The organism is Bacillus sp. FSL R5-0712 (assembly GCF_038593285.1).
GTDB lineage: Bacteria > Bacillota > Bacilli > Bacillales > Bacillaceae > Bacillus > Bacillus safensis.
Window position 1 is genome coordinate 3,101,291 of the sequence record NZ_CP151981.1, and the last position, 115,343, is coordinate 3,216,633.

A 115,343-nucleotide genomic window follows, 5' to 3' on the forward strand; every position below is an offset into this window, starting at 1 on the left:
GTCTCTTTTTTTCAAGTCAGCTAAGCTGGAACCATCAATTGTCACGATGACATCAGGATTTCGCTTGATGATCGATTCTTCCGTCATTTGCACCCAGCCAGTTTGATCGCCAGCAGCATTTTTGGCATGAATAACAGAAAGCATTTCATCCATAAATGTATTTTTACCAGTTGTATAGATTTCAGGTGCACCTGACACTTCGACAAAGACTGTTTTTTGCTTATCTTTCGAAATCCCCTCTGCTTGTTTCTTGATGTCATTCAGCTTTGTTTTCATTTCGTCTACAAGCTTTGTTGATGCTTCTTTCACGCCAGCTGCTTCACCGATCATATTGATTGATTTGTACACATCCTTAAAGGACGTTGCATCATTTACAGTCAACACTTGGATCCCCGCATCTTCAAGCTGTTTAAATCCATCTTTTGATCCCATCTGAGATGCATGTGCTAAGACAAGATCTGGCTTTAAGGAAATGACCTTCTCGACATTGAATTCAAGTCCGCCAATCTTCTCTACCTTTTCGACTTCCTTTGGATAATTGTCAAAGTCTGATCGTCCAACCATTTTATCTCCAAGACCGAGTGCATAAGCAACTTCCGTATTACTTGGAATTAACGAAACAATTCGTTTAGGCTGTTCTTTAATTTCAACTGTTTTGCCAGCTGCATCTTTTATTGATACTGGAAAAGCCGCAGTGGCCGTTTCTTTATTTTGTGACCCTTTTGCTTTGTGATCTGTCTCAGCGCCTGCACATCCTGCTAAAACACCCATCACAAGCAATAACGATATCCAAATAGCTGTTAACTTTTTCATGAGTGAACCCCCTGTTTATGTACTACTTAACGAAATCTCTTTCGTCAATTCTTTTCTAATTTCGGGAATATTATACTACAGTGCAGATAGGTTGTATATGTGATTTCTAAAAGCGTCTTTTCTGTCCCTAAAACAAAAAAACAGCCTCTAAAAAGACTGTTTTTCACTCTTCAATGAATTGATTTGTTCTCCATTGATGACGACTTTCTGAAAAGCAGGAGAAACGGCATGCTCTAAAGATAAGGGATACGCCACATCATCTATGACACAATCTTTCATTTTAAAATGTGTCACAGGAGAATGTGCGTATGCGGCTATTTTCACACCATATCGTCCGCCGCTGCTTTTGAGTCCTTCTACTTCAATATGACGTACTACAGGACGGTGCGGACCAGCATCTCCTTCCTCATACATCATGTCGATACAGACCACTTCATGCTTTAGACTTTTCACTGTATTGTTTTTAAAATAAATATGTTCAATGGTACCGCCTCTGACAGAGTTGGTTTTAATACGCAGTGCCCGGTCAAGGTTCGGACTGTCCATTACATTATCTTCTGCATAAACATACTTTACCCCACCAGAAATCTCGCTCCCGATCGTCACACCGCCGTGTCCATCCCGCATCTCATTTCTACGAATGACAATGTTTTCAGATGGAATCCCTATTCTCCGTCCATCCTCGTTTCTGCCCGATTTGATGGCAATACAATCATCTCCGTTATCAAAATAACAATCTTCAATGAGTACATTCCGGCAAGACTCCGGATTGACACCATCTGTGTTTGGTCCATGCCCAATGATTTTAACGCCGCGGACGATGACGTTATCACTTAACACAGGATGAATTTGCCACATCGGTGAATCCTTCACTGTCACTCCTTCGATTAGCACATGCTGACATTGGTATGGCTGAATAAAGCTTGACCTTAAATAATGACCTTCTCCAAATACCCTTTCTTCTACCGGTATTCTCTTTTCCGCCATTTCAAACAAAAGCTGGCGATCCCGATCCTGAGAGGGCTGGCCATTTGTCCCATACTTCCAAGGCCACCAATGATGCTCATCCCCTCTGCCATCAAGCGTTCCGGCTCCCGTAATAGCGATATTTTCTGCATGGTGTGCATAAATGAGAGGTGAATAATTATAAAGTTCAACCCCTTCATATCTTGTCAGTACAAGAGGCAAGTAATCCTTTGGGTCTTGGCTGAATGTCACATAGGCTTTCTCATGAAGATGAAGTTCTACATTGCTTTTCAATTCTAAAGCACCTGTCATAAATCTCCCTGCTGGGATCAGCACCCGCCCCCCTTTCAACCGGTGCGCATCATCAATGGCAGACTGAATAGCATTTGTTGAAAGCTCTTGCCCTTCCGCATCTGCTCCATAATGCACCACATTCAATTCACGATCTGGGAACTGCGGTGCTTTTATCTGCTTTAGCACTTGATCAATTCCGTTTACTTTTTTATCTTTCTTCCCTTGCTTTGCTAAACGAGCAATTCCAACTCCAGTTAGTACCGTTCCTGCTGTGATATACATCAAATCCCGTTTTTTAGACACGTACTCATCCCCCAGTCGACTTAAAGTGTGACACCTGTTTTGAAAATAGCCAGCTCTCTAAAATTGTTTTTTTCATGATTTAACAGCTTCCCGCTCGCCACATCAATGACAGTTGAAATGAATTTTTCTAATACAATATCTTCTGGTACATCTTCAAGCAGTTCTCCAGCATTAAAGTCAATCCAGTGCTTTTTTGTTTCATATAAGGCTGTGTTTGTTGAGATCTTCATTGTTGGCACAAACGTACCAAATGGTGTACCCCGGCCTGTTGTAAACAGGACCATTTGACAACCGGAAGCAGCAAGTGCAGATGAAGCAACCAAATCATTACCAGGTGCACTTAATAGGTTCAATCCCTTTTGTTTCAGCAGCTCTCCATATTTCAATACATCTTTAATTTCAGAAGTACCTGCTTTTTGTGTACAGCCAAGAGATTTATCCTCTAATGTCGAAATTCCACCTGCTTTATTTCCCGGGGAAGGATTTTCATATACCGGCTGTCGATGATCCATGAAGTATTGTTTAAAGTCATTGATCATTTGCACAATATTGTCGAAAGTCTTTTCTGATTCCGCTCTCTCCATTAAAATCGTTTCAGCACCAAACATTTCTGGCACTTCTGTTAACACTGTCGTGCCGCCTTGAGCAACAATAAAATCGGACAGTCTGCCTAAAAGCGGATTTGCGGTAATACCAGAGAATCCATCTGATCCTCCGCACTTCAAGCCAATTTTCAGCTCAGATAACGGAATGTCTTCACGATGATCTTGTTTCGCCGCATCATAAATTTCCTTGAGTAAAGCGACTCCCGTTTCTATCTCATCTCCTACTTCTTGGCTTCTTAAAAATTTCACTCTCGTACGGTCATATTCACCTAAAGTGGACTGAAAATCCTCAATGTCATTGTTTTCACAGCCAAGTCCAAGAACGAGTACTCCTCCAGCGTTAGGGTGCTTCACCGCATTTTGTAAAATGATTTTGGTATTTTCATGATCGTCCCCAAGCTGTGAGCATCCATAATTGTGCTTTAATACGAGGGCTGTTTCAAAAGGATGGATGTTTCCACCCATTTCAGCGGTGAATATTTGGATCATTTGATCGGCGATACCATTTACGCATCCAACGGTAGGAACAATCCAAAGCTCATTGCGGATTCCGCTTCCTCCATTTTTTCGTTTATATCCTTTAAATGTAAGATTCGTTTTTTCATAGGGGTTTTCTGATAATGAAGGCTGGTATTCGTATTCTAGCTTGCCAGATAGATTGGTTTTGATATTATGCGTATGCACCCATTCTCCAGCAGAAATGGCAGTCACTGCATGACCAATGGGATAGCCATATTTGATAATATTCTCTCTTTGCTTGATTTCAGCCAATGCAAACTTATGACCTTTGGCGACGGTCTCTTTTAAGATAATCGTATGTCCTTGATGCTGCAGCTCCTCCCCTTGCTCAAGTCCTTTTAAAGCAATACCGACATTATCTGAAGGGTGGATGACAATAAAGTCTTTCATGCTTTCTCCCCCTGACTTTCATATTGATGAAGCATCATTCGATGAACAGCTGCTCTCATCCCATGCGTCTGTATGAGGCTAAGCTGATCAGCTACAGCTTGACTCAATCCATTTATATCTGTTAAATCTCTGCCCCATAATGACTCGCATGAAAGAATTTTCGCTGCAACTCCTTCATTAGAATGGTTTTCCTCTTCCCATGCTTCCTTCATGAGCGTTAGCACAGTTTCATCATCCTTGACCCTTCCTGCATGTGCTCTGTAGAAATAAATGAGACTGCTAAGTGAAAACACAAGTTTCATTGGCAGCTGTTTCTTTCGTTCAACATAATCAAGCAATGACGGAAGATTACGGGTTCGGAATTTGGATACCCCATTTAGTGCAATATCCAGCAATTGATGCTTTACAAATGGATTGCAAAAACGATCCCAAACGGATTGTGTATAAAGAAGAAGCTCATCTTCAGGGAGTTCAAGCCCTGGAAGTACTTCCTCCTCCAGCATACGCCGGACGAACGGACCAACATGCTCATCATCCACAGATTCTTTTACAGTTTCTAAACCGCATGAATAGGCAATCGGCACCATCGCTGTATGTGCACCATTTAAAATTCGTACCTTGCTCATACGATAAGGCGCAATATCCTCTACAAAAAGTACATTTAATCCTGCTTCTTGAAAGGGGAGCTCCTTTTGTACAAAGGCAGGCGCTTCAATGACAAAAAGATGATAATATTCTGCCGTGACAAGCAATTCGTCGATATACCCTTCCTCCTTTTGTACAATTTCAGCCGCTTCCTTAGAGAATCCAGGGACAATCCGGTCCACAAGTGTATTACAAAACGTGTTGGCTTTCTTAATCCATGTAATAAACGCAGGTGGCAGTTCCCACTCAGCTGCCATACTGATCACGTATTCCTTCAATCGATCACCATTTTGTTCAACCAATTCACAAGGCAGAATGATCAGTCCTTTCTGCTCATCTCCAGCAAATGCTTTAAACCGGTGATACAAGAACGATGTCAGCTTTCCTGGAAAACTGGCTTGCGGCCGATCCTCCAAACGATCTTCTTTTCTAAACACAAGTCCTGCCTCTGTCGTGTTTGAGAAGACAAAGCGAAGATTCGGGTTTTCCGCTACGTGTAAAAACTCCTCGTAATCCGTATACGTACTAATTCCTCTGCTAATCGATTGGATGATCATACGTTCATTCATTTCTTGCTGGTCATGATATCCCTGAATACATAATGTGTACAAGCCATCTTGTTCATTTAAGGCTGCTACCGATCCTTTTCGTGGAGGAACAACAACCGCTCTTCCTTTAAAATCTGTGCAGTCGTTCAGCTTTTGGATGTGCCAATTGATAAATCCTCGCATAAAATTTCCTTCGCCAATCTGCAAAATCGTTTCCGGATACTCAGCCGCCGGGTATATGGCTTTTGATAATCGTTTCAAATGGATTCCCCTCTCCAAGAAATATGCACACGTGAACATTTTTCTAAGAAGGTGCTGATTACGGCACCTTTTTGACTGAATCTCTGATCATCAGCTCTGTGTGGACATACACTTTTTCCATATGATCCTCTTCTTGCTCTTCACCGTTTATTACTGAAAGGATAGCTTCTGCTCCAAGTGCACACATTTTTTCAATCGGTTTTTTCACCGTTGTCAATGCAGGTGTAGTATAGGACGAAAAAGCAATATCATCAAAACCAATAATAGAAATATCACCTGGACACGTTTTGCCTTTTGCAAATAATGCATTCATTGCACCAATCGCCATGTCATCGTTTGAGCAAAAGAGCGCTGTTGGCGGTTCATCAAGGGCCAGCAGCGATTCCATTGATTCATAGCCGCTTTTCATATGATAATCGCCTTTCATCATATATTCTTTCTTCATAGGTATTTGGTGATCAATTAGCGCTTGCAGGAAACCAGCTTTTCTTTCTTGAGTTGATTTAAAGCCTTCTTTCCCTTCAATGATGGCGATTTGTTCATGACCTTGCTGAATGAAATGGTGTGCAGCCTGGTAAGCTCCTTGACTATCATCTGCTAATATATTCATGACCTCATGACTTTCTACACGGCGATTCAGCACAATGATGGGAATGCCCTGTTTCTTCACATGATGGATAAATGCTTCATCTTGTTCGCTTTGACTCATGAGCAAAATGCCATCGTAGCGCTGTTTATGAATGGTTGTGTAATCGTGAAAGTCGTCAATTCCTCTTACAAAGAGATTATAATACTCTGTCATGACGCTATTGACACCTTTTAACGCATCCACAAAGAAGCTTGAAGATGTGCCTTCAGTTAAACTCGTAAAAAACAGACCAATTGTGAATGATTTTTGTGATACTAGGCCTCTCGCATGGACATTCGGTGAATAATTCAGCTGTTTTGCAATCGACAAAATCTTTTGTTTTGTCTTCTCTTTAATAAAAGGACTGTTATTCAAAGCCCTTGATACCGTGGTATGAGAGACGTTTGCCAATTTTGCTATGTCTTTAATTGTGACTGTCATGCTATTCCGCCTTTTATGATTTTTTACCATCTTATCATAAAACCGCTTTCATTTTCTTCATGTCATTCAGTTTGGATGCTGGAGCTGCTTTGCCCGGTCAAATTGAAAATACTGCCTGGCATTTTCATAGCTGATTCCTTTCACGATTCCCCCTAACAGTTCAAGATCATAAGGGGCTTCTCCTTTTTCTACCCAATCTCCGATGATATCGCATAGCAGTCTTCGAAAATATTCATGCCTTGTATACGACAAAAAGCTTCGTGAATCTGTCAGCATCCCAATGAAACGGCTGATCAGTCCAATACTGGATAGAGCCATCATCTGCTCTGTCATCCCTTGTTTCGTATCATTAAACCACCAAGCTGTGCCGTGCTGGATCTTCCCAGGTGTCGTCCCGTCTTGAAAGCTTCCAGCCAATGTTGAAATCACAACATTGTCCCGAGGATTTAAGGAATAGAGAATGGTTTTTGGCAGTGCCTGTTCTTGTTCTAAACGGTCTAATATTCTGCAAAGCGGCTTGGCAATGTCTTCATCATTCATCGCATCATACCCTGTATCTGGTCCAAGCCGCTCAAACATTTTCGTATTGTTGTTCCTAAGCGCATTGATATGCAGCTGCATTGCCCAGCCCCGCTCATAGTAAGCCTGACCTAGCTGAATGAATGTTTGTGTTTTAAATTTGATCTTCTCTTTTTCTGTCAATGAATGCCCAGACATTCTTTTATGAAAGATGGCTTCCACTTCTTCTTCCGTCGTTTCTTCAAACGTCATTTCGTTAATAGCATGATCTGAGATCAAGCAGCCTTGTTCATGGAAAAAATCAATTCTTGCGAGGAGAGCTGTCAAAAAATCTTGATAGGATTGTATTGAAGTAGATGAAGCCTCTGCCAGTTCGTGAACATACACTGTAAATAGGTGATTCGTTATATCTAGTGCCTTGTCAGGCCGAAATCCGGGCAGTACTTGCACAGTGAATCCTTCTTCCCGCAGTTTTTGATGATAGCAAAGCGAATCGATTGGATCATCTGTTGTCACGACTGTTTCAACGTTCGATTTCACAATAAAGTCTCTTGCACCAAAACCCTCTCCTTGCAGCTTTTCATTTACTTTTTGCCAGATGATGTGTGCGGTTTTTTCGTTTAAAAGTTCTTCAACTCCAAAATATCGTCTCAGCTCTAAATGAGTCCAGTGATAGAGCGGGTTTCCAATGGTCATGGGAACGGTCTTCGCCCACGCCAGAAATTTCTCATAGTCTGAGGCATCCCCTGTGACGTGCGATTCGGGTATGCCATTTGCTCTCATGGCACGCCATTTGTAATGATCTCCGTAAAGCCATGCTTCGGTGATATTATGGAAGGTTTTATTCTCATAGATTTCTTTGGGGCTTAAATGACAATGGTAATCTATAATTGGAAGGTCCTTTGCAAACTCATGGTATAGCTTTTCCGCCGTTTGACTGTTGAGTAAAAAATGCTCATCTAAAAAGGCTTTCATCAAACTCCCCCATCTCTCTTATAGATAAAATCGATTTGTTCACGTTAACAATTTTATTGTAATCGTTTACAAAATTGATTTCAATCCTAAAACAGGAAAAAACGATCTCCTTTAGAAAAGAAAATCGTTTTTTGGCTATTTTACAGGTGATGATTTTTTTAGGATAATCGCAATAGTTGTTCCAATGCCTAGTTCACTTTCAACTTGAATGTCACCGTCATGCAGCAAGACGAGCTCTTTTGCTATCGCAAGCCCGAGACCAGTTCCGTTCGTTGGATCGTTTGTATTTGTCCCTCTGTAATAGCGGTTAAATAGGTGATCCACCGTTTCCTGTGCCATTCCGCGGCCATTGTCTTTCATTTCGATTCGAACTTCTTCATTTGTTTCAGATAAAACAGCTGTAATATGTGTGCCTTTTTCGTTATGCTTCACTGCATTCGCCAGCAGGTTCTCAATCACTCGTCTGAACCATGCTTTATCGATCTCAAATATGACACCATCTGTTTGATCTTCAAAGGAGGATGGATAATCTTCAGATGAAGAGCTTCTTGAAAACTCGTCCATAATGGAAGTTAAAAATTCACTGAGTTCAACCGGTTTCCGATTAATAGGCAGGGCACCATTCTTCAATCGGTACGTGAGGTTTAAATCCTCAATCAGTGTCGACATGTATTCTGATTTCTCACGAATCACCTGTCCCATTTCCATGACTTCTTCTTTGGACCATTGATATTGATCGGATTCAAGCATGAGTCCATAGCCGTAAATCGTACTTAGAGGCGTTTTCAAATCATGAGACAATCCTGCAATCCATTCTTCCCTTGTGGTTTGAATTTTTCTACGGTTTTCTTCATTCTCTTTTAATGTAAGTGTGAGCTGCTCCATTGTTTTTAGGATATCCTCAAATAATCGGTATTCCCGCTTAATACGGCCTTTTTTATTTTTACTGACTGGAATTCCCTTTCTATTTGTTGGTTCCTGCAATTTATTTTTTGATAAGAAAATCAGCCAGCGAATAATGTGATAAATTGGCAGCCCATAACGATACGAATACCATAATGTCATGACAATAATAATAGTGAGTGCAAGACCTGCAATTAAGATGGTTGTATATTGATTTAAAGCGTCTCTCTCTTTATCGTAAAGCTCGTCCGGGCTGTATACTTTATTTGGTACCGAAACAATAATATACAGGTTTTTATTCACTTTCATATAAGACAGATCACTTCTAAACTCCCAAGGCTTCGATTGATACTTGAGCAGTTCAACATCTGTTACGTTATGTTTCAAATCGGTGTTGGCTCGAATGCCTTTTAAATATTTTCCTTCGTCATTGAACAAATGAACCGATCCATTCATTCTCTTCAAGAATTCTTTCGTTTCAACCGAATATTGAGATAATGCAGCCAAATTTTTCTCGTGCTGTTTCAGATAATTGGCTACCTTTGTGCTGTTCGTTTTGAACCCATATAACACAGTAAAACTTTCTTGATCAATCTCAATTGGCCAGAAGTACATCTTGTAATCTTTAAATTGTCTTTTTTCAAAGATCTTGATCATTTCATCCTTTTGATAAGACGTTGGAATTGATTTAGGGCGGTGATAGCTATAAACGGTATTCTTCTTTGAATCAATCACTTGCAGCCAGCCGTCTCTTTTTTTTACTGCTTGCTTGAGCTGATCGTCGGCTTCCATTTTTCCATCCTCGTTAAAATAAAGCCAGCTCATGAGTGTATCTCCATCAGCTTTTGTTAAACCAGTTTCGGTCATGTTCTCATAGTATTTATTTAAATATAAGTTCTCAGAGAACGTATTGCCGATCGTCAGAATGGCAATCACAATAAACATTTGTCCGACAAAGTGAAAGAAAAGTTTTGCTCGTAAATTCATAAATTATTGAAGGACCTTTGCAGGGTGCGGTATAAATTTATATCCCATACCACGGATCGTCACAATATATTCTGGCTGACTCGGATCTAATTCAATCTTTTCTCTCAGCTTTCGAATATGAACCATGACAGTGTTGTTATCACCATATGATGGGACGCCCCATACTTTCTCATAGATTTGATCTTTTGAGAGTACCACATTCGGATGGTCACAAAAGTACTTCAGCAAAGAAAGAAGCTGAGCAGAGCATGCCGTCACCTCTCCTCTTACTTTCAATTCGGCTGCATGAGGATGATAGGAGAAATGGGCATAATGATATTGGCTTTGAGTGTCTTCTTGCTCCTCCTGTAAGGAGATATATGTTCGGTTTAGGTGAGCCTTAATTCTAGCCACTAGCTCAAGCGGGTTAAATGGCTTCGTGATGTAATCATCTGCCCCCTGTGCAAAGCCCGTCAGTTTATCGACATCAGACGTTCTTGCAGTTAAATAGAAAATAGGCACTTTCGTTAACTTTCTGATTTCAGGCAGAACGTCAAAGCCAGACTTACCGGGCATCATTACATCTAGAAGTAAGAGGTGGATGTCCTCGTTTTTGACAATATCTAATGCTTCATCTGCATGGTAGGCTTTATAAATATGCTTGAATCCTTCTTTTTTTAATACGCGTTCAACCATTTTCACAATTGCTTCTTCGTCATCTGCAATCAATATTTTTGCTGTTTCCACGCATCTCTTTCCTTTCTAGCATGATCTCTAACCGTATATTACCATTGTCTAAAGTAAAAAAGTACCTCTTTTCTGCATAAAAGCGAAAAAATATCAACTGGAGAAAATGGCAGGACTAGGAAGTTTTAAACATACAAAAAAACCCGGCAGCTGCACCGGGTTCCTATACATCTATTATCCATTCACAGCTTCTAGCTTTCGTTCATGATTCATTAAGTCATATGTTAAACAGATCGGCTTATTCGTTCTAGGATCAAGCACAATTTCTGCATCAATATGGAATACCCGACTGAGTACATCTTTGGTCATGACCTCATGAGGCGTACCATCTTTTATGACTTTCCCTTGATTGAGGGCAATCATGTAATGTGAAAAACGCGCCGCATGATTCAAATCATGGATGACCATCAACACAGTTCGGCCCTGCTCCCTATTTAAGCGTTCTAACAGCTGAAGAATCTCGAGCTGATGTGCAAGATCCAAATACGTCGTAGGTTCATCTAATAGGAGCAGCTCTGTTTCTTGGGCAAGTGCCATCGCAATCCATACACGCTGACGCTGTCCACCGGAAAGTGCTTCAATTGGCCGATCATGAAAAGCAATCATTCCCGTTTCCTCAAGTGCCCACCTAATGATTCGTTTATCTTCATTTGATAAGCGGCCAAACCCATTTTGATGCGGGAAACGTCCATATGACACGAGCTCATACACTGTCAATCCACTTGGTGCTTCGGGCGTTTGCGGTAAGATCGCCATTTGTTTTGAAATTTCTTTTGTCGGCGTCTCGTGGATAGCCTTGCCATTTAAGTAAACAGCTCCTCGATTGGATTTCATTATACGAGACATCGTTTTTAAAATGGTTGATTTCCCGCAGCCATTCGGTCCAATCAGTGTTGTCACCTTGCCTTTTGGGATACTGACATTCAAATCTTCTACAATCAAACGGTCTTGATAACCGATACAAAGCTTTTCTGTTTCGAGTGATTTCATATGTTGTCTCTCCTTCCTCATTAGTTCGATTTCATCAATAAGTAAATGAAGTAAGGTGCGCCTAAAGCAGAAACGACAAGGCCAACTGGCACTTCTGATGGTGCAAGGATGACGCGGCCAATTGTATCTGCCAGTAATAATAACAGCGCGCCAATCAGCGCGGAGGCCGGTATCATTCCTTGATGCTTTGGCCCAACAAGCTTTCTAGCTAAGTGCGGTGCGGCTAATCCTAGGAAAGAGATACTTCCTGCAACAGCAACACTCGCACCTGCTAATGCAACGGCAATCAGCATGAGAAGGCTTCTTTCTTTATGAACAGAAATGCCCAATCCATAGGACAGCTGATCACCTAAATTCATAATGTTTAAGTAGCGTGATCTGACAAGCGCTAATATAAGGAAAATCAGCATCCATGGCAGAACAGATAAGACGTACGTCCAGCTCGAGCCATAAATGCTTCCAGATAACCACACGATGGCTTGGTTAAAATCATTTGGGCTCATTTTCAACTGGATGACCACAATTGCTGCTGAAAACGCAGCATTCACACCAATACCAGTTAAAATCAATCGAACAGGTGTGATGCCTTTTTTCCACGCTAACACATAGATGAGAAATGCAGCAAAGCCTGCACCTACGAACGCGAAAAGCGGCAGTACAAAAATCGTAAAATCACCTAAATTTGTCATCGTGCCTTGAAATGCAAAGATAAATAGCACAACGGCAAAACCAGCACCGGCATTGACACCGAGAATACCCGGGTCAGCTAAACCATTTTGAGAAACACCTTGCCAAATCGCTCCTGATACAGCGATAGAAGCGCCGACAAGTAAAGCGATGACCATTCTTGGAAGCCTGAACTCGAATAATACGAGTTCATCCATTTCACTTCCGAATCCAAAAAGTGTTTTCAATGTATCCAGCGGAGAGATTCGAATTTCTCCGGTATTTAAACTAATGAGAAACACAGCTACGATCGCGAAAAAGATCATGAGCATCGTTCGTTGATATTTCTTTTTCTTTGCTTGCTGCACCATTTCCATTTAAATCCCGCTCCTTTCACGTCTAGCTAAGTATAAGAAGAAAGGAACGCCTATAATCGCAGTAATGGCACCGACTGGCGTTTCAAACGGAGCGTTGACCAGCCTTGCAGCAATGTCTGCATAAATTAACAAAGTGGCTCCTAAAATAGCAGAGCATGGGATAATCCAGCGGTAGTCCACTCCAACCAAGAATCGAGTGACATGAGGGATCACAAGCCCAATAAAACCAATAGAGCCTGCTACCGACACGGCAGCACCCGTTAAAAGAATAACAACCAATATACCAAGCACCTTGACCGTTTTTGTATATTGTCCAAGTCCTTTCGCCAGTTCTTCACCTAAGCTCAAAACCGTGATCGAACGGGCAAGGATCATTGCAATGATTAGTCCTGCAATGGCAACTGGAATGATGATATGAATGTTACTCCAATTCACACCTGCCACTCCGCCAGCATACCAAAAGCTCATATCTTGAGCGACGTCAAAACGGATGGCAATGGCTGAGGAGATGGAGCTCAAAAGTGCTCCAACCGCTGTACCAGCTAGTGCGAGCTTTACAGGAGTCAGCCCCCCTTTTGACATAGTACCGACACCAAATACAATAGAGGCACCGAGTGCGGCTCCAACAAATGACCAAAGAATTAATGTAAAAGAAGATTGGCCAGGGAAAAATGCTAATGCAATGGCAATCGCAAATGCGGAGCCATTTGTCACACCCATAATCTCAGGTGACGCAAGCGCGTTTCTTGTCATTCCTTGCATAATGGCACCTGATACGGCTAAAAAGGCACCGACGAGGGCAGCTCCAACTGTACGCGGCAGCCTCAATTCCCGAATAATTTGATGTGAAGTTTGATGTGGATCAAAATGAAAAACGGCTTCCCATACAGTCTGTAGATGAATGTTTGCCGCTCCTAATGATACTGATAAAAAAAGACCAAATGCTAAAGCGATCATTCCTATGATGATAACAGCTGCTGTTCCAAAAGGCTTCGTGACAATATCGATCGTATCATCGCTGGCTGGCAGCTGTTTATTCGATTGTGAGCCCAAAACCAGTCTCTTCCTTTCCGTTCATATCTATTCTGTATTAGTGATAATGATTATCAATCTCGAAGTCTAGTATATCACTTTCTTTTCTTTTTGAAATCACTGTTCTGATAAATTTCTTTATTTTCGGCAAAAAACTGTGAGAATTTCATCATTTTTCTTTTGGTTCTAAATTAGCCGATGCATTTTTGTTCCTACCATGTTACGATAAAATTGAAAATGAGAATCATTATCAAAGGAAAGTGAATAGGAGAGAACTTTTGTGAAAAAACGAACTGGATTTCTTTTGATTTCTTTATCCATCCTTATGATCTTTACAGCCGCTTGCGGCAGCACTTCAAATAAACAATCTGCAGCGAAAAAGAATGACATGATCACCTATCAGGATGCAAAAGGTGAAGTGAAGCTACCGAAAAATCCGAAACGAATAGTGCTTCTTGCAGAAAGCTATTACGGGGACCTCGTCACGCTCGGCAAGACGCCGGTTGCTACAACATCACCCATCTTTAAAAACCCTTTTTATAAAGGGAAAACAGATGGAGTGGAAAATCTCGGAAGGACCCCATCAGTCGAAAAGATAGCCGCTTTGAAGCCAGATATGATTATTGCATGGGGAGAAGACGAGAAGTTTGATCAATACAAAAAAATCGCCCCAACTGTAGCGGTTAAATACAACCTATATTCCTTCAAAGACCAGCTAAAAGAATTCGGTAAAATGACAGGTACACCAAAAAAAGCAACAGAATGGATCACGAAATGGGATACCAAAATTGCTGAGGTGAAACCAAGGGTAACAAAAGCGGTCGGCAGCAAAACGGTTTCGATCGTATCGCCATTTGATAAAGGTATTTATATTTTTGGAAACACCTTTGGCCGCGGGGGCGAAATCATTTATGACGAGCTGAAATTAAAAGCACCGAAGGCCGTCAAAAAAGAAGCGATCGACAGCGGTGTCGGCTATGCAAACATTTCTCTTGAGAAGCTGCCAGAATTCGCAGGCGACTATATTTTCACAGGTCCATGGAGCGGCTCAAAAAGTAATGATGACCAAGTGTATCAAAGCAGCATTTGGACATCACTTCCTGCCGTCAAAAATAAACGTGTATTTGAAATAGATCCCGTCGGTTACTTCTTTAATGACCCAGTGTCACTAGAAGGTCAGCTAGAGTTCATTGTGGACCGATTGACATCTGCATCATAAAAAAACGTTTCTCCAGAAATGGAGAAACGTCTTCCTTATCCTAATCCTATACCGTTTCTTTGGCAAATCCTTTTGACATAAGTGGATAAAGCAAAATACCCACTAAGAATAGACCGATTCCAAGACCAAAAGTTTTCAAGTCGGCTGTTCCTGAAATAATGACCCAAGCTGAATATCCCATCGCAACAAGTGCAATGATACCGTCTCTTGTTCGATTTCCTTTTTGAAGCTCATATGTGTCACCTTGCATGATGACCTTAAAGCTGTAGATGGAAGACACAATATACGGAATAAGATACGCAAGTGTCGCTGATGTGGTCAAAAAGGTAAAAGCTTCATTAATCGTACGTGACATCACAGAGAAGATAAACAGTTGTGACATAATATTTGTAACAGTCAAAGCGAAAGCAGGGCTTCCTTTTTTGTTTGTTTTTGCAAATACTGCTGGAAAATCACCAGCCTTTGCTGCTTGATACGGTACTTCTGAACCAAGTAAAATCCAGCCAAGCATCGAACCAAACAAACAAATAATCGCCAGCAATGCCATGACAATTCCGCCAGCTGGCCCAATAATAAGCTGAAGCACATCCACGAATGGTTTGTCAGAGCCTTGCAATTGATCATGCGGCAGAACGCCCATTGTAATCAATGTGATAATCATGTAGATCGAAAGTGCGATTAAAAGACCTGTAATCGTCGCACGTTTCACATCACGCTGTGAGGATGCTCTTCCTGATAAAATGACAGCTGATTCAATTCCAATAAATGCCCATAGTGTGGAAATAGCCGCATGATGAATTTGGCCACCAAGTCCGAGCACTCCTTCTCCGCCTGTTTCAACTGGGAAGTAATAATGTTCAAATAATGCCGTTTGAAATGCAAATAATCCCGCCACAATAAAAAGGACGAATCCAAGCACCTTCGAAAAGGTCGTAATAAAATTCAATTTACTTGCAGCACTTAAGCTAGTGATTAAAATGGTATGTGTTCCCCATAGAAGAAGGGTACATACGATAAACGTCATGAGCTGGCCAAGTGTGACCGCTTCTTTTCCAAAGGTAAAAACTTCAGTCTTTACGGTGAGAATAGGGAAAAAAGTCGTTAAATAACCAGCAAGGCTTGTAATAATTGCGACATTACTAATCCAGCTTGCCACCCAATATCCCCAAACCATTGTAAAACCGGCCGCTTTCCCTTTTTTCGGATCTTTAAAAAGCGCCCTTGCATAACTTTGTGGTCCAGCCGTCAGCTGCGGCTTATGAATGGACAAATGCCCAAATACAAGCGCAATCATCAGCACACCGCCGCCTGTGACAAGCCATGCCATCGTCACACCTAAAGGACTGGCGTGCTGGGCAAGCGTACTTGGCAGCATAAAGATGCCTGAACCTACCATATTTCCGACGACAAAAGCCGTCAATAACCAAAAACCCCATTTTTTTGTCTGTTCCATTTCCGTACCTCCGTTTTATTCACTTTGGACCAGACCCGGCAGTATCTTCATTGATATATTTGTGAAGCAATGACTTGCATTCTTTATGTTCATCATGGATTACTTATTCACAGCATACCCTTATTTTTGTTACTCAGAACATAAAAAAAAGCCTGAACAAAAGTCCATGCTTTTCAAAACATACACCTTGATCTCCGGATAGCCCTCCACGCTTCAAAGACGTGGCAGTCCTGCATTTATTCAATGCAGACCCAGCATAAAGAAAGTTGGAGCTCTCTTTACACTTCGGCGCTGATGCCTTTTTTCTCATGATCTACGATTCCATCTCTCCTATGAGTGACTCATCATCCGCGCAACCTCTACCTCACTGAGACATAGCGTGAGGATTTCTATTCATTTTTACTACACGAAGGTTATCAAACATTCTCACATCTGTCAAAGGGAAAAACATAGAAAAAAGGCAGAGAACGATTTCTCTGCCCTTTACCTGCTTATTGTTGGTTGTTTTTCTTCTTTTGTACAGCTTCCTGAAGCGGATCGCCTGCTAGCTCTTTACTTGCTTCTTCTAACAGCTGATCTACCTGCTGATGGTTTTTCTCACTTTTCGCCTTTTTATCCTTTTGGAAAAATGACATCGCTGTTTCCTCCCTTTTCATAAAATGCGGTTGCCTGTTTAATTTGCGCTACAGCGCTCAGCATTATACAAGGGAAGAGGCTCAATCATCATGAAAGGTCTGTCTCATTTTTTGCAAGTACGACAGAAAGGTTTTTAAATCATCCTTTGTGAAGTCTGACATCATATGCTGAATCACTTTTCCGAAAAGACGTGTATGCTTTTCATAAATCGCCATCCCTTTTTCCGTGACTTCTAAACGAACAAGTGATGAATCGTCCTTGTCCCGTTCTCTTTGAATATAACCCTGCTCACATAATTTATTGAGTGCAATAGAGGCTGCACCAGGGTTTAAAGAGAGTCTTTGCTTCAGCTCTTCGGCATGTGATACTTTGCCTTGTATCAAAATAGAAAGAGCATATATCTGCGGGGGCGTGATGTCTTTCTCTAACTCAAGTAACTTGCGGTTTAATTTACGGCTGACTTCATAATGTACAAGAACAATTTCTTTTAAAATGTCTGCATTACCCATCCGAATCGCATCCTTATCGTTAGTATCAACATGACTTCTCCCTTATTATAGAATGTTTTTCCATTCAGCCAACCATTTTGGCCTCTTTTTCTTTAGAAATAAGCCTTGCTGAATAAATCCACCCTTGATATAGTGAGTACTTGAACTAAAGATAGAACAGGAGTACGCATCATGACAGGAAAAACTCACATCATGGGCGGAGTTGCCGCCTCTACAGCCGTTGCCTACTATTATGGATTAGACCCAGTGACGATGGCTGCTGCTGGATCAGTTGGTGCCCTGATCCCTGATCTTTGCCATACAAAAAGTAAAATCGGCAGAAAATTCCCGCTGCTCTCGGCACTGATCAGCAGTGTCTTCGGTCATCGCACGTTTACACACAGTTTATTATTTTTGCTGATCATTTATTTTCTAGCGACAACATACATTCCAAATGACAGCCTAAGTATCGGTTTACTAGTCGGGATGGCAAGTCATCTCATCCTAGATGCAGGAACAGTGAACGGGATTAAATTTTTATTTCCAGCTTCCATTAAAGTGCGTCTTCCCTTCTATGTCAAAACAGGCAGCACAGGAGAACAAGTCGTACTAGCTGCTCTTACCGTCGTTACCTGCTATTACATCGCCGTCATCTGCGGCATATCCATCCCATTCTAATGAATTAAAAAGAGTTTTTCCGAAAAACACAGGATATGAATTGATCATTCCTCATTTTTTTAGTAGGTTTAAGATAAGTGTTTTTGCCTTGCAGCTGAATACAGAATGATGAGGAGCTACATAAATGAAAGCGTTCTTCAAAAATCACTGGTTTTTAGTGTATTCCATCCTCTTCATGTGGATGAAAACATACATCATATATCAATTCGGATTTCACATAAGAACGGCCAATCTGTTTCATGAATGGCTGCTTTTGATCAATCCACTTAGCTTTTTGCTCCCTTTGTTTGGGATTGCTCTTTTTTTAAATGAAAAGAAGCAAAAGATTTTTTTATTGACCGCAAATTTTATTTTGACGGCGATTCTCATAGCGAATACGATCTTTTATGGATTTTATATTGATTTCATTACGATCCCTGTATTATTCCAAGCGAAAAACATGGGGGATATGGGCAGCAGTATGACAGAATTGTTCCACCCGCTGTTTTTACTGATGCTCATTGATTTCGTGGTACTGGCATGGCTGTTAAAGCGTAAACCTTTAGCACCAAAAGCCTCCTTCAAGACGATCAAAACATATTATGCCGTGTGCTGCAGCTTTCTATTGTTTCATGTCAGTTCAGCCATGATGGATCACCCTCGTTTTCTGACAAGCTCTTATGATCGAGAAGTGATTGTACGAAACCTTGGGTTGTTCCAGTTCCACCTGTATGACGGTGCTGCCCAAACAGCGCGAATTGGACAAAAAGCCTTTGCAGATGAAGATACACTTTCAACCGTAGCTAACTACACAAAGGCTGATTACAGTGCACCAAACGAAGAGTACTTTGGACTTGCTAAAGGCAAGAACGTTGTGTTCATTTCACTCGAATCAACCCAGCAATTTGTCGTTGATCAAAAGGTGAATGGACAATACATTACCCCCTTTTTAAATCAACTCGCTAAAAAGAGTTTTTATTTTGATGAATTTTATCAGCAGACTGAGCAAGGAAAGACGTCGGATTCAGAGTTTATTGTCGCAAATTCCCTCTATCCATCTAGCAGCGGCGCTGTCTTTTTCACAGCGAGTGACAACGAATACGACACGTTATACAAGCAGTTGAAAAAAAAGAACTATCAATCCGTCCAATTTCATGCGAATAATAAAACGTTTTGGAATCGTGATGTGATGTATGAATCGTTTGGGATTGACCGCTTTTATGATGTCGATTCGTATCAAGTCAATGAACAGAATTCAACTGGCTGGGGCTTAAAGGATATCGACTTCTTTGACCAATCCATTGATTATTTAAAAAAGTTGAAGGCACCTTATTACAGCACGTTCATTACCTTGACCAATCACTTTCCATTTGAAATCGATCCAAACGATCAATTGATTGATGAATATGATTCGTCCAGCGCCATTTTAAACCGCTATGTGACGACCGTCCGCTATCAGGATGAAGCCATAAAGACATTTTTTGAACGTATGAAAGAAGAAGGACTGTATGACAATACAATGTTTGTTCTCATGGGGGATCACTATGGCATCTCCGAGGCACATCATCAGGCAATGGCAGAGCTGCTCAATAAAGATGAAATCACACCGTTTGATGCTGTTAAATTGCAACGGGTTCCCTTTTTGATTTACATTCCGGGAGTCACAGATCAAGCACCGCAGACAATTTCTGAAACAGCTGGGCAAATCGACGTGAAGCCGACACTCCTGCACTTACTCGGTATTGAAACGAAGGATGCCATTCAATTTGGCAATGACTTATTTTCAAACGAACGGACGCCTTTTGCTGTTTTGAGAAACGGAAACTTTATTACAGATGATTATCTCTATACAAAGAACACCTGCTATGATCAAAAAACAAAAGAGCCTGTTGAACAGGATGAGGTGTGTCAGCCTTATATCGAAAAAGCCAATAAAGAGCTTTCCTTATCAGACAAAGTGATCAATGGGAATTTGCTCCGTTTTTATCAGCATTAAAAGTCGCCTTCTGGCGGCTTTTCTTTTCTCTTTTTACTGAAAGCCTATGAATGGTCAAATAAGTTTGCTTATAATAAAGGATACAGATGATATTGAATAATAAGAGGTGTGAACATGAAGTATGCGTTCTTCGCCTTCATCGCCATCTGTTTGCTCCTGAGCGGGTGTCAAACAGAGATGAAGTCATCGGATACAACCAAAAAAACTGAGCTTGTCATTTCAGCTGCGGCAAGTCTTCAGGATGCACTAAAGGAAATTGAATCTACTTATAATGATGAGCATCCGAATGTGACATTAACAAATAATTTCGGGTCATCCGGCGCATTGAAGCAGCAAATTGCGCAAGGGGCAAAGGCCGATCTCTTTTTCTCAGCAGCTGAAGCGCCCTTTGATGAGCTTGTGAAATCTGGAGACATCGATCAACATTTTATCAAGGATGCTATCCAAAATGAGCTTGTACTCATTGTGCCAAAAGATCACTCTTCCTCTATTAAAAGCTTTCAAGACGTCCAGCACATAAAAGGAAAGGTTGCTCTTGGCACACCTGAATCCGTTCCTGCTGGTACATACGGCAAAGAGATTTTCACAAAGCTGAACATCTGGGATCAAGTGAAAAAGAACACTGTGTACGGCAAGGATGTGCGGCAGGTTTTAAGCTACGTAGAAACAGGAAATGTGGAAGCAGGTGTTGTGTATAAGACAGATGCCCTCGTTTCCAAAAAAGTAAAGATTGCAGCTGAAGCCAATCAGGACATGCATTCCCCGATCATTTACCCAGTAGGGATCGTAAAAGGGACAGAACATTTAGAGGAAGCCAAGTCCTTTTTTCAATTTCTACAATCAAAAGCAGCCAAATCCATTTTTAAAAAGTACGGCTTTCAAGTGACATAATGCCCATGCTCACTGAAGAATTCCTTTCTCCCATCTGGCTGTCCGTGCAAGTTGCCGTTGTGAGCGGGCTGCTGGCAACAGTTTTTGGTACAATGATTGGCTATTGGATGGCGCGAACTTCATTTAAGGGGAAAATGATCGTAGAAACGCTTTTGATGATGCCGCTTGTCCTTCCGCCAACAGTTGTAGGGTTTTTATTGCTCGTCATATTCGGAAGGCATAGCTTGATCGGAGACGTGATTGAATGGATCTTCCACCAGCCGGTCATTTTTACATGGTGGGCGGCAGTTATTGCATCGACGGTTGTGGCATTCCCGCTTATGTATCAATCTGCAAAAGCTGGATTTTCTACGATTGAGTCAGATATTGAAGGGGCTGCAAAAGTAGATGGTGCTCATTCATTCCAAGTCTTTGCCTATATTACAGTACCACTTGCCCTGCCTTCTCTATTGTCAGGCAGCGTCCTCAGCTTTGCTAGAGCCCTTGGAGAATTCGGGGCGACCTTAATGTTTGCCGGCAACATCCCAGGAAAAACCCAAACACTCCCAACCGCTATCTATGTGGCAATTGATTCTGGACGAATGGAGCTTGCTTGGGCTTGGACGATTTGTATTGTGATCCTATCTTTTATCATGCTCTTGGCTGTGCGCCGAAGCAGTACGTAAAAAATCCTCTTTCTCATATAAGAAAGAGGATTTTATTATTTATTCAAACCCAACCGTCATCGTCTCTGGATTTGAGCCGACGCGTTCGTTATTGTTTAATGCATCGATTTTTTCCATGTCTTCTTTGGAAAGCTCGAAGTCAAAGATGTCTGCATTTTGTTTAATGCGTTCTTCATTGATTGATTTTGGAATTGTCACGACACCGCTTTGCAGATCCCAGCGCAAGATGACTTGAGCAACAGATTTGTTGTAGCGTGCAGCAATGTCTTTCAATACGTCATGATCTAATAGCTTCCCTTGCATCAGCGGAGACCATGCCTCAATCTGAATGCCTTTTTCCTTTGCATATTGACGCAGTTCAACAAGTGTCAGTTTCGGATGAAATTCCACTTGGTTCACAGCTGGAACAACCTCAGCATCTTTTAACAGCTCTTCTAAATGCTGAATGTAGAAGTTGCTGACTCCAATGGCTCTGACTTTCCCATCTTTATAAAGCTTCTCAAGTGCGCGCCATGTGTCTTTAAATGTATCTGCATTTGGTCCAGGCCAATGAATCAAATAGAGGTCTAAGTAATCAAGACCTAATCGGTTTAAGCTTGCGTCAAACGCTTCAAGCGCTTTTTCATAACCTTGATCTGTGTTCCATACTTTAGATGTGATAAATAAGTCTTCTCGTTTCACGCCAGATTCTTTAATCGCTTTTCCTACGCCTGTCTCATTTTTATAAACAGCTGCCGTATCAATGCTGCGATATCCGTTTCGTATGGCTGCTTTTACGGCATCTACCACTTGATTGCCGTCCTCCACTTTGAATACACCTAAACCAAACCAAGGCATTTCGACTCCGTTATTCAATGTTACGGTATCATTCAAGCTTTTGACCATTTTAACAACCACCTTTTTTATAGATTCCATCTCTTTCATTATCTCATGTTGTGCTTCAAAACTCTATTATCAGGCGTTTCTCTTGGCTTCGTTGGCTAAGAGCAGCGCACCTGTCATGCCAGCCTTGTCCTCAAGCCCGGGGGAGACAATGTATGTATCAAGCGGCGGCAGATCCACATAATCATTGACATAAGCAGCCAGCTTCTCTCGAATGAGTGGGAATAGCTGCTTTTGCTTCATGACGCCTCCGCCCATGATGATGCGCTCTGGGCTTAAAATGAGTGAGTACTGCATAAGCGCCTGCGCTAAATAATCCGCTTCAAGTGCCCAAACCGCTTCTTCCTGCGTAAGCTCTTTGGCGGGTTTTCCCCACCTTTTCTCAATCGCTGGTCCAGCTGCCAGCCCTTCTAAGCAATTTCCATGTGCCGGACAGACACCTGCAAACGGATCTGATTCATCCTGTCTGATAAGGATATGTCCCATCTCAGGATGTGAATGGCCGTGTAGAAGCTCATTTTTCACAACAGCACCCGCACCAATGCCTGTACCGACCGTGATATACAAACAGCTGCTTAGCCCTTTGGCTGCCCCTTTTGTTAATTCACCTAGTGCTGCGGCATTGACATCTGTTGTAAAGGATACTGGGACACCTAATTGCTTCTCAAGCTCAGGAATGAACGGATAATGCTTCCACTCCACTTTCGGCGTGTTCATAATATAACCGTATGAAGGATCATCCTTTTGAACACAAATGGGTCCAAAGGAGCCAACCCCTAATGCTGCAATGTCATGCTGCTTAAAAAATGGAATAAGCTGCTGTATTGTTTTCTCTGGGTGCTCTGTCGGAATCGTCATTTCCTCCAAGATGTCTCCATGCTCATTGCCGATTGCACAACAAAATTTTGTACCCCCAGCTTCAATCGCTCCATAATAGGCCATCATTAATCTCCCCCTGCTCGTTCTCTTTCTTCATCATAAAACATGGGGGAGAAGATGACAACATCACGTATTGGTGAGCAGAACAGCTTCCATGTCATTGATATACTCCCTTAAATGATGGGCAATATCACGGTTGATCTCACCATCTTCATATAAGGTTTGAATTTCATTTCGAATCGACTGTACAGCTTGGAAGTTAAGCTCTTTTTTCTTTCGGTCAAATGAACGGTCTTTTTGCTGGAAGAAGCTTGGACCGTGTTCACAGCGGTAAATCACTTGGTTGTAAAAACCAATCACTTGGTGGCACGTTTGCTGGTTTTCATCTGTCATATGCTGTTTGATCGAGTCTACCGCAGCCTCAGCCGTTTTCTTACGGATTTGTTTGTACGCGTCCTCTTTTTCTAAAATACCGCTTGAAATGTGCTGATTCGGCCGCCATAATTGCAGCCATTGAAGCAAGCGGAGAAACTTCACCTTTGAAAAACGGATTTTGAAGGAGTTTGAATACAGCATTTCCAGCTCATGAAATCTCTCTTGCAGCTCATAGGCTTCTTCCTTGTCAATTTTCTCTTCATCAATTAATTGTTGAAGTTTCATCTGTTCTGCTTTGATTCCGTGCAGTCTGATTTTTCGCTCTTGTTTTCTCATCCCGAATTGGTATGGTTCACGCTGGATATTTCTCAGCTTCATTCGGTAATCATTGATGAGTGCAAGGGATACTTCCCTGTTGTCCTCATTCATCCCTTCTTTTAACGTTTTAATCGCGCTTCTCAGCAGCTTCCGTTTCGCATGCTGAATCTTTGTATCCAAGTCCACGTCGACTTGTTTGTCTTTTTTCTCAGATAAAAGAGGCAGTAACACACTGGCTAAAATGAGTGTACATAAGATGACGCCTGCTGCGAGGAAGATAATCAAATGCCGCTCTGGAAATGGTGATCCGTCCGCAAGCGTAAATGGGATAGAGAAGGCACCGGCTAATGTCACAGCCCCGCGGACACCAGAGAATGTCATGAGCATCGAGGCGCGAAACTTCGGCTTTTTCACATTTTGCTTTTTTGTTGCGCTCCATTTTCCTGCCCAGAACAGCCATACCCATAAGAACCGCAGCACCATGAGACATAGCGTAATAATTAAGATGTAGCCAATCACCTGCATGTTGTTAAAGGATTCATCTTGGAAAATGACTGTAGAGACATCCGGAATCTGCAATCCAAGTAAAACGAAAACAAGTCCGTTTAAAATAAATAAAATAATATTCCATGTGTTTGATGAAGCAATTTGCAGTTTGGCTAAATTCGCTTCCATTCGGTCTTGCTCAATGGCATGTGTCACACCGCCAGCCACAACGGCTAAAATTCCAGATACACCGATTTCTTCCGCTGCTAAATAAATCACAAATGGTGTAAGGATTTGCAGGATGATATGCATTGTGACATCGTCCATTCCTAAACGGCGGAGAAAATAGCGAAAACGAATGATAAAAAAGGATAGAATAAATCCAGTCAATAACCCGCCTGCTGCAATCAGTACAAAACTAAAGGATGCCTGAGCAATTGAAAATGCTCCCGTCACCGTTGCGGCAATGGCAAATTTAAAGGCGACAAGTCCTGATGCATCGTTCATCAGCCCTTCGCCTTCCAGCAATCTCATGATGCCCTTTGGCATATTCACACGGCTGGATAAAGCACTTACTGCCACCACATCTGTCGGTGATAAAATTGCTGCAAGCGCAAATGCGGCTGGAAGCGGTATGCTTGGAATCATCCAATGAATGGTATATCCCGCTACAATGACGGTCGCAAACACTAACCCAAGCGCTAAAAGAAGAATCGGTGCTCTTAATTTCCATAGCTCGTCCCTTGGGGTACGCTTCCCGTCATTAAATAACAGCGGCGCAATAAATAGAACGAAGAAGAGTTCAGGATTTAAAGAAATATGTAAACCTGAAGGAAAAGCTGCCACCAATATTCCTAAGCCCACTTGAATTAACGGAACGGGAATAAAGGGGACAAAACGATTGATAATATTAGATACTGCAATGAGTGCCAGTAGTACAAGCACTGCCAAAAAAATCTCCACTAGTACATGTCCCTCCTATGTATATTTTTCGTCAATTTTTGCTTACATGCAAAGATGTGTTCATTTCATCCATCCGTCCGCTCAGAAGTGCTTTTTTAGTATTCCGCAAAAAGTGAAACCAACACATAACAATCCATCTAGGCAAAAAAAGGCTGAATCTAGATATTCAGCCAGCTGACAAAATTTTCATCATATGTATTGTTCAAATGATGAACAAAAGACCCTGCTTTTATTTTACACGAAAACTCCATCATCTGCTGATATTCAGCTCTTATTAAACACAAAAAAAAGAGCGGAATCGCCCTTTTTTCGTTTTACCCTTTATTTAAAAAATAAGATCTGGCGGGAAGGCGCCATTTGAATAAGTAGGAACAAACTCTGCATACGACGAGGATGACAAACAGCAGATATAAAGCAAGCTCTCCTTGCGCTAAGCCGAGTCCGACGAATAAGCCGCCAAGGGCTGCCCATACGGCGTAGATCTCTGCTTTTAGCACAAGCGGCTTTCGTCCTGCTAATAAATCACGCACAATTCCGCCGCCGCTTCCAGTCAAAATAGCTGCCACAATAACTGCACTGAGCGGGAGTTCTCTTTGCACAGCAAATAATGCGCCTTGAATCGCAAACGCTGCTAAACCGATCGCATCCGAGAAATTCCCCCATGTGCTCCAGTGCTTGAGCAAAAGCTTTGGAAAAAGAAACACAATCGTAATGGATACAAGGGCAATCGTAAACATTTTGCCCTGTGACCATAAAGCAGACACCGGCAGACCAATTAATAGATTCCGAATCGCTCCACCGCCAAATGCTGTCACAATCCCTAAAATGTACACACCAAGAATATCGTACTCTTCCTCCATTGCCACAATCGCACCACTAATAGCGAATGCGACAATGCCAATGATACTTAAGACTTCCCATGCCATTTTCCGCTTATCTCCTTACCTTTATCTGATCATCTAACACTACTCCCTTAATGTATATCTGACACAGGTGAAAAGCAATACAAATTTTCTTTAAATTTTATCTTTTTGCAAAAATAAAAAATAGCCCACTTATAAGCAGGCTATCTCTTTCAATCTTCTTTTGCATTTAACAGCAGCATACTAATGATGATGAGAATAAATGCAATAAGGGCTAGTAGTGGAATGGTGATAAAACCAAACCAGTTCAAATAATCAACGGAACAAGGAATACCGCTCAAGCAAGGGCGAATCGATGCAAAGCCAGGTATCTTTTGTTCCATATAATGATAGATAGAAAAACAAGCGCCAATCACAGCCAAAGGCAGAACGTAATATTTCACTTTCACATCGCCTCTGAATGTCGCAATTCCAAGTAAAAGCACGAGCGGGTACATGAAAATGCGCTGAAACCAGCACATATCGCATGGGATAAACTTCTTTACTTCACTTAAATACAGGCTGCTCATCGTCGCAACGATAGAAACGATCCAAGCACTGTATAAGTAAACAAGCTTATTCTTCATGATTTTTTCCCTTTGAGCTCTTGATCAATTAATTCTTTGATTTCATCATAGTCATAAAAGTTTTCGACTTGTTTATTGTTAATGAAAAGAGTTGGTGTTGCATTCACTTTATATTGGTTCACAAGCTGATCGTCTGTGTTCAGCTGCGGCTGATATGTTTTCTTTGATAGGTTATCTTTAAGCTTGTCCGTATCTATTTTTGTTGTCTTTTTCGCTAGCTCTGTCAGCTTAGCAGGCGTGACCCATTCTGCTTCACTATCTGGCTGTGCTTGATAGACAGCTTCATGAAATGCCCAAAAGTTTTTCGGATCTTCTTTCCACACTTCTTCAGAAGCTAGTGCTGCCAGCACTGCGCCATCTCCATGAACAGGAAGTGGCAAGTTAATAAACGAAAATGATACATCGCCTTTATCTATGTAGTCCGCTTTCAGTTTTGGGAAAATGTCTGTTTCAAATGATTTACATGATGGACATTTATAATCCCCAAACTCGACAATTTGTACGGCTGCGTTTTTATCTCCCATGACAGGCTGTCCTTTAATAGAAGGCTTACTGTCAACCGTTTGTGCTTCTTTGCTGTTGTTATTTCCAATGACGACGAATAATCCGATGAGAAGAGCTGCGATAATGGTTAAAATGACAGCAAATTTAATGGATGATGATTGATTATTTTTTTTACTCACATAAGCACCTACCTTATCTTTTTCATTCCTTCAAAAGAAAAAGGATAATAGCTTAGAATAATGCCATTATCCAACTTCTTCTATTTTAACAAGAGGGGATTCATTATGAAAGATGGTATTCATGAATTTTTCCTAACAATTTTATTTCATTACCCTCATGGCATTTAAAACAGCGAGTACAGTCACACCGACATCCGAGAAGACAGCTTCCCACATGGTCGCAATACCAAATGCTCCGAGTAATAGGAAAACCCCTTTAACCCCAAGAGCAAATGCAATGTTCTGCCATACAATTCTTCTTGTTCGTTTAGCGACAGCGATGGCTTCTGCTACTTTTGACGGCTGGTCTGTCATAATGACGATATCAGCCGCTTCTACCGCTGCATCTGAACCAAGTCCGCCCATCGCAATTCCTATGTCTGCTCTTGCTAATACCGGTGTATCATTAATGCCGTCCCCAACAAATAATAATTTTTCTTGAGGCGCTTTTTTCTGATCAATTTCTTCTAATTTCGTTACTTTATCCTGCGGTAATAATTCGGCATGTACTTCATCAATGCCAATTTGCTGGGCGACCGCTGTTCCAACTTGCTTGGCATCACCAGTCAGCATGACTGTTTGAATGCCAGATGCTTTTAGAGCTGAGACGGCTTCAATTGCATCATCCTTTAATTCATCTGCAATCAAGATCGATCCGGCAAACTCACCGTTAATGGCCATGTACACAACCGTTCCGCTTCGTTTTTCTTTTTCATATGAAATGCCTTCTCGTTCCATCAAGCGATGATTACCCGCTAACACTTGGGAACCACTGATGGTTGCTTTAATTCCATGTCCCGCAATATCTTCATATGCTTCGATCTTGCTTTCATCAAGCGGCGAACCATATGCCGCTTTAATTGATTCAGCAATCGGATGTGAGGAGTGGGCTTCTGCTAAAGCTGCAAAAGAAAGCAGCTCTTCTTCTGACCACTTATCGCTCGTTGTCACGATATTGGTCACTGTAAAGTTCCCTTTTGTGAGTGTGCCCGTCTTATCAAATACAGCATAGCTCACAGAGTTTAGTGCTTCTAGATAGTTACTGCCTTTTACAAGGATGCCTCGTTTAGAAGCTGCCCCAATTCCCCCGAAGAACCCTAATGGGATGGACACAACAAGCGCACAAGGACAAGAAATCACAAGGAAAACGAGTGCCCGGTAAACCCAGTCAGACAATTGAGCTGATGGAATGAGAAGCGGCGGCACAAAGGCAAGCAGCAATGCCAATACAACGACAGCCGGTGTATAGTATTTTGCAAACTTTGTGATAAAGTTTTCTGTCTGTGCTTTTCGGCTGCTCGCATTTTCAACCAAATCTAAAATTTTCGTCACTGCCGATTCGCTTAGCCCTTTTTGCACTTCAATTTCCAGAATACCGTTTTGATTCACAAATCCTGCAAGAACTTCTTTCCCTGCTTCTACATCCCGCGGCACAGACTCCCCTGTTAATGCAGAGGTATCCACGAGTGAAAAGCCTTCAATGACGAGACCATCAAGTGGAATTTTTTCGCCCGGTTTTACGACGATACGGTCACCGACTTTTACTTCTTCCGGCTTCACTTTTTTCGTTTCATTTCCTACTTTGAGATTCGCATATTCAGGGCGAATATTCATTAGTTCACTAATGGATCGTCTTGAACGATTCACTGCTGCTCCTTGGAACAGCTCTCCAATTTGGTAAAACAGCATCACTGCCAGTGCCTCTGGATATTGCTGAATGACAAAAGCGCCAGCTGTTGCAATGGTCATTAAGAAGTTTTCATCAAATACTTGGCCGCGCACGATATTTTTCAGCGCTTTAAAAACCACATCGCCGCCGACTAGTAAATACGCTGCGAAAAACATGATAAATTTCAGTAAGCCATCTTCTGGTATAAAATAAGCTGCTGTTCCAATGACTGCACCGCCAATTAATTTCAGCACAATCGCTTTTAAATTTTTTGTCCCATGATCGTGATCGTGGTGATGTCCTTCTTCTTTTGGTGAAACACTCACATGAGGTTCGATGGACTGAACCGTTTTTTCAATACGTTTTGACATCGTTTCTTGCTTATCTGCATGTGTGACAGTCAATGTCCCTGTCGCAAAATTAACGGAACAAGCTTCAACGCCATCCATTTTGCTGACACCTGTTTCAATTTTACGTGCACAGTTTCCACAATCAAGACCGCTTAATACGTATTCATCCTTCATTTTTTTCATGTTCTCACCTTTTTTCTATATGATAAGTAACGTTCCCTGGATCGATGAAACCTATTAAAAATCAAAAACTTTATATATGAGCATATATTCATATATTGGATTACCTTTATTATATGAGGAGTTCTTGTCTTCTGTCAATCATTTCTGAAGAAATAATTGGTTTTTTGTGTCCAATTCTGTCACACGGATTTTCAATAAACCAAGCTCATGTCCCCCGCCCCCCGCATAACATAAAAACGATCGTTTGCAGTTTTTCTCTTTACAAAAGAAGGACAGACGCTTAGAATAAAATAAAAGTTTCCCTAAGGAAACAAATTAGCATTAGAGAATCATTTCATCCTTTAGTCAAAATTATTTAATTTATGCATATATTTTTAGGAAGTGCAATGATGATTGAAAGGGGCCGCAAGAGATGTCAAATGCTTTAACAATCGACCGTCTTCATGTCTCATATCACGGACAGGATGCATTAGAGAATGTCTCTCTTTCCATACAGGAAGGTACAATGACAGGAATCATCGGTCCAAATGGTGCTGGTAAATCGACGTTACTCAAGGCATGTTTGGATCTCATTGAAAAAGACCAAGGGGATATTCGTTTTTTTGAACAGCCCTTTAAACAAGTCAGAAAACAGATCGCCTATGTACCGCAGAGAAATGATTTAGATTGGACGTTTCCGATTCATGTACTGGATACCGTACTACTTGGAACATATCCGAAGCTCGGACTAATCAAACGTCCAAAAAAAGAAGACCGGGCATATGCGTACCACTGTTTAGAAAAAGTCGGAATGAAGGACTTTGCCAAAAGACAAATCGGCGAGTTATCCGGCGGGCAGCAGCAGCGTGTCTTCCTTGCAAGGGCACTTGCGCAAAACGCACAGCTCTTCTGTTTGGATGAACCGTTTGTCGGGATCGATATGGCAAGTGAAGAAACGATGGTTCGCATTTTGAAGGAATTACGAGATGAAGGGAAAACCATTTTGGTTGTCCATCATGATTTGAGTAAGGCAGATGATTATTTCAGCCATCTTGTTCTGTTAAATAAAAAACTCATCAAAGCAGGGCCTGTACACGACATCCTTCGCCCAGAGATCATGCTGGAAGCATATGAAACACAGCTGCCATTCTTAAAATCAGCAGGAGGAGACGTGTAATGGAATTTTTAACCGGACTCTTTGAATATGCTTTTTTACAAAAAGCGCTATTTACATCCGTCATGGTAGGCATCATTTGCGGCGTTATCGGCTGCTTTATCATTTTACGCGGCATGGCCCTGATGGGAGACGCCATTTCTCACGCCGTACTGCCAGGGGTCGCCATCTCTTATATGCTTGGAATTAACTTTTTCTTCGGGGCTGTTTTAACTGGCGTGTTAACAGCGATTGGGATCGGTTATGTGAGTCAAAACAGCCGCATAAAAAATGATTCTGCCATCGGCATTGTCTTTACAGCCTTTTTCTCAATCGGAATTATTTTGATCACATTTTTGAAAAGTTCAAGTGATCTATATCATATTCTATTTGGAAACGTTCTAGCTGTTCGATCATCTGATATGTGGATTACACTGGGAATCGGTATTTTTATTTTGCTAGCCGTCATTGTTTTCTACAAGGAACTGCTCATTAGTTCATTTGATCCGGTGATTTCTTCGGTTTACGGTTTGCCGAATCGTATGATTCATTATTTTCTCATGACCTTATTGACCCTTGTGACCGTTGCATCACTGCAAACCGTTGGGATTATTCTTGTCGTTGCCATGCTGATCACACCGGCAGCCACCGCTTATCTCTTAACGGACCGGCTCTGGATCATGATTTATTTATCTGCTTTTTTCGGTGCTGTTTCTGCTGTCGTAGGTCTTGGGCTTAGTTTTACGTATAACTTGTCATCTGGCGCTTCCATCGTGCTGGTCGCGACTATTTTATTCGGCAGTGCCTTTATCTTTTCACCAAAGCAAGGCATTCTATGGAGATCATTAAAATCTAAACGAAAACGAACGCACTTAAAAAAGGAAGCGTCTATGTAAAAGGAGGACATATATGAAGAAGGTATTTGCTATCCGTTTGACCGCAGTATTCATTGCCCTTATGATCATCGCAGGCTGTTCGACCAAGCAAAGTAATTCCGGTAAAGATGACGGCACATTAAAAGTTGTCACGACCTACTCTATTCTTTATGACATTGTGAAGGAAGTAGGCGGGCAGCATGTCTCTATTCACAGCATTGTTCCCATTGGTACAGATCCGCACGAATTTGACCCACTGCCAAAGGATGTTCAGTATACGACGGATGCAGACCTTGTTCTATATAATGGCTTGAACCTTGAAACAGGGAACGGCTGGTTTCAAAAGCTGCTTGAATCGAGCGGCAAGGACGGGGATGATGCACCTGTAGCCGAGCTGAGTAAAGGCGTCAAAGTGAAGCATTTGTCCTCAAAAGGCCTTGAAAGCCAGCAGGACCCTCACGCATGGCTGAATGTTGAGAACGGGATCCTTTATGCCCAAAATGCCCGAGATGCGCTTATTCAAGCGGACCCTGAACATAAAGAGGATTACGAAAAAAATGCAGAAGCCTATATCAAAAAGCTTCAAGCTCTTCACGATGAAGCAAAAGACAAGTTTGATCAGCTGCCAAAAGATAAAAAGCTCCTTGTCACAAGTGAAGGGGCATTCAAATATTTTGCAGAGGCGTATGGATTGAAAGCCGGCTATATTTGGGAGATCAACACAGAAAGTGAAGGAACACCAGGACAAATGAAGCGCATTATTCATTTTGTCAAAGATCATCAAGTTCCTGCACTCTTTCTTGAAACAAGTGTTGATAAACGCAGCCTTGAAAGCCTCTCTGAGGAAACCGGGGTTCCGATCAAAGGAAAAGTCTTCACTGACTCTATTGGAAAAGAAGGGGAAGATGGAGACAGCTACTATAAGATGATGAAATGGAATATCGACACCATTTACAAAGGGCTGTCATCATAAGAAAAGACAGGCGGAGTGAATCCGCCTGTCTTTTTTATCAGCCTGTTATATTTTCTGGATGCTTTTTCGGCCAAATGACGTAGCTGATGCTAATGATGAAATCAATCGTTAAGATCATCCCCCATGTATTGACAAGCTGTATCAGCGCTTCCGTCCGCTCTGGTGCTTGGATGAGATAGGTTAATCCATATAACAGCCCCGCTCCAATAACATAAGAAATGAAATGCCGCGCCCAGCCGACCATTTCATACACAGACCGCTCTTTCCCGTACTTTGGTTTTCCCTTTGGCTTAGGGCCTCCTGCAAATCGATAGGCAAACCTAGCATCTGCCCATTTCACCATTTGATGTCCGAAGGCAAGGCTCACACCAATATAAACAGCCGCAAGCCCGTGGATGACACTCGCCACAGCCCCTTGCCTTAAATCTATATAAGTAGCCGCAAGAAGGATGAGATCTAAAACTGGCGTACAGACAAGAAAAAAAGCACCCCACTTTTTCTGTTTAAACACATAACGAAGCGTTAAGCCCATTAGAATAAACAGCCAAAAACCAATTTCACATGCCACAATCAATAACCCGACCAATTTCTCCACATCCTTTTTAATACGATTGTATTAAATAAAAAATAACACATCTGTGTTAAAAAAACAACAGCTATGCTAAAATCAATGTATGCCAAAAATCGTCGATCACCATAAACAAAAACAAAAGGTCGCTCAAGCTGCAATGAGAGTGATTAAACAAGAGGGATTGGAAAACGCTTCTGTACGAAAAATAGCAGTCGAAGCTGGAATTTCAGCCGGCTCTATGCGTCATTATTTTTCCACACAGCAAGAGTTATTTCTCTTCTCTATGAATTTAATTCAGGAAAGAGTCAAGGAGCGGATTACAGGGCTTTCATTAAACGGTTCAACGGAGGAAAATGTCCTCACTTTATTGGAGCAGCTTCTTCCACTTGATGAAGAACGAAAATTTGAAATGGAGGTGTGGCAGGCTTTTACAGTTAAGGCGCTGACTGAACCAGATCTACAGCCGCTCAATGCAAAGATGTATGACGAGCTTTTCCAAACGGTCCAATATTGTTTAATGAAATTGAAAGAGGATGGGCTGCTGTTAACTGATATTGATCTTTTATTAGAAACTGAGCGGCTTTATGCGGTCATCAATGGGCTTGCATTGAATGGAATCGTGCAGCCCGAACGTATACCGCCTCAGCTCATACGCTCTGTACTGCAGATGCACCTGCAATCCATCACAAAAAAAGACATGTCTCCTTAATTGGAGAGCATGTCTTTTTTTAATCTTCCATAAAAATACGTTTCGCTTCGTAGTAAAGCACCTGCACAAATTTCTTCACATTGATACGGGTGTGTTCTTCTCTTCCGCTCATCTCTTTCGTCAATTCACTCATTTTCTTTCGTACGATGGTGAAATCGAAAAATTTAGATGCGTAATTTTCAAACGTTGGATGAGAAAAATCGGTTAGCCCAAGTGATGCGATGTGCTTTAATGATTGGTTGATCGCACGTCTTACCCGCTGTTCGGCTGCCTTTGCTTCTCTTGCGATGTCTGCCGATGTGTAGGGCTCACTTAACTTATCCTCCGTAATCCCAGTGAAAATGATTTTTAAAGAAGGAAAGGAATCATGCTGATCAGCATGCAGCGCTAAATACTGGTCTGTAAACAGAATCATATCTAATAAATCTTTAGACCCCTTCTCACCAACAATACCAAGCTCCGCCAGCAAAAACTGCCCCGCCTCTGCAAGACTTTTCCCCCGCTGCTTCGTTTTCGTCTGACCGCGCTGCTGAAATTGCATGACCGATTTAAGTGAGTGCTGAATATTTTCAATTGAATGCTCTAAATGAAGACGTTCAATCATGAGATGGAGGACACTTAAGACCTCTACACGATTGATCGGCTTTGTCACATAATATTCGACGCCAAGCGTATACGCCTGTCCGATTAATTCCTTTGTTTCAACCTGTGACAGCATTAAGTATTTCCCATGAAACTCATCCTTGATCGCTCGAATCGTTTCAAGCCCGTCCCTTTCCGGCATCAATAGATCAATACATAAGATATCAATGTGCAAATCATTTAAGTAGCTGGCTGTTAACTCTGCGCCATCCTCTGCTTCCCCGGCCACAATGCCAAGCTCTTCATCTTCAATGAGCTGAGCCAGCGAAGAACGAACGGCTTCATCATCATCAACAATAAAAAATCTCATCTCCCAATCCCCTCTTTTCTACTGACTTGATCTACTGGTATCGTTAATGTGAAAATCGTTTGTTCATTTGGGATACTCTCCATCTCAACACTTCCGCCAAGCTTCTCCGCTGTATCCTTTACATAGGCAAGCCCGATACCGCTCGATGGATTCCCAGCCTGATCGTATTTTAAAGTGAAGCCCGGTTTAAAAATCACATGATGATTACGTTCTTTTATGCCAGGCCCGTTGTCGCTGATTTGAAAAATCACGTGGTTTTCTTTCTGTGAAATAGAAAGTGACACCTCTCCTTCTACAGGAATGGCTTCCACAGCGTTGGATACGATGTTATTTAACAAAGATAGAATGGTATACACATGATAGGCGGGATGCTTTCCATCTTCATCATAATGAAAGACGATGTTTTTTTTAAGAGATTCTGCATAATTTTCATGAATGCGAATAACAAGCCCAGCGATATGAGAAGGACTCTCATAAGCCTGGAAGTTTTCCTCATGAATCAGCTTTGATAAGGCAGAAAAAATCCGCTGGTTATCCTTTTTGATTTCATGCACCTCTCCTGCAATCTGCAAGGCGGTTTTACCGAGCTTTTTCAAATCCAATGATTCCGCATCCTTTGCGTGGTGAAGGGATTGATACAATTGATAGGATGTAGCCGTAATATGCTCAGCATGTGCGAGTGTTTTATGAAAATATGTAGATTCTGTGTAAAGGTTAGACAGAAGCATCAGCAGATGTTCCTTTTCCTTTTTCATCTGACGCTCTCTCGCCTGCTCTTCATATAAGCGAATCATTGTATAACAAGCCAACACGAAAAAGCTTCTGAATATCGCCAAAACAAATAATTGGAACAGCGTCCTCACCGTTAAAATTTCATCCATCGTGCCTCGAAGTGCGATGATTTCAACAACGCTTGCGCACAGCTCCATGACGATGCCTGTTGCTCCAATCAGCCATGGCTGATCGCGGAAACGTCTGACCTTCAATAAATAAAAGAGTGTGCCATAGACAACATAATAAAGCAGGGAAGGAAATCTTAATGAAACTGCCTCTTCAAGCGGAAGATGCCCTGTCACAGCTGTATCAAGCAGCACGCGAAACACAAAAACAGATATCCCAGCGATGATGCCGCTTGCCCATGCCGGAAATCTTTTCATTTGTAGCAGGATAAAGAAAAAGACAACGGTTCCAAAGCTGACCCGAAAGCTGTCCTCAAACGGATAAAATTTAAACTCTCCGCCAATCGGCGTCAGTACAATGAGCAGCACAATTAAATAAGGCTCTGTATTCAGCCATTTTTTCAGTAGATTCAAACGCAGTCACATCCCTAATAATTGACGATAGTATACTATGTGAGCTAAAGAAAAACAAACCTCCATGAAAAAGCGCACACCGGAACTTTGCCGGTGTGCGCTTCTCATGATGCCGCTTAATCTTCTAAACGATCCTTTTCTAAAAGTGATGCACCAGCAATACCTGGTTTTGTCATTTCAAAAGGATTTAAGATGACATCAAGCTCTTCCTCTGTTAACACATCATTTTGCAGACAAAGCTCACGTACAGATGCGCCTGTAAGGATGGCTTCTCTTGCAATTCGTGCAGCCGCTTCATAACCAATGTGCGGGTTCACCGCCGTCATGACACCGGCACTCTTTTCTACATATTCTTTTAATCTAGATTCATCTGCTTTTAAGTCACGCAAGCAGTTGTCCACGAAGGACTCGAATACATTTTTCATCATGCTGAGAGATTGAAGCAGGTTGAACACTAACACTGGTTCCATAACGTTTAGTTCAAGCTGGCCAGCCTCTGATGCAAGACAGATTGTGTGATCATTCCCTATGACTTGGAATGCCACTTGGTTCATGACCTCAGGCATAACTGGGTTGACTTTCCCTGGCATGATGGATGAACCTGGCTGTCTCGGCGGCAGGTGCAGCTCACCAAAACCTGCTCTTGGACCTGAAGCCATCAGACGAATATCGTTCGCCATTTTGGACATGTTCATCATACATACTTTAAGTGCAGCCGATACTTCTGTATAAGCATCCGTATTTTGCGTTGCATCGACTAAGTCTTCAGCGCCAACTAACGGTAATCCGCTAATGTCAGATAGGTAGCCAACTACTTGGCGAATATATTTAGGATCTGCATTCAATCCAGTTCCGACTGCTGTTGCACCCATATTGACTTCATATAAATGCTGTCTAGACTGCTTGATACGTTTAATATCACGAGCAAGAACTTTTGCATACGCACTAAACTCTTGTCCAAGTCTGATTGGAACAGCGTCCTGAAGATGCGTGCGTCCCATTTTGATGACATGATCGAATTCCTGCGCTTTTTCGGTCATGACTTGATGCATGTTTTCCATCGTATAAAGTAGTTTTTCAATCATATTCAATGTTGAAATATGAATCGCTGTTGGGAAAACGTCGTTTGTTGACTGCGACATGTTCACATGCGTGTTTGGACTTAGCTCAGTATAAGCGCCTTTTTCCTTTCCTAGTAGTTCAAGCGCTCTGTTTGCAATGACTTCATTGGCATTCATATTCATTGAAGTGCCAGCCCCGCCTTGAATTGGATCGACAATAAATTGATTGTTCCATTTTCCTTCGATGACCTCATCTGCGGCTTGAACAATTTTTTCTCCAAGACCAGAATATAGTCGCTGTGTATCCATATTTGCAAGTGCGGCTGCCTTTTTGACAATCCCTAATGCTTTGATGAGTTCCTCATGAATACGGTAGCCTGTAATTGGAAAGTTCTCCACTGCACGTAATGTTTGAATTCCATAATATGCTTGAGTGTCTACTTCCTTTTCACCTAGAAAGTCACGTTCGATTCGAACTTGCTTGTCCTGTAGCTTCGTCATTTGAAAAGATCTCCTTTTTTACGCTGCTTTTGTTTGTTGTTTTAATTCCTCAATATACTTCTTCGATTTCTCTTGATCAAATACTTTTTCCCACTTAGACATGACAATGGCTGCAAGTGAGTTACCAAATACGTTCACTGTTGTACGAACCATGTCAAGAAGTCGGTCGATCCCAACGATGAAGGCAAGTCCTTCAAGCGGCAGTCCCATAGCACCAAGAGTTGTGATGACAACAACGATCGATGCACCTGGTACACCAGCCATTCCTTTAGATGTCAGCATTAAAATTAATAGTAACGTAATTTGCTCATAGATGGAAAGAGGCATGCCGTACATTTGTGCAACAAATATCGCAGCAATGGATTGATAGATGGCACTTCCATCTAAGTTAAAGGTGTAGCCTGTTGGAATAACGAACGACGTGATCGCTTTCGGGCAGCCGAACTTCTCCATTTTGTCCATTAATCTAGGCAGTACAGCTTCTGAACTTGCTGTTGAGAATGCAAGAATGATTTCTTCTTTTAATACTTTAAATAGTGTAAAGACACTTGTTCCAGCCATTTTCGCAATAATGCCAAGTACAACAATGACGAAGAATGCCATTGTACCGTAAACGACAAGTACCAGTTTGCCTAGCGGGAGAAGCGCTCCGACCCCGAATTTGATCACCGTCACACTGATGAGCGCGAATACACCAAATGGTGCAAACTTCATCACTTTATTGGTCACCCAGAACATGGCTTCGAGTATACCTTCAAAGAATCCTAATACTGGTTTTCCTTTGTCTCCAACTGCGGCAATTCCTAATCCGAATAAGACTGTAAAGAAGATGGTTGGTAATAGATCACCTTCTGCAATGGATTGGAAAACGTTTGTCGGTACAAGATGCACCAACGTTTCAGAGAAAGTCGCTTTTTCAGAAGAAGCCTTAGATGTCTCTTCATATTTAGAGATATCACCTTTCTCCATGTTGCTCATATCAATTCCTGTACCAGGATGGAACAAGTTTGCTGCAAGCAGTCCAACTGCTAATGCAATCGTTGTCACAATCTCGAAGTAAAGAATGGTTTTTCCGCCGAGTCTTCCGATCGTTTTCATATCTCCAACACCTGCAACTGCTACAATCAATGCAGCAATAACAATTGGAAGAACGATCATTTTAATTAAATGGATGAATATATCGCCAATCGGCGTTAACACATTAATAACGGTTTCATTTTGATAAAACAGCGCTCCCACGACAACACCCAGAACAAGTGCAATGAGTATTTGAGAAGCTAACCCTAACTTTTTCATACGTGAACCCCCTTTTTTTGATAACGCTTTCTTTGTTGCTTAATCGCATCTTAACGACGAACCTACAAAAAACGACAAAAAGGAACAAAAAGAAGTGAATTTTTTATGAAAAATCTTTAAAAAGGTGGGTTTTTCCACAATATTGTAAAAAAAAGACTTCGCTTTTGGCGAAGTCTTAGAATATATAGACAACGTGTTAAAATGATTTTGTTTTAACACGTTGTCTTCTTTTCAGCGTGATAGAAAACCTTTGAAGTCGAGGAAGGTCGAGCACCAGCGCGGAGCGAATAGACATTCGTGAGCACTGGCGCACAGACCTGACAAAGAATGCGAGGGTTTGTCTACATGCTGGGACTTCGCTTTTGGCGAAGTCTTAATGATTTTGCATCTGTTCACTTGGTGTATGTTGATTTTGAAAAAATTCATCATAAATCGTATATCCAATCAGCACAAGAGCAACGTAGAACAATGCACTAACGGTCCAAATCCATTTGACATTCAGCTTCATTCTGCCACTCCCTCTCTAATTGGCTTCAATCGCTGCAATCTGAGCGCATTCAGCACAACGGACACGGAACTAAAGGCCATTGCTGCTCCTGCAAGCCATGGCGCAAGAAAACCAAATGCAGCGATCGGTATCCCGATACAGTTATAGGCAAGCGCCCAAAATAGGTTTTGTTTAATGTTTCTCATTGTTTTTTTACTAAATTCCAGCGCATCTGCAATGGCATGGAGATCTCCTGTCATGAGCGTAATATCTGCTGCTTCCATAGCAACGTCTGTCCCTGTTCCCACAGCCATCCCAATATTCGCTGTTGCAAGAGCTGGGGCATCATTGATACCGTCTCCGACCATGGCGACTTTTTTTCCTTGTTTCTGAAGCGCTGCAATATGAGCCGCTTTTTCTTCAGGCAGCACTTCAGCAATGACATGATCAATGCCCGCCTGTTTCGCAATCGCCTCTGCTGTTAGTTTATTATCACCTGTCATCATCACAACGTGAATCCCCTGCTCTTTTAGACGAGCGATGGCTTGTGGAGAGGATGATTTGATTGTATCTGCAACCGCGACAATGCCGGCGACTTCACCGTCAATCGCAACAAGCATAGCCGTTTTCCCTTGCTCCTCCAGCGTTGTGACAGAAGCTTCAATTTGCTCATATTGGATATGATGTTTCTGTAATAGCTTACGCGTTCCAATCAAAAGCTTGTGTCCTGCTGCCTTTGCTTCAATTCCATGACCTGGATCTGCTTGGAACGCTTCAACCTCGACCGCTTCAAGACCTCGTTCCTTCATACCGTCTGTGATCGCCCGGGCAAGCGGGTGTTCCGACTGCTGTTCTGCCGAGCCTGCTAGCTGCAGCAGCGTATCTTCTGTCCAGTTGGCATATGCCAGTACATCTGTCAGACTAGGCTCTCCTTTTGTCACAGTCCCTGTTTTATCTAACACCACCGTGTCGAGTGATTGAGTCACTTCTAAATGCTCTCCGCCTTTAAACAGAATGCCTGATTCAGCCGCACGGCCGCTGCCAGCCATAATAGAGGTTGGTGTCGCAAGGCCGAGCGCACACGGACATGCGATGACAATGACGGCTATAAAGGTTTCAAGTGCTGACGTCACATTTCCTGGATCAACAAAGAAAAACCATATGAGGAATGTGAGCACAGCAATTCCTACAACAATAGGAACAAATATCCCTGATATTTGATCTGCCAATCTTTGAATCGGTGCCTTTGAGCCCTGCGCTTGTTCTACGACTCGGATAATCTGTGAAAGAGCGGTCTCTTTCCCGACTTTAGTCGCTTTTATTTTGATGAATCCATTTTTATTGATCGTTGCCCCAATGACCATATCTCCTGCTGTTTTATCAACAGGCAGACTTTCTCCTGTAATCATGGACTCATCTATTGCGGTTGTCCCCTCTATGATTTCTCCATCTACCGGCACTTTTTCCCCGGGTTTGACAAACACAAGATCATTCACTTTCACGTCAGAAATAGGCACAGTCATCTGCTTGCCATCTCGCTCGATAACCGCTTCTTTCGCCTGTAAGCCCATCAGCTTTTGAATCGCTTCTGATGATCTTCCTTTTGCTCTTGCTTCCATTAATTTTCCGAGCACGATCAACGTAATGAGGACAGCACTTGTTTCATAATAGAGGGCTGCCTCATGTGTGCCTCTAATCGCTGACTGAATGCTTTCATATAAACTATAGAAAAACGCGGCAGATGTCCCAAGTGCGACAAGAACATCCATATTGGCACTTTTATTTCTTAAAGCCTTATACGCACCTACATAAAAGGGCCAGCCGACAATGAACTGCACCGGCGCTGCTAACGCCAGCTGTACCCATGGATTCATAAACGCTTCTGGCAGCCAAATAAAGGACGTAAAAGAAAAATGGCTGACCATTGCCCAAAGAAGCGGCAGTGATAAAATCATCGAGAATAAAAAGCGTGCCGTTTGCTTTTCTATTGCAGCTTGCCGGTGATCTTTTTTTCCTTCCTCCGCTTGATCTGCATCTGGTTCTATTAAAGAATACCCAATAGACTGCACCGCATCTTTTATGTCATTTGCAGACGTTTGGCCCGGATGATATGTGACCTGAAGTGTCTCAAGGGCAAAATTTACAGACCCGTGATCGACACCATCCATTCGGTTAATTTTTTTCTCGATGCGGTTTGCACAAGCTGCACAGGTCATTCCCTCTATATCAAATTCTGCTTGCTCCATCACCACATCATAGCCAAGAGATTGAACTTTTCGCTTCAAATCATCTGGTGTTAGCTGCTCTGTTTCATAAATGATATGAGAAGTTTCAAGCGCCAAATTCACACTGGCATCCTCCACACCTTCCAGCCTATTCAATCCCTTTTCGATGCGGCCTGCACAGGCAGCACAGGTCATCCCCGTAATTTGAAAATCAATTTCCTTTTTCATTGATCTCACCTCTCCACATACTCCATGGGGGTATTATATTTTGAAAAAAATACGTGCTGTTTTGCAGCACGTATCAGATTGTGACAAAGGGTTAAAATGATCTTTATTTTAACCCTTTGTCTTCCTTCTTTATCAGCGTGATAGAAAACCTTTGAAGTCTAGGAAGGACGAGCACTGGAGCGGAACGAATTTGACATTCGTGAGCACCAGCGCACAGACCTGACAACGAATGCGAGGGTTTGTCTACACGCTGAAACGTGCTGTTTTGCAGCACGTATACTTATTTATATGACATCATATCCCTGTTCCTCAATCACATCGGAGATACGGTGTAACGTGACTTGATCCGGGTGAAATGAAACCTCCACCTGTCCTTTGTCTAAATGGACTTTCACAGATTCAACACCTGCTAATTCTCCTACATTTCCTTCGACTGCTTTCACGCAATGTCCGCAAGACATGCCCTGCACTTGAAGTGTTGCTTGTTCCATTTCTCATCGCCTCCATCAATCATTTTCTACAATTTACTATACCCTAGTAGGGTATTAATGTAAACATAAATGCTACGATTTTGTCAGTTTCGTAAAGACCGTCATTAACTCTTCAATGGCTTCATCCCCATTGCCGCTCTTGATAGCATCTGCAACACAATGGTGTGTATGCTTTTCCATCAAATGAAGACTGACTTTTTTCAAAGCCGCATTGACTGCGGAAATTTGATTCACAACATCTATACAGTAACGATCGTTTTCAATCATTTGCTGAATCCCGCGCACTTGTCCTTCCACTCGTTTTAAGCGATTGATCAATTGGTCCTTTTCCTTTTCGGCTCTAGGCGAAGCCATATGTCTTTCTTCATGTTCTGTCATGTGATCACCTTTTTTCCATTATGACTTGTTTGTACCTAAATTAAAGCATATCTCCACCGGAAAAGGCAAAGATATGCTGAGCACCGCATATAAAGCTGTGTTTGTCCTAATTTGTTAATTGTTCGATATCCTGCAAAAGATTGACGGATTGCTGAAGCTGTTTCATCAATCCCTGCTGATCCTCCAGTATGGCGGCAGCATCGATATCGCCTGCTTTCAATTGCTGTAAATACGTTTGGATTTCCTCTGACAGCACTTTATTTTTTTCAATGATTTGCGCATGCAGGTCTTCTGCCATTTTTGGCGCTGTGACTTCATTAAAATCTTGAATGTCTGCCTTCAATGATTCAAGCTGCTGCGTTAATTCTGCTTTTTTGGCGGCATTTTGCACAGCTTCTTCAGCGAGTTTTGGAAAATCCTCTGTAAATTGCTGAATGTCTGTCACATAGTCATTTGCCTCAGTGACATATGTCGTTGTATCGTTGACCTGATCAAGCAAGCTGGAGCACCCGCTTAATACAAGCGTTCCGAAAAATAGGAAAGCCATCACATATTTTTTCAAGATCGATCATCCTTTCATCTGTAGGATTAAAAGCATCATTTGTTCCGCTTCTCTATCACACAGATGCAAAAAGACCTTAAAAATAGCCAGACCTTTGCCTCATGTGTGATAGGCAAAGGTCTGGCTAACATTGTTCATGCCGGAATAGCCGAGAAACAACGGATGTTTCTGTAATGACGACCAAACCGTAAAAGCTACTCCCCTTTAGGAAACCGTTCAAATGTTATGTTTATCATATCGAATGTCAGGACAACAGTCAATTCAGAAGATCCTGCTCTTGATACAGCACATGGCCCTTACCAGTGGATGCATAAATCCGGTTCCGTCCTTGGCGTTTTGACATATACAAGGCCTGATCCGCTTCAAATAGAAGTGTCTCTAATACACAAGGATCATTGGCTGTGTGAGCAATTCCAAAGCTCGCTGTCACTCGCACTTTTTCCTCATCATTCGTAAAGAAACTTGCTTCAAACGAATGTCTTATTTTTTCCGCGATATGACATGCCTCTTTAAATGACTGATGAGGCAGACAAATGGCAAACTCTTCTCCCCCATATCGTCCAAATAAATCATCCATTTGTAAATGCTCCTGACAAATAGAGACAACATGACGCAGCGCTTCATCCCCAATATGATGTCCGTGTGTGTCATTGATTTGTTTAAAAAAATCAATATCAAACAGCATAACAGCCGTATCCTGTGCATCCTCTTCCAAGATCATCTGCGTTCGTTCGATGAAAGAAGAACGATTGAAAATATTCGTCAAACCATCGATATACGCACGACGCTCCAGCTCTTCCTGCAGCAAACGCTGCTCTGTTACATCACTGATCACGATTTGCCTGCCTTCGATCTCTCCTCTTCTATTAAATAGAGACGAAGCGGTCAGATGATAATAGCAGGACTGGTCTTTTTCCTTTTTCCACATTAAATCATATTGCGAATGATCCTGCGGAGAGCGCAGCCATTGAATGAACGTTGAATCTTTGATGATTGCTGAGAAAATATCGTCGATTTTATAGCCAATTCCCTTTTTATTCGCAAGTGCTGGAATGATCGATGCAGCAGCGGGATTGTAATCAATGAGTGTCCGATATCGATCTAAAATCAGAACCCCTTCAGACATATGCTCAAACACACGCTCCATTGCAATAGGAGACAGCTTAAAGAGCTGAAACGACATAATTGCCCATAAATAGAGTGCATTGGTGATAAACATCACCACAGGAACCGGATCAATATGTAGGGGTGTAACACCTAATAAATAAATAAAAGAAGTCAAAATTGGTAATGACATTCCCACTAACAGTATCAGAATCTGCTTTAAATATTCTTTTTTTGTGACACGTAAAAACCAAAACAGCATAAAGATAGCAAGCATCGAACAGCCAAACGTATAAACGCCATGAATGATATACCAATAGCCAATCGTAAAATCAGCCAATAAAAACCCATCTACTGGATTCATCGTGATGCTTCGATAAAAGAGTGAATGTAAAGAGTTGGTGAACACCATAATGGTTGTGAGAGTTGGAATCAATAAGATGAGAAGCACGCGGCGCTTTGTTAAATATTGATGGAACCCCGTAAATTGCAGCACAATCAGCAGACTGAGCGGTGCGATAAACGGAAGACCTATGTATTGAAAACAAACCCAGAACATGATTTCTCCAGGAGTACGAGCCAATAATTCAAACGTATGCCCAAAGATATAAATCGCAGTTGCTCCAGACATGTACATAAACAATTGACAGCCAATATATCGATGGCGGTTTGCATGAGCAATGATTGATAATATCACGGACAGAATGCCAGAAACACTCATGATCACAATAAAATGTAAAACAATCGAATCCATGTAAACGCCCCAATTTCAGTTATTTAGAACTAGTCTAATCTTACTATATATGAGGACGTCTCAAATGGGAAGATGTGATTTTGAATTGGTTGGAGGTTTTTTGTAAAATTTCAGGCGTCATCGGTTCGTGATTCCTTATATTTTCACTACTTTTTGCTTAATTTGAGGGAGAAGTATGTTGCGTTCGGAGAAATATCTGTACAATGTGGGGATGAATGGAGAGGAGACTCGAAAGGAATATGACTTTTTGGATGATTATGACGGGGCTGTTTATGCTGATTCTTTTAGAAAAACCGTTTAAAAAGAGAAGTTCTGGATTGTTATTTTTGATCAGTTACTTGCTGCTGATTGCGGTTTATGTGATTCAGACAACGTTTGTAAAACTTATGCCGGATGGATTTTTGATGATGATTGCGGTGGTTGTCGTTTTTCCTTTGTTTGTTCGGTTGGTGTCTTCTTTGAGAAACCGTACATAAGAAAAGAGATGCCAGATCTGACATCTCTTTTTCTGCTGTGAACCAAGTTCGGTTTATATCCTTTAAAAGGTTCCAGCATTATTTTTCTAAATCAAGGTTTTGAATTATCTTTTGTTGTATTTTTAGCTTTCTCATCTTCAATTTTACTAACCTCTGCTTTTGCAAGAACCATCTCTTCTAATGCTTTCTTCATCCTAGAATCTATGAAATTCAAATCATCACCGTCTACCTTATCTTGCTTGGCAACCTTTAAAATATCTTTGAAAATCGGCTCTAAGTTGTCATCTGTTTTCACTAAGTAACTATTTACCTTTTTATACGTATCTGGAACTTTGTTTTCATTTTCTTTGGCTTCGTTAAGTAATTCTCGCAGACTATCAATTTTCTTCTCAAGTTCACTAGCCCATTCTTTATCATAAACATCATCCATTGGAACTAATGAAAAAAAGAAAGGCATAATTCTATCTTCAAAACGTTTTAAATACCCCTTATACCATGCAGCATATTCTTTATCGGTCATCTTTTCAATTTTTTCTTGTTTTACCGGCGTTTTATTTGACGATGAACCGTTTGCTACTTCATTTTTACCGCATGCTGTGCTCAGCATCAATGTAAATACTAGAAGAAATATTGAAAGCATTGTCCTTTTGTTTGTCTTCATGTGTGAATTACTCCTTATCCTTTGAGACTTTTTCTACTTCGTCATCGGCTTTGGCTGTTTGATCGTATGCTTTGTCGAGTCTTTTCGAAATGTTATCCAGTGATTCAAGATCAAGATTTTCAAGTGCTTTCGGTGTTTCTTCTACGGCATATTGATATCCTTTGTTTGCTTTTAGCAAATACTCATGTGCTTTTTTATAAGCACCAGGAACGTTTTTCTTTTCATTACCCTCATCAATGACTTTTTGTACATCAAAAAGTGACTTCTCGACAGATCCAAGCCATTCATCATTACCTGCATCAATTGCCACCATCTTTTTAGCAAACGCAAACATTGTGTCTTCAATATCACTTCTGTAATTCTCATACCACTCGGCGTATTCTTTTTCTGCCTTTTGATTGCTGCACGCTGTACCGAATACCATCAGCACGGCAAGCATAATCATCGTGGCGAATAGTGATTTAGTCTTTACTTTGTTCACTGAGATAAACTCCTTCTGCATTCCTGCTGTTATTTTCAGGCTTTAAGTTTAATAAATTCACCCACTAATATATGGTGTAACATCCCTACATTTCATCGGTTAAAAGATGGTTATATTTAGCTATTCATTCAAATTATTAGTAAAAAAATCCCCATTTGGCTTTTCTGTTAAAAAATTAAAAAAGCATAAAAAAAACGCTATCAATAGCGTCTTCTTTTATTTAATCTAAATATTTCATGTTGCCAGACCCGCATCAAGGGCTTTAAAACCCTTGATGTGACTGGAATCTAAAAGTTTTGATGGAGACGGTGGGAGTCTATTAGATGGGGTTCGTATGTTTGTAATATTCATTAGATACGTTTACTATTCAATGTTTTGTTTATTATTAGTTGAGCGTTTTTAAACTTTTAATGCCAGAATGATGCCACAAAACCCTCACTTTAACATTATCCCCTGTTAATATGATAAACTTTTATGGAAATTATTTGATACGGAGGGTTAATATTGAATTACCTTAAAACTTTTCTCTTTATGATTTTATGTGCCTTATTCTTATCTGCTTGTGGCAAAGCAGAAAACACATCCACAAGTAACTCCAGTAAAAAAGAAGAAAGCATTGAAACTAAAAAAAAATTAAACGTAAAGATCACTTTGGATAAAGAAATCACAAACAATAAAATTATTATCCTTAGCGGGAAAAGCAACTTACCTAAAGATACGAAACTAAGGATTCGTCTTGAACAAAAAAATTCCCATAAAAACTCCATAGTTAATACAGCTGTTCAAAAGGATGGATCTTTCGAGTATAAATTCTTTAATGAAGGTGACACAGTATTTGATGATGGGAAATATATTATATATGTCGAAACACTACCGGTTCTTGAACAAACTGAAGTTGTTCAAGAACTTTTTGGAGATAATGGATCTAACCTCAGTGGTTCACAGATTAGCGGTGACTCAGAACTAAAAGCTACTGCTGAAATAAATTTAAAAATAAACATGCCTAAAGATACAGATGCAGAGGAAGAGAAAAATGAAGATTATACCTCAGAAGAAGTTGAAGATAACAGTGAAGAAGATGAGTTAGATATGGTAAAAGATGATGCAAAAATAGAAATCAAAACAATTATCGAAGAGAACTATAAAACCACATCGATTGAAAAAATTGAAATTAACGAAGATATGGGTTCAAATGAGAATAATAAATTAATAGCTCTTGTTTACTTGTCATTTGACGCGTTGAACACAAGTAAAACCGCTTATAACATGGTTGAAATGTATAGTGATGACTTAGCTGCAAACATTGGCAAAGATAATGATACAGTCAATCAAATAGCTGTATTTTGGAAAGTTCCTTATATAGATGAAGATGAAACAGTGGCTAAATTCTCGTATGAACGTTCTGGAGAACAAATGAAAATTACTGATAAAGTATCTTCTTTAAAATGACCCTTCAAGTTGAAGGGTTTTTTATTAACATTTATAATCGAACGTACATTCTTTTTGTAGGAGGGTATGACGTGACGGATCTTGAAAGGAAGTTATACCGAAGCATTTATAATATGAGCCGATTTCGCAACAACCCTTCGATGGATGACCTTAAAAAGAAAACGGGTAAAGATGAACTCGCGATCCGTAAGGCTGTTAAAAACCTGATGTCTAGAAATGAAATAGAATGGGATAAAGAGAAGCATGAGTGAAAGTTCAAGTAATGTAAAAAAGCCGCCCAGGTGGACGGCCAATTTTACATATTACTCTTATTCATATTGAGCAGGAGCAATTTTGGCTACTGGCGCACCACAAAATAGCATGAATACGAATAACACGCTCGGCTTAATTGCAAGGCCCATACCGCCTAAGTAAACTGCCACTGTCATCCAATCTCCCTTATCTATTGCTTTTTGCAGATGCTTTAAAGTACCTTTAGCGATACCAACTGCATCCTCGACACAGCGAGTTACCGTGTTACTTTTCGTAGTCGCTTCTTGATTCATTAATTTTGCGAAAGCGATCATGCCATTTTTCTCTGCATTTGTATAATGTGATTTTGCAAGCTCTTCTTCATTAATGGTGTAGCCTTTTTCTTTATCAGAAATGATAATCTTTGTGAAGATGTATTCAATTTCTTTTAAAGACTTCTCAATTTGCTCTTCTGTCAAACCTTCTAATCCCTTTGTGCTTTGTGTCTTTGCAGCAGCAGCTGGAACAAAGGCAGTCACAGCCAGAACTAATGCTAACATTAAAAAAACCAATCTTTTCATATTAACTCCCTCTTTTTTTAACTTAAAATTACTTTATCATACATTTATGTAAAATAAAGGTTTTTAAGAGAGAGTTAAACCCATTAGACACAATCATACATAAATCGACATATTACGCCCACAAGTTTAAACATAAAAACGATAGAAAATAAATGACCATGCCCAACATTACAAAAAATTTAAGGAAATTTTCGTACTTTGTGAGAGGGCGCTCTTTTTTTGTTTTGACTAGTTTCCAATAAAGAGCGTATCCAGAGAAGAAAAGAATTAATTGACCAAGTTTTGAAGCGTTCTCTAATATATCTATACCATTCATTATAGTTCACCTCCCAAATTAGAGAAACATCAAACATTCTACACATCTACTTTTCATGTATATCCAAGGTAATTTCAATTTATTATCTCAAATTTCCTTTTTTGCCTTTCAACATTTATGTAAAAATAAGTAATAAGAAGCATTACACAAGATAGATCTATCCCTCCTTTCTCTACTTGTTTTTTGATTTTCCAAAAATACGGATGATAGATAGGTGTACTTGAAGTAACTGAATTAACACAAAAAAACCTCCAAAAAATGGAGGAGTTCTCAGAAACACTAAACAATTATAGCCATATATACCCTTCCACACAAAAGGAAGTTGTAGCTTTTATGAAAGAAGAAGTTTTTTAAAATGTTGCCAAAATGTTGCCAGACCCGCATCAAGGGCTTTAAAACCCTTGATGCGACTGCATTCTAAAAGTTTTGATGGAGACGGTGGGAGTCGAACCCACGTCCAGAGACATCGATTACTTAAGCGTCTACGAGCGTAGTCAACATATTTTGTGTTCACTCATCCTCATGCCTGCTGACGGGCGCTTGGAGAGCTAGTCTGATGGATCTCTTCTTACGTCCTCAGACGGAAACGTAAGCGTAGCCTACTTCATTGGGCTCCTCACAGACACATAGGCGATGTCAGGAAGAGCTCGCTGCGCTTATTAGGCAGCTAGTGCTAAGTTTTGGTTAAAACTTTTAGTTTTGCCAGTTACATTTAAGTGCGTGTTAACGAGATCGCCTCTCGGCTCGCAGCCTAAGCTCGAACCATCCCTGTCGAATCCGTAACGTCCCCTTGTAAAAGGGATATACGGGATGGAAGTTCAGCTTCACTGCTTCCGTATATAACTATTATAACAATCTCACTGCTCGAAACAACTGGTGGTTTCTGTCAAAACAGCGCTGATTGTTTACTACATAAGACATTGTAGCATAATGCTTCCGCTCTCAGCAAGCCATCAGCATCAGGCTAGAATTGCTTTTGACGATCGCGGAAGGCACGTTCGATTTCACGTTTTGCATCTTTTTTCTTCAAGTCTTCACGTTTATCGTATTTCTTCTTCCCTTTTCCGATTCCAATCAGCACTTTGGCAAAGCCATTTTTCAAATAGAGTTTCAGAGGCACAAGTGAGTAGCCTTCTTCCTTCGTCGCACCAATCAATTTGCTGATTTGCTTGCGATGAAGAAGCAGCTTTCTCGTTCTCAGCGGATCATGGTTATAACGGTTCCCCTGCTCGTATGGGCTCACATGCATGTTGTGAAGGAACACTTCTCCTCGCTCGATTTTGGCAAAGGAATCTTTTAAATTCACTTTTCCAGCACGAATCGATTTGATTTCAGTTCCTTGCAACACAAGACCAGCTTCATACGTTTCTTCTATAAAGTAATCATGATTTGCTTTTTTGTTTTGGGAAACAACCTTTCCCTCTCCCTTTGGCATTGGCGTACACCCTCCTTTTGACACAAACACGGTCCAAATCGTACGGATTATTTTATCAAACAATCCAGCTTTCGACAATGCTGACGCCATGTGGTCAAAAAGCAAATAGAGCGTGATGCCCTATTTGCTTTTTGGCACGTTACTTTTTCTTTTTTCGTTTTTGTTTCGGTGCGTTTTCAAATACGCGTTTTTTCTTTTTCTTCTTTTTACGGCTTGTGAACCAGTCACTTCCGCTTTTATCCTCTTTGCCTTTTTCCCCAGAGGCTTTTTGACCTCCACGGCCTTTTTTCGCTGGTGGATCTGTTCGTTTTTTGAACTTGAAATCTTTTGGTGATTTACGGCGAGTGCCCTTCATACCGACGATTTCAAAATCAATTGAGTGCTCATCTTTATTGACATTCACGACTTTGACAGTGATTTCATCACCGATACGGTAGACATTCCCTGTACGTTCACCGATCATGGCAAAGTGCTGTTCATCAAAGCGATAGTAGTCGTCAGTCATGTAGCTGACATGGACAAGACCTTCTATCGTATTCGGCAGTTCAACGAATAGTCCGAAGTTCGTCACGGAACTAATCATGCCATCAAACTCTTCACCGATTTTATCTAGCATAAACTCTGCCTTTTTCAGGTCATCTGTTTCACGCTCTGCATCGACTGAGCGGCGCTCCATTGTAGATGCATGATCTGCGATTTCAGGCAGCAGCTGGCCCCACTTTTCTAAGGTCGCTTCATCTGTCTTTTTCTGAATCAAATAGGTTCTAATCAATCTATGCACGATTAAATCCGGGTAACGGCGGATCGGTGATGTGAAGTGTGTATAGAATTCCGTTGATAATCCAAAATGGCCAATGCTTTCTGGATCATACTTCGCCTGTTTCATAGAGCGAAGCATCACAGTTTGAATGACGACTTCTTCTGGTTGATCCCTGACAGCATCGAGGACACTTTGAAGTGCGCGCGGGTGAATGTTCGTTGACGTCCCTTTCACAATGTAACCAAACGTCGTCACGAACTCTAAAAAGCGCTGAAGTTTCTCAGGATTTGGTTCTTCGTGAATTCGGTAAATGAACGGAACATTCATCCAGTGGAAATGCTCTGCAACCGTTTCGTTTGCAACAAGCATGAATTCTTCAATTAATTTCTCTGCAACGGAACGCTCACGAATGACAACATCTTTCGCAGCGCCTTCATCATCTACAAGTACTTTTGCTTCCTTGAAGTCAAAGTCTACAGCTCCGCGCTCCATTCGTTTGTCACGAAGAATCTCTGCAAGCTTCTCCATCTCTTGGAACATCGGCACTAGCGGCTCATATTTGTTTAGAAGCTCTTCATCTTGGTCGACTAAAATCTTATTCACATCGGAATAGGTCATTCTCTCTGTCGTTTTGATCACACTTTGGAAAATCTCATGTTTGACGACTTTCCCGTTACGATCAATAACCATTTCACAAGACAGGGTGAGACGATCGACCTTTGGATTTAATGAACAAATACCGTTTGACAAACGATGCGGAATCATCGGAATGACGCGGTCGACGAGATAGACACTCGTTCCACGTTCATAAGCTTCCTGATCAATCGGAGAATTCTCTGTGACATAATGAGAAACGTCTGCAATGTGCACGCCAAGCTTATATTTGCCATCATCCAGCTTTTGCACGGTTACGGCATCATCTAAGTCCTTTGCATCTGCACCGTCAATCGTCACAATCGTTTCATTGCGCAAGTCGCGTCTGCCTTCAAGGTCTTTTTCATCAATTGTTTCCGGTGTGTCTACTGCCTGCTGAAGTGCTTCTTCTGGGAACTCACCTGGCAGACCGTGTTTATGAATGATCGACAAAATATCAATGCCAGGGTCATTTTTATGACCGAGGATTTCAGTCACTTCACCCTCTGCACTCATTCTTCCTTCAGGGTAGCTTGTCAGCGTCACAACGACTTTATGACCTTCGACCGCACCGTTTTTAGCGGATTTCGGAATGAAGATATCGTTTGTGATTTTTTTATCATCAGGAATGACAAAGCCAAAGCTTTTCGTTTCTGTATAGGTACCGACAACCGTCTGAGTATTACGCTCCAGAATGCGGATGACCGTTCCTTCTTTTTTCGTGCCGTTTGATTTGTGGCTGACACGCACCATGACGGTATCGCCATTCATCGCTGTGCCTAACTCATTTGGCGGAATGAAAATATCATCCTGTCCAAACTCTTCAGGCGTTACAAATGCAAATCCTTTTGCATGAGCAGACAGCTTTCCTTTTACCAAATTCATTTTTTCTGGTACACCGTAACGGTCGCTGCGCGTGCGAACGATGAGTCCTTGATCCTCCAGCGTCACAAGTGCTTTGACGAGCTCTTTATAATCATCAGGATTGGTAATCTCCATCATGACTTCCAGCTCTTGAACAGTTAACGGTTTATATGCTTCTTCTTTCATAAAAGCGAGTAATTCATCCATAAATTCTTCTTTTTGCACACTCTAACCCCCTATATATTTAAATTGACCAATCAAGTGATTCTAAGAATGCATAGACATCCTGATGAACCTTCTCCCGCTCTTTATCAAGCGTGATGACATGGCCTGATTCTTCATACCATTTCAAATGCTTATCATCTGTCTCTACTTCGTTATAAATGATATTTGCACTGTCTGTATTAATCATATGATCGTGACGTGCCTGCACAACAAAAGTAGGTGAATAGATCATGTCGACATTGTTTCTGACATCTGCAATCAGTTCTTGCAGGCTCCTCAGTGTATCCATTGGTGTTTTCTTGAACGCTTCCATTTCTTGTTCAATTTGGTCCTCTGACTTACCCTCAAATTTCTTATAGTTACGGGCATAATCTAGTACACCCTGGTACATGACTTCTTCACTTTTTATGTACATAGGTGCACACATAGGTACAATTCCCTTTACAGGTACAGTGTAACCTAATTTCAATGAAAAAACTCCTCCGAGGGATAGTCCGCAAACTGCAATCTCCTCATAGCCCTCATCTTTTAAGAATTGATAGCCTTCTTCTACATCTTTCCACCAGTCAGCCGGGCCTGTATGGACAAGCTCTTCTGGCGGCACACCGTGTCCTTTATATTGAGGTGCATGGCATGTATATCCTCTTTCGTTCAAATAACGGCCAAGCATTCGAACATCGGCTGTATTCCCAGTAAAACCGTGAAGAAGAAGCACCGCCTTTTCTCCACCTTTAAACGTAAATGGTTTTGGTGTAACAACTTTCATGATGTGACTTCCTTTCCTTCTGATATGGTTTATATTTTCCACTTGTATGTATGAAACAAACACAAAAGAGTGCTGATAATAAAAAAAGGTCTGAAAAAAGATCAGACCTTCTGTTACTCGCGCTTTACACGCCTAAATATGCCAATGCAAGTGTTAAGATGAAGAAAAGCACTGACAAAATAACCGTTAATCGGTGAAGAATCAAGTCAAGGCCTCTCGCTTTTTGCTTACCGAAAAGCTGCTCGGCTCCACCTGAAATAGCGCCTGACAGTCCAGCACTTTTACTTGATTGTAGTAATACAACGATGATAAGTGCGATACTGACAATTACGAGTAATGTGATAACAAATGCGTGCATGAAAACACCTCCAGACAAACTGGTACACATAACTTTATTTTACATGAAAACAAGGTGCATGTCACGAAACATCAAAATAAAGATTTCCTATATATTGTCGACTTGATTCGTTATTTTGATACAATTTCGTTCCAAAGTGCTGGCTGCAGCATTTTTATATGCAATTTTTCGGTTAAAAACACATTTTAATGAGTTGCTTCTTCCTTCAATAGCTGTTTTAATTCTACTAACAAACGTTCAGCTCCTTCAGGACTCAGCATCACGTTCCCATTTCCATAGCTTTTGTTGTACTTCGTCACTTGTCCCGTTAACAGGCAGCTCTTATCTGCATCATATTTTTTCAGCATAATGGTTTGATCTTCAATGAAAATTTCTAACAGCTGCTCTTCTTTAATATTGAGTACCTTGCGCATTTCTGAGGGCAGAACAATTCTGCCGAGAGAATCAATGTGTCTGACCATCCCAGTCCTTTTCAATGACATTTCCTCCTTGATGATGATATCATTTATTGACTTTTGTCAATATCTTCATAGTAAAATAGATCTTCAAATTTTTTATCAAAGTAATGAATCATTTTGCCAATGACAAGCTGTCCTGGTTTTCGGTGACCATTTAATACCCTGCTAAGTGTGGCAGGAGAGATACCAATTTCATCAGCGAGCTGATTTAACGACATATCGTTCTCGATCATATACTGCATGACAAAAGCCCGCCTGATCTGAATCTTTTCGACCATCATTACAACCTCCTATGGAATCATTATGTACAACATGTAAGACTCTCACATCAAGCAGATTCATTAACTTATGTCAACACTTTTACCCCTCTGCTATTTCCTTTGGTCAATGATCATACTAAAATAAGTCATATACTGAAATGTGAGGTTCGATGTCATGAATCACTTTGGTGAACAATTACGCATTTTAAGAGAAAATAGAAAAATGTCGGTCAATCAGCTTGCCATGTATTCAGGTGTAAGCGCTGCTGGAATTTCTCGTATTGAAAATGGAAAGCGCGGTGTGCCAAAGCCTTTAACCATAAAAAAATTAGCACACGCCTTGAAGGTGCCCTATGAGGATTTAATGCTGCTTGCCGGTCATATTGAACAGGAACAAGTTCATGAAATGAAACCGAAATATGAGTCCATGTTAAAAATCTATCAAACGGCGCTTCAAAAGGATGTAGAACATCTCCCCATTTTTGACGGAAACAAATGGGAAAGGCTCTCCGCACAAGACATCAGCCAGCTGAATGAATACTTTCTCACGCTCATCGACCAAAAAAAGGCGAACAAATAGCGGGGCATAAACCTAATGTACATCCACCATTAACTAATGTCAATATTTTCATGGTGTGCTTATTGCCAATAGTCAACAAATCAAGTAAAATAGACATATCGAATCTATAACCATGTGAGGTTTTGCGTTGATGAACTTTGGTGCATATTTAAGAGCATTACGTGAGGAAAAGAAGCTGTCGGTGAACCAATTAGCGATGTATTCTGAGGTCAGCGCTGCCGGTATATCTCGTATCGAAAACGGGAAACGCGGCATTCCGAAACCTCCTACGATTAAAAAGCTAGCTGGTGCGTTAAAGGTACCTTATGAAGACATGATGCGGGCTGCGGGCTATATTGAGGAGGCCTCTTCTGTCCATCAGCACGAGGAAGATGATCTTTCTTTTTCCAAAATAAAGGAAGCCGCAGCGCAATATGAACTTGATGATCTCGAAATATTTGATGGTGACATATGGTCAACCCTTTCGAAAAAAGAAATAGAGGACCTCAACCGCTATTTGTTATTTATGTTAAACAGCCGTTCGTCCTCATAAATGTTTAAGCTTTTTGCGCCGATTTATGACAGATTTACGGTATAATGGGTTCAGATTGGAGTGAAGAAAGATGAATCAATCTGATATGTGCCCGCGGTTTGAAAAAGCAGTTGAGTTATTGAGTAAACGCTGGGTGGCACTGATTGTTTTTCAGCTTCTCTCAGGTCAGCAGCGCTTTAGTGAAATTGAGGCGGCTCTGACAAATTTAAGTGGAAGAGTTTTATCTGAGAGATTAAAAGAGCTGGAGGCAGCAGGTATTGTAAAACGGGAGGTTTTTGCTGAAACACCCGTGCGCATTGAGTATTCTTTAACAGATATGGGGTGTTCACTTGCACCCGTTTTTGAGGAAATTGCGAAGTGGTCCTCTGACTGGATCACGCTTGAATCATAAAATACCAGCATGCGAACCGCCTGATCATCATAAAACAACCTCCCTTACAGATGTAAGGGAGGTTTTGTCTTTTCAATCGCTTAAGCAGATGTGATGTTTTTTTCAGCTAACGCTTTTCTTTCCTTTTTCTTGTTTGTCGGGCTTAAATAGCGTTCGAGCCAGCCCATGACAAGGTCAGCCATAATAGCCATGAGTGCAGTTGGAATCGCACCTGCTAAAATGATAGCTGTTCCGTTTGTGGCGTTTGATCCTCTGATGATGATATCACCAAGTCCTCCCGCGCCCACAAATGTTCCAATCGCTGTAATACCGATGGCAATGACCAGTGCGGTTCTTAAACCAGCCATAATGACTGATAAAGCAAGCGGTAATTCAACCATTCTCAGCACTTGCCATTTCGTCATGCCCATCGCTTTACCTGATTCTAAATAAGCATGTTCAATGCTGACAATGCCCGTATACGTGTTTCTGATGATCGGCAGAAGCGAATACAGAAAGAGTGATAGGATGACTGTATTTGCGCCAAGTCCTAATACAAGCATCAATACGGAAAGCATCGCTAATGCCGGTATCGTTTGAATGACGTTGGTAACGGCGAAGATCCAATTGCTCAGCTTGCGGTAATGCGCCACAAAGATGCCTACTGGAATCCCGACAATTGCCGCAAACAACACCCCATACGCCGACATGAGAAAATGCCGATAAAATTCTTCTAACACATATGACCCGTTCTGCTGATAATACGTCCATAATTGCTGCAGTGTGTCCATCAGCCGTGACACCTCCCCATCTTACTCAAAGTAATTGTGTTTTTTCAGGAAATTCTTCGCAACGGTTGCTGGTTCTTGAAGCTCCCCGTCGACTTGATAGTTCAGCTCTTGCATTTGTTCTGTATCAATTTTTCCGATCAGCCTGTTGATCACCTTATCAAGCCCTGGATTTTCTTTTAAGACTTTCTCCGGGACTACTGGTGATGCATCATACGGCGGGAAGAACCGTTTATCATCTTTTAAGATTTTAAGGTTATAGGCCTTGATTCGTCCATCTGTTGAATAGGCAAGCACAATATCCATTTTTTCATTCTTTAGAGCATCATAGACTAAACCAATCTGCATCGGATACGTGCTGCCAAATTTGATTCCGTATGTTTTCACGAACCCGTCATAGCCGTCGCCTTTCTTTTTGAGCCAAATATTATCGACACCAAATCGGTAATTGTTCGCATTCTTTTTCAAATCAGAGACCTTTTCTAACTTATTTTCCTTCGCCATCTTCTGCGTCACAGCAAAGGCATACGTATTATCAAATCCATAAGAATCAAACCATTTGTAATCATAGCGCTTTTTAAATTCTTTTTGGACGATCTCCATGGCACGCTCCGGGTCTTTTTCCGCATCCATTCCAAGCGTGCTTGTTAAATCCGTGCCTGAATATCTTGTCGCAGAAATGTCGACATCTCCGTTTTCCATTGCTTTCTGCTGCACAGTGTTGGAGCCTAGGTTTTTCACAATAGTCGTCTTTTTATCTGTGTAATGTTCGATCATATCGCCAACCATATAGGCCATAATTTCTGATTCGGTAAAGTTTTGTGCTCCAATTCGCAGCGTGCCCCCTGAGGAGCCGGCTAGTCCAGGAAGTGAACAGCCGCTTATCAATAGCAAGCATCCGGCAAGCAGTGCACTGATCCATTTTGTTTTTCGATTCTTCACATAAGCCAACTCCTTATGAAACTTCCTTCAATCCTTTTAAGCCTTCTGGTGTTACTTTTTTCTCCAGCTTCATTAATGATAGGTCGATGATGACTGCTAAAATTGTGACTGGTATCGCACCCGCAATAATAAATTCCGGCTGATACAGCTGAAGTCCAATTAAAATGTAGTCACCTAGACCGCCTCCACCGATAAAGGCTGCAAGTGTTGTCCAGCCAATCAAATATATCGTTGACGTTCTGACACCTGCCATAATGACCGGTACAGCAAGCGGGAGTTCAACAAGACGAATTTGTTCCCATGTTGTCATCCCGATTCCTTTACCGGATTCAAGCAAGTTTTTGTTCACACCTTGAACCCCGGCATACGTATTTCTTAAAATAGGTAAAACCGAATAGAAAAAGAGAGCAACGATTGCAGGTATTTTCCCAACCCCCAAAATAGGAATAAAAAAGGCAAGAATCGCTAAACTAGGGAGTGTTTGAAAGATATTCACGATACCGATGATAAAACCTGCGCCTCGCTTCATTCGTGTGAGGACCACACCTAAAGGAACGGCAACGATAATACCAAGCACAACAGCAATTAAGGAAATATATAAATGCTCCCACATTTTTGTGAGGAGTTCCCCACCATTTTTCTCTAGAAAGTCGATGATTTGATCCATGTGTACACCTCCCTTACTTCATTTCAGTGACAGCCGCCGGCGTATCGTCTCCCCAAATGGAGTCGTACACAACATCTACAAGACTTGCACGTGTCACAATGCCTTTTAAGTGCCCTTCTGCATCCACAACCGGTACATATTTAATGCCGCGTATTAAGATTTTCCGGACAGTGTCTCTTAGAAGTGCGCCTTCTTGTACGGTATAGAACTCTGTATTTAAAATATCACCAACGAAAGCTGCTTTTCTGCGGTTCGCATCGATTGTTTCAATATCGATATAGCCTTTTAGCACATGATGTTCATCTACTACAAGCAAGGAATCGACCCGCTTTTCTCTCATGATGTAGATGGCATCTGTTAATGTTTTTTCAACTGTAACGGTGACTGGTGACGTGTTCATCATTTGTTCTACACGTTCCATATTAGGATTTGATTGAAGCAGACGTTCTTTGCCGATGAATTCTTCTACGAATTCATTGGCTGGATTCCGCAGAATATCGTCAGGCGTTCCTACTTGGACAATCTCTCCATCTTTTAAAATCACAATTCGATCAGCTAGTTTAATAGCTTCGTCCATGTCATGTGTGACGAATACGATGGTTTTATTTAATGTTTTTTGCAGTTTCTTAAATTCTTCCTGCAATGAATCTCGTGTGATTGGATCAAGTGCGCCAAACGGTTCATCCATGAGGATCAGAGGGGGTTCCGCTGCTAGTGCGCGAAGAACACCGATGCGCTGCTGCTGTCCTCCGCTGAGTTCATGAGGATAGCGCTCTAAATATTCCGGTCCCATGTCGACAAGCTTCAGCAGTTCACGTGCCCGTTCTTTTCGTTTTTCTTCCGGCCATTTTAACAGCTTCGGAACAAGTGAAATGTTTTGTGCGATGGTCATATGGGGGAACAGTCCAATTTGCTGAATCACATAGCCAATTTCTCTTCTTAATTGAACTGGATCTTTTTTCATAATGTTTTCTCCCTCGATAAAGATTTTTCCTGAGGAAGGTTCGATGAGTCGGTTAATCATCTTCATGGTTGTTGTCTTACCACAGCCACTCGGTCCAATAAAACAAATAAATTCTCCTTTTGCTATTTCTAAATCAATATTTTTGACAGCTTTTTTTCCGCCTTTATACGTCTTAGATACATTCTCTAGTTTCAGCAAATGAGACACCTCCATTAGTCGGATCAATATTTTCAGAAAATTTACACCTTATTTATTATAGTGCAAACTTTATAAAATAAAAAGTTTATGATGTGTTTGTATTGCATAACATTTATTTAAAATTTTCAGTTAACGGCCTGCTAGATAGAGATCTCTCCTTTTTCCTCCAAATTACGAGCAAATACTCAATATTTATTGTTTTCATCAACAAACAGGTATATGATATATTGTGTTACAAATTGTCAGTCGTGAAGGGATGAATCGGGGAGTGGACAAGCAAGCGTTAGGTGCCATTCAAAAAGCACAGGATCATTATATTGAAAAAGCTGCCGAGAACATGAATGCCTTTGGTCTTTCTTCTACAGTGGGTAGAGTGCTTGGTATCATTCACATGAACCGTAAACCAATGACGCTTGGAGAGCTATCAGAGGCGACAGGCATGAGCAAAACGAGAATGAGTCAAGTCGTTCGAGAAATGCTTGATTTGAATATTGCGGAAAAGGTTTATGAAAAAGGAATACGTAAAGATCTATATGACGTTGAGCAAGATCAATACCAAACGTTTATTTCCTTGTTTGCAGCCAATTGGTCCCGAGTTGTCAGCAAAAACCGCAAGGCACATAAGAAAACGTGCAAGGAATTGCTGGAGCTGCTTGAACAGGACGACCTGCCAGAAGAGACAGAGGATAAAATCAATCTGCTTCTTTCAGAAATCAAGGAAAGTCTTGATTACTATGATTGGATTAGCCGCTTAATTGAATTCTTTGAAAGTGAAGAAGTGTTTAAGCATGTGCCGAAACCTTAAAAAAAGCTGTTTTATTTTACATCATTGTAGAAAAAAACAGCTTTTTTATATACACTTATTGCATAAACATTGGAAACATCCCTTTTAAGCCTGCACCGATCATTTCAACTGCCACTACAGCAAGAATTAATCCCATTAACCGCGTCACGACATTCATCTCTGTTTTCCCCATTTTCCGCATAATGAAACTTGAATAATGAAAGGCATAAAAGGTCATTGCCAGAACGATGACAATGCCGATTAAAATCGTAAACATGTGAAGCATCCCTTGACTTCCCGGGGTTAAACTCATCACTGTAGCGATTGTACCGGGACCAGCGATGATCGGAATCGCCAGCGGCGTAACGGAAACATCCGCCTTTTCTATACTTTCTGCCTTTTCCTCAGAATGAGGATTTTGGACATGTGACTCCTTTGCATTCAGTAAATTGTAAGCGATACCAAAAATAAAAATACCTCCGGCGATACGGAGTGCATGAATATCGATACCAAACAATTTGAAAATGAGCCTCCCAGCCAATAGAAAGGCAACCAGAATAATGAAAGAGACCACAATGGCTTTTTTGGCTGTCTGGGAGCGTTCTTTCTCTGTATATCCCTCTGTTAAAGTGATGAAAAGAGGCACGTTTCCAATAGGGTTTGATACAGCAAATAATGAGACCACGACATGAATCATAAAGGAAATCAACAGACACCCTCCTTTTTTCATAGTGTCTGCCAATCTGATGTGAATATTCCCTTGTGATGTTAAAACCTGTCTATATTTAACCGATGATAATAAAGGTTTTATAGAAAGGGGAATGACACATGAAGAAAACGATCACCATTATCCTTCTATCTGTTGCGGTTTTAGGAGCAGCCGGCTGGATGGTTTGGCAGCAGCAGACCATCAAAGCAGCTGAGGAAAAATATCAGCAAGAAAGCAAAACGAACGATGAGCAGCTTTCGAAGTTAACATCAGATCAAGCGGATATGAAGCATGAAAACGAAAAACAAAAAAAGAAACTGTCTACCATCACCAAAAAGCTCAAAAACGAAAAGAAAGCCTATCAAAAAGAAGTCAAGCAGCGTAAAATACTTGAGTCAAAAATTGACCAGCTTCAAAAAGAGCTGACAGCAGCGAAAGCCACTGCTCAAGCAAATAAACAGAGCGCACAGGCTGCAAGGCAACCAACTGTCAAAAAAGACCCAAATGTCACCCACAATCCGCCCTCACAATGGGTACAGGATCAATATGATTGGGGTGTGAAACAAGGATATATTAAAGAATAGAAAGGATGAAAAAATATGATACACATTCGGCCATTGTCAGGTGATCAATCTGTCCCAATGGATCTTTTACTCTTAGCTGATCCTTCCAAGGAAAAGGTTCTTACTTATGTGCAATCCGGCTCTTGTTATGTCGCGTATCATGAACAGGACGTGATTGGTGTCTATGTGCTTTTATCTCTGTCTCAGCAGACAGTCGAAATCATCAATGTCGCCGTGAAGGAATCATGGCAAGGAAAAGGAATTGGGAAGCAGCTGATCCGCCATGCCATTGCTGAAGCGAAAGCCGCAGGTTTTCACACGGTTGAAATCGGCACAGGCAACTCGAGCATTCAGCAGCTCGCACTTTATCAGAAATGCGGCTTCCGCATGATATCTATTGACCACGATTTCTTTCTTAAGCATTATGATGAACCGATTTTTGAAAATGGCATTCAGTGTATGGATATGGTACGGCTGTCACTCACTTTGCAAGCAGACTGATGTTTTGTTCCGTCCGTCTGCTTTTTTATGTTCTGCGTTTTTTTACCACATGCTTCACATATTGAATGAAGAAATAAAGCACGGCGCCAGCTAAAAAGCAGACCATACATCCAAAGAGCGTCGCCTCTGAGCTGAATTGATACTCTTCAATTTTCATGATATAAAATGGCATGCCAAACAATGTTGGGCTTGATTCAACATGATTGACCTCTAGCAGCAGTAAAAAAACAGGGGTCATAAACACAGCAAATACATACAGCATCGCAAGTGTTATACCGCTGGAAAACGAATGAAATACTTTGATCATCTCTTTCTCTCCTTCATCTCTTTTAAACTGGCTGTGATATTTTTTCCGTCAGGGCAAGCTGGATGCAGCATCACCGTATTCAGTAAAGAAAAAAACAGCAGCTGATGACTAACAGGATGCTTCCATATCATAAAAAGCACAAGCGAACAAAGCACTGGAAAGAGCGGGCCTGCAAGTGCCACTATCATATTGAAGCTCGGCCGGACAAATTTCTCATGGACGACCGCCACATGCTTCCAATCAATCGTGATCACAAAATCAAAGAGCGGCCTTTTTTCGATCTTGTTACACAACATGATCATCAGCATATGACCGAGTTCATGTATCATCACAACCGCTAGGAAACTACACACAAGTTCTATCATCGCAAGACAGGCCTCTTTAACATGACCGTATATATACAGCTATAAAATGCAAGTGAACCTAACAAATAGGCGGTGGCGAGAAGATACACATCTGATGAAAACCACTTCAATAAAAGCATATCGATAAAGCTGAATACAGCAATCATCATCACGATGACAAACAGTTTATTAAACTCACTGATCTTCACGATAAACCCTGTACAGGCCGCCATGGCAGTGATCAACAAAATGGACAAACTTGCGAGGCCATGACCTTCACTTTCAATACCTATCACCATAGATGCAAACCCAATAAACACAAAATATATCAACAAATTAATAGCGTAATAAAATAAAATTCTCGACAATAAATAAGCACCCTTTGATGTATTTAACATAAAGATGGCCCTTTGATTCATATGATATTCTCTGCCAATCATCAGTGGAAGCATGATCAATATTTCCTTTAATGCATACTGCACAATAAAAGCATACATCCAGCCGGTTTCTACAGGTGTAAAAACAATAGGCAGCCCCGCAGTCAAACAAACGAGAAATAAAAACAAAATGCCCTGTTCTTTAAAAACAGCTGACCGGCTGAAATAGACCAATTCCTGCCGCAGGTGCGTCAGAAAGGAAGATTGCGTTCTGATTTTCTTGTAAGAAAACGACTTTACCTCTGTTTTCAGCTGCAAAAACATCTGATGGACATAAGAAGCCGCTAACCCCTTCAGCCATAGCCAGCCAGCGCTTAGAAGGATCACGAGAAATATGAGATAGACTAATGGCCATACTCGGATCATTTCCATTGCTTTTTTCAAAAGGAGAAACACCAATAGATTCAGCACCGCAAAGCCGAGCGTTTGCAGCAGCAAATGCTCTTTTGTTTTTGATACGAAACGGCTCACAGCAATCCGCATCACCATCCAAGAAGCAAGTGCAAGCAGCGCCAGTACACAGCAAGTTATGCATACAGCCGTTATCCAATACAGAGATAGTGCCTGACCGCTGATCAAAAGGCCTAAAACAATCGGCAAAAAAAGCAGTCCAACCATAAGGAAACAAAAGAGCACTGGAAAGAAATACACACAAAGGACAAATGGCACACTTTGTATCGCACTATTCAAAAAGTAGAATTGATATTCCTGACGCTTTAATTTATTGCGGGATAACACAATACCTGCGCCTAAAAGTAAAAGCGTCATTTTCATCAATTGGAGATATAGAGCAGCCGGCTCACTTTCTCCCGCCTGCATGAAAAAGCGCAGACTGATAACGACGTATATCGCGTACATGAGCAAGAAAAAAACCGCGGCTGCTAGAAGCTGTATAGGGTACTTTTTTGCGAGCTGCTTTCCTTTCGTTGTCAGCATCCCCCATTCTATTTTATGAAGAACGTGTCGTGTCCAAATCATTGAGTAACCTCTCCACCTGCATATAGTAATCTCGATTCATTTCTTTATAAATCTCTTCAAGTGCCTGATGAGGAAATGTCTGAGTCGTTTCTTGGCGGGACATATCCAGCTTGACGTCCCCATTTCTTAAGATCATGAGATGGTCATAAAGCGTATCACCAAAGCTCAAATGATGGGTTGAAATGAGAATGCCAGCGCCTTGATCTCTCAGCTTCATAAGCACCTTTTTTAAGATGATCATCATATCTGGATCAAGACCGTTCGTTGGCTCATCGAACACATAATAATCACATGGCCTGAGGAGCTGTGAAATGATCTGCGTTTTCTTTTGATTGCCATGAGACAGCTGAGCGATAGGCTGATCCATATACGAACCCAGCTCAAACAGATCAATGAACGTCTCTTCCCGTGTGACATCTTGCTCATTTGGCAGCTGAAGTAATTGAAAGTATTCCCTCGGTGATAAATAATCGAACAACGAATGCTCGTCAGGAATATAGGACACATGTTTTTTCAACAAGGAGATATGTTCTGAGGATTGAAGGTTCAGCTGTTTACCATGTAAAGTGACGCATCCTTTAAATGGCGTCAGCCCAAACATGGATTGGATTATCGTCGTCTTTCCCGCACCATTATGCCCCAAAAGCAGCAGCATCTGCCCTTTCTCGACATTCATTTGAATATTGCGGAGAGAGAAGGTGCGGCTAAATGTTTTTTCTTTTAATCGTAATGTCAGCATCATATCCCTCCGTTTGTTTCAGATAGAACAGATGCCCTTGCATCTGTTCTCATCCCTGTTAAAAACCGCACTGGATTTTAACGTACATGCCTAATAATTTGAACTCACCTAAAAATTTGGAGCCTCGTCCAAAGGTCTTGCATGCCCAAATCAATGCTCCAAGTGAAATAATGCCCAATATAGCGGCAAGGACATAAATCCAAAATGCGTTTTTCTGTACATTCTTAGAAGTTAGAATTCGTTGCTTCCTTTCATCATATGCCGCCAATAGGTGAAGAACATACATATATACACCTACTGGAAAACGAAGGCTAAAAGGATTCAGCATCTCATCACCCCCTAATATATGTAAAATGATACCACCCCCTTACAGAAAGCATAAGTTCATTTCAGATCATATTTTTAGTCGATTTTTCATGATTTAGTGCTTATAAATGGAGGGGATTTTGCCTTCTTCTCTAACTGAAGGAGGATTTTTTACAGAAATAGGATAAGTCAAATGAATTAGCCAGAGGATTTCGCTTAACACAAAAAAACGCTGCGCCCCGCTCTCATGAAAGAGCGGAACGCAGCGCATAGCTGACATTATTTATTCAAGTTATAGAATGTTGCAATGCCGTGATATTGTGCTGTTTCAGCCAATTGATCTTCGATGCGAAGTAATTGGTTGTATTTCGCCACACGGTCCGTACGAGACGGAGCACCTGTTTTGATTTGTCCAGCGTTTGTTGCAACAGCGATGTCTGCAATCGTGCTGTCTTCAGTTTCACCAGAACGGTGAGAGATAACAGCTGTGTATCCTGCACGTTTTGCCATTTCGATTGCATCAAATGTTTCAGTTAATGTACCGATTTGGTTTACTTTGATTAGGATTGAGTTACCAACGCCGTTTTTGATTCCTTCAGAAAGCTTCTTCGTGTTCGTTACGAACAAGTCATCTCCTACTAGCTGAACCTTGCTGCCAAGGCGCTCAGTTAATAGTTTGTGACCTTCCCAGTCGTTTTCATCAAGGCCGTCTTCGATAGAGATGATTGGGTATTTCGATACCATATCTTCATACCAGTCAACCATTTCAGCAGATGTTTTCACAACACCTTCGCCTGATAAATGATATTTACCGTCTTCTTTGTTGTAGAACTCAGAAGATGCAGCATCCATTGCAAGTTTCACTTCTTCACCTGGTTTGAAGCCAGCTTTTTCGATCGCTTCAACGATTGTTTGAAGTGCTTCTTCGTTAGAACCAAGGTTTGGAGCGAATCCACCTTCGTCACCTACAGCTGTGTTTAAGCCTTTTGCGCTTAATACAGATTTCAGGCTATGGAAGATTTGAGCGCCCATGCGAAGTGCTTCACGGAAGTTTGGAGCACCTACAGGCATAATCATGAATTCTTGAATGTCTACGTTATTATCCGCATGCTCTCCGCCGTTGACGATGTTCATCATTGGTACTGGAAGCGTTTTGGAGTTGAATCCACCAAGGTATTGATAAAGTGGAATTTGTAAGAAATCAGCAGCCGCACGTGCTACAGCGATAGATACGCCAAGGATTGCGTTTGCGCCTAATTTCCCTTTGTTTTCTGTTCCGTCAAGTTCGATTAACATTTTGTCAATCGCTACTTGTTCTGTTACATCAAAGCCTAAAAGCTCTGGTGCAATGATTTCGTTTACGTTGTTTACAGCTGTCAGAACACCTTTTCCAAGGTAACGGTCTTTGTCTCCGTCACGTAGTTCTACTGCTTCATATTCACCAGTAGAAGCACCACTTGGAACAAGCGCACGGCCAAAGCCGCCAGATTCTGTGTAAACTTCTACTTCAACTGTTGGGTTACCGCGAGAGTCTAATACTTCGCGTGCATATACGTCAACAATGTATGGCATCGTTATTTCTCTCCTTTTGAATCAATTTTTTTATTTCTGAATTAATGATGTTCCTGTCATCTCTTTTGGTTTTTCAAGACCAAGTAAGTCTAAAAGCGTTGGAGATAGATCAGCTAAAATGCCGCCTTCTCTAAGCGTCGCACCTTTTTTCGTCACGATGACTGGTACAGGATTCGTTGTATGTGCAGTATGCGGCTTTCCTTCTTCGGTAATCAGCACGTCTGCGTTACCGTGGTCTGCCGTGATGATGGCATGTCCGCCTTTTGCCAGGATTGCGTCGACTACAGCTCCTAAGCACTCATCTACTGCTTCAATGGCTTTGATTGTTGGCTCGAGCATACCTGAATGACCAACCATATCCGGGTTAGCAAAGTTCAGAATGATCGCATCATGCTTGTCAGCATTGATGTCTGCAACAAGTGCATCCTTTACCTCGTAAGCACTCATTTCTGGCTTGAGGTCATAGGTTGCTACATCTGGTGAATTGATTAAGATGCGGTCTTCACCAGGAAATTCTTCTTCACGTCCACCGCTCATAAAGAACGTGACATGAGGATATTTCTCTGTTTCAGCAATCCGCAGCTGTTTCAATCCGTTTTGAGAAAGTACTTCTCCTACTGTGTTATCCAAATTCACTGGTTTGAAGGCAACATAGCCATCAACCGTTTCACTGAAGTGTGTGAAGCAGACGAAGTGTAAATTCTTCGGATGAGCTTCTCCGCGGTCAAACGAGCGGAAATCTGCATTTGTGAAAGTGTTCGAGATTTGGATGGCACGGTCTGGACGGAAGTTATAGAAAATCACAGAGTCGCCGTCGTTTACTTTGGCAACCGGCTCACCATTTTCTCTCGTAATGACAGATGGAATAACGAATTCATCGTAGATTCCATTTTCATAGGAGTCATCAACGACATCATAGATGTTTTGATAACTTGGCCCTTCACCATATGCCATCGCGCGGTACGCTTTCTCCACACGATCCCAGCGTTTGTCACGGTCCATTGAATAATAGCGTCCTGAAAGTGTTGCCACTTCACCGACACCGATTTCTTTGATTTGTTCTTCCAGCTGTTTTAAGTACACTTTGGCTGTCTTCTGACCAACATCACGTCCGTCCAAGAAGCCATGAATGTATACCTTTGTTAAGCCTTCTTTTTTCGCCAGCTTCAGCAGGGCAAAAAGATGCTGGATGTGACTGTGCACACCGCCGTCTGACAAGAGTCCAAATAAATGAAGCGCCTTGTCATTCTCTTTTGCATACGTCATTGCATCTAGGAACGTTTCGTTTTTCTCAAATTCCCCTTCACGAATGGCAACATTCACCCTTGTTAAGCTTTGATACACAATGCGTCCTGCACCGATGTTCAAATGCCCAACTTCAGAGTTCCCCATTTGACCTTCCGGTAGACCTACTGCCTCACCTGAAGCCGTTAAGGTTTGATGCGGAAATTCGTTCCAGTAGCGGTCAAAGTTCGGCTTTTTTGCTTGTGCGACAGCGTTACCGACTGTTTCGCCTCTTAAACCGAACCCGTCTAAGATGATTAATGCAGCTGGTTTCTTACTCATATTGACCTTCCTCCAATAATTGAACGAAAGACTGAGGTTCTAAGCTTGCGCCGCCTACCAAAGCACCGTCAATATCGGATTCTGCCATATATTCTTTAATATTTGCCGGCTTCACGCTTCCGCCATATTGAATGCGAAGGCTGTCTGCCGCTTCTTGACCAAATTCGCTTGCAACGGTTTGGCGGATGTGTGCGCAAACGTCGTTTGCATCTTTCGCTGTAGAAGATTTTCCTGTACCGATAGCCCAGATTGGCTCATATGCAATCACAGATTCAGCAACTTGCTGCTTCGTTAAACCAGCTAGTGCTTTCTTCACTTGATCAGCGACAAGTTCATTTGTTTTGCCAGCTTCACGCTCTTCAAGCGTTTCACCTACACAAATGATTGGAACGATGCCATGCTTGAATGCAGCATGTGCTTTTTTGTTCACTGTTTCATCTGTTTCAGCAAAGAATTCACGGCGCTCTGAATGCCCAATCACTGAATAGCCGATGCCTAAATCTTTTAAAGCAGCAGGGCTGATTTCACCAGTGAATGCACCATTTTCTTCAAAGTGCATGTTTTGTGCACCAATTTTAAGGTCTGTTCCGTTTGATAGGCTGTTTAGCTTTTCGAGGAAAAGAGCTGGCGCACAGACAATGGATTCCACTTTGTCAGGAGATGGAATAGATGACTTGACTTCTTCAACGAAGCTGACTGCTTCGCCAAGTGTTTTGTTCATTTTCCAGTTCCCAGCTATAATTGGTTTTCTCATGATTGACACTTCCTTATAGCAGTTTTGGTCTTATTTATCGTTTAATGCAGTAACACCAGGAAGTTCTTTGCCTTCCATAAATTCAAGTGAAGCGCCGCCGCCTGTAGAAATATGGCTCATCTGATCGGCAAGACCAAATTTCTCAACAGCTGCTGCTGAATCTCCACCACCAATGACAGAATATGTATCTTTTGCTTCTGCCAGTGCTTCTGCGATAGCTTTTGTTCCTTTAGCGAATGCATCGATTTCAAATACACCCATTGGTCCGTTCCAGACAACAAGTTTGCTGTTTTTAATAACGTCAGCATACTTTTCTCTTGTCTCTGTTCCAATATCAAGTGCTTCTAGATCACTTGGAATTTCAGAGATTGGCACAATGCTTGTATTTGCATCATTTGAAAAGTCGTCGGCTACCAGAACATCTGTTGGAATCAGGAAGTTCACGCCTTTTTCTTTTGCACGGTCCATAAAGGATTTCGCTAAATCGACTTTGTCTTCTTCTAATAGAGATTTCCCTACCTCGTGGCCAAGTGCTTTCACAAATGTGTAAGCAAGTCCGCCGCCGATGATGAGGTTGTCCACTTTATCAAGAAGACTTTCAATTACACCGATTTTATCCTTTACCTTTGCGCCGCCGATAATCGCTGTAAATGGGCGATCAGGATTTGAAATGGCTTTCCCTAGAACCTCAAGCTCTTTTTGCATGAGGAAGCCTGAAACAGCCGGAAGATAAGCTGCAATACCAGCTGTCGATGCATGTGCACGGTGTGCAGCACCGAACGCATCATTGACATACACATCGGCTAAATCAGCAAATGCTTTTGATAATTCAGGATCGTTCTTTTCTTCACCAGGATAGAAACGAACGTTTTCAAGCACTAGCACATCTCCTTCTTTTAAGTCAGAGATTTGCTTTTTCACGTTGTCGCCGTAAGCTTCATCTGCTTTTTTCACTTCTTTTCCAAAAAGCTCTTGCAGACGTTTTGCCACAGGTGTCAGACGCAGTTCTTCAGTAACTTGACCCTTCGGACGACCCAAATGACTAGCTAGCAGTACCTTTGCGCCTTGTCCTGTTAAATACTCAATTGTTGGTAATGCTGCGCGGATACGAGTATCATCCGTCACTTCTCCGTCCTTCATCGGAACGTTAAAATCTACGCGGCAGAACACAACTTTACCTTTTACGTCAATGTCTTTTACTGATTTCTTATTCATGCTCGTCAGGAGATCCTCCTTTATTCTGGTTTCCTTACGCATTGGACAAGACTCTCTTTATCCTTTTCCCATTTTGCCCTCATCAAAACGAGAAATCGTGCAGAACGGATAAAAACAGAGAAAAAGGGAAAGGGATGCTTCCCCTTCCCTTGTCCGTCTTCATTATATCGTGTCTCTAGGAAAGAACCAAGTGAGTTCCTTCAGTGTGAGAAATTAAAGACCTTGTTTTGCAATGTAAGCTGCAAGGTCAACAACGCGGTGAGAATATCCGCTCTCGTTATCGTACCAAGAGATTACTTTCACCATGCTGCCTTCCATTACCATTGTAGAAAGAGCATCGATTGTTGAAGAGTTTGGATTACCATTGTAGTCACCAGATACTAACGGCTCTTCGCTGTAGCCAAGGATTCCTTTAAGTTCTCCTTCAGCTGCTTCTTTAAGTGCTGCATTTACGTCTTCAGCTGTTACATCTTGGTTTAATTCAGCAACAAGGTCAACTAAAGAAACGTTAGGTGTTGGAACACGCATAGCGCCACCGTTTAATTTACCTTTAAGTTCAGGCAATACAAGTGAAACAGCTTTCGCAGCACCTGTAGAAGTTGGGATGATGTTTTCCGCAGCTGCACGAGCACGACGGTAGTCTTTGTGCGGAAGATCAAGAATTTGCTGGTCATTTGTGTATGAGTGAACAGTTGTCATCATACCGCGTTTGATACCAAATTTATCGTTAAGTACTTTTGCAAATGGAGCTAAGCAGTTTGTCGTACAAGATGCATTAGAGATGACATCGTGGCTAGCTGCATCGTATTTGTCTTCGTTTACACCCATAACGATTGTGATATCTTCTTCGTTAGCAGGAGCAGAGATGATGACTTTTTTAGCGCCAGCTTCTAAGTGTTTCGCAGCGTCTGCACGTTTTGTGAAGAATCCAGTAGATTCAACAACGATTTCTACGCCTTGTTTACCCCAGCTTAATTTCGCAGGGTCACGCTCAGCTGATACTTCGATTGTTTTACCGTTCACTACTAAGTTTGTACCGTCTACAGAAACCTCTGCATCTAGTTTTCCGTGAACAGAGTCATATTGTAAAAGGTGTGCAAGCATGTTAGCATCTGTTAGATCGTTAACCGCTACTACCTCAACTTCAGGATTATTTAATGCTGCACGAAATACGTTACGTCCAATACGTCCAAATCCGTTAATACCGACTTTTACTGCCATGATGTTTCCTCCTTTTATAGGTCACAATGTTTTATATTGAGGGATCAATTGACTCCCTTAATAACTCTTTTGCGGCTCCTTCGTCTGTGACGAGAACCGTTCGGCGCGGTTTTTTGAAATAAGCTTCAATCGCCCCCGCCTTTGATGATCCACCTGCAACAGCAATGATGTGTGGAATGCTTTCTAGATCATCTAGCTGCATGCCGACGGAGTGCACTTTGTGTACGACCTCACCATCACGATTAAAGTAATAGCCAAAGGCCTCTGTCACTGCGTCATGCTCATCAATCTTTTTTAAATCTTCAGCTGGTGTATTTCGTCTCATCGCCATTGTCTTTGCTTCACCAATACCATGAATAAGCATCGTGGACGATTTAATCGTTTGAAGCACTTCTTTGACGGACGGCTCTTCAATAATGGAAGAGTAAGCACCTTCTGACAGCTGCCCTGGAACAAACAGCAGTTTGTAAGTACCGGAAGCTTTTTCAGCCATGTGGGCACAAATGGTGTTTGCCTGATTTTTTACATTCTCCCCAAGACCGCCTCTCGCAGGGACAAACATCGTATCGCGGTTTTTGGCATCAGGGGTCATCATTTCGGCAACGGCTTCCATCGTCGTTCCGCCAGTGACGGCGACGATATTATTTCCAGTAAACCTTTTTTTCATGCATTGGACAGCAGCTCTTCCCATTTCTTGCTTCACCCACGGGGATTCGTCACTGTCTCCAGAAACGATCATGACTTCTTCCAGGCCTAACTTTCTCTTTAATGTATTTTCCAAAAAGGTTAAACCTAAAACGTCCTTCATCATTCCTTCAAGCATTTCAAGCAAAGCGTGACCCTCACTCGTCAGCATCATACCGCTCGTTTTCACATCCAGCAGATTTTGTTCTTTTAAAAACTGAACTTCAGCACGTAAGATGCGCTCACTGAGACCAAGACTTGTCGCAAGACTTCTGCGGCCAATCGGTTCAGCTAATCTGATGTACTGCAAAATGTCGTAGCGTTTTTGCATAACAATGAGAAGATCTGGCAATAATTTTTTTTGAGCTTCCAATAAACGATTCATGGCTAACGACCCTTCCTTTTCACGTTGGACTAAAAACGTCCCACTGTGACAAAAAACGTCCCGCCACAGCCAAAAAAAATCAATCCCTGCTTTCTTTAATTATTTTAACAGGATAATCTTGCATTTTCAACTCTTACAAACACATTTAGACAAAAAATAGACACATTTTCACCGATAGCCTGCTTGTCATCAAGGTTCTTGCGATGATATTTCTTTTCAAAATATTTATTTTCTTTTATATAGAATGTATTCACGATGGAAAATGTGCATGCTGGTGATATGAGCATGCACATTTTTTTCAGGACCTGCTTATGTTTTTGTGATGGTTCCAAACTGTTTGGCCTCTTCCTTCGGTTTGATTTTGAGATAATAAATAATGTAGCAGGCAGCCATGAACGGGATTCCGCAATAAAGACCGATCCGCTGATCCTCGATAAAAAATAAGCTGATGAGGACAATGCCAAATGCGATAAAGCCTGCTAGTGGAACAAATGGATAGAGCGGTGTTCGGAAGACGAGATCCTTTACATCTCCGCCCGCCTTTAGGAATTGTTTTCTAAAGAAATACTGAGACAAGCAAATAGACATCCATACCACAACAAGAACCATACCAGAAATAGAAATGAGCCACACATACACCGTTTTTGGAGCCACAACACTTGTCAGCAGGGATAGTGCAGATACGACCATTGTCACCAATAGTGCATTGATCGGAATTTTACGCTTGGACAGCTTTTTCGTAAATTCAGGTCCTTTCCCGTCTTTCGACAGCGACCAAAGCATACGTGATGATGCATATAATCCAGAGTTTGCTACAGATAATACGGCTGTGATGATGATAAAATTCATGATATCTGCCGCATATGGTATACCGACCTTGTCCAGCACGACGACAAACGGGCTGTCGACAGTGCCTGCTGTCTGCCACGGAAGAAGCGCGGCCAGAACCGCAATGGATAAAACGAAAAAGACCATCGTTCTCCAAATAATATTTCGTATAGAACGAGGCAATGTTTTTTCAGGGCTTTCACTCTCTCCTGCTGCAATCCCTACAAGTTCTGTTCCTTGGAAGGAGAAATTGACCGTGACCATGGTTAATAAAATAGCAAAAACGCCGTTAGGAAATAGTCCGCCATGATCCGTCAAATGACGAAATAGAGGGGCTGGTTCTCCATCTTTCAGATGAATCATTCCGAAAATTGCGCCAATTCCAATGATAATAAATAATAGGATGGCAGCGACCTTAATGGCTGAAAACCAAAACTCGGTTTCAGCAAAGCTGCGAGCTGAGATGGCATTCACGGCAAATAAAATCACGCTAAATGCAAGACACCAAAGCCAAACAGGGATATCTGGGAACCACCTTTGGAGCAAAATTCCTGCTGACGTAAACTCCAGTCCTATTGTACATGCCCAGCTAAACCAATAAAGCCAGCCGATCATAAAGCCTGTGGACGGACCTATATATTTGGTTGCATACTCCTGAAAGGAACCCGCTGTAGGCATCGCCACCGCTAATTCTCCAAGACAGAGCATCACCAAATACATTAACAATCCGCCAATGATAAAGGATAGAATGGCTCCCCCGGGTCCAGCCTGATGGATAATGAGTCCTGACCCAAGGAAAAGACCAGTACCAATGACGCCGCCTAAGGCAATCATAAAGAGATGCCTGCTTTTCATGGAACGTTCTAGTTCATTATGCTGTTCTTGGTTCAAATCCGCTTCCCCACTTTCACTCTTCTATTCATCATCCTTTGACAAAATTCGCTGTTCGTTGAAAGAGAAAGGGAGAAAGTGAAGGTTTCTCCCCCTTTGACATTTATGCTTGAAATAATGCTTCAATATGACCAATCGCCCAGTCTAAATCTTCTTTAGATATCGTGAGAGGCGGTGCAAAGCGGATGACGGTCTCATGAGTTTCCTTACATAACAGCCCTGCTTGTTTTAGCTTCTCACAATAAGGTCTCGCTGCCTCTGTCAGCTCCATGCCGATAAATAATCCGCGGCCCCGCACTTCCTTGATGACAGGACTTTGAATGCGCGTGAGTTTGTCTTTTAAGTATTCGCCAAGCTCCAAAGAACGCGCTGCAAGGTTTTCGTCGATTAAGACATCCAGTGCAGCCAGCGACACCGCACACGCAAGAGGATTTCCGCCGAAGGTAGAGCCATGAGATCCAGGGTTAAACACACCTAATATATCGCGGTTTGCGACCACACACGAGATTGGGAATACACCGCCGCCTAAAGCTTTTCCAAGAATCAGCATATCTGGCTCAATGTCTTCCCAGTCACATGCAAACATCTTACCTGTTCGCGCTAATCCGACCTGAATTTCATCCGCAATGAACAGCACATGTTCTTTTTCACAAAGCGCTTTCGCTTCCTTCAAGAAGCCTTCTGGCGGCATGACAATTCCCGCTTCTCCTTGAATAGGTTCGATCAGAAAAGCCGCTGTTTGTGGTGTGATGGCTTCACGTAACGCTTCAATATCTCCGTAAGGAATCAGTTTAATGCCTGGAAGCATTGGACCGAAACCTCTTTGATATTCTGCTTCAGAAGAAAGGGAAACAGCTGTCATCGTTCTGCCATGGAAGTTACCGACGCACGCAATGATTTCTGCGCGATTGTCTTCGATTCCCTTGACGTCATAGCCCCAGCGTCTTGCTGCTTTTACAGCTGTTTCTACAGCCTCAGCGCCAGTATTCATCGGGAGTGCCATCTCTTTATTCGTCATTTGACAAATTTTCTCATACCAAGGGCCAAGCTGATCATTGTGAAAAGCTCTTGAAGTCAGTGTCACACGGTCTGCCTGTTTTTTGAGCGCCTCAATAATGCGGGGATGGCGATGGCCTTGGTTCACCGCGGAATACGCACTCAGCATATCCATATATCGATTGCCTTCAGGGTCTGTCACCCAAACTCCTTCAGCCTCTGAAATCACAATTGGCAGCGGATGATAGTTTGCCGCACCGTATTGTTCGGTTTGTTGAATCAATTCATTTGTCTGTGTCATCGTCTATTCCTCCTTCTATAAGCTACCCTCTTTTATCTACACACATATGATATGCAAGGATCGTGCCAACTTTCTGCCCGCATTGTAGCGGTGATTGATCTGATTCTTTATGCAAAATATCTTTGCATCTGCCAAATTTTTTAGAGGGAACCGCAAAATTTTTCATGTTAAAATAGAGGTAACGTCTGGAGGTGCTTCAATGAAAGAAGATCAGTATACTGCAAAGCTGGAAAATGAGATTGATCTGTATAAACAAATGCTTGATTTAATAGATGTCGGGGTTCATGCAATTGACGAGAATGGCAATACTGTTGTTTATAATAAAAAAATGATGGAGATTGAGTCTTTGAAACGCTCTGATGTTCTCCATAAAAATGTATTAGACCTCTTCGTCTTCCAAGACGAAATGCACAGTACGCTTGTCCAAGCGCTGCGTACCGGGAAACAAACCGTTCATGCAAAGCAGACGTATCATAATTACAATGGAAAAGAAATCACAACGATTAATCATACATACCCGCTCGTTCGAGACGGCCTTATCCAAGGAGCGGTTGAAATTTCGAATGATGTGACGAAGCTGGAACGGTTGATTCATCACAATATGAAGAAAAAAGGAAGCACGCGCTTTACCTTTGATTCCATTATTGGACAAAGCCCTGCGTTTTTAGAGGTGATTGAGCATGCAAAACGAGCGACACGCACCTCTTCCTATGTGCTCATTGTTGGAGAAACAGGGACAGGAAAAGAACTATTTGCGCAAAGTATTCATAACGGCAGCAGCCGATCATCTGGACCATTTATTACCCAAAATTGCGCGGCACTGCCTGATAATCTCATTGAAAGTCTGCTCTTTGGTACACAAAAAGGGGCTTTTACAGGCGCAACTGATCAGCCCGGCTTATTTGAACAGGCGCAGGGAGGTACACTGCTGCTTGATGAGATCAACTCATTAAATCCTGGTCTTCAAGCAAAACTGCTGCGTGTATTACAGGAGAAACGTGTGAGAAGGCTTGGCAGCACAAAAGAAATCGCTGTTGATGTAAGAGTCATTGCCAATATGAATGAGGATCCTGTAGATGCAATCGCAGGCGGACGCATGCGCAAGGATTTATTTTACCGGCTGGGTATTGTCACCCTATTTATTCCGCCGCTTTCTGAACGAAAAGAAGACATTCCTACATTTGTCAGTCATTTTATTCAAAAATATAATGAGCTGTTTCAAATGAAGGTGAAGGCGGCTGATGAAGAGGTACTAGCCCTTTTTCAAGCGTATGATTGGCCGGGTAATGTACGAGAACTGGAGCATGTGATTGAAGCGGGGATGAATATGATGATGGATGAGGATTACTTATGCATGCATCACCTTCCATATCATTTTAGATTTAAACATAGGGAAGGCCGTCCTGCAGCGCAATTACAGACGAACCCTTTGCAGCATACCGCAGCTGACACGTTTATTTATACAAGCCCAGAACATACGACTGATTTTCAAACCCAAATGGAACGATTCGAAAAACAATACATCGTCCATTACTTAGAAAAAATGGACGATAATATTTCACAGACTGCAAAGTTATTGGGCATGAGCAGGCAAAGTCTGCAATATCGCATGAAAAAACTGCATATTTCTCGTTAATAATAGAGCTGTGCCCTCATTCGGCACAGCTTACTGTGGTTCTGACTGTCCTGCCGGTTCTTGACTCACATCACTCAGCAGTTTTTCTACATTTTTTAAATGCGTGAGCATCGCTCTTTCTGCTTCTTCTGGCTGTCTTGCCATGACGGCTTTGTAAATGTGTTCATGTTCTTTGTAAAGCTGCCGAATGGAGGCTTTTCTTGAAAATAAGACGACTTTTCTCGTCTCCCGCATCGTTTCTACCAGCAAGGTGGAGACCTGATTCATTAACGCTTTTAATAAATCATTCTTTGAGGCTTTGGCTAAAGCGAGATGGAATGCGAGGTCTGCCTCTTCACCAGTTTCTTTATGTGCTTCTGCGAGTTTCATTTGTTCGAGTGCCTCACGCAGCTGATGAAGGTCATCGTCCGTTCGCATGAGCGCTGCCTTTTTAACAGCACCCGTCTCAATTATGGTTCTTAATTCAAGGAGCTGTGTGACATCATGCTGCTTCATCAAAAATGCAGGAGACAGGCTAAATGTGAGCTGCTCAGGATCAAACTGCTTCACATATGTGCCTTCCCCTTGCTTCATCTCTATTAATCCGATCGCTTTGAGAGCAGACAGTGCCTCTCTTACAGCGGAACGGCTGACTTGAAAGCTTTCTGAAAGCGCTTGAACCGAATCTAATTTTTCCCCTGGAAGAAGCTCACCTGTACGAATGGATTCAATTAATGCATCCGCAATTTCTTCATATATTTTTTTTGTTTTAATTTGTTTATATTTCAATTGGTCTCACCTCATCACTGTTGTCTATCCCTATCGGCTCATGCCCTATCTTATACTTTACCCCAAAATTTCCGATCACACGTCTCCCCTCTTTAATTTTCAAGAAATCTTCGAGCTGCCTTGCTTTCAACAAAAAAGAAGCACGTGCCATGTTCTGGCAAGTACTTCTTTTTAATCGTATCGCTTCCGCAGCGTAGAGGACGGAAGATTCATTTGTTCACGATATTTTGCAATGGTTCTGCGCGACGCGCGGATGCCAAAGGTTTGCTGAAGCAGTGTCATGATTTGCTGATCTGAATACGGTTTTTTCTTATTTTCCGTTTGGATGAGCTCTGCAATGTGCGTTTTGACTGTGTAGCTGGACGCCTCTTCTAGCGAATGCCCTTCTAATTTCGCTTGGAAAAATTGTTTCATTTCCATAAGACCATAAGGGGTTTGCACCATTTTCCCTTTTACAGTCCGGCTGACTGTTGACTCATGGACTTGCAGTATATCTGCAATCCGCTTCATCGTAAGCGGTTTCATTTTATGTTTCCCTGTTAGAAAAAAATCGGTCTGATGTGAGATAATCTCACGAACGACATGAGTCATCGTTTGCTTTCTTTGCTTCAGCGCTTGGACAAGCCAATTGTACTGCTGCTCTTTTTCCTTTAAATACGCATATGCTTCATGCCGCTTTTGGTCTTGAATCATGGCGAAGTAGCCTTCATTCATTTCTACGTCTGGAAAAGCGCGCTGATTCAGCTCAAATGTGATGTGATCCTGCACCACAGTAATTGTCACATCAGGCTCTATATACACATGCTCTTCATCAAATGAGAAATGAAGGCCTGGTCTTGGTTCAAGCTGAGACACTTCATCTTGTACCGCCTGGAGTGTTTTCATTGAAACACCTGTTTTGGCCGCAATTTCCTTCCAAGCCTTCCTGGCAAAAAGAAAGAAATGCTCTTCGATGATCAGCTCGGCTTCATACCAGCGCTTCTTTTTCCTTCTCAGCTGAAGGAGGATGCATTCCTGCAATGATCTTGCGCCAATCCCGGCAGGCTCCAGCGATTGCAGCTGATGAAGGACAGCTTCTACTTCTTCAGCTGGCACCTCTAAGACAGCTGCCATTGCGTCAATCGGTTCATTTAGATAGCCATTGGAATCAATGGAGTCAATCATAAAGTGAAAGATTCTTTGATTCTTTTCACTTAAATTCAAATCAATCGCCTGTCTTTTTAAAAACATTTGCAGGCTTTCTTTTTGATGCGTTCGATACGGCTCTGTCATTCGATCTTGTGATTTTTTATGATAAACTGGTTGATAGCTGTCCGTGTCTTTCCGCTCAATCAGAGGGTTCTCAAGCGCTAACTGGTCAAGATACTCGCCGAGCTCTGCGCAATTCAGCTGCAGCAGCGTAATGGCCTGCCTAAGTTCTTGTGTGAGCACCTGCTTTAATACCTGTTCTTGTTGCAGTTTAAGGCTCATTGTCTCCCCTCCCTCTCATCATTTTACATGAAGATTGACGGACCGTATATACGAAATAGGAGTGATTTCTATGTCTGAACTTTTTTCCGTTCCATACTTTGTCGACAACTTGAAGCAGCACATCGCCATGAACCAAAATGAAGACAAGGTTCATGCGATGAATGCCTATTACCGCTCAGTGGTGTCAACGCTTGTTCAAGACCAGCTGACCAAAAATGCGGTTGTATTGAAGCGAATTCAGTATCTTGATGAAGCCTATCAAAAGGTGAAAAAAGAAAGCGAATGAACGAAAAAGAACACCCTTTTGTCAAGATGGCAAAGGGTGTTTATCATATGCAAAAAGCTTCTGATCCAGCCTCGATTTATACATCATTAAAAAGCCAGACCGCCCTACAGTATAGATGATAAAGGCAAACCATAGGCCATGATTGTGCCAAATGGGCGTGACTGCGGTTTGAACGACGATAAACAAAATCATCGCAAACAGCATCGAATTTCTAACAGGGGCAATTTCTGTTGCACCTGTAAATACGCCGTAAATGACCAATCCGAAACAAGCTGCAAATGGATAAAGAACAAGCCAGTCTGCATAGTGTAATGTCACATCTAGCAGCTGAGGGAGATTTGTAAACAAGCTCAATATCGGCTCTTTTAATAAAAAATAAACCGCCGCAATGACACATGCCATCACAAGTGCCCACTGCCTCGAAAGGGTTAAGGTTTTTTCATAAAGGGTGCGGTCATTTGCACCAACTGACCTGCCAACAAGGATGCTGGACGCATTGGCAAAACCATCGAACAAATAAGCCATGATGTAGTGAATTTGAAATAAGATGGCATTGGCTGCCAGCAGCTCTGTACCAAAAGAAGCACCTTTTGCCGTAAACATATTGATGACCACTAGCAGACAGATCGTCCTAATGAACAAATCTTTATTCACATGAAACATTTTCTTCACTGCCTGAGTATCCATGATTTTCTTGATGGAAGGCATCTTGAATCCGTTTGACGAATGCTTCAGAATGATCCATGCCCCTAACACAAAAGCGGTTAGTTCAGATATCAATGTCGCCGCCGCTACCCCTTTGACTGCAAACGAAAACACATGAGCAAGCAGAAATGCGAGCGCCATATTCATGACATTGATCAAGATTTGTAATGAAAGAGCTTCTTTCATTTTAGCCATCCCCATCAGCCAGCCCAATATAACATAATTCATTAAAGTAAATGGCGCTCCCCAAATGCGAATATGAAAATAGTCTGCGGCAAATTGACGGACATCAGCATCAGGAGAGATCACTAGAAAAGCAGATTGAATGATCGGCCATTGCAGGGCAATAAAACAAAGTCCGACAATGATGGCGACAAAAAAAGGTCTTAGAAAAGCAAGAACGCCCTGCTCCTCATTCTGTGCACCGTTTGCCTGGGCGGCAAAAGCAGATGTACTTACCCGCAAAAAACCAAACAGCCAATATAATGTACTGAAAATGAGACTGCCGACCGCAACGCCTCCAATATAAGCGGGATTTGCCAGCTGACCGACAACCGCTGTATCAACAGCTCCCAGTAATGGAGTGGTCATCGTTGAAATTGTTAAAGGAATGGCCAAAGCTAAATACGCTCGATGGTTCACGATGCCACCTGCCTTTCATGAAAAATAGCCTCTTTCTAAAAGAGGCGCAGATTGCCTGCAAAGGGGCTTTCGCTCTTTGCTTTTTACCGAATGCGACGCTTTGGCTGCACGCTGAGGCATTGATAAAATGAAGTTTTACCGAACCGGTCTGCCAATCGTTCGTGACAAAGGATGGTCTGCGAGCATTGCATCTCTCATTTTCCGCACCGCTTCCTCTTCTGATGAAAAGAAGTCATCCTTTGATTGAAATTGGGCAGCTAGCTCTCCTTGATCAAGAATCGCCAATTGATCACATAAGTGATAGGCTGCTGTTATATCATGTGTAATAAATAAGTAAGCCACACCGAGCTCCTTCTTTAATTCTACTAATAAATCTAAAATGACAGCCTGCGTCACCATGTCTAAGCTGCTGACAGATTCATCAAGCACAATGAGCTTTGGCTGGAGCAATAAAGCTCTAGCGATGTTGATCCTTTGCAGCTGGCCGCCGCTGAATTGGTGTGGATATTTACACAAATCCTTTTCACCGAGCCCGACTCTTTCCAGCCAGTGAATCAATACATTTTTACGTTCCTTCCGGCTCATGGATTCGTAGTTTTCAAGCGGCTCAGATAAAATTTGTTCGACTGTCCACCTTGGATTTACCGCCGAATAGGAATCCTGAAACACCGCTTGCACATGCCGGCGAAAATGCTTACGTGTTTGCTGATCTGCACGATAGACATCCTGACCTTCGAAAAGAACCTGTCCAGCTCTTGGCTTCTCTAGACCAAGTATGATGCGGCCAAGTGTACTTTTCCCTGCGCCGCTTTGCCCTAGCAGCCCAAGGCAGGTGCCTTCTTCAATAGTTAAATCGACGCTTTTCAGGACAGGGGCTGCTCCTTTTTTTCTCATTAGAAACGACCGGTTCGTGTATGCATGACTGACTGCTTTCACTTCTAATAAATGCAAGGGCCTTCTCACCTCAAATCGGGCAAACAGCTGGAATCGATGGACGAGCTGCTAATAGTTTTTTTGTATAATCATGTTTTGGTTGTTCAAAAATCTCAAGAACTCCTGCCTTTTCAACAATTTCTCCTTGTTTCATGACGACAACTTGATCTGCCATTTCAGCAATGACACCAAGATCGTGGGTAATGAGTAAAATGGCCGTTCCATAGTCATGACGAATTTGGTTCAAATGCTGAAGCACCCGTTTCTGATTGTGTACATCTAATGCAGTTGTCGGCTCATCTGCAATGATGAGGGGCGGGTGCATACAGGCAGCCATGGCGATCATGACACGCTGCAGCATCCCTCCGCTTAATTCAAAAGGATACTTATTGAACAGCTGGTCTGGCTGCGGCAGATTCATTTGCGCTAACGCATCTATTGCCTGTGATCGTGCCTGACTTTTACTGACAGCCGTATGCCGGCGGATCGTTTCAACCAGCTGATGGCCGATTGTCCATACCGGCGTAAAGCTGTTCATTGGATTTTGCATAATATACGAGATGTCTTTGCCCCGAATGGAACGCATATCCTTTTCACTTATACCGATCAATTCTCGTCCCTGTAATGTGATACTGCCAGTGACTTCCGTTGTTTTTCGATCAAGCATATGCAAGATCGACATACTTGTCACTGTTTTTCCGCAGCCGCTCTCACCAATTAATCCAAGGATTTGACCGTGCCCTACTTCAAACGAGACTTCTTGAATAAGAGGGGTTGTCCCTTGAGGAGTTATCGTCTGCACATGCAGGTTCTCTACTTGTAAAATGGACTCTTGCACATTGATCATTCCTTTACACACGGCGTTTGATGCCATATTTCTCTGAAAGGGCTTCTCCTAGTAAATTAAACAGAACCACCACAGCCATGATCACAAGACCTGGGTACAGCATTAACTGAGGATTCGTTTGAATGTAAGATTTCCCTTCATGAATCATCGCTCCCCATTCAGGCATAGGAGGCTGAACCCCTAATCCGAGGAAAGACATCGCAGAAATGTCCATAATCGCCCATCCCATTTCAAGTGTTCCAATGACTGCTAATGGCGGCAGGACATTGGGAATCATATGCTTTCTCATAATGTTCCAATGCGAGGTCCCACTGATTTTTGCAGCTGCAATAAAGTTCTGTTCTTTTAAACTGAGCACCATTCCTCGGAAGACGCGGGCATAATATACCCATTGCACAAGCATCAAGGCAAGTACGACTTGAGGAAGTCCCGGACCGAAGATGCCGACTAATCCAAGAATCAGCACCAGGTTGGGAAATGCCATGACGCCGTCACAGATTCTCATCAAAACATGATCGATCCAGCCGCCTTTGTATCCTGAAAAGAGGCCGACAATTAATCCAATGAATAACGAAGAAAGAAAGATTAATAACGCACAGCCGAGCGAAACACGCGCACCATATAAAATACGAGATAAATTGCATCGTCCTAATTGATCTGTTCCAAGAGGATACTCCCACGAAGATCCCTTTAGCTTCATTGCTAGATTGACAGCAGCCGGATCATGTGGAGCGATCCATGGTGCACATATTGTGACAATGAGCAGGAGACCGAGCAGCAAAGCGCAGATCGAGATCATCTTTTGATGAACGAAGAGATGTTTTACTTTTGTCATCATTGCTGGCGGCCTTCCTTTCTAGAAATACGGGGGTCTATGATCAGCTGAACTAAGTCAACGATCAAGCTGCTCAAGATAAAAATACATGCCGACATGAGGACATAAAATTGAATGACAGGCAGATCTCTGTTAAAGATCGCTTCAATAAAAAAGCGGCCAAACCCTGGCCATGAGAAAACGGCCTCTACAATAATGGTTCCGGTTAACAGCTTGCCAAGGTTCACCCCTAGTCCGGTCAGCATCGGCGATATCGCAATTCTGAACACATGCTTGAACATGATCGATTGTTCCTTCAAACCTCTGATTCTCGCATATTGAACGAAAGGCTCTTGAAGCGCCTCACTCACACTTGACCGTAACAGCCTTGTATACGTAGCAATTAAAGGGACTGCAAGTGTGATCGAGGGCAGAATGAGATGCTCCCATGTTCCAATCCCTTCAACTGGTAAGAGGTCAAGTTTCACTGAAAAAAAGAAGATGAGCAAATACCCCAAGACAAACGTCGGGATAGATGCTCCTAAGAAAGAAATGAGCCGGCTCACATGATCCACGGCACCATTTTTCCTCATGCCGCTGAAAAAGCCGAGCGGAATGCTGACACAAATAGCGATCAGCAGACTGGTAAGCGCCAATTGAATTGTCGCCGGGATTCGATAAATCACCTCATCAACGACAGGCTGATTGGACATATACGACCGGCCGAAATCAAGGTGAATGACTTTTTCAATGGTATGAAGATACTGCATATAAAACGGCTCATCTAAGCCGAATTCACTTCGTTTTTGCGCTAATATTTCATCCGTAGGCTGGATATGAGCCGCTGCTAAATATGCCTCTGCCGGGTCAACTGGCGAGAGGTGAATCATACCAGTTGTGAGCAGTGTGGCTAATAAAAATACAGGAATAATTGATAGCACTCGTTTGACGATATAGCGGCCCATTTCCTTACCTTCTTTCTGTTACTTCAGCTTCATGCCTGTGAAAGGATGTTCATCACGATTTGCAGGGAATTCAAAGTCCTTCACAGCTTTTTGATAAACGGCTGTCTTTTTAAAATAAGAGATTGGCACAATTGCCCCTTGATCCTGTAAAGAGGATAAGACAGACGAATACAGTGCTTTGCGTTTCTTTTCATTTGTTGTGGATGGAATTTCCGTCATTTCTTTGATCAGTTTTTCCTTATTTGGATAGGCTGAAATGGCTTCTTTGAATCCAAAACCATCTGATGAAAGAACGTTCATAAATGTATGCGGATCATACGGCGCTCCGTAGTTGCTAAAGAAGTTCATATCAAACTTATTGGCTTTAAAGCGTTGAACCTGTGTGGCCAAATCCACACCCTCAAGCTTGACGCCGACACCAACGGCTGCCCATTCTGCTTGCAGCGTTTCCGCCATCGCTTTTTGAATTGATTCCGCTGAGTCATACATCATACTAAACTCAAGCTTTTTCCCATCTTTTTCACGAACGGATTTTCCTTTTGGAAGTGTCCAGCCCGCTTCATCCAGCAATGCTTTGGCTTTGTCCACATCATATTTGAAAGACTTCACTTGAATGTGTGACGTATACGGCATATTAGTCGGCAGGATGTGATCTGCTTCTTCCTCTAAACCTGAGGTGACCCCTTCTACCATTGATTTTTTATTGAAGGCATATTGAAGGGCATGACGCACTTTCTCATCTGACAGCTGATCCACTTTTGTGTTCATAACAAGCTGTCTCGTTGCAACAGGCTCTGACATTTTCGTTTCATACTTACCGCTTGCTTCCAGCTGTTTGTAGGAATCAAGGCTAATGGTTCCTTCTCCGTAAAGTAAATCCACATCACCTTTTTCAAATGCCATGACTCTCGTTTCCACATCTGGGATGACCTTTACCTTGATTTCTTTTACCTTTGGTTTTTCTCCCCAATAATGATCGTTTCGTTCGAAAATGGCATAATCATCTTTCTTATATGTTTTTAAAACCCAAGGGCCTGTCCCCACTGGTTTTTCAATTCCTTTTGACGTATCTCCGTTTTTAGGGAAACCTGCTTCACCTAAGAAACGAACTGGACGAACAACGGCTAATTCTTGCACAGTTGGATAGTATGGTGCTGTTAAAGTGAGTTTAAATGTCTTTTTATCAACGGCTTCTGTCTTTTTGATTTTCTTAATGACACCTAACCAGCTATGTAAATCTTTATTTTTTAAAATTGTATCGAAGTTCTTTTTGACAATGTCCGCATTAAATTCAGAGCCGTCTGAGAAAGTCACTCCGTCTCTTAAATGGAACGTATACACCTTGCCATCCTTTGAAACATCCCATGATTTCGCTAATTCAGGTTTCAGCTTACCATTCTTTTGATAGCTGACCAATGGCTCATAAATCATTGATTGCGCAAATAATTGTGATGGGTTGTATACGTGTGGATTCATTTCACCAATATCTCTTGGCCACGCCATTGTGATCATATCAGGATGATCATTATTGCCTTCTGCTCCATTGTTTGTTTGAGAGCATCCTACTAGTAAAAAGAAAATAAGCAGGAATGGTAATACTGAATTTATTTTAATTTTCGGAAAATTTCTCCAAATAGACATAAGTTGCTCCTCCTAATTGATGCTGATAATCATTTTCATTTTAAGGAGGAAGGAAGCCGTTGTCAATATCATATTTGAAACGAAATGACAATACTTATTCCGATTTATTCCATAAATTGAGGAATTTGATAGAAAGAGAGACAGGCTGCTTACGAATGAGCAGCCTGTGAAGAGGTAAATGTTTTTTCTCGCAGCATGTCATGGAGTATATGGATGATACGTTCCTGATCTGCATCTGTCATGCTCGTTCCAGACGGAAGACAAAGCCCCCGCTCAAATAACAGCTCAGATACAGGAGTGCCTTTTTCCGCAGTATAAAAAGGGCAATGACGAAAGAGCGGCTGCTGGTGCAGCGGCTTCCATACATGCCTTGCTTCGATTTGTTCTTTTTCTAAAGCACCAATGATATCTACTGGAGACAATTGTGTGTCACGATCAATGGTCAATGCCGTCAGCCAGCGGTTGGATTTCGTTTCTTGATATTCTGGCATCAAATGAAGTCCCTCTGCTTCTGATAAAGCGTCCTGATAACGCTGAAAAATGCGGCGCTTTTGTTCAACACGCTCGTCCAGCACTTCCATTTGAGCAATCCCGACTCCTGCTAAGAGGTTGCTCATGCGATAGTTGTATCCCATCTCTTGATGCTCATAGTGCATCGCTTTTTCTCTGGCCTGTGAAGCAAGAAAGCGGCATCGTTCAATCGCAGCTTCATCATCACTCACAAGCATTCCGCCCCCTGATGTTGTAATGATTTTATTTCCATTAAAAGAATAGATACCGAACCTGCCCATTGAGCCGCTTTTTCTTCCTTTATAAAGCGCACCTAACGATTCAGCCGCATCCTCAATGACTGGTACATCATATGCTTCACACAGAGCCATGATCTCGTCCATTTTTGCGCTTTGCCCATATAAATGGACAACGATGACCGCGCGAGGTTTTTTCCCAAGACGTTTTGATTCAAGCAAGGCTTTCTCTAAAGCAAGCGGGCACATATTCCATGTCTCCCTTTCAGAATCAATAAAAACGGGCTCCGCTTGTTCATATAAAATCGGATTTGCCGTTGCAACAAACGTGAGGGTGGAACAAAAGACAATGTCTCCTTTTTGCAAACCTATCAGCTTTAAAGCAAGGTGAATCGCTGCTGTTCCTGAGGATAAAGCCGCTCCTGTCTTCACTCCTGCATAGTCCGCCACCGCCTGTTCAAATTCATTCACAAGCGGTCCAAGCGGCGCAATCCAGTTGCTCTTAAAAGCTTCCTCTATTTTGAAAGACTCTTTTCCGCTCATATGCGGAGGAGATAAGTAAATTCGCTTCCTTTCTTTCATCACTTCCCACCTTCTCTCCGATCTTTGATTTCTATTGCAGGAATTCCTACAGCGACCTTCTGATCATGTATATCTCTTGTCACTGCTGCTCCAGCACCAATGACGGACCAGCTTCCAATCGTTATACCCGGTGTCACCACGGCACCAGCCCCAACATGGGCACCTTCCCGCACGGATACACCGCCAGTCAGCACCGCGCCTGGTGACAGGTGCACAAACGATTCGAGTATACAGTCATGCTCGGCGATAGACCCTGTATTTACAATCGTATGCTCACCGATGGCTGCATCTGCTTGAATAACTGCCCTTGCCATCACAACAGTCCCCCCTCCAATGACAGCTGACGGACTCATGACCGCCTCTGGGTGAATCAATGTGGCATATGCTGTGTCTTCAAATGAAAGGCGTTCCTTCATGAGCTGTCTGATCTCATTTTGTCCGATCGCAATCAGCCATTTCATATGAGGCATTGTCTCTTTCAGCTGCTCACTCATGGAGATCGGTCCATACAAAATCCCGCTTTGAGTGACCGTCTCTTCAAATTGATCATCTAACACCGCACATAATGAGTAATCGGCATGTGCAAAAATGAGATCTTGAATGACTTTGCTATGTCCTCCGGCCCCAATTAAACCAATGGTTTGCTTCTTACATATTGGTTCCTTTAAATTTTTCAGCTGTGGCATGATCCGGCTGCTGCACCCCCTCTGTTTTCATGACTTTCAGCAAGGTCATCCATAAAATTTTCATATCGAGCCAAAACGATTGATGCTCGACATACCAAAGGTCATAGGTGAATTTCTCCTCCCAAGAAAGCGTGTTCCGGCCGTTCACCTGTGCCCATCCTGTTATGCCGGGCTTCACAAGATGACGCCTTGCTTGTTCTTCTGTATACATAGGCAAATACTCCATTAAAAGCGGTCTTGGCCCGACAAGACTAAGCTCTCCTTTGAGTACATTGACTAGCTGCGGCAATTCATCAAGACTAAGCTTTCGAATCAAGGCACCGGTTTTTGTTAATCGCAAATGATCTGGCAGCAGCACCCCATGTTCGTCTCGTTCATCTGTCATCGTCCGAAATTTATATAGCATAAAAGGCCGGCCATACAGACCAGGCCGCTTCTGCCGAAACACCACAGGCGTTCCAATTTTCCATCTAATCAGTCCATAGATGAGAAGTAAAAGAAGACTGCCTGCGATGAGCAGCGTCAATGCCACCATCACATCTATCATTCTTTTCATCATTGCATCTCCTTTTCATATTAGCGGGAGACCGCATGTTTTACCTTACGCATCAGCTGCATCCGCTCTCGTTTCGTTCCTGCAAACACATACAAGTAGCCCATATAGAGAATGAAACAAAGCCCTCCAATACAAAACAGCTCCCACCATGAAGTCACGTTATATACCGCCTGAATCCCCGCACAGATGCCCCAAATAAATAGCCCTCCAGCAAGTGGAACCAGTGTATGCTTGTAAAAGATAGTGCGTTTCTGATTCGTGATCCTGGCCGTATAAAATGGCAGAAACACAATATTTTTAATCAATAAAACCATTGCCCCCGCTGATGCAATGCCATATAAACCAAGCTGCAGCATATGAGTCAATCCATAGGCAAAAAGCACATTAGATACACCTAATATAAGGGTGACAACTGCAGGAACTTTCAATCGATTAAACACGGTCGGCACATATGTGAGCGGTAAAAACATCAAGGTCAAACATAAATAAGCCGCATGAATCATGAGAAGCCATTTCAGCTCCTCAAAAGCAGGCCCAAGCCATAAAAGCATGAGTGGACCAGCGAGACCTCCTAGAAGTGCGGCTGGGAACGCAACAAATAAGCCGCTCCACTTAATGGCGTTTGCAGCATATTGAATGAGTCCCTCTTTGTCCTGATTCGAATAAAATTTCGTGATCGTTGGTGCAAACACAACGGCCAGTGTCCCTGCCAGTGTGCGTAATAATAATGGAAACTGTAAAATTGCCGCATATTGGCCCGTTGCTTCCGCTCCAATGAGCAAGTTGGTCATCAATAAATCAATTTGTAAAAACAACAAAATCCCCATTTGCTCAAATGAATGCCAGATCCCTGATCGAACAAGTGTGAGACTAGACGATAATGAGACGTGCCGCCACTTAAATGAAAACCAAGGGATGAGTTTCTTAAAATAATAGATACCGATTCCCATAGCCGCTAAGCTTCCTATGACGGCCGCAAGCGGGATATGCCAAATGGCTGGTGTCGTCCATGTAAACAGGATGACAATCATCAGCGCCCTCAAAAACATTTGAATCGCCTGTCCAATACTTGATACATAGAGCTTATTCGCATAAAACGGTGCAGCCCCAATGCCAGACATGACGAAATTGAGCATAAATAAAAGACCCCCTAAAATAAAGGCGGTCTGTGTGTCTTTTGCGAGATGAACAGGTACATGAAGCCATTCAACCAGCTGATGAGACACGAAAAGACAAAGCAAAAAGAGACTAATAGATAGTAAAAACGAACTGACGAAATAGGAAGCGAGATAGCGCTGCGCCTTCTCCATCTCTCCTTTATGAGCCGCCACAGAAAAAAATCGCACAACAACCGCACTTAACGAAGCCGTAATGACCGATAAATAGTTGATCATATTTTGCGTCAGATGGATTAAGCCGAATGCTTCCACTCCAAGCGTATGAACAATATAAGGTGTTAAACAAACAGACATAAGCATCATCAGGACAAACGTGATTAAGTTCGCACTGGCATTATAAAGAAACGCTCGATTCATTGTGCTTTCACGCAGCGTTTAAGAGCCCTCATCCAGCTTCCTCTCCCTTTTGACCGCTTGTTTTCATCAGCTGATGAACGGCCTCTTTCACAGCGGCCTCATTTGGTTCTTTTAAAAGGGTCATAAACGGAAGATGAGCCACCCACTCAAAACCCTCCATCACCTTATGATCAAAAGATCTAAGGACAACACACGGTGTATGAGTGATCGCACAAAAGATCATACCATGCAGACGATCTGTCACGACGACTTGCGCTTGTTTTAACTCCGTCCACAAAGACGTTAACTCCTCTAAGCGAGTTGTTCGATCGACTCGTTTGCCAATTGTCGTTGTGATCAAACCGACTTGATCATATGTCTCTTGGATATGCTGCTGCAGCTGCTGGCGCTCCTCCTTTGTGAGATATGCTTCTTGATCCTCACGCAGACAAAGCAGAACCCCTTTACGTGTTTCATCCTTTGATGATTCGTCTAATGACAGCACCATATCAGGCTGTTTCCACACATCTTGATCAGGAAAATGCTGCTTCATCCATTCATAGGTTGTTTGATCTCTTGCCATGAGGAGCAGTCTTGGATGCTGACTATACGTGTGAATGGCGCGGCGTTCCTCTCGTTTCCCTCTCTTTGTTTCTGTAAAATGTACAGTAGCAGGCAGCTGGATCATGGGATAGGACTCGAAGGTCTTGATGATAAATTGTCTCGTCCATTCTTCGTACCGGTATAAATCCCCCATATTGCCCCCACCGATCATACAGACGATGTCTTCTGGATGCCGGCTGCGCTTTAGTGGACGGGCAAGGCGGTAGATCTCTTTCATGTCCACTTCTATGATGTTATAGGCTGGAAAGTGTTTCTTTAAAAAACAATAACTCGCATAGGCAATCGCATGATCCCCTAAATTATCATGGCCCGGCAGCAGCGTGAGAATGATTTTCTTCTGATGACTCAGCTCTGGCAGCCTTTGGCGGCTCAATCTATACTCAAGCGGATATTTGACCTTTAAGAGCAGCCACTCTGCGGTTTTTGCCTTCAATTGCTGCACTGTCAATCCCATCACCCCTATTTCCTTGTCTGATATTCGATCCATTTTTGATAGCTAGAAGCCGCGGCAGAAAGCGGATAAACCAATCGGCACTTCGCAAGAAATAAAATCATTCGCTTTCGTACTGTGAGCTTCGATGGTTCCACTTGTTTGACGGCATGCTGAAAAGCATCATGTGTGACCATTTCACGCATGTGATCAAGCTTTTCCTGAATAGAGAGATCATTTTGGCTCTTCCATTCGTTGAGCATACAATGAAGCGTATGATTGACGATAAAAAAGTCTAATGCCTTCTCATACAGAGAGATGTCATCATGCTCTTTTAAAAAAGAGCGCTGTGCATGATAAAAGGTCAGTCCATGATGAAAATACTGCTTCTGATATCGCTGTACAATAGATGACAGATGAACCCTGTAATAATAAAGAGGCTCATGAACAAAAGCGATACTGCGTGCTAAAGAAAAACAGCGCAGCGTCACATATTGATCTTCAATGTTCTCAAGCTCACCCCGCAGCGGAAATCGAATGTGGTGTTTTTCCATAAAGGCACGCCGATACAGCTTATTCCATGAGAATCCAGTCAAGTCTCCGTGTAATAACGCTTTGATTACATCCGTTTTTTCTGCTGAGCGCTTGTCTAACAGCGTCGTTGCTATCGTTCGCTTTGACTGTTCAAATTGAATCCAATACTCGCTCACAACAAGATCTGCCCCGGTCATTTCGGCTTTTTCATACATAGCTTCACAGTAATGAGGAGCGAGAATATCATCTGAATCCACAAAGGCGAGATACGTCCCTTTCGCTTCCTCGATGCCCCGGTTTCTCACAGCGCCTAACCCTTGATTGGATTGATGGATTACCCGGAAACGCTCATCACGCTCAGCAAATGCTTCAAGCCATTCACCGCTGCGGTCGGTCGATCCATCATTGATAAGAATGACTTCTATATCGGAAAAGCTTTGATCTGCAATTGATTGAAGACATTGCTCCACATATTGACTCGTATTGTAAACTGCGACCAATAGACTGATAGCTGGCATTACAACATGCCCCACCTTTCTTCAAATCTACTTATTAAATATCGTTCTATACGGCAAAACCGAGGAATCGAACGGCATCAGCATGATGCTGTACAGAATATAGCAAACAGCAATCCCTACATACATAAACACATTAGACCGCTGATCAAAAATGCGTGTGAAATATGGCAGTAAAATGAGCTGATACAAGCCAAAATAAATATGAAATCTTGCATAAATGACATCCTTCGTTGCAAGGATGCCAAACAAGAAACCAAGCAAACAAAAATTCACAATGTAATCACTCTCAGGCGTCAGCTCACGAAGTCGTTTTCGATAAAAGAAAGCAAGCAGAAGTGGCAAAATCAAGACACCGATTTTTGTCACATTCATTCCATTCGTATTCGTTGTGAGCCATTCCTCGTAATGACCATATGAACTGCCTTGCAGCATCACGACAAACACCGAGACAAAACGGTCATAAAGAGCGGTTAAGCCTAAGAACACCAGGCATAAAACCAGCATCATCCAAGACCAAGCCTTTGTTCTCACAATAAAATACACAGGAATCATGATGAGAGCGGATGAATGAAACAATGAACATACAAGGACGAGCGGAAAATACAATTTCCACTGTCCATTGATCACCAACCGGATGGCATAAAAAAGAATCGCTGCCACCATATACTGGCGCATCCCATTAAATGACGCATAATAATGAAAGGTCCCAAGAAAAAGCAGCATACTCAGCTCAAATGGACGGCCATATTGAATAAGCGTCTTGATGATAAAAAAATAAGTAATGGCTCCGACTGAGATATACATGATTTGCGGATCATGAGACAGTTGATTAAGCATCCATAAAATAAACGTAAACCCCGGATCCGTTGCGGCCTTATCCACACCGAAGCCGAATATATGCCAAGGCTTTTCGTAGTTGATGGAGAACTCATACATCTGGCCATATGTGACAAAATCGGTTCCTACTTTATACCGAATACCAGCTACGATACAAAGAAACAGAAACGGAAAAAACACCAGAAGCTTATTAGGCCGCCATCCGCTTTGAATGGTATCATCACGCCTGCCGTAAAATGCGGCAAAGCTCGACCATAAATAGACCATGATCATGTTCACCAAATAAACCGCCATCTGCCCTTCCTTCCTTACAGTCCATATAGATTCATCACACGTGTAATATTCTGTTTCACATCAAATCCTCTTTGTTCAAGCTGAGAGGTAATCATCTCTTGAAGAGGAGGTTCTGCATGATATGCTTCAAGCACCGCCTGCATCCATTCATGCGCGGAATCTCGCAGGGACATCCTTTTCACAAGCCCGCAGCCTAAATCTACTTCCTCTGTAATATGATCTGAAATCACACAAGGCAGACCAGACGCCTGTGCTTCCACTAATACAAGCGGAAGACCTTCAAACAAGGAAGGCATCACAAATACATCAAATGCTTTCATATATTGTGGAACGTCTGATACGACGCCTGTAAAGACAATGTCCTCCATCAAGTCTGCCTTCTCTGCATACGATTCGACTACTTGCTTCAGCGGTCCATCTCCTACGAGGACAAGCTGAAATGAAACCCCTTGCTTCTTTAAGGTCTGTGCCAGCTCCATAAAAAAAACATGATTTTTTTGCTCATGGAACCGCCCAATATGACCGATGACCATGTTTTTTTCGCGAAGATGGAGCTGCTTTTTCATCTCTGCCTTTTCGTCTGGATCAGGCTGAAAAAAAAGAGATAAGTCTATCCCATTTGGAAGCACCTCAACTTGCCCGTTCTGCATTTTTTTCTGTCCAAATAAAAAGACACCGGCATCCTCTCCGCATGCAACAAGCTGTGTAGAGAATGCAAAGATCAGCTGGCGAAATCCTTTGAGCATCATATGATCCAGCCAGTTTGGCGACTGCTTCCACGCTGTATTATGTGAATGGCAAATGCGCACCTTTACACCCGCTAGTTTGGCAGCAAGTGCGGAAAAACCCGTCTGAAAATCCGTATGTGCATGCACTGCCTGATAGGGCCCTGTTTGCCTAATTGTCTTGGTCAATGTTTTCACAAAAGCAACCGGAGAGGACGCCCCAATACTTGGGACGTAAAAGATGCGTCCCCCAAGCCGGCGAATTTCCTCATCATAATCACAGACGTCCTGCCGGTGAGTAATGAAATCAAATTGAAGGACATTCCTGTCGAGTGCACGATAGATGTTCATAATCATCGTTTCAGCTCCGCCGCGGTTCATTCCGCCCACAATATGAAGCACGCGCTTTGGCTCACTCATCTTGAACCGCCCTCCTCTTCAGCATAGACGCCGACAGCTTCCGGCGATGATAAAGCTTCATGATCTTCGGTGACAAGCAGGCACGGACCACCGGCTTTAGAGCAAATAAATAGTCAAGCGGCGACAGCTTTAATAGCCAGCATGCTTTCAAAACGAGCCAGGCATTATCCATCGAATATCGAAACTTTCGCCGCTGAAAGGCCGCTTCATCCTCTCTCACCAGATATAACGGCTCTTGTAAATTAAAGCCTTTCCTCCCAGCAGCAAAAAAGCGGATCCAAAGATCGATATCTTCCATCCGCCTTGTTGTTTTTACAGAACGATAGCCTTGTAAAGCCTTGTAAGCAGAAGCCCTCATCATAATGGTCCCATGACAAAAAGGAGTCCCTCTTGCCAACACCTTCCGATCAGGCTCTGAAACAAGTGCCCGCACACCCTTTGTTCCCGTTTCATCAAAAACCGTCATTGCCGTACCGACCACATCATATTCAGGATATGTATCGAGGAAATGAACCTGTTTTTCTAAACGAACAGGCACTGATAGATCGTCGCCATCCTGCCTTGCAATCAATTCTCCCCTCGCTTCAGCCAGACAGCGATTGAGACTGGCAGCGAGTCTTTGATTTTGTTGATTACGGATCAGGCGAATTCTTTCAGGATGTCGTTTTGTATAAGACAGCACTTTCTCATAAGTGCCATCTGTTGATGCGTCATCACATATGATGAGCTCCCAGTTTTCATATGTTTGATGAAGAATAGATTCAATGCTTTCTTCTACTGTCTCTTGGCAATTGTAGACGCCCATGATCATAGACACCTTTGGTTTATGCATGCTGTATCACCTTCTCTGCTTGATCCATATAAATTGTATAAATTTCTTCCATTGCCCTGACCGTCTGCTCCTGTGCAAATGCATGAGCCATAGAACGTCCCGCTTTTCCCATGAGAGGCAGCTGATCTTTTTTGTCGTAGAGCTGCTGCAAGTAATCAGCTAAACTATTCACATCTTGCGGTTTAACTAAAAAACCATTGACGCCATGTTTAACAAGCTCACAATGTCCTCTATTCTCCGTTGCAACCACAGGTTTTTCTGCCGACATCGCTTCAAGCAGGTTCATGCCGAGCCCTTCTCTCAAGCTGGTGGAAACACATACATCGCTCATATGCATCCATTCCTCCATTTGTTTGCAAAACCCAGCAAAGTGGACATGATTTTCAAGATGGAGCTGGCGGGTAAGCTTTTCATAGTTCGGCCTCATTGTCCCTTCCCCGGCAAACACGATCTTTATATTTGGTATTTTCCTAGACAGCTGTGCACATGCTTTGATGAGCATCCCTTGATTTTTATTCGTATTTAATTCACCAGCACACAGCACCATAAAATCTTCCGAGGAAAAACCATAGGCTGCGCGAAGGCTCTGCTTCTCTTTTTCATCGACAGGTGCGAACCGCTTCATATCCACACCCATACCGGGCACATAATAAACAGATGTCCGCTCTTTTGATAGACGGCCGGCTCTTTTAAAATCTTCTCCATTAATGGTGATCAGAGCGTCTGTATAGCGGGCGAGAAATCTCTCTATTGGATAATAGAGCAGCCAGTTTTGAAGCGGCGCCCCCTGCCAAAAGTGAAAGCCATGTGCCGTGTAAAGAACCTTCGTTCCTTTTTTGCGCGTACCTTTGGCTGCGAGCCTGCCAATGACACTTCCCATTGGTGTGTGGCAATGGATGAAATCATAGTGCTCTTTCGCTAACAGCTTCTTCAGTTCTACATACGCAAGCCGGTTGCGTACATGAAAAGGAGACCGCTGAATCGGAATCAAGTGAGCTTGATTCACATAGGGCAGCTCCAGCTGGCCGTTTGCCGCTGTATGCACTTCCCATCCTTGTTCCTGAAACCACCGGAAATACGGAAGATGAAAGGCCTTAAAGTGATAATCAACCGTTGCGCAAAACAAGACTTTTTTCTTCATTGGCAAGCGCTTCCTCCTCTCGTGTCATCTGATCGGACAACATATCATGCGACTCAATGGCAGCAAATAATGCTTGTCTCATCTGCTCTTCACTCATCATGTCAAATTCATGGATAAAACGGTTCAGCACATATGGGTCACCATCCAGCGCATGGCCGATGTGAATTTTCGGGAAGATTTGCTCCTGTGCTTTTTCATGCTGGTTGAGTAATTCCTCGTACATTTTCTCTCCAGGACGAATGCCTGTGAAAGTGATTGGAATCTGGTCTGTGGTGTAGCCTGAGAGGTGAATGAGGTTTTCTGCGAGGTCCACGATTTTCACTGGCTCCCCCATATCTAAAACAAAAATCTGTCTTCCTTCTGCCAGTGCACCTGCCTGAATCACAAGCCTTGATGCTTCTGGGATGGTCATAAAATATCTTGTCATGGCTGGGTGTGTGACCGTCACCGGCCCGCCTTGCTCGATTTGTTTCTTAAAAATAGGGATGACGCTCCCTCTGCTTCCGAGCACATTTCCAAATCGTACAGCGACAAATTTTGTTTCGCTGCTTGCCCCCATTTGCATGATCAGCATTTCAGCAAACCGCTTTGTGGCTCCCATCACATTGGCAGGGTTGACCGCTTTGTCAGATGAGATGAGGACGAATGTTTCAATGCCGTGCTCGTGTGCGGCTTCTGCGACATTTTTTGTCCCGATAATATTGTTTTTCACAGCTTCTTTCGGACTGATCTCCATGAGCGGGACATGCTTATGTGCCGCAGCATGATAAATCATATCCGGCTGAAATTGACCAACGATTTCACTCATTTTCTGTTTATCTTGAATATCCGCAATTTGTGGATAGAGTCTGATGCTGCCTCCATATAATTCTTTCAGCTCTAGTAAAATAGAATGAATGCTAAATTCTCCATGTCCCACAAGTACAATCGCTTGAGGAGCAAACACACAAATTTGACGGCAGATTTCTGATCCAATTGATCCGCCTGCCCCTGTGACCATGATTGTTTTTCCCTTTAAATGAGCAGATAGACGGCTCGTATCTAATTGAATTGGTTCTCTCCCTAGTAAATCCTCTGGCTGTACATCCCGTAATTGATTCAGTGCATGGGTTCCTTTTAAAATCTGCTCCATTTCCGGCATGATCTGTGTTTTGACTCCGGTCGCGACACATTCCTTATACAGCCCTTTTAAGGTGTGGCTGCTTTTGGACGGAATGGCGATGATGATCTTCTGAATATCCATCATCACGACAGCTGTTTGAATTTGTTCTTTTCCTCCTATAACAGGCAGACCCATAATTTCAAGCCGATGTTTCGTCTTGTCATCATCGATGAAGGCGACTGGCTCAATATGTACATCACTCGATTGCTGAAGCTGACGAACGAGCATGGTTCCCGCTGATCCGGCACCAATAATTAATGCCCGCTCTTTTTCTGCCTGAAGCCGTTTGGCCCCGTCATGAAATAACCTAGAAGCCATACGAGAGGCACCGATGAATAAGATATGAAAAAGCCACACGATGAATAAAAACCGAAATGGCCATGTCTGCACGAAAAGGTACAGCATCGTCATCGAAAATAAAAAAGAACACACAAAGGTCTTCATTAAAGAAAATAACTCTCTTACTCCTGTATAAGCCCATACTTGCTTGTACACATGAAACATGCAGGCAAATATATGGTGCCCAATGAGCAGACTGAGTGAAGAAATGGCGAGCATTTCAAATGTATAAACGGTTAAAGCCGCCTCTTGGACAAATTGAAAACCAAAAAAGACGGAAACTAAGATGAGATATGAATCTAGTGCTACGATGATTGATAATCTTTGGGCGTAAGTCAACGCTCCTCCCCCTTTTTAAAGCATCACTATTCTTACGTAACATGGGCATCAAACCCGTCCTCACATCCCACTACTGATGACGAGCATCTAAGGCACGGTTATGCCCACAGCAGGATCGAGTGCCTCCATTGTTAAAGATTAGGAGACATCACCTATCAATCTTTTTAATACATATACAGCCTTCCCTTTTTCTCTTTCTTGCCATTTAGCATAGCTCCAAGCAGTTTACTTGTTGTTCCTTCTAATACTTCTTTTGATTTCTTCACAGCAGCAATCTTTGTTTTGCCGCTTAAGACAACGAGAATGCTCCCATCCGTCCGGTTCGCCAAGATCTTTGCATCTGCAACTGGCAGAAGCGGCGTGGAATCAACAATCACCATGTCATATTGCTGTTCAATCTCATAAAATAACTGCTTCATTACAGAAGAGGAGAGCAGCTCAGCTGGATTCGGCGGAATGGTTCCGCTCGGAAGCAGCTCTAAATGCTCAATCGGTGTCGGTAAAATGGCTTCTTCCAAGCTGCAATTATTTAATAGCACATTCGTCAAACCGGTATGATGACTCAAGTCAAAATATTCATGGACGGCCGGCTTTCGCAAATCAGCATCCATGAGCAGCACCCGCTTGTTCTGCTGTGCAAAAACAGCTGCTAAGTTTGCAGCCGTAAATGATTTCCCTTCCTTCGGTAAGGAGGAGGTCACTAATATCGATTTCAGCCTTGTTTGGATCGATGTGAATTCGATGTTTGTTCGGATCGTACGGAATTGTTCCGCAATGACAGAGTGAGGATTTAATACAGAAATACAGGATAAATCTCTCTTTTCTCTTTTCTTCCTCTTAAAGATCAATGTTCTGTCCTCCCGTTATGACGGACTGCTTGTCTTTTTTGGCCCTCCTGTCTGCCTGCATCTGATAGACACTGCCAAGCGACGGCAATCCGATCTCTTCTCTTATTTGATGTGTTCGTTTTACAGTATCATCGAGTAAATTCATTAAGAAAATGAGTGTCATGCCCCCTAATAAAGAGGCGCCTAGTGCCAGAACGATATGAACGAACTTCCTTGAATTCATCAGAATCGTGTTGGACAGCTTGGCTTCAGACAAAACATTAATGCGATCCATATTCATTGTTTTTTTGATTTCTTCTTGCAGCACCTCTGTTGCGGTATTCGCAATGGCGACTGCCTTCGCGCGATCCTCATCTTGTACAGAAATATTGATGACCTCAGACTCATTTTCTGTACTTGTGGCAATTTTGTGTTTTAGTCCTTCTGCTGATTCTGTGAGATGGAGTGTTTCTTTTACTTTTTCAATGACGATTGGGCTTTTTAATAAAACTTGAAAGGTACGTGTATATTGAAGGTTCATCTGAATATCGTTTAAATCTGCTTGTGCGTCATTGCTGCGTTTATGAACAAGAATTTGAGTGGTTGCCTGATATACAGGAGTCGAGACATAGAACTGATAATAGGCTGAAATGCCCGTTACGATCAGGACAATCAGGATCAGAAGGGCCATTTTCTCTTTAATGACAGAAAACAGCTGCTTAAAACCTATATTCTCATTCATAGATACCTCCCGATTTCATCATAAAAAGGTTATATATGGTTTCTTTTTGTTAATGATTGGATTATAAAAGATAATACCCGCAAAGAAAAATGTCATAATAGGTCTTATAGTTCTTTTTAAAGAACGAAATCGTTCGTTTTCTTTTGTTTACTTCCTGATTCTTACGTTTTTGAATTTTATAAAGAACAATTTATTTCTTATAATGAACGAAAAGGTCGCAGAACTATTCGCCGGTGAGAAGGGAGATCATTGATCGAATGATAGGCAAGGTGATACGCATTTACCGAAAGAGAAAAGGATACTCGATTCAGCAGCTGGCTGAGGATGCTCATGTCTCTAAGTCATATTTGAGCAAAATTGAGCGTGGTGTCCACAGAAATCCATCTGTCCAGTTCTTAAAAAAGGTATCTTCTTCACTAGAGATTGATTTACAAGAGCTGTTTGATGCAGAGACGATGATGTTTCATTACGCTGAGGGTGGTGAACACGAATGGCGGGAGCATATCGTAAGTGCCGTCCAATCAGGCATGCCTAAAGAAGAGCTCTATCAGCTGCTCCAAACGTACCGAAAGGAGCAGGAAGAGAAGTCGTTACATGTCACCCATAGAAAGCTGACCGATTCAAATATCACAGAGTGGAAGCGTCTAATGAGTGAAGCAAAGGCAATTGGCTTAAGCATTGAGGAAGTAAAAGCTTTCCTCAACAACATGGGAGAACGCCGGGCGTAAGCCTTTCAGGAAGAATGATTGCGGGGAGAGGCGTTTGACGCTTCGATGAAAAAGAGCCTTTGATTCATGAAAGGCTCTTTCAGACTGTTGACAAAGGGCTAAAATGATTTTTATTTTAGCCCTTTGTCTTCTTTTCAGCGTGATAGAAAACCTTTGCAGCCCTAGGAAGGGCGAGTACCGGAGCGGAGCGAATTGAAACATTCGTGAGCACCGGAGCGCAGACCTGCGGGCGAATGCGAGGGTTTGTCTGCACGCTGAAAGAGCCTTTGATTCATGAAAGGCTCTTTTTTCTGTTATTCTTCTTTTTTTGTTCGTGCTTTTTTCGTTATATCATTGTTTTTCCAATAGGCCCATAGTGATGTAATTCCCAGAAAGGCCAGTGTGATGAATTGTTGAACGCCTTCTTCATCAATAGGAATTGGGCTTTTTCCCGCAGCAGTTAGCGCACTATTAACAAGCGCCAGTAAAAGCAGCACAAGCCTTGCAATCGTACCTGCACTAATTTTTTGAACCTCCAACTGTAACCCCTCCCTTTCCTCTTCTCACGGGCGGTATTGCTCGTTCTCTCTCATATGTATGCATCAGCCGAATGAATAGAAGAACGAATCAAAAAAAGAGACATCATTCCTATATGCGGAATGATGCCTGATTTCATTTGCTATTTATTTAGAAAACATCTCTTTTGCTTCATCCAATGCCATTTTATTGCCTAGAGCTGAGTAATCGAGCCACGGCTGATCGGCAATCGGATAGACTTGGTTTTTCTTCACTGCTTTTAGACCTTTCCAAATCGGAGTCTTTTCTAATTGCTTGAATGCCTGCTGCGCTTTATCATCACGGTTGACAACGACAAAGATCGCATCAGCATCATAATCAGGAAGAACCTCTTGAGAAATCACTTCAAACGGGCGCTTGCTGTCCAGCTTTTTCACACCATCGACAGGTGTCAGGCCTAAATCCTCGTATAAAATAGGACCCATTGGGCGCTTCATGCTAAATACGCGAAGCTCCTTTGCTGTCACACGGATCGCCATGACTTTTCCGTTTCCAATCTTTTTCTTGATGAGCGATTTGACCTCTTTTGCTTCTTGATTGTAATTCTTAATATATTGATCCGCTTCTTTTTCTTTATTGACGTGTTTGGCGATTTTTTTCAAATGATCCCGCCATGTGCCATCATTTAAATTAAACACTTCTGTTTTGGCGATCTTCTTATATTTCGATAAGTCTTGTCCGGCTAATTCTTCATCAACATAAATGACATCTGGTTGTAACGCAAGCAGTGATTCCATATCTGGATCAGATGCAATGCCGAGCTTCTTCGTCTGACTCAGCTGCTTTTTCGCATGTGGAAGGAAATCTTTTAAGTCTCCTCCTACAACAGAGCCCGCCGGTTTGATACCGAGTGCTAACAAGTCATTTGTTAAATGAATAGACAAGGAAGCAATCTTTGGTGTGCCATTGGTCTTTTCATTTGTTGTATTCTTTGTTTCCTGTTGTCCGCAAGCGGCAAGCAGCAAGAAACAGAGCGTTAATCCAAATACTAGTAGTTTTTTCATGATGAGTTCCTCTTTCATATTTATTTCGTTTTAGTTAATAAATAGAGAAAATACGGGGCACCGATAAAGGCCACGACCACACCCGCCGGTATGGCATTTGGAGCAAAGATGGAACGTCCGATTGTATCGGCACTGACTAAAATCAACAAGCCAAGCAGCGCACTAACTGGTAAAAAATACTGATGCAGTGAACCGACAAGCCTCCTAGCCAAATGCGGGGCGACGAGACCAATAAAGCCAATACCACCTGTCATTGAAACACTTGCACTCGCGAGGCCTACCGCTAAGGTCAAGAGGAGAAGACGTTTACGCTGGACACGTACACCTACACTTGAGGCGACAGCATCTCCTAATGTCAATGCATTGAGCGTGTTCGTCTGCATCAGCGTAAGCGGCACAAGGCATACAATCCAAGGCAGAAGCGCCAGCACATGAATCCAGTCTCTCCCCCATACATTGCCCACAAGCCACCTTGAAGCAAACGTGTATGTATCTTCATCCAGCTTCAATGACAAATATAAGGTGAGTGCACTAAATCCCGCAGCAACCGCAATGCCAACTAAGATCAGCCGGATAGGAACAAGCCCTTCATGCCGGTCATATGCAAGAAGCACGATGACCGCTGCCGCAAGCAGTCCGCCTCCAAACGTAAAGAGTGGAATAAGAAGAGACGGATTGCCTTCAAGTGCGTGAAAATATGTCACAAACACAATTAAGCCAAAGGCTGCCCCTGCATTCAATCCAATAATCCCAGGATCGGCCAGCGGGTTACGGGATAAGCTCTGCAAAATGCCGCCAGCAATGCCAAGACCAATACCAGCTAACATCGTCACCACAATTCGAGGCAGACGATAGTCAAACAGCACCGTTTCACTTTGGAAATCTCCAAAGCCAAATAACGTCTTGACGACCATGACAGGGCTTAGTTTCAGCGTACCGGTATTTAAACTATACAGCACAACAGCCGCACTCAGGCAAAGCAAAACGAGTGTCACGACAAGAGCACGCTGTTTCTCTCTCATGACAGGTTCCTCCCTTCTTTTCTGGCAATGTATAAGAAGAAAGGAACACCAACAAGTGCCACCATCACGCCAATGGCAAGCTCTCTTGGCGGATTGACTGTACGGCTGGCAAGGTCTGCAAAGACAAGCAGCATTGCGCCTAGTATCGCTGACATCGGAATGACGAAACGATAGTCTACACCAACAAGCTTTCGTGCAATATGAGGGATGACAAGACCGACAAACCCAATCGATCCGACTGCTGAAACAGAAACCCCTGCTAATAACACAGCAGCAGTCATTCCTAGTATTCGCACTTGCCGTGTTTTCACCCCTAAATTTGCCGCTGTATCCTCACCGAGCGATAGTAAGGAAAGTGACCGACCTAATAGCATTGCCCATACGATCACAATCAGAATGACCGGGGCAAGAATCATCAGCTGCGGCCATTTCACACCAGCTACCCCGCCTGCATACCAAAAAGCCAAATCCTGACTCAGGTCAAAATAAATCGCGATCCCAGAGCTGAGCGCATGAAGTAATGCGGCTACAACCGCTCCTGCTACAGTGAGACGCAGCGGTGTCAATACGCCGCCAGCCGCCCCAATCGCAAAGATCAGCAGCGTACTGAGCACAGCACCAATAAAGGAAAAAAACATCAGTGCCGAATAAGGCATTCCTGGGAAAAAAGCAAAACAGAGAGCGACCACAAACATCGCACCGCCATTAATACCCAAAATCCCCGCATCTGCCAGTGGATTTCTTGTGATGCCCTGCATAAGAGCACCCGCTACGGCAAACGCCGCTCCCACTAGAGCTGCCCCTAAAACACGAGGGAGTCTTAATTCATGGATGATCTGCTGCTCTGTCACATTTGACTGGTAGTCAAATACAGCTGTCCACACCGTTTGCAGAGACAATGTTTTTGCACCGTATGACACAGCAAAAAACATGGCAGCCGCTAAACCAATGACGGCGAGAAAAAATATCAAAAAGAACAGAATATGTGATGATCGTTTTTGTTGAGGTTTTCGCTTATCCTGCAAAATCGGTGTCATCCTTTTCTTTATTAAAAGTCAGTTTGAAAATGAGAATCATAATCAACAAAATTATAGCCGCCAGCCTCTAAAAAATCAATGTACACCCTATTTTTTAATTAATGAAGGTATGTGCGGAGCAGAGAAAGGAGATTTCTTTTTGCCGCTCAGAACGGCCTATCATTTTTTCTCATAGTTTAATAGGAAAATAGTTGACATTTCGCATGAATATCCCCTAAAATTACAAAAGTAAGTCAAATGTTATAAAAATATTACAAACAGATGTCAAACTAATAAAGAATGACCCGTCATGAGAGGAGATTTGAAAGTTGTGTCAGTAAAGGGAAAATGGAGTATCGTCCTATTTGCGCTTGCAGTCGTCATTGGAGCAGTTGCTTTCTTTCAAAATCAACAAGCAAGCGGTACAGAGAAGAAAAATGTAAAGCAGGATACGAACTATAAAAACGTAGAAATTGTCACTCTCGTAAATGACGGGAAATTTATGAGATATGCAGTCAACTATCCTCTTTTTCATCAAAAAGAGCTAGATGATAAGATTCAAAGCTATGCCAATTCGGCATTAGAGCATTTCAAAAAAACATTCAGTGAAGCAAAGGATATCGATGAACATAAACGCTATGAACTGAATATTGATTATGAAATGGTGCATTATGCAAAGCAGTCTGCTGCCATTCGTTTTACGACCTATACGTATACCGGCCAGCAAAATGGAACCACCAATCATCTCACGATTAACTTTGATTTTCAGAAAAAAACCTTTCTTGACACAAAAGATCTATTTCTGCCTAAAACCAATTATTTAAAGAAATTATCCTATATTACATATACGGAACTTCGAAAGGATAAAACCTTATCTAAGGATCAGCCTCTCCTTCAGAAAGGAACAGCCCCTGATGCTCAAAACTTCAGTCAATTTGCCTTGAAAGACAAATATGTAGAATTTTATTTCCCTGCATCTCAAGTAGCCGCAGAGGATCTTGGTCCGCAAACACTCGCGATCAAAAAGACATTGCTGAAGGACATATTAAAGCCAGAATATATGGATAAACTGAAAAATAAAAATGAAATGAAAGAACCGAATCCAAAAAGAAAAGCCGTTAAGCTGCCGCAAAAATCAAAGCTTGACCCGAATAAAAAAGCCATCGCACTCACATTTGATGATGGACCGAATCCAGCGACAACCTCAAAAATTTTAGATGCGCTGAAGGCAAATAAAGGACATGCTACCTTTTTCGTATTAGGCAGCAGGGTGCAATATTACCCTGGAATGCTTGCCGATATTTTAAAAGGCGGGAATGAGATCGGAAACCATTCCTACAATCACCCTTTATTAACAAGACTGCCTTTAGATGAAGCGGTGATACAAGTGAAGGACACCCAGCAGCTGATTGAGAAAGCGAGCGGATATACACCTACGCACTTTAGACCGCCATATGGCGGTACAAATCAAGATATCAATCATGCAATTGGGATGAAGGTCACTTTGTGGGATGTTGATCCAGAGGATTGGAAAATCCGCAACAGCCAGCAAATCACAAACCGCGTTCTCTCACATGCAGCCGATGGCAGAACAGTGTTAATGCACGATATTTATGAAAGCTCAGCCCAAGCAGCCGTAAAGATCATCCACGAACTCACCAAACAAGGCTACCAGCTCGTCACAGTGAGTGAACTTGAACAATTAAAAAAAGAACGACATGAACAAACCCCTGTAGAATAAACAGGGGTTTTAGATTGTTGACAAAGGGCTAAAATGATCTTGATTTTAGCTCTTTGTCTTCTTTTCAGCGTGATGGAAAACCTTTGCAGCCCTAGGAAGGACGAGTACCGGAGCGGAGCGAATTGTACATTCGTGAGCACCGGCACGCAGGACTGACAACGAATGCGAGGGTTTGTCTACACGCTGAAACCCCTGTAGAGTAAACAGGGGTTTTCTTTTATGACTCCAAAGACTTTTTTTGTTTCAATAATGCTTGAAATGTCTCTTCAAGCTCTTGCGAGGGCTCAATGCTTAAACGGCTGAGCACTTCAGACAGCTGCATATCAATTAACAGAAGCTCCTCTTCTCTATTTGTCACAGCTGGTTTTTCTTCCTTTTGTTTATAGGCTTCATATGTGCCGTCAAATCCTTCAATACGTTCCTCATGAATATGGAAAATACGAGTGGCAACCTCTTCAATCAGCCTGCGATCGTGGGAAACAAACACAACGGTACCTGGGTAATCCTTCAATAGACCTTCAAGTGCTTCAACTGCCGCCAGATCTAAAAAGTTCGTCGGTTCATCCAGCATGAGAACATTGGCATCACTGACGAGTAAGGACGCAAGCATCGTCTTCACCCGTTCTCCCCCGCTTAATACCTCAACAGGCTTGTGCACATCATCCCCTCTAAATCCTAGTCTCGCCAAAACCGTTCGAACCACTGTCTCATCTTGAACCGCCTCTTTCAGCGCATTTTGTAAAATCGATTCATCTACCTTCAGTCCTGACAGATCCTGACGAAAATAGGCTAGCTTGACAGCCTCTGAGCGAGTAACGCCGGGATGTCCATTCACTAACATACGGAGAAATGTCGTTTTGCCGCTCCCGTTCTTTCCGATAATGGCAACCTTGTCTCCGCCCCTCACTTCCACATTCGCCTGCCTCCAAAGCACTTTATCTCCCGCCTTGCCATCTACATTTTCTACTCTCAAAATGGTACGGCTTGCTGTTTCCTTCATCGTATGCTGAGTCATGTGAATGGGCTGAATGTCCTTTACCTTCTCAACCTTTTCTAATTTCTCCATCCTTGTTTCAATGGATTTGGCTGTTTTTTGCAGTTTTTTTTGCTTATTTGCATAGTAGGGCTTTGCAATTTTAGGTCCTGAGGATTTCACCTTTTGGGAGGGCTTTGTCGCTTTGTCCGCCTTTTTCTTTTTCTTTTCCAGTGCATGCTCTAACTGTTTTTTCTTTTGTGTATAGGCTTCATACGCTTCCACCTGCTGACGATGTGCCAGCTCTTTTTGCTGTGCAAAATGTGTGTAATTGCCTTTGTAATGATGAAGCTTCCCATGATCCAGCTCCCAAATCTCCGTACATATTGCATCTAAAAAAGCACGATCATGTGAAACAACAATGAGAGCTCCTTGATAATGACGCAGCTTATCTTCCAGCCACTCAATATGCTCTGTATCCAAATGAGTGGTCGGTTCATCTGCTAATAAAAGGGCAGACGGCCGGCTTAATGCTCTTTCAATATAAGTCTGGGTCATTTCACCGCCACTCTGTCTGCCGTCTCCTTGTTTCAATTGAGGAAGCAGCGTACAGACCGCTGTGGCTACAACCGTGCCGCTGTCTGGTGTTTCCTGTCCTGCCAGCACATGCAATAAAGTCGTTTTTCCGCTGCCATTTGTCCCTACAAGACCAATGCGATCACCTTGATGGATGGCGAGCTCCTCAATATCAAATAACAAGCGATCTTTTCGAAATACCTTTAACTGATTGGCTTTTAATAACATCCAATCCTCTCCTTTCGTATCAGGAGACATGAAAAAGCCTCCCATTCTCAGAATAGGAGGCAAAATGGTGTACAAAAATAAGCGGATTGATCCAGTATGGTGTGCCGTTCCAATTTGAACGCACACATCCCACGTATCAAGCACCTCATTCTTTGATTCCCAAGCTGTACCATCCTATTCCGAAGCTAAAAAATGAAAACGCAGCAAACATGGCAAACTGATCGTTTGCTCACTGCCTTCGTTCGTTCATTTTGCTTACAGGTCATAGGATTAGTACTTCATTGCATTGGGTCACCCTTCCGTCGTTTGTTACGTATACGATAAAAGATTGGTTATTTTTTGTCAAGCTGAAATGGCATAAGTGAGTCGATTAACTGGAGTGTAAATGGATGGGACACTTCAAACAGTTCGTCCTTTTTGCATTCTTCCACTAGGCTTCCTTCATGTAAAAATAGAAGGTGGTCACATAGATACACCGCTGCTTCTACATCATGAGTAATGAGAAGCATGGTCATGTCTAGCTCTTGTTTTAATGTCATAAGCAGATCCAATATTTGTACTTGAACAGAGACATCCAGTGAACTCAAGACTTCATCTAGTATAAGAATGGCTGGGTGCGTTGATATAGCTCGTGCGATGCACACTCGCTGGAGCTGACCGCCGCTTAGCTGATGAGCATATTGATTCAGCACAGACGAGGGCAGTCTGACTTGCTCAAGTAATGACAAAACCTTCTGATCCATATTCTGATTCTGCTTTAACAAACGCATCGGTTCTGCTATGATCTCTTTCACCGTAAAGGAGGGATGAACAGAAGATAGATAATCTTGAAAGACAACACTCATTTTCCCCCGATTCACCCTCCGCCATTTGTCAGCTGTCATACCATCAATTTGTACCTCGCCTCCATCTATTTTTTCTAAACCGAGCAGGATACGTGCCAATGTACTTTTGCCACTGCCGCTCTCACCGACTAATCCGGCACATTGTCCTTTTTCGATTTGAAACGAAACATTTGATATGCGGTCTTTTGGTTTCTTTTGTTTTGAAAAAAGACCTTTCTTCTCACCGTGTTTGACTAGATCGAAAGCTGTGATCAACATGGAAACGCCTCCACTCTCTTCTGCTGCCGCAGTGCTTCAGCAGGGGCAGATAATCGAAGCCTCGTCTCAAGTAATTGCTTTGTTTGGGGATGCTCGGGTGATGTGAACAATTCCTTGGCTGACCCATGCTCAAGCATTACTCCTTGGTGCATAACCATCAATTCATCAGCGATTTCCTGAACGACGCCTAGATCATGCGTTATGACGATTAAGGTAACACCCGTTTCTTCCTTTAGACTGTGTAATTGTCTGATGACTTCACGCCGATTAAAGGCATCAAGCGATGCAGTTGGCTCGTCTGCAATGATCATGTCTGGAGAAAGCATCATCGTGATGCCAATCATCACACGCTGAAGCATTCCTCCAGACAGTTCATACGGATATTTTTTCATCAAATCATATGGATTTTTTAAATGAACACGTGTAAGCCCAGCCATAGCATGTGCTTTCCCTTCTTTCCCTCGTAAGCCCAAATGCTGCTGAAATGTTTCCACCATTTGATGACCTATCGTTTCGATAGGATTGAATGCATTCATGACATCCTGTGAGATGAAACCTATTCGTTTCCCCCGCCATTGGTGCGCTTCTTGATTTGTTAATGTTTTGCCGTCAAAAATAATCGTTCCTTCCACTTCTAGCGAAGGGGCGACAAGATCAATTAACGCTTTGGCGACAGTTGATTTTCCACTGCCACTTTCTCCAATGACGGCTAAACAGCGTTGTTGATGTAAAGAAAATGTGATATTCGTCACTATATTCTTTTGCTGCTGTGGATCATGTACGGACAGATTTTTTACGTCGATTAAAGGCAAATGGCCTCACCCCTTTCTTTCTGGTATGATGCATGGCAGGATTCGCGGCATGCTGAAGGCTGTCTCCTAAAAAGCTCAATGCCATGACCACAAACAAGATGGCAAGTCCAGGCGCAAGCATATGGGCTGGATGTGTCACCATGACATTCTTCGCCTCATTGAGCATCATGCCCCATTCTGGTGTAGGTGCACTCACACCTAATCCAAGAAAAGACAGTGCTGATATATTTAAGATCACCCAGCCCGCATCAAGTGTCGCAAAAACAGCAATTTCTCCTGAGATGCGAGGAAATAGATGTCTCCTCAATATGTAAAAGGGTTTGCCGCCAGTCACCTTTGCAAATTGAACAGAAGGTTCATTCGCATATTGAAGGACAGACGAACGAATCATTCTTGTATACCAGGCCCATTTCGCTAGGACATTGGCCAAAATAATATTGAATAGTCCAGGTCCGAGTATTCCCACAACCGCAAGAATCATCACCTCTGCTGGAAAGGACAGCATGACATCACACAGCCTCATCAAAACCCCATCCACCTTTCCTCGAAAGAAGCCTGCCATGAGTCCAAGTGCGCTGCCAATGAGCATCGTGATACACATCGTCAGCATAGCTGCAAGCATTGTTGTCCGAATGCCATATAAAAGCCTCGATAATACACATCTCCCTAGATGATCCGTTCCGAGTGGGTAAGTAAGACTGATACCGGCATATTTTTGAAGAATGTTCGTATTTGTTGGGTCATGTGGTGCTAACATTGGAGCAAACAGTCCAGCTAATGCGACAAGCGCTAACAGCCAGATTGAAAGAATCGCCATACGGTCTTTTCTTAATTGATGCCACCCTATCATTGTTGTCATACCTCCTTTCGCAATTGCGGATTCATGGTCATTTGCAGCATATCAGCGATGAGATTGCACATAACAAACAGGAACCCCATCACAAACAAATAGGCTTGAATAATAGGGAAGTCAGCATGGAAAATAGCAGTTATACACAACCGGCCAACCCCTGGCCAAGCAAAAAGGTTCTCAATAATGACAGTTCCCGCAATGAGCTTTGGAATAGACATGCCAAGTGCTGTTACCGCTAATTGCAGGGCATGCCTCATGACTTTCAGTTGAACAGTTCGTTCCTTTAAACCACGTGCTCTTGCATAAAAAACAAAGGGCTCGTGCTGAAATTTTAGAATTTGATTACGTATGAGTCTCACATAGGTCGATAAGTAGCCTAATGATAATGTGACAGCTGGAAGAAGAATCGATTTGAACCCTTCCATTCCACTCGTATTAACCCAATTGAATTTGACAGAAAAAAGCCAAATCAACAAAATCCCCAGCCAAAAACTAGGCATTGAAGCGGCGATAAACACAAAGGCTCTCAATAAACGGTCCACCCAAGTGTGAGCAGCATATGCACAGATCACCCCGAACAATAAACTGAGCACTATGATAAAAAAGAGCGCTGCTCCTGCAAGCTGCAATGTCGCAGGCAGCGCCTCCATGATAAGATCAAAAACGGGCTCCTGAGTGACATAGCTCCTGCCAAAATCACCTGTTAATCCATTTTTAAGCCATGTGGCATAGCGGATGAAAAATGGCTGGTCTAAGCCTAACTCCTGCCGCATCGATTCAATCATTTCTTCTGTTGGAGTGACTTGATTCACCCGCAAAGCGACCTCTGCTGGATCACTTGCCCGCATCGTCAGCAGTACAAAAGCAAAGAAGGTGATAAAGATCATAAGCGGAAAAAGCATCAGTATTCGTTTTAAGAGATAGCGAGTCATGTCTCTGCCTCCGTTTTATGACGCAAAATACATACGGTCAAATGGGATTTCATACTGAGACACATGAAAACCTACGCCTTTCAGGCGCTTATTATAAACAGCCTTTGTCACAGAATAAGAGATTGGGAGGTAAACATTTTCATCATGGATATACGTCAATATTTCTTGATACATTTGTTTCCGCTTTTGCTCATCTGGTTCTACTAATACTTCCGTAATCGTCTCGTCCAGCCACTTTTTCTTTTTCAGTCCTAATTGAGCTTGATAATCAGCATGGGATGCTACACGGAATGAAGAGACATAAGTTTGTGGATCATAAGGAAGCCCCCAAGACAGCGAGTACATCAGATCGAACTTTCCTGTTTTTTGGCGATCTAAGAATGCCTGTTTTTCTTCTCCTCTAATATCCAGCTTGATCCCCACCTGCTTGAAATCTTGTTGAATCGATTCACTGATCGTTCTTTCCCCTGCATTATCGGAATTATAGTAAATAGCCACACTCAGCAGTTTGCCATTTTGATAGCGATACCCGTCTTCTTTCATCCTCCAGCCTGCCTCATCCAATATTTCCTCTGCTTTCTTCTTTTGATAAGTTTTCTTTTTCAGTGGAATATCTGCGTATGGGACAGAAGGAGCAAGCAATGTGTGTGCCACCTTTTCCGTTCCATTTAAAATGCCTTCAGTGATCATGTCCTTTTGAATGGCGTATTGAAAAGCTTCTCTTATTTTCGGATCTTTTGTGATTGGCTGGTTTGAATTAATCACAATCGATCTTGAACCAACAGGAGGGCTCACGGTGACACCATATTGCCCTGCTTCTTTTAAAGCCTGGAATGAGTCTCCATCAATCATGTCACCATCTGCTCCAAATAAAAGATCAATCTCTCCTTTTTGAAGCGCAAGTAAGATGGTTTGGTGATCCGGCATGACTTTCCATTTCACAGTTGAAATTTTCGGCTTTTGCCCCCAATAGTGATCATTCATTTCAAAAACGGCATATTGATTTTTCTTATGTTCCTTTAGCACATAAGGACCTGTACCTGCATAGCTTTTAACTCCTTTTGCAGTCGTTCCATCAATGAAGCTTTTTGGAGAAATAAAACGGAAGGGGCGTGTTAAGCCCAGCTCTTCTAACGTAGGATAATAAGGCTCTTTCAACGTGAGAACAAATGTATCGTCATCTAGCGCCTTTGTGGATTTGATTTCAGATACGAGATTAAGCCAAGCGTTCTTTTCAATATTTTTGACGACAGCATCAATATTCAATTTCACTGCCTTTGCATTAAAAGGCTCACCATCTGAAAAAGTCACACCTTTTCGAAGATGAAAGGTATAGGTCCTTCCATCCTTTGATATGTCCCAGCTTTTCGCTAAGGCAGGCTGAACGCCCTTCTCTGTATTGACGACAAGCGATTCAAACACCATATTTTGAGCAGCCATCTCTCCACCGTATAGATGAGGATTGATGTCCCTGATATCTTTTGTACTTGCATACACGAGCTCATCTTCTTCTCTATCATTGCTGGAGGATGCTTTGTTTTCAGAGCATGAGGCCAATAAAAAACAAGCCATCACTGAAAACAGCATCAAGGTGTATGTCACGTAGGGATGCCTTTTCTCATATTTCTTCTTTATGTAAACAGGTTGATCACTCATATGTACTTCCCCCAATTCAACATTATCGTAATCATTACGATTATTAATCGAAATGATTACGAATTGAATATTAGCATACAGAAATGGGAAATACAACGTCTTTTCATAAAAAAAACAGACTCATGATTGAGTCTGTTTCGCTTGTATAAATTGGTCGATCACCTTTAATGCTTTTTCTGTTCCACCTGCTGCTTGGAAGCTTTCTTCAATTTTCTCAATCCCCGCACGGTACGTGTCACTGCCTAAAACCTTCTCAACAGTTTCTCTTAGCTGCTTTGGTGTCAGCTGATCTTTATCAAGTGTACAGGCAGCAGATAATTCGGTCAGTCTTTGTGCCACCATCGGCTGATCTTTATCGACTGGAATGACGACCATCGGAACGTGGTAATGAATCCCTTCATTGACACTATTCATCCCGCCGTGCGTTACAAATACATCTGTCAGTTCGAGCACTTCAAGCTGCGGCACATAAGGCTCAATCAGAAAATGAGCAGGCGCCTCTTTTAAGAGAGAACGATTTACTTTTTCACCTGTTGCGATAATCACTTTTCCGTCAAAGTCTTCGAAAGCATCTATACACATATTAAAAAATGCTTCTGTATCCCCAAGAACGGTGCCCATGGAAATAAAAACGACTTTTTCTTGCTCAAGTGCTTCCAGCGGGAAATCATGCTGGTCGGCTCTTTTTAGAAAGCTCGGTCCAATGAAAACAAACGAATCGTTTAATGAATCAACAGAAGGCTGGAAATATTCACTTGTATAGACGATATTGAGTTCTCCACGGTTTTTCATAAATTGCATCAAACGCGTTGGCTGAACGCCAAAACGCTCTTGTATTTTTTCTAACAGATGATCGGCTTTCTCATCCTTTCTGTATAGCGGTGTATCAAAATGCGCCTCTTGCAGCACAAAAGATGGGTTGGACCCGATGCTCGGAATGTGCAAATAATCTCGCACAAGCTCCCCTGCCCCAAACATATCAAAGTAAACCA

Annotated in this window: 114 protein-coding genes, 1 other RNA gene and 1 riboswitch (2 of these 116 running past the window's edge); of the genes, 22 read left to right on the top strand and 93 right to left on the bottom strand. The window is 42.3% G+C overall.

Features of this window, described 5'->3' with window-relative positions:
* The 11 genes from NSU11_RS16100 to NSU11_RS16150 all read right to left on the bottom strand — a co-directional run.
* Nucleotides 1-813: the 5' portion of an ABC transporter substrate-binding protein gene (locus NSU11_RS16100; protein WP_197172938.1), read on the bottom strand. Its footprint begins 138 nt before the window's first position; only the first 813 of its 951 coding nucleotides appear in the window; its start codon is at nt 811-813; its stop codon lies off the left edge, out of view.
* A 147-nt stretch (nt 814-960) separates the two neighbouring features.
* A complete protein-coding gene (locus NSU11_RS16105) occupies nt 961-2,376 on the bottom strand; it encodes a glycoside hydrolase family 28 protein (protein ID WP_135031178.1) in 1,416 nt (471 codons plus the stop codon).
* 20 nt (nt 2,377-2,396) lie between these two features.
* Nucleotides 2,397-3,890, bottom strand: a complete 1,494-nt coding sequence (locus NSU11_RS16110; protein ID WP_197172939.1) for an altronate dehydratase family protein — start codon at nt 3,888-3,890, stop codon at nt 2,397-2,399.
* Nucleotides 3,887-5,344: a tagaturonate reductase gene (locus NSU11_RS16115; RefSeq protein WP_197172940.1), complete on the bottom strand. Its 1,458-nt coding sequence runs from the start codon at nt 5,342-5,344 to the stop codon at nt 3,887-3,889. The genes NSU11_RS16110 and NSU11_RS16115 overlap by 4 nt, the downstream gene beginning before the upstream one ends.
* Nucleotides 5,345-5,402: 58 nt before the next feature.
* Nucleotides 5,403-6,413: a LacI family DNA-binding transcriptional regulator gene (locus NSU11_RS16120; protein ID WP_197172941.1), complete on the bottom strand. Its 1,011-nt coding sequence runs from the start codon at nt 6,411-6,413 to the stop codon at nt 5,403-5,405.
* Between the two features lie 66 nt (nt 6,414-6,479).
* The gene (gene uxaC / locus NSU11_RS16125; protein WP_149126292.1) at nt 6,480-7,907 is read right to left on the bottom strand and encodes a glucuronate isomerase; all 1,428 of its coding nucleotides are present in this window, start codon (nt 7,905-7,907) and stop codon (nt 6,480-6,482) included.
* 135 nt (nt 7,908-8,042) lie between these two features.
* A complete protein-coding gene (locus NSU11_RS16130) occupies nt 8,043-9,797 on the bottom strand; it encodes a HAMP domain-containing sensor histidine kinase (protein ID WP_197172942.1) in 1,755 nt (584 codons plus the stop codon).
* Nucleotides 9,798-9,800: 3 nt separating this feature from the next.
* Nucleotides 9,801-10,523 (bottom strand): response regulator transcription factor, encoded by a 723-nt coding sequence (locus NSU11_RS16135; protein ID WP_024423448.1) that lies wholly within the window; start codon nt 10,521-10,523, stop codon nt 9,801-9,803.
* A 174-nt stretch (nt 10,524-10,697) separates the two neighbouring features.
* Entirely contained in the window at nt 10,698-11,513 is an 816-nt protein-coding gene (locus tag NSU11_RS16140) for an ABC transporter ATP-binding protein (RefSeq protein WP_024423449.1), read from the bottom strand.
* Nucleotides 11,514-11,533: 20 nt separating this feature from the next.
* Nucleotides 11,534-12,556, bottom strand: a complete 1,023-nt coding sequence (locus NSU11_RS16145; protein WP_171464684.1) for an iron ABC transporter permease — start codon at nt 12,554-12,556, stop codon at nt 11,534-11,536.
* A complete protein-coding gene (locus NSU11_RS16150) occupies nt 12,557-13,609 on the bottom strand; it encodes an iron ABC transporter permease (RefSeq protein ID WP_024423451.1) in 1,053 nt (350 codons plus the stop codon). It abuts the gene before it with no gap.
* A 259-nt stretch (nt 13,610-13,868) separates the two neighbouring features.
* On the opposite strand from NSU11_RS16150, the gene NSU11_RS16155 reads away from it, so the two are divergent.
* Entirely contained in the window at nt 13,869-14,807 is a 939-nt protein-coding gene (locus NSU11_RS16155) for an iron-hydroxamate ABC transporter substrate-binding protein (RefSeq protein ID WP_197172943.1), read from the top strand.
* A 46-nt stretch (nt 14,808-14,853) separates the two neighbouring features.
* Here the strand turns inward: NSU11_RS16155 and NSU11_RS16160 are convergent, their stop codons facing one another.
* The 3 genes from NSU11_RS16160 to NSU11_RS16170 form a co-directional block, all read right to left on the bottom strand.
* Nucleotides 14,854-16,260: an amino acid permease gene (locus tag NSU11_RS16160; protein ID WP_041107769.1), complete on the bottom strand. Its 1,407-nt coding sequence runs from the start codon at nt 16,258-16,260 to the stop codon at nt 14,854-14,856.
* Between the two features lie 191 nt (nt 16,261-16,451).
* Nucleotides 16,452-16,630, bottom strand: a riboswitch (Lysine riboswitch).
* Nucleotides 16,631-16,751: 121 nt separating this feature from the next.
* Complete coding sequence (gene sspJ, locus NSU11_RS16165; RefSeq protein WP_024423454.1) at nt 16,752-16,895, bottom strand: small acid-soluble spore protein SspJ; 144 nt, start codon at nt 16,893-16,895, stop codon at nt 16,752-16,754.
* 81 nt (nt 16,896-16,976) lie between these two features.
* Nucleotides 16,977-17,405, bottom strand: a complete 429-nt coding sequence (locus NSU11_RS16170; RefSeq protein ID WP_024423455.1) for a MarR family transcriptional regulator — start codon at nt 17,403-17,405, stop codon at nt 16,977-16,979.
* 171 nt (nt 17,406-17,576) lie between these two features.
* Between NSU11_RS16170 and NSU11_RS16175 the strand changes: the two genes are divergently transcribed.
* From NSU11_RS16175 to modB, 4 genes are all read left to right on the top strand, one after another.
* On the top strand, nt 17,577-18,062 hold the full coding sequence (locus NSU11_RS16175; protein ID WP_024423456.1) for a metal-dependent hydrolase: 486 nt from the start codon (nt 17,577-17,579) through the stop codon (nt 18,060-18,062).
* Between the two features lie 124 nt (nt 18,063-18,186).
* A complete protein-coding gene (locus NSU11_RS16180) occupies nt 18,187-20,037 on the top strand; it encodes an LTA synthase family protein (protein ID WP_024426040.1) in 1,851 nt (616 codons plus the stop codon).
* A gap of 114 nt (nt 20,038-20,151) precedes the next feature.
* The gene (modA, locus tag NSU11_RS16185) at nt 20,152-20,928 is read left to right on the top strand and encodes a molybdate ABC transporter substrate-binding protein (RefSeq protein ID WP_024426041.1); all 777 of its coding nucleotides are present in this window, start codon (nt 20,152-20,154) and stop codon (nt 20,926-20,928) included.
* Complete coding sequence (gene modB / locus NSU11_RS16190; protein ID WP_034623869.1) at nt 20,928-21,593, top strand: molybdate ABC transporter permease subunit; 666 nt, start codon at nt 20,928-20,930, stop codon at nt 21,591-21,593. Before modA ends, modB begins: the two co-directional genes overlap by 1 nt.
* 39 nt (nt 21,594-21,632) lie before the next feature.
* Here the strand turns inward: modB and NSU11_RS16195 are convergent, their stop codons facing one another.
* From NSU11_RS16195 to NSU11_RS16225, 7 genes are all read right to left on the bottom strand, one after another.
* Nucleotides 21,633-22,478 (bottom strand): aldo/keto reductase, encoded by an 846-nt coding sequence (locus NSU11_RS16195; RefSeq protein WP_024423460.1) that lies wholly within the window; start codon nt 22,476-22,478, stop codon nt 21,633-21,635.
* A gap of 69 nt (nt 22,479-22,547) precedes the next feature.
* On the bottom strand, nt 22,548-23,417 hold the full coding sequence (locus NSU11_RS16200) for an ROK family protein (protein WP_197172944.1): 870 nt from the start codon (nt 23,415-23,417) through the stop codon (nt 22,548-22,550).
* Nucleotides 23,418-23,480: 63 nt separating this feature from the next.
* The gene (locus NSU11_RS16205; RefSeq protein WP_024423462.1) at nt 23,481-25,496 is read right to left on the bottom strand and encodes a Na+/H+ antiporter; all 2,016 of its coding nucleotides are present in this window, start codon (nt 25,494-25,496) and stop codon (nt 23,481-23,483) included.
* Between the two features lie 314 nt (nt 25,497-25,810).
* Nucleotides 25,811-26,422, bottom strand: a complete 612-nt coding sequence (locus tag NSU11_RS16210; RefSeq protein ID WP_024423463.1) for a trimeric intracellular cation channel family protein — start codon at nt 26,420-26,422, stop codon at nt 25,811-25,813.
* 149 nt (nt 26,423-26,571) lie between these two features.
* Nucleotides 26,572-26,985, bottom strand: coding sequence for a disulfide oxidoreductase (locus tag NSU11_RS16215; protein WP_024423464.1), 414 nt, complete (start codon nt 26,983-26,985; stop codon nt 26,572-26,574).
* Complete coding sequence (locus NSU11_RS16220) at nt 26,982-27,668, bottom strand: DsbA family protein (protein ID WP_044331353.1); 687 nt, start codon at nt 27,666-27,668, stop codon at nt 26,982-26,984. The genes NSU11_RS16215 and NSU11_RS16220 overlap by 4 nt, the downstream gene beginning before the upstream one ends.
* Nucleotides 27,669-27,809: 141 nt before the next feature.
* Nucleotides 27,810-29,909: a heavy metal translocating P-type ATPase gene (locus tag NSU11_RS16225; RefSeq protein WP_056765792.1), complete on the bottom strand. Its 2,100-nt coding sequence runs from the start codon at nt 29,907-29,909 to the stop codon at nt 27,810-27,812.
* Between the two features lie 412 nt (nt 29,910-30,321).
* Here NSU11_RS16225 and NSU11_RS16230 point away from each other — a divergent pair, with 412 nt between their 5' ends.
* The 3 genes from NSU11_RS16230 to NSU11_RS16240 are packed head-to-tail and all read left to right on the top strand — an operon-like array spanning nt 30,322 to nt 32,889.
* On the top strand, nt 30,322-31,065 hold the full coding sequence (locus tag NSU11_RS16230) for a metal ABC transporter ATP-binding protein (RefSeq protein WP_056765790.1): 744 nt from the start codon (nt 30,322-30,324) through the stop codon (nt 31,063-31,065).
* Nucleotides 31,065-31,937, top strand: coding sequence for a metal ABC transporter permease (locus tag NSU11_RS16235; protein WP_024423468.1), 873 nt, complete (start codon nt 31,065-31,067; stop codon nt 31,935-31,937). The genes NSU11_RS16230 and NSU11_RS16235 overlap by 1 nt, the downstream gene beginning before the upstream one ends.
* Before the next feature lie 13 nt (nt 31,938-31,950).
* Nucleotides 31,951-32,889 (top strand): metal ABC transporter substrate-binding protein, encoded by a 939-nt coding sequence (locus NSU11_RS16240; RefSeq protein WP_024423469.1) that lies wholly within the window; start codon nt 31,951-31,953, stop codon nt 32,887-32,889.
* A 37-nt stretch (nt 32,890-32,926) separates the two neighbouring features.
* Here the strand turns inward: NSU11_RS16240 and NSU11_RS16245 are convergent, their stop codons facing one another.
* Complete coding sequence (locus NSU11_RS16245; RefSeq protein ID WP_024423470.1) at nt 32,927-33,475, bottom strand: hypothetical protein; 549 nt, start codon at nt 33,473-33,475, stop codon at nt 32,927-32,929.
* A gap of 88 nt (nt 33,476-33,563) precedes the next feature.
* On the opposite strand from NSU11_RS16245, the gene NSU11_RS16250 reads away from it, so the two are divergent.
* Complete coding sequence (locus NSU11_RS16250) at nt 33,564-34,169, top strand: TetR/AcrR family transcriptional regulator (RefSeq protein WP_024426047.1); 606 nt, start codon at nt 33,564-33,566, stop codon at nt 34,167-34,169.
* Between the two features lie 19 nt (nt 34,170-34,188).
* On the opposite strand, the gene NSU11_RS16255 is transcribed toward NSU11_RS16250, so the two are convergent.
* From NSU11_RS16255 to NSU11_RS16300, 10 genes are all read right to left on the bottom strand, one after another.
* The gene (locus NSU11_RS16255; protein ID WP_024426048.1) at nt 34,189-35,121 is read right to left on the bottom strand and encodes a response regulator; all 933 of its coding nucleotides are present in this window, start codon (nt 35,119-35,121) and stop codon (nt 34,189-34,191) included.
* Complete coding sequence (locus tag NSU11_RS16260; RefSeq protein WP_024426049.1) at nt 35,118-36,434, bottom strand: sensor histidine kinase; 1,317 nt, start codon at nt 36,432-36,434, stop codon at nt 35,118-35,120. Before NSU11_RS16260 ends, NSU11_RS16255 begins: the two co-directional genes overlap by 4 nt.
* A 116-nt stretch (nt 36,435-36,550) precedes the next feature.
* Complete coding sequence (gene aspA, locus NSU11_RS16265) at nt 36,551-37,996, bottom strand: aspartate ammonia-lyase (RefSeq protein ID WP_024426050.1); 1,446 nt, start codon at nt 37,994-37,996, stop codon at nt 36,551-36,553.
* An 18-nt stretch (nt 37,997-38,014) separates the two neighbouring features.
* Complete coding sequence (locus NSU11_RS16270) at nt 38,015-39,292, bottom strand: cation:dicarboxylase symporter family transporter (protein ID WP_024426051.1); 1,278 nt, start codon at nt 39,290-39,292, stop codon at nt 38,015-38,017.
* A gap of 373 nt (nt 39,293-39,665) precedes the next feature.
* Nucleotides 39,666-39,800, bottom strand: a complete 135-nt coding sequence (locus NSU11_RS16275) for a hypothetical protein (RefSeq protein ID WP_254965603.1) — start codon at nt 39,798-39,800, stop codon at nt 39,666-39,668.
* Nucleotides 39,797-42,232 carry a heavy metal translocating P-type ATPase gene (locus NSU11_RS16280; RefSeq protein WP_056765788.1) on the bottom strand — a complete coding sequence of 812 codons (2,436 nt, stop codon included), beginning with the start codon at nt 42,230-42,232 and terminating at the stop codon, nt 39,797-39,799. The genes NSU11_RS16275 and NSU11_RS16280 overlap by 4 nt, the downstream gene beginning before the upstream one ends.
* A 284-nt stretch (nt 42,233-42,516) precedes the next feature.
* Nucleotides 42,517-42,723 (bottom strand): copper chaperone CopZ, encoded by a 207-nt coding sequence (gene copZ / locus NSU11_RS16285; RefSeq protein WP_034623879.1) that lies wholly within the window; start codon nt 42,721-42,723, stop codon nt 42,517-42,519.
* Nucleotides 42,724-42,795: 72 nt separating this feature from the next.
* Nucleotides 42,796-43,101, bottom strand: a complete 306-nt coding sequence (locus NSU11_RS16290) for a metal-sensing transcriptional repressor (RefSeq protein ID WP_012011272.1) — start codon at nt 43,099-43,101, stop codon at nt 42,796-42,798.
* Between the two features lie 106 nt (nt 43,102-43,207).
* Nucleotides 43,208-43,663 (bottom strand): DUF6376 family protein, encoded by a 456-nt coding sequence (locus tag NSU11_RS16295; protein ID WP_056765787.1) that lies wholly within the window; start codon nt 43,661-43,663, stop codon nt 43,208-43,210.
* 256 nt (nt 43,664-43,919) lie between these two features.
* Nucleotides 43,920-45,521 (bottom strand): histidine kinase N-terminal 7TM domain-containing protein, encoded by a 1,602-nt coding sequence (locus NSU11_RS16300; protein WP_056765785.1) that lies wholly within the window; start codon nt 45,519-45,521, stop codon nt 43,920-43,922.
* Nucleotides 45,522-45,760: 239 nt separating this feature from the next.
* Here NSU11_RS16300 and NSU11_RS16305 point away from each other — a divergent pair, with 239 nt between their 5' ends.
* Nucleotides 45,761-45,997 (top strand): hypothetical protein, encoded by a 237-nt coding sequence (locus NSU11_RS16305; protein ID WP_056765783.1) that lies wholly within the window; start codon nt 45,761-45,763, stop codon nt 45,995-45,997.
* 91 nt (nt 45,998-46,088) lie between these two features.
* Here the strand turns inward: NSU11_RS16305 and NSU11_RS16310 are convergent, their stop codons facing one another.
* Together NSU11_RS16310 and NSU11_RS16315 are read right to left on the bottom strand one after the other, a co-directional pair.
* Entirely contained in the window at nt 46,089-46,658 is a 570-nt protein-coding gene (locus NSU11_RS16310) for a hypothetical protein (protein WP_056765782.1), read from the bottom strand.
* 7 nt (nt 46,659-46,665) lie between these two features.
* Nucleotides 46,666-47,139 (bottom strand): hypothetical protein, encoded by a 474-nt coding sequence (locus NSU11_RS16315; protein WP_224426629.1) that lies wholly within the window; start codon nt 47,137-47,139, stop codon nt 46,666-46,668.
* Nucleotides 47,140-47,643: 504 nt separating this feature from the next.
* Between NSU11_RS16315 and NSU11_RS16320 the strand changes: the two genes are divergently transcribed.
* Together NSU11_RS16320 and NSU11_RS16325 are read left to right on the top strand one after the other, a co-directional pair.
* Complete coding sequence (locus NSU11_RS16320) at nt 47,644-48,588, top strand: hypothetical protein (RefSeq protein WP_342493673.1); 945 nt, start codon at nt 47,644-47,646, stop codon at nt 48,586-48,588.
* A 71-nt stretch (nt 48,589-48,659) separates the two neighbouring features.
* Complete coding sequence (locus NSU11_RS16325; RefSeq protein ID WP_034623886.1) at nt 48,660-48,839, top strand: hypothetical protein; 180 nt, start codon at nt 48,660-48,662, stop codon at nt 48,837-48,839.
* 57 nt (nt 48,840-48,896) lie between these two features.
* On the opposite strand, the gene NSU11_RS16330 is transcribed toward NSU11_RS16325, so the two are convergent.
* The 9 genes from NSU11_RS16330 to NSU11_RS16370 form a co-directional block, all read right to left on the bottom strand.
* Entirely contained in the window at nt 48,897-49,400 is a 504-nt protein-coding gene (locus NSU11_RS16330) for a hypothetical protein (RefSeq protein ID WP_056765776.1), read from the bottom strand.
* Between the two features lie 112 nt (nt 49,401-49,512).
* Entirely contained in the window at nt 49,513-49,716 is a 204-nt protein-coding gene (locus NSU11_RS16335; protein ID WP_056765775.1) for a hypothetical protein, read from the bottom strand.
* A gap of 427 nt (nt 49,717-50,143) precedes the next feature.
* Nucleotides 50,144-50,506: a transfer-messenger RNA gene (gene ssrA / locus NSU11_RS16340) on the bottom strand.
* A 174-nt stretch (nt 50,507-50,680) separates the two neighbouring features.
* Nucleotides 50,681-51,151, bottom strand: a complete 471-nt coding sequence (gene smpB, locus NSU11_RS16345; protein ID WP_012011279.1) for an SsrA-binding protein SmpB — start codon at nt 51,149-51,151, stop codon at nt 50,681-50,683.
* 139 nt (nt 51,152-51,290) lie between these two features.
* The gene (gene rnr / locus NSU11_RS16350) at nt 51,291-53,633 is read right to left on the bottom strand and encodes a ribonuclease R (RefSeq protein WP_024426057.1); all 2,343 of its coding nucleotides are present in this window, start codon (nt 53,631-53,633) and stop codon (nt 51,291-51,293) included.
* A 19-nt stretch (nt 53,634-53,652) separates the two neighbouring features.
* Nucleotides 53,653-54,399, bottom strand: a complete 747-nt coding sequence (locus NSU11_RS16355; RefSeq protein WP_024423480.1) for a carboxylesterase — start codon at nt 54,397-54,399, stop codon at nt 53,653-53,655.
* Nucleotides 54,400-54,523: 124 nt separating this feature from the next.
* Complete coding sequence (gene secG / locus NSU11_RS16360; protein ID WP_003212746.1) at nt 54,524-54,757, bottom strand: preprotein translocase subunit SecG; 234 nt, start codon at nt 54,755-54,757, stop codon at nt 54,524-54,526.
* Between the two features lie 185 nt (nt 54,758-54,942).
* The gene (locus NSU11_RS16365; RefSeq protein WP_024423481.1) at nt 54,943-55,233 is read right to left on the bottom strand and encodes an AbrB/MazE/SpoVT family DNA-binding domain-containing protein; all 291 of its coding nucleotides are present in this window, start codon (nt 55,231-55,233) and stop codon (nt 54,943-54,945) included.
* A 29-nt stretch (nt 55,234-55,262) separates the two neighbouring features.
* The gene (locus NSU11_RS16370; RefSeq protein WP_024426059.1) at nt 55,263-55,496 is read right to left on the bottom strand and encodes a helix-turn-helix transcriptional regulator; all 234 of its coding nucleotides are present in this window, start codon (nt 55,494-55,496) and stop codon (nt 55,263-55,265) included.
* A 154-nt stretch (nt 55,497-55,650) separates the two neighbouring features.
* On the opposite strand from NSU11_RS16370, the gene NSU11_RS16375 reads away from it, so the two are divergent.
* From NSU11_RS16375 to NSU11_RS16385, 3 genes are all read left to right on the top strand, one after another.
* Complete coding sequence (locus tag NSU11_RS16375) at nt 55,651-56,055, top strand: helix-turn-helix transcriptional regulator (RefSeq protein WP_024423483.1); 405 nt, start codon at nt 55,651-55,653, stop codon at nt 56,053-56,055.
* Between the two features lie 130 nt (nt 56,056-56,185).
* Nucleotides 56,186-56,587, top strand: coding sequence for a transcriptional regulator (locus tag NSU11_RS16380; protein ID WP_034621495.1), 402 nt, complete (start codon nt 56,186-56,188; stop codon nt 56,585-56,587).
* A gap of 70 nt (nt 56,588-56,657) precedes the next feature.
* Entirely contained in the window at nt 56,658-56,978 is a 321-nt protein-coding gene (locus NSU11_RS16385) for a helix-turn-helix domain-containing protein (protein WP_342493674.1), read from the top strand.
* An 80-nt stretch (nt 56,979-57,058) separates the two neighbouring features.
* Here NSU11_RS16385 and NSU11_RS16390 read toward each other — a convergent pair whose 3' ends face one another.
* Genes NSU11_RS16390 through NSU11_RS16405 form a run of 4 tightly spaced genes read right to left on the bottom strand, consistent with a single transcriptional unit; the run spans nt 57,059 to nt 60,516 of the window.
* Nucleotides 57,059-57,748, bottom strand: a complete 690-nt coding sequence (locus NSU11_RS16390) for an ABC transporter permease (protein ID WP_024423486.1) — start codon at nt 57,746-57,748, stop codon at nt 57,059-57,061.
* A 21-nt stretch (nt 57,749-57,769) separates the two neighbouring features.
* Nucleotides 57,770-58,687 carry an osmoprotectant ABC transporter substrate-binding protein gene (locus tag NSU11_RS16395; RefSeq protein ID WP_056765774.1) on the bottom strand — a complete coding sequence of 306 codons (918 nt, stop codon included), beginning with the start codon at nt 58,685-58,687 and terminating at the stop codon, nt 57,770-57,772.
* 13 nt (nt 58,688-58,700) lie between these two features.
* Nucleotides 58,701-59,354 (bottom strand): ABC transporter permease, encoded by a 654-nt coding sequence (locus tag NSU11_RS16400; RefSeq protein WP_025094045.1) that lies wholly within the window; start codon nt 59,352-59,354, stop codon nt 58,701-58,703.
* A gap of 13 nt (nt 59,355-59,367) precedes the next feature.
* The gene (locus NSU11_RS16405) at nt 59,368-60,516 is read right to left on the bottom strand and encodes a betaine/proline/choline family ABC transporter ATP-binding protein (protein ID WP_025094044.1); all 1,149 of its coding nucleotides are present in this window, start codon (nt 60,514-60,516) and stop codon (nt 59,368-59,370) included.
* Nucleotides 60,517-60,784: 268 nt separating this feature from the next.
* Here NSU11_RS16405 and NSU11_RS16410 point away from each other — a divergent pair, with 268 nt between their 5' ends.
* On the top strand, nt 60,785-61,321 hold the full coding sequence (locus NSU11_RS16410; RefSeq protein WP_024426065.1) for a GbsR/MarR family transcriptional regulator: 537 nt from the start codon (nt 60,785-60,787) through the stop codon (nt 61,319-61,321).
* Between the two features lie 55 nt (nt 61,322-61,376).
* Here the strand turns inward: NSU11_RS16410 and NSU11_RS16415 are convergent, their stop codons facing one another.
* A complete protein-coding gene (locus NSU11_RS16415) occupies nt 61,377-62,009 on the bottom strand; it encodes an NAAT family transporter (RefSeq protein WP_024423491.1) in 633 nt (210 codons plus the stop codon).
* Between the two features lie 119 nt (nt 62,010-62,128).
* Here NSU11_RS16415 and NSU11_RS16420 point away from each other — a divergent pair, with 119 nt between their 5' ends.
* Nucleotides 62,129-62,593: a hypothetical protein gene (locus tag NSU11_RS16420; protein ID WP_149126284.1), complete on the top strand. Its 465-nt coding sequence runs from the start codon at nt 62,129-62,131 to the stop codon at nt 62,591-62,593.
* A 15-nt stretch (nt 62,594-62,608) separates the two neighbouring features.
* Nucleotides 62,609-63,073: a GNAT family N-acetyltransferase gene (locus NSU11_RS16425; protein WP_149126283.1), complete on the top strand. Its 465-nt coding sequence runs from the start codon at nt 62,609-62,611 to the stop codon at nt 63,071-63,073.
* A gap of 25 nt (nt 63,074-63,098) precedes the next feature.
* Here the strand turns inward: NSU11_RS16425 and NSU11_RS16430 are convergent, their stop codons facing one another.
* The 13 genes from NSU11_RS16430 to NSU11_RS16490 form a co-directional block, all read right to left on the bottom strand.
* Complete coding sequence (locus NSU11_RS16430) at nt 63,099-63,380, bottom strand: hypothetical protein (protein ID WP_149126282.1); 282 nt, start codon at nt 63,378-63,380, stop codon at nt 63,099-63,101.
* Nucleotides 63,377-63,745: a hypothetical protein gene (locus tag NSU11_RS16435; protein WP_098677548.1), complete on the bottom strand. Its 369-nt coding sequence runs from the start codon at nt 63,743-63,745 to the stop codon at nt 63,377-63,379. The genes NSU11_RS16430 and NSU11_RS16435 overlap by 4 nt, the downstream gene beginning before the upstream one ends.
* Nucleotides 63,742-65,139 (bottom strand): hypothetical protein, encoded by a 1,398-nt coding sequence (locus tag NSU11_RS16440; RefSeq protein ID WP_149126281.1) that lies wholly within the window; start codon nt 65,137-65,139, stop codon nt 63,742-63,744. The genes NSU11_RS16435 and NSU11_RS16440 overlap by 4 nt, the downstream gene beginning before the upstream one ends.
* Nucleotides 65,111-65,878 carry an ABC transporter ATP-binding protein gene (locus NSU11_RS16445; RefSeq protein WP_135031210.1) on the bottom strand — a complete coding sequence of 256 codons (768 nt, stop codon included), beginning with the start codon at nt 65,876-65,878 and terminating at the stop codon, nt 65,111-65,113. The genes NSU11_RS16440 and NSU11_RS16445 overlap by 29 nt, the downstream gene beginning before the upstream one ends.
* Before the next feature lie 58 nt (nt 65,879-65,936).
* On the bottom strand, nt 65,937-66,206 hold the full coding sequence (locus NSU11_RS16450; protein WP_024423498.1) for a hypothetical protein: 270 nt from the start codon (nt 66,204-66,206) through the stop codon (nt 65,937-65,939).
* A 257-nt stretch (nt 66,207-66,463) separates the two neighbouring features.
* Nucleotides 66,464-67,756, bottom strand: coding sequence for a phosphopyruvate hydratase (eno, locus tag NSU11_RS16455; RefSeq protein WP_003212752.1), 1,293 nt, complete (start codon nt 67,754-67,756; stop codon nt 66,464-66,466).
* 30 nt (nt 67,757-67,786) lie between these two features.
* On the bottom strand, nt 67,787-69,322 hold the full coding sequence (gpmI, locus tag NSU11_RS16460) for a 2,3-bisphosphoglycerate-independent phosphoglycerate mutase (RefSeq protein ID WP_024423499.1): 1,536 nt from the start codon (nt 69,320-69,322) through the stop codon (nt 67,787-67,789).
* The gene (gene tpiA / locus NSU11_RS16465) at nt 69,315-70,076 is read right to left on the bottom strand and encodes a triose-phosphate isomerase (RefSeq protein ID WP_017359213.1); all 762 of its coding nucleotides are present in this window, start codon (nt 70,074-70,076) and stop codon (nt 69,315-69,317) included. The genes gpmI and tpiA overlap by 8 nt, the downstream gene beginning before the upstream one ends.
* Nucleotides 70,077-70,106: 30 nt before the next feature.
* Entirely contained in the window at nt 70,107-71,291 is a 1,185-nt protein-coding gene (locus tag NSU11_RS16470; protein WP_149126280.1) for a phosphoglycerate kinase, read from the bottom strand.
* A gap of 213 nt (nt 71,292-71,504) precedes the next feature.
* Nucleotides 71,505-72,512, bottom strand: coding sequence for a type I glyceraldehyde-3-phosphate dehydrogenase (gene gap / locus NSU11_RS16475; protein ID WP_024423501.1), 1,008 nt, complete (start codon nt 72,510-72,512; stop codon nt 71,505-71,507).
* A 31-nt stretch (nt 72,513-72,543) separates the two neighbouring features.
* A complete protein-coding gene (locus tag NSU11_RS16480; protein WP_024423502.1) occupies nt 72,544-73,581 on the bottom strand; it encodes a sugar-binding transcriptional regulator in 1,038 nt (345 codons plus the stop codon).
* A gap of 309 nt (nt 73,582-73,890) precedes the next feature.
* Nucleotides 73,891-75,264, bottom strand: a complete 1,374-nt coding sequence (locus NSU11_RS16485) for an amino acid permease (RefSeq protein ID WP_234107949.1) — start codon at nt 75,262-75,264, stop codon at nt 73,891-73,893.
* A gap of 139 nt (nt 75,265-75,403) precedes the next feature.
* Nucleotides 75,404-76,597, bottom strand: a complete 1,194-nt coding sequence (locus NSU11_RS16490) for an ornithine--oxo-acid transaminase (RefSeq protein ID WP_024426076.1) — start codon at nt 76,595-76,597, stop codon at nt 75,404-75,406.
* Nucleotides 76,598-76,796: 199 nt separating this feature from the next.
* On the opposite strand from NSU11_RS16490, the gene NSU11_RS16495 reads away from it, so the two are divergent.
* Nucleotides 76,797-78,233, top strand: coding sequence for a sigma-54-dependent Fis family transcriptional regulator (locus NSU11_RS16495; protein ID WP_025094033.1), 1,437 nt, complete (start codon nt 76,797-76,799; stop codon nt 78,231-78,233).
* Nucleotides 78,234-78,263: 30 nt separating this feature from the next.
* On the opposite strand, the gene NSU11_RS16500 is transcribed toward NSU11_RS16495, so the two are convergent.
* Both NSU11_RS16500 and rpoN read right to left on the bottom strand, forming a co-directional pair.
* Nucleotides 78,264-79,001, bottom strand: a complete 738-nt coding sequence (locus NSU11_RS16500; RefSeq protein ID WP_024423507.1) for a FadR/GntR family transcriptional regulator — start codon at nt 78,999-79,001, stop codon at nt 78,264-78,266.
* Between the two features lie 171 nt (nt 79,002-79,172).
* A complete protein-coding gene (gene rpoN / locus NSU11_RS16505) occupies nt 79,173-80,471 on the bottom strand; it encodes an RNA polymerase factor sigma-54 (RefSeq protein WP_149126278.1) in 1,299 nt (432 codons plus the stop codon).
* Between the two features lie 70 nt (nt 80,472-80,541).
* Here rpoN and yvfG point away from each other — a divergent pair, with 70 nt between their 5' ends.
* A complete protein-coding gene (gene yvfG, locus NSU11_RS16510; protein ID WP_342493675.1) occupies nt 80,542-80,757 on the top strand; it encodes a protein YvfG in 216 nt (71 codons plus the stop codon).
* 21 nt (nt 80,758-80,778) lie between these two features.
* On the opposite strand, the gene NSU11_RS16515 is transcribed toward yvfG, so the two are convergent.
* The 19 genes from NSU11_RS16515 to NSU11_RS16605 all read right to left on the bottom strand — a co-directional run bounded on the left by NSU11_RS16515 (nt 80,779) and on the right by NSU11_RS16605 (nt 101,152).
* Nucleotides 80,779-82,104, bottom strand: a complete 1,326-nt coding sequence (locus tag NSU11_RS16515; protein WP_149126277.1) for an MATE family efflux transporter — start codon at nt 82,102-82,104, stop codon at nt 80,779-80,781.
* Nucleotides 82,105-82,239: 135 nt separating this feature from the next.
* Nucleotides 82,240-83,055 carry a nickel import ATP-binding protein NikE gene (gene nikE, locus NSU11_RS16520; RefSeq protein ID WP_149126276.1) on the bottom strand — a complete coding sequence of 272 codons (816 nt, stop codon included), beginning with the start codon at nt 83,053-83,055 and terminating at the stop codon, nt 82,240-82,242.
* Between the two features lie 13 nt (nt 83,056-83,068).
* A complete protein-coding gene (locus tag NSU11_RS16525) occupies nt 83,069-83,884 on the bottom strand; it encodes an ABC transporter ATP-binding protein (protein ID WP_187470515.1) in 816 nt (271 codons plus the stop codon).
* Nucleotides 83,885-83,888: 4 nt separating this feature from the next.
* Entirely contained in the window at nt 83,889-84,722 is an 834-nt protein-coding gene (gene nikC / locus NSU11_RS16530) for a nickel ABC transporter permease subunit NikC (RefSeq protein WP_024423513.1), read from the bottom strand.
* The gene (nikB, locus tag NSU11_RS16535; RefSeq protein ID WP_024423514.1) at nt 84,719-85,663 is read right to left on the bottom strand and encodes a nickel ABC transporter permease subunit NikB; all 945 of its coding nucleotides are present in this window, start codon (nt 85,661-85,663) and stop codon (nt 84,719-84,721) included. The genes nikC and nikB overlap by 4 nt, the downstream gene beginning before the upstream one ends.
* An 18-nt stretch (nt 85,664-85,681) precedes the next feature.
* Nucleotides 85,682-87,304 (bottom strand): nickel ABC transporter substrate-binding protein, encoded by a 1,623-nt coding sequence (gene nikA, locus NSU11_RS16540; protein ID WP_342493676.1) that lies wholly within the window; start codon nt 87,302-87,304, stop codon nt 85,682-85,684.
* Between the two features lie 149 nt (nt 87,305-87,453).
* Entirely contained in the window at nt 87,454-88,632 is a 1,179-nt protein-coding gene (locus NSU11_RS16545) for an aminotransferase class I/II-fold pyridoxal phosphate-dependent enzyme (RefSeq protein ID WP_151862880.1), read from the bottom strand.
* Nucleotides 88,632-89,318, bottom strand: a complete 687-nt coding sequence (locus tag NSU11_RS16550) for an acetyltransferase (protein WP_024423517.1) — start codon at nt 89,316-89,318, stop codon at nt 88,632-88,634. Before NSU11_RS16550 ends, NSU11_RS16545 begins: the two co-directional genes overlap by 1 nt.
* On the bottom strand, nt 89,281-89,874 hold the full coding sequence (locus NSU11_RS16555; protein ID WP_133744547.1) for a sugar transferase: 594 nt from the start codon (nt 89,872-89,874) through the stop codon (nt 89,281-89,283). The genes NSU11_RS16550 and NSU11_RS16555 overlap by 38 nt, the downstream gene beginning before the upstream one ends.
* Nucleotides 89,875-89,894: 20 nt before the next feature.
* Complete coding sequence (locus tag NSU11_RS16560; protein WP_133744546.1) at nt 89,895-91,409, bottom strand: MATE family efflux transporter; 1,515 nt, start codon at nt 91,407-91,409, stop codon at nt 89,895-89,897.
* A 28-nt stretch (nt 91,410-91,437) separates the two neighbouring features.
* Nucleotides 91,438-92,466 (bottom strand): polysaccharide pyruvyl transferase family protein, encoded by a 1,029-nt coding sequence (locus tag NSU11_RS16565; protein WP_342493677.1) that lies wholly within the window; start codon nt 92,464-92,466, stop codon nt 91,438-91,440.
* Nucleotides 92,467-92,471: 5 nt separating this feature from the next.
* Nucleotides 92,472-93,494: a glycosyltransferase gene (locus tag NSU11_RS16570; protein ID WP_103131641.1), complete on the bottom strand. Its 1,023-nt coding sequence runs from the start codon at nt 93,492-93,494 to the stop codon at nt 92,472-92,474.
* Between the two features lie 27 nt (nt 93,495-93,521).
* Nucleotides 93,522-94,625 (bottom strand): EpsG family protein, encoded by a 1,104-nt coding sequence (locus NSU11_RS16575; RefSeq protein ID WP_025094022.1) that lies wholly within the window; start codon nt 94,623-94,625, stop codon nt 93,522-93,524.
* Nucleotides 94,626-94,639: 14 nt separating this feature from the next.
* On the bottom strand, nt 94,640-95,770 hold the full coding sequence (locus NSU11_RS16580; RefSeq protein ID WP_149126270.1) for a glycosyltransferase family 1 protein: 1,131 nt from the start codon (nt 95,768-95,770) through the stop codon (nt 94,640-94,642).
* The gene (locus NSU11_RS16585; protein ID WP_073207494.1) at nt 95,763-96,602 is read right to left on the bottom strand and encodes a glycosyltransferase; all 840 of its coding nucleotides are present in this window, start codon (nt 96,600-96,602) and stop codon (nt 95,763-95,765) included. Before NSU11_RS16585 ends, NSU11_RS16580 begins: the two co-directional genes overlap by 8 nt.
* A complete protein-coding gene (locus tag NSU11_RS16590) occupies nt 96,595-97,743 on the bottom strand; it encodes a glycosyltransferase family 4 protein (RefSeq protein ID WP_342493678.1) in 1,149 nt (382 codons plus the stop codon). The genes NSU11_RS16585 and NSU11_RS16590 overlap by 8 nt, the downstream gene beginning before the upstream one ends.
* Nucleotides 97,709-99,583, bottom strand: coding sequence for a nucleoside-diphosphate sugar epimerase/dehydratase (locus NSU11_RS16595; protein ID WP_149126268.1), 1,875 nt, complete (start codon nt 99,581-99,583; stop codon nt 97,709-97,711). The genes NSU11_RS16590 and NSU11_RS16595 overlap by 35 nt, the downstream gene beginning before the upstream one ends.
* A 164-nt stretch (nt 99,584-99,747) precedes the next feature.
* The gene (locus NSU11_RS16600; protein ID WP_024423527.1) at nt 99,748-100,431 is read right to left on the bottom strand and encodes a CpsD/CapB family tyrosine-protein kinase; all 684 of its coding nucleotides are present in this window, start codon (nt 100,429-100,431) and stop codon (nt 99,748-99,750) included.
* Nucleotides 100,421-101,152, bottom strand: a complete 732-nt coding sequence (locus NSU11_RS16605) for a Wzz/FepE/Etk N-terminal domain-containing protein (RefSeq protein ID WP_024423528.1) — start codon at nt 101,150-101,152, stop codon at nt 100,421-100,423. The genes NSU11_RS16600 and NSU11_RS16605 overlap by 11 nt, the downstream gene beginning before the upstream one ends.
* A gap of 257 nt (nt 101,153-101,409) precedes the next feature.
* On the opposite strand from NSU11_RS16605, the gene NSU11_RS16610 reads away from it, so the two are divergent.
* Nucleotides 101,410-101,880: a helix-turn-helix domain-containing protein gene (locus NSU11_RS16610; RefSeq protein WP_024423529.1), complete on the top strand. Its 471-nt coding sequence runs from the start codon at nt 101,410-101,412 to the stop codon at nt 101,878-101,880.
* A gap of 293 nt (nt 101,881-102,173) precedes the next feature.
* Here NSU11_RS16610 and NSU11_RS16615 read toward each other — a convergent pair whose 3' ends face one another.
* The 4 genes from NSU11_RS16615 to NSU11_RS16630 form a co-directional block, all read right to left on the bottom strand.
* Nucleotides 102,174-102,398 (bottom strand): phage holin, encoded by a 225-nt coding sequence (locus NSU11_RS16615; protein ID WP_024423530.1) that lies wholly within the window; start codon nt 102,396-102,398, stop codon nt 102,174-102,176.
* A 144-nt stretch (nt 102,399-102,542) separates the two neighbouring features.
* Entirely contained in the window at nt 102,543-103,439 is an 897-nt protein-coding gene (locus NSU11_RS16620; protein ID WP_133744541.1) for an iron-hydroxamate ABC transporter substrate-binding protein, read from the bottom strand.
* A gap of 20 nt (nt 103,440-103,459) precedes the next feature.
* Nucleotides 103,460-104,461, bottom strand: coding sequence for an iron ABC transporter permease (locus tag NSU11_RS16625; RefSeq protein WP_024423532.1), 1,002 nt, complete (start codon nt 104,459-104,461; stop codon nt 103,460-103,462).
* On the bottom strand, nt 104,458-105,486 hold the full coding sequence (locus tag NSU11_RS16630) for an iron ABC transporter permease (protein WP_151039875.1): 1,029 nt from the start codon (nt 105,484-105,486) through the stop codon (nt 104,458-104,460). The genes NSU11_RS16625 and NSU11_RS16630 overlap by 4 nt, the downstream gene beginning before the upstream one ends.
* Before the next feature lie 322 nt (nt 105,487-105,808).
* Between NSU11_RS16630 and NSU11_RS16635 the strand changes: the two genes are divergently transcribed.
* On the top strand, nt 105,809-107,218 hold the full coding sequence (locus tag NSU11_RS16635; RefSeq protein ID WP_149126266.1) for a polysaccharide deacetylase family protein: 1,410 nt from the start codon (nt 105,809-105,811) through the stop codon (nt 107,216-107,218).
* A 217-nt stretch (nt 107,219-107,435) separates the two neighbouring features.
* On the opposite strand, the gene abc-f is transcribed toward NSU11_RS16635, so the two are convergent.
* The 7 genes from abc-f to NSU11_RS16670 form a co-directional block, all read right to left on the bottom strand.
* Nucleotides 107,436-108,995 carry an ABC-F type ribosomal protection protein gene (gene abc-f / locus NSU11_RS16640; protein ID WP_198456694.1) on the bottom strand — a complete coding sequence of 520 codons (1,560 nt, stop codon included), beginning with the start codon at nt 108,993-108,995 and terminating at the stop codon, nt 107,436-107,438.
* Nucleotides 108,996-109,327: 332 nt separating this feature from the next.
* Nucleotides 109,328-110,098 carry a dipeptide/oligopeptide/nickel ABC transporter ATP-binding protein gene (locus tag NSU11_RS16645; RefSeq protein WP_024423536.1) on the bottom strand — a complete coding sequence of 257 codons (771 nt, stop codon included), beginning with the start codon at nt 110,096-110,098 and terminating at the stop codon, nt 109,328-109,330.
* Nucleotides 110,092-110,910: an ABC transporter ATP-binding protein gene (locus NSU11_RS16650; protein ID WP_024423537.1), complete on the bottom strand. Its 819-nt coding sequence runs from the start codon at nt 110,908-110,910 to the stop codon at nt 110,092-110,094. The genes NSU11_RS16645 and NSU11_RS16650 overlap by 7 nt, the downstream gene beginning before the upstream one ends.
* Complete coding sequence (gene opp1C, locus NSU11_RS16655; RefSeq protein WP_024423538.1) at nt 110,873-111,760, bottom strand: nickel/cobalt ABC transporter permease; 888 nt, start codon at nt 111,758-111,760, stop codon at nt 110,873-110,875. Before opp1C ends, NSU11_RS16650 begins: the two co-directional genes overlap by 38 nt.
* 5 nt (nt 111,761-111,765) lie before the next feature.
* The gene (gene opp1B, locus NSU11_RS16660; protein WP_024423539.1) at nt 111,766-112,695 is read right to left on the bottom strand and encodes a nickel/cobalt ABC transporter permease; all 930 of its coding nucleotides are present in this window, start codon (nt 112,693-112,695) and stop codon (nt 111,766-111,768) included.
* 15 nt (nt 112,696-112,710) lie between these two features.
* A complete protein-coding gene (nikA, locus tag NSU11_RS16665; RefSeq protein ID WP_024423540.1) occupies nt 112,711-114,351 on the bottom strand; it encodes a nickel ABC transporter substrate-binding protein in 1,641 nt (546 codons plus the stop codon).
* Nucleotides 114,352-114,471: 120 nt separating this feature from the next.
* Nucleotides 114,472-115,343, bottom strand: partial view of a macrolide family glycosyltransferase gene (locus NSU11_RS16670; RefSeq protein WP_342493679.1) — the 3' portion only. It continues 298 nt past the right edge of the window; 872 of the gene's 1,170 nt are visible here — the last part of the coding sequence; the start codon falls outside the window, past its right edge — the gene reads right to left on this strand; its stop codon occupies nt 114,472-114,474.

Bases quoted from the DNA above. Each gene is read 5' to 3' on its own strand.
- smpB (WP_012011279.1), bottom strand. From the start codon at position 51,151: ATGCCAAAGGGAGAGGGAAAGGTTGTTTCCCAAAACAAAAAAGCAAAT.
- NSU11_RS16435 (WP_098677548.1), bottom strand. From the start codon at position 63,745: ATGATAGAACTTGTGTGTAGTTTCCTAGCGGTTGTGATGATACATGAA.
- uxaC (WP_149126292.1), bottom strand. From the start codon at position 7,907: ATGAAAGCCTTTTTAGATGAGCATTTTTTACTCAACAGTCAAACGGCG.
- NSU11_RS16300 (WP_056765785.1), bottom strand. From the start codon at position 45,521: ATGGATTCGATTGTTTTACATTTTATTGTGATCATGAGTGTTTCTGGC.
- NSU11_RS16275 (WP_254965603.1), bottom strand. From the start codon at position 39,800: ATGAAGCTGAATGTCAAATGGATTTGGACCGTTAGTGCATTGTTCTAC.
- NSU11_RS16450 (WP_024423498.1), bottom strand. From the start codon at position 66,206: ATGCTGAATCCTTTTAGCCTTCGTTTTCCAGTAGGTGTATATATGTAT.
- NSU11_RS16170 (WP_024423455.1), bottom strand. From the start codon at position 17,405: ATGGGTAATGCAGACATTTTAAAAGAAATTGTTCTTGTACATTATGAA.
- NSU11_RS16160 (WP_041107769.1), bottom strand. From the start codon at position 16,260: ATGGAACAGACAAAAAAATGGGGTTTTTGGTTATTGACGGCTTTTGTC.
- NSU11_RS16525 (WP_187470515.1), bottom strand. From the start codon at position 83,884: ATGATCAATGTGCAAGAGTCCATTTTACAAGTAGAGAACCTGCATGTG.
- NSU11_RS16110 (WP_197172939.1), bottom strand. From the start codon at position 3,890: ATGAAAGACTTTATTGTCATCCACCCTTCAGATAATGTCGGTATTGCT.
- NSU11_RS16335 (WP_056765775.1), bottom strand. From the start codon at position 49,716: ATGAATGGTATAGATATATTAGAGAACGCTTCAAAACTTGGTCAATTA.
- NSU11_RS16550 (WP_024423517.1), bottom strand. From the start codon at position 89,318: ATGCCACAGCTGAAAAATTTAAAGGAACCAATATGTAAGAAGCAAACC.
- NSU11_RS16605 (WP_024423528.1), bottom strand. From the start codon at position 101,152: ATGAATGAGAATATAGGTTTTAAGCAGCTGTTTTCTGTCATTAAAGAG.
- copZ (WP_034623879.1), bottom strand. From the start codon at position 42,723: ATGGAACAAGCAACACTTCAAGTGCAGGGCATGTCTTGCGGACATTGC.
- nikA (WP_024423540.1), bottom strand. From the start codon at position 114,351: ATGAGTGATCAACCTGTTTACATAAAGAAGAAATATGAGAAAAGGCAT.
- NSU11_RS16330 (WP_056765776.1), bottom strand. From the start codon at position 49,400: ATGAAAAGATTGGTTTTTTTAATGTTAGCATTAGTTCTGGCTGTGACT.
- NSU11_RS16570 (WP_103131641.1), bottom strand. From the start codon at position 93,494: ATGCCAGCTATCAGTCTATTGGTCGCAGTTTACAATACGAGTCAATAT.
- NSU11_RS16255 (WP_024426048.1), bottom strand. From the start codon at position 35,121: ATGAGATTTTTTATTGTTGATGATGATGAAGCCGTTCGTTCTTCGCTG.
- NSU11_RS16490 (WP_024426076.1), bottom strand. From the start codon at position 76,597: ATGACACAGACAAATGAATTGATTCAACAAACCGAACAATACGGTGCG.
- aspA (WP_024426050.1), bottom strand. From the start codon at position 37,996: ATGACGAAGCTACAGGACAAGCAAGTTCGAATCGAACGTGACTTTCTA.
- NSU11_RS16250 (WP_024426047.1), top strand. From the start codon at position 33,564: ATGCCAAAAATCGTCGATCACCATAAACAAAAACAAAAGGTCGCTCAA.
- nikB (WP_024423514.1), bottom strand. From the start codon at position 85,663: ATGGGCCGCTATATCGTCAAACGAGTGCTATCAATTATTCCTGTATTT.
- NSU11_RS16420 (WP_149126284.1), top strand. From the start codon at position 62,129: ATGAAGAAAACGATCACCATTATCCTTCTATCTGTTGCGGTTTTAGGA.
- NSU11_RS16445 (WP_135031210.1), bottom strand. From the start codon at position 65,878: ATGCTGACATTACGATTAAAAGAAAAAACATTTAGCCGCACCTTCTCT.
- NSU11_RS16440 (WP_149126281.1), bottom strand. From the start codon at position 65,139: ATGATTTGGACACGACACGTTCTTCATAAAATAGAATGGGGGATGCTG.
- NSU11_RS16370 (WP_024426059.1), bottom strand. From the start codon at position 55,496: ATGATGGTCGAAAAGATTCAGATCAGGCGGGCTTTTGTCATGCAGTAT.
- NSU11_RS16555 (WP_133744547.1), bottom strand. From the start codon at position 89,874: ATGAAAAGAATGATAGATGTGATGGTGGCATTGACGCTGCTCATCGCA.
- NSU11_RS16355 (WP_024423480.1), bottom strand. From the start codon at position 54,399: ATGAAAGTTGTTACACCAAAACCATTTACGTTTAAAGGTGGAGAAAAG.
- NSU11_RS16210 (WP_024423463.1), bottom strand. From the start codon at position 26,422: ATGGCATGGGAAGTCTTAAGTATCATTGGCATTGTCGCATTCGCTATT.
- NSU11_RS16545 (WP_151862880.1), bottom strand. From the start codon at position 88,632: ATGAAAGAAAGGAAGCGAATTTACTTATCTCCTCCGCATATGAGCGGA.
- modA (WP_024426041.1), top strand. From the start codon at position 20,152: ATGAAGTATGCGTTCTTCGCCTTCATCGCCATCTGTTTGCTCCTGAGC.
- NSU11_RS16140 (WP_024423449.1), bottom strand. From the start codon at position 11,513: ATGAAATCACTCGAAACAGAAAAGCTTTGTATCGGTTATCAAGACCGT.
- NSU11_RS16215 (WP_024423464.1), bottom strand. From the start codon at position 26,985: ATGAAGAATAAGCTTGTTTACTTATACAGTGCTTGGATCGTTTCTATC.
- NSU11_RS16145 (WP_171464684.1), bottom strand. From the start codon at position 12,556: ATGGAAATGGTGCAGCAAGCAAAGAAAAAGAAATATCAACGAACGATG.
- NSU11_RS16400 (WP_025094045.1), bottom strand. From the start codon at position 59,354: ATGGATCAAATCATCGACTTTCTAGAGAAAAATGGTGGGGAACTCCTC.
- NSU11_RS16425 (WP_149126283.1), top strand. From the start codon at position 62,609: ATGATACACATTCGGCCATTGTCAGGTGATCAATCTGTCCCAATGGAT.
- NSU11_RS16645 (WP_024423536.1), bottom strand. From the start codon at position 110,098: ATGTTGATCACAGCTTTCGATCTAGTCAAACACGGTGAGAAGAAAGGT.
- opp1C (WP_024423538.1), bottom strand. From the start codon at position 111,760: ATGATAGGGTGGCATCAATTAAGAAAAGACCGTATGGCGATTCTTTCA.
- NSU11_RS16375 (WP_024423483.1), top strand. From the start codon at position 55,651: ATGAATCACTTTGGTGAACAATTACGCATTTTAAGAGAAAATAGAAAA.
- NSU11_RS16230 (WP_056765790.1), top strand. From the start codon at position 30,322: ATGTCAAATGCTTTAACAATCGACCGTCTTCATGTCTCATATCACGGA.
- NSU11_RS16480 (WP_024423502.1), bottom strand. From the start codon at position 73,581: ATGAATCGTTTATTGGAAGCTCAAAAAAAATTATTGCCAGATCTTCTC.
- NSU11_RS16390 (WP_024423486.1), bottom strand. From the start codon at position 57,748: ATGGACACACTGCAGCAATTATGGACGTATTATCAGCAGAACGGGTCA.
- NSU11_RS16590 (WP_342493678.1), bottom strand. From the start codon at position 97,743: ATGAAGAAAAAAGTCTTGTTTTGCGCAACGGTTGATTATCACTTTAAG.
- abc-f (WP_198456694.1), bottom strand. From the start codon at position 108,995: ATGTTATTAAAAGCCAATCAGTTAAAGGTATTTCGAAAAGATCGCTTG.
- secG (WP_003212746.1), bottom strand. From the start codon at position 54,757: ATGCACGCATTTGTTATCACATTACTCGTAATTGTCAGTATCGCACTT.
- NSU11_RS16430 (WP_149126282.1), bottom strand. From the start codon at position 63,380: ATGATCAAAGTATTTCATTCGTTTTCCAGCGGTATAACACTTGCGATG.
- gap (WP_024423501.1), bottom strand. From the start codon at position 72,512: ATGGCAGTAAAAGTCGGTATTAACGGATTTGGACGTATTGGACGTAAC.
- NSU11_RS16270 (WP_024426051.1), bottom strand. From the start codon at position 39,292: ATGAAAAAGTTAGGGTTAGCTTCTCAAATACTCATTGCACTTGTTCTG.
- NSU11_RS16235 (WP_024423468.1), top strand. From the start codon at position 31,065: ATGGAATTTTTAACCGGACTCTTTGAATATGCTTTTTTACAAAAAGCG.
- sspJ (WP_024423454.1), bottom strand. From the start codon at position 16,895: ATGTCATTTTTCCAAAAGGATAAAAAGGCGAAAAGTGAGAAAAACCAT.
- NSU11_RS16385 (WP_342493674.1), top strand. From the start codon at position 56,658: ATGAATCAATCTGATATGTGCCCGCGGTTTGAAAAAGCAGTTGAGTTA.
- rpoN (WP_149126278.1), bottom strand. From the start codon at position 80,471: ATGAGCCTTAAACTGCAACAAGAACAGGTATTAAAGCAGGTGCTCACA.
- NSU11_RS16495 (WP_025094033.1), top strand. From the start codon at position 76,797: ATGAAAGAAGATCAGTATACTGCAAAGCTGGAAAATGAGATTGATCTG.
- NSU11_RS16130 (WP_197172942.1), bottom strand. From the start codon at position 9,797: ATGAATTTACGAGCAAAACTTTTCTTTCACTTTGTCGGACAAATGTTT.
- NSU11_RS16485 (WP_234107949.1), bottom strand. From the start codon at position 75,264: ATGAAAAGCAGGCATCTCTTTATGATTGCCTTAGGCGGCGTCATTGGT.
- tpiA (WP_017359213.1), bottom strand. From the start codon at position 70,076: ATGAGAAAACCAATTATAGCTGGGAACTGGAAAATGAACAAAACACTT.
- NSU11_RS16290 (WP_012011272.1), bottom strand. From the start codon at position 43,101: ATGACAGAACATGAAGAAAGACATATGGCTTCGCCTAGAGCCGAAAAG.
- NSU11_RS16620 (WP_133744541.1), bottom strand. From the start codon at position 103,439: ATGAAAAAACTACTAGTATTTGGATTAACGCTCTGTTTCTTGCTGCTT.
- eno (WP_003212752.1), bottom strand. From the start codon at position 67,756: ATGCCATACATTGTTGACGTATATGCACGCGAAGTATTAGACTCTCGC.
- NSU11_RS16585 (WP_073207494.1), bottom strand. From the start codon at position 96,602: ATGCATAAACCAAAGGTGTCTATGATCATGGGCGTCTACAATTGCCAA.
- NSU11_RS16175 (WP_024423456.1), top strand. From the start codon at position 17,577: ATGACAGGAAAAACTCACATCATGGGCGGAGTTGCCGCCTCTACAGCC.
- NSU11_RS16575 (WP_025094022.1), bottom strand. From the start codon at position 94,625: ATGGCGGTTTATTTGGTGAACATGATCATGGTCTATTTATGGTCGAGC.
- NSU11_RS16560 (WP_133744546.1), bottom strand. From the start codon at position 91,409: ATGAATCGAGCGTTTCTTTATAATGCCAGTGCGAACTTAATCACGTTT.
- nikC (WP_024423513.1), bottom strand. From the start codon at position 84,722: ATGATGACAAAAGTAAAACATCTCTTCGTTCATCAAAAGATGATCTCG.
- NSU11_RS16580 (WP_149126270.1), bottom strand. From the start codon at position 95,770: ATGAGTGAGCCAAAGCGCGTGCTTCATATTGTGGGCGGAATGAACCGC.
- NSU11_RS16180 (WP_024426040.1), top strand. From the start codon at position 18,187: ATGAAAGCGTTCTTCAAAAATCACTGGTTTTTAGTGTATTCCATCCTC.
- NSU11_RS16380 (WP_034621495.1), top strand. From the start codon at position 56,186: ATGAACTTTGGTGCATATTTAAGAGCATTACGTGAGGAAAAGAAGCTG.
- gpmI (WP_024423499.1), bottom strand. From the start codon at position 69,322: ATGAGTAAGAAACCAGCTGCATTAATCATCTTAGACGGGTTCGGTTTA.
- yvfG (WP_342493675.1), top strand. From the start codon at position 80,542: ATGTCTGAACTTTTTTCCGTTCCATACTTTGTCGACAACTTGAAGCAG.
- NSU11_RS16120 (WP_197172941.1), bottom strand. From the start codon at position 6,413: ATGACAGTCACAATTAAAGACATAGCAAAATTGGCAAACGTCTCTCAT.
- NSU11_RS16225 (WP_056765792.1), bottom strand. From the start codon at position 29,909: ATGAAAAAAATGAAGGATGAATACGTATTAAGCGGTCTTGATTGTGGA.
- modB (WP_034623869.1), top strand. From the start codon at position 20,928: ATGCCCATGCTCACTGAAGAATTCCTTTCTCCCATCTGGCTGTCCGTG.
- NSU11_RS16305 (WP_056765783.1), top strand. From the start codon at position 45,761: ATGACTTTTTGGATGATTATGACGGGGCTGTTTATGCTGATTCTTTTA.
- nikA (WP_342493676.1), bottom strand. From the start codon at position 87,304: ATGTCTATTTGGAGAAATTTTCCGAAAATTAAAATAAATTCAGTATTA.
- NSU11_RS16625 (WP_024423532.1), bottom strand. From the start codon at position 104,461: ATGAGAGAGAAACAGCGTGCTCTTGTCGTGACACTCGTTTTGCTTTGC.
- NSU11_RS16195 (WP_024423460.1), bottom strand. From the start codon at position 22,478: ATGGTCAAAAGCTTGAATGATACCGTAACATTGAATAACGGAGTCGAA.
- NSU11_RS16610 (WP_024423529.1), top strand. From the start codon at position 101,410: ATGATAGGCAAGGTGATACGCATTTACCGAAAGAGAAAAGGATACTCG.
- opp1B (WP_024423539.1), bottom strand. From the start codon at position 112,695: ATGACTCGCTATCTCTTAAAACGAATACTGATGCTTTTTCCGCTTATG.
- NSU11_RS16310 (WP_056765782.1), bottom strand. From the start codon at position 46,658: ATGAAGACAAACAAAAGGACAATGCTTTCAATATTTCTTCTAGTATTT.
- NSU11_RS16240 (WP_024423469.1), top strand. From the start codon at position 31,951: ATGAAGAAGGTATTTGCTATCCGTTTGACCGCAGTATTCATTGCCCTT.
- NSU11_RS16200 (WP_197172944.1), bottom strand. From the start codon at position 23,417: ATGGCCTATTATGGAGCGATTGAAGCTGGGGGTACAAAATTTTGTTGT.
- NSU11_RS16470 (WP_149126280.1), bottom strand. From the start codon at position 71,291: ATGAATAAGAAATCAGTAAAAGACATTGACGTAAAAGGTAAAGTTGTG.
- NSU11_RS16280 (WP_056765788.1), bottom strand. From the start codon at position 42,232: ATGAAAAAGGAAATTGATTTTCAAATTACGGGGATGACCTGTGCTGCC.
- NSU11_RS16565 (WP_342493677.1), bottom strand. From the start codon at position 92,466: ATGGGATTGACAGTGCAGCAATTGAAGGCAAAAACCGCAGAGTGGCTG.